Below are 115,343 nucleotides of genomic sequence, written 5' to 3' on the forward strand. Positions count from 1 at the left end.
CATCCGATAGGCCAATCACGCGGCTGGCTTTTAGACCGGGCGCAGGCTCAAGCTCATACATGGTGACGACGGGGCCGGGGCGGACACTGACGATCTCACCTTTGACGCCATAATCATCCAGTACGCTTTCCAGCATGCGCGCGTTTTCTTCCAAGGCTTCATCGCTCAGATGATGACGCTGGATATCAATCGGATTGGTCAGCAGGCCAAGCGGAGGATTCTCATAATCGGCATATTTTTCCTCAAACTTCAACGCAGGCTGGGCCTCGGCCTTGGCCTGACGGGACGGCTGTGGCGCGCGTTTGGGAGGATGCTGGACAACGCTGCGCGGCTCGGGCGCCGTCGGCATCGCAGGCACATGCGGCGCAGGGATTGGCATATGCGGTTGGGCCATCACCTCTGCCTCGGGTGCGGCGGTAACTTTGGGGGCCATAGCTGCTGCAATCGCCGCAGGAATGCGCAAGCCAGGGGTCGCAGCGGGTGCTTCGTCTGCGACCACTTCTTCTTCCGGCTCGATCACAGGATCTGCGTCAAACACCAGCGGTTTCGGACCGCGGCCTGCGGTCAGGGCAGGTTCAATGCGTACACCGGTCGGCGATGGTGCTGGCGTGCGGTTCTTGATCGCATCTGCAATGCGCGCGCTGACACGGTCAGGGCTGCTGGTTTCAGCCTGGGTATCCGCAGGCAGTTCAGCAGTCACAAGTTCAGGCTCGGGCATCGGGTCGCTACGTTTCAGCAAACCAGACAAGAACCCACCGGATTGCGGTTCAGGCGGGGCTGCGCGGGCGGGCGCCGCGAGGGGCGGCGCAGGCGGCATCTTTGGCGCAGGGGCGCGAGGCATGATGGGTGCCGCAGCGGGTGCGGCTGTGTCAGCGGCCAAGGGCGGCGGGCTTGTGGGCATAATCGGGTTTGACCGAACAACTGCGGCAGCGCGGGCCTTTACATCAGCCTTTGGTGATGGAGGAAATGGCGCGATTTCCATGGCTGAGGTTTCGGCGGATGCGGTACGGGCCTCAGCCGCTTCGGCACGCCGGGCCTGCATGGTGGCGTTCATACCCTGGGCAGCTTGGGCAGACAGGGCTGCGCCTTTACCCACTACACGCAGCAGCAGCGCATAAAGCATCACGGTGCCCAACATCAGGAACCGGCCTGCCTGACGCAGCTCTGGGCGGGTGAAGCCCAATACAAATGCCATGATCGTCAGAACGGCGGCAAAGGACAAAAGCGACAGCAGTTTGACGCCGAAACTGGTGCCAAAGGGGACGATCGTCAGGATGACACCAAGAACAGTGTCACCGAAAAGACCGCCCAAACCAAAATTTGCAGGCCATGCGGGCGCAGGGCTGAGTGTCGCGGCATAAACGGAACCCAACACAATCGCGACGGGTGCAAAGATCAGACGACTGATCGCGCGTTCTTGCCCGTTATGCAAGATAAACCGAGTGCCCCAAGTCAGCAGAACCAGTGGCACGATCCAAATGCCCTTCCCGACTATCATCATGACGGGGGCCGCAATCGATGCGCCGAAATGGCCGAGCCAGTTTTGGACGGGTGCATCTGTTGCAGAAATCCAACTGGGATCATCAGGCGAATAGCTTCCCATCATCGCCGCAATTAAAAGCCCGGCGACAGCCAAGGCGATACCGAATAATTCGCGCCCGCGTTTTTCAATCGCGGCCTGGGTGGTGCTGTCCAAAAGCGGATCGCGCTGCCGTGTTTGATATGATGCCATGACCTTGTTCCTCAACCGTACAGACAGTCGCGGATCAGAGTCAGACCGCGCTGCATTTCTTGTGTTGGGGCCACCATGGCGACCCGAATATACTTTTTACCTGGATTTTCGCCGGCAACATCACGGCTCAGATAAGCGCCGGGCAACACCCGGACGCCGGTTTCCTGCCACAGCTTGACCGTGGCCGCTTCGCCATCTTCAATCGGCAACCACAGGAAAAACCCGGCCTGCGGGGAGTGGTAGCCATCGATATGGCCCAGAATATCATCGGCGATTTCATATTTGCGGTGATAGAGGGCGCGGTTCTCATCCACATGCGCCTCATCATTCCAGACAGCGGTGGCGACAGCCTGCAACGGCTCGGGCAAAGGGGTACCGGCAAAAGCACGCAACTGACGGATGCGGGCGATGGACTTGGGGCCACCGGCGCAAAAGCCAGACCGGAGCCCGGGCAAGTTCGACCGTTTGGACAAGGAATGAAAGATCACGACCCGCTCAGGATCAGCACCCATCTCATGGGCAATCTGCAAGGCGCCGGGCGGGGGCACATCACGGTAAATCTCGGAATAGCATTCATCCGCAAAAACGATGAAATCATGCTTCTCGGCCAAAGTGATCAGCGCACGCCAATAGGCCGCATCGGCCACAGCCCCCTGCGGGTTGGCGGGCGAACAGATATAGGCAATCGCGGTGCGATCCAAAACATCCGCAGACAAGGCATGGAAGTCCGGCAAATGACCTGTGGCTTCGGTCGCAGGCACAAACACCGGCTCCGCCCCCACCGACAAAGCGGCAACAGCATAGACCGGATAAAACGGGTTCGGGGTCAGGATCAGCGGCTGACCATTCTTGCGCTCAGGGCAAAGCGCCATGGCCGCATTATAGAGGCCTTCGCGGGTGCCGTTCAGGGTCAATATCTGATCGGTCGGGATATCGACACCATAGCGGCGCTGCAAAAAGCCACCAATGGCCACCAGCAGATCAGACACGCCGTTGTTGTCAGGATATTTGGCAAAACCCTGCAGGTTGGCCGCCAAAAGGTCGCCCACAAACGCAGGGAACGCATGGCGCGGTTCGCCAATGGTCATATTAACTGTCTCGGTCGCCACCGTCGGCACATCCAAAAGCGCACGTAAACGTGGCCACGTTGCCGCCGGGAGGTCCGAAAACCGCTCGGGAAAGTCCATAACTGCCTCAATACGCGGGATCATTTCGCCCCGCTTTCGCCTAAACTAGCCTGACGCGGGGTGGTCTGTCCAGAATAAGGCGCAGCGGCAGGTGATATTGTGGCTTTTGGGTCAGTCCTTTGCCGCCATCACGGTGTATTTGACATAAACCTAAGACATCGCTTTTCGCGTTCGATCAAAGAAAGCGGCCGCGAACAAGCGATCTGAATTTATGGCGGAATGGTTTAAGGCTCGCAACGCTCGCGGCAGATATACCAATACCGCACGCGCTGCGCCGTGCCCGTCTGCCCCAAGCGGTCATGCAGGAGCGCAAAGGCGACCTGTCCCAATGGCCGGCCTTCCATATCTCCGTGGATCATGCGCCGCCCTTGCCAGATGACCATTTCCAGCTCTTGGGCCAGCGCCTCTTGATCGGCAAAGAAACGTCGCCAAGAGGATGTCTGCGCGCGGGCATTGGCGATGATTTCGCGCCCAATCCGATTTGCCAGACCGCTCTGCGGCCCCAGTTGCGCAAGCTCGTCCCAGGCCGCAAAACCCGCCAGCCCGAGATGATCACGATGGTAAAGGCCCAGCGTTTCAGGCAAAGGTGTAAACTTGCCAGTCAATGGGTCAGGCAACGTCATACCGCGCCGATAGGCCCGTTGTTTGACCCGATATCCCATCCAAGAAATCGTGCCGACACTCCCCATCCAATTCCGGAAATCGGCTGTCAAAAAGGCGCCAGTTCTGATCGACAAGGGCAGATCCCGCGACACCCTTGCGCTGGTCCAGAACGAATCACCGTTTGTTTGCAATGGGATATCATCGGCCAGCGCAATCACGACGCGCGGGGCTGGCAAGGACAAAGCCACCATAACAAGACGGTACCCTAGTGTTCCATCGCGGGCCCAAGCGGCCTCTAACAGCTCTTGACGCCGCGGCCATAACGACATGATTTCGGGCACTATTTCCGCTGCATCATCATCACGCCCAAGGGCCACAAGGCGCAGAAAGGCTGCGGTTGTCAGCCCGCGCTGTTCGTCTGGATAAGCGTCACGCTGACGGGCAAAATGCAACAAGTCATCGGCGGAAAGCACATTGAGCAAACGGATCGTGTCCCGATGCAATGGCACATCGGCATTGATATCGACCAATGCGCCCACCGATCCGGCCCGATAACTGGCGCCCGCATTCAACCAACTGTCAAACCGTGGATCATCCGCAAGGCGACGCAAATCATCGGCGGACAGATGGGACCACATCGGGTTCCAGCCATAGTACAGTCCTGATATCTCGATCTTGGCCAGTTCAACGGCCGCCTGCTGGCGCAATATTGCGGGTAGATAATGCAACGTGTCAACGGCATGTGGTTCGGCACGCCAGGATGCGATCGCAAATCGTTCCTGCTCATACCGGGCAATGGCAAACGCCGCATATTCTGCATCTGTTGCATCACATGCGCCTACCTGCGTGCCAAGCGCGCTAACATGAGCCTCGGCCTGGCTAAAAACCGTTCTTAATTCGGGTGAAAGATACGCCATATGCCGCCGGTCTTCACGCATATGCATCACGGCCAAAAGCCATGGCAAACTTGTTTTGTCTTGATAGCGCTGCAGTGCGTGAACCAAAAGGCCACGCATCGCTGCGCTGCGCCCATCCCGAAAACCAGACTGCAGCCCCCAAGAAATCGTGTGTGGCCGGGCCGAGGCGGCCTGGATCGTCAAAAGCCAATCAAGCACGTCATCATGGGCAAACAGGGCGATAACCCGTTCTGTTTCCGTCAGATGCGGTGCATCGGGGGTCAACCACCATCCGGGAAAAGGACCAATGGTGGTGTAGACATTCAGCAGAACCTCGCTATCGGTCTGCCCCTCTGGCGTCACTTTGCGAAAATCGGGATCGCGCATCCGGGCCAAAGACCGGGCCAAAACCGCTGAAACGGATGTCGGTGGCGGGTCAAGAAACGCGAGGCCCCGATCGGCAGGCTCCATCAACCCTGCGTCAGGAAGCCCCATCATCAGCCGATAAAGCGACAGGGTTGGCCCCAAGCTTTCGTAATTCATCCCACCCGAATACAGCGTTCCGTATTTCGAATAGGCCGCATCAATCAGCGCGGCGGGGGCCGCATAACGGCCGTCACAGACATCGGCCGATACAACCTGCGACCAGAGCGCGCATATGATAGTCAGAACAGACCGCATGTTTTAACTCTGATCAGGCCAAAGCCCGCTCTGCCGCGGTGCAAAGGCGCAGCAAAGCGGCCTCGGCCCCGGTTTGGCCGTTAAACATTATCCCACATGAGGGCACGCCCGTGGGCAAAGTGACCGAACAAAGGTTCAGCAAATTGGCCACCCGCGTATTGCGAAGCGCCAAAAGATTTTCCGATTTGTAATAATCATCATCATCCAACAGGCGTTGCGCATGAGGCGGCAAGATCGGGGCGGTCGGCATGATCACAGCGTCAAACTGCGCGGTCTCAGTGGCGTATTGCTTGCGGATATCGCGCAGCATATTCCAGCCCGCGCAGTAATCCGGCCCGCTGACCGTTTGCCCGCCGCGCACCCGCTCTAGAATCTGGGGAAACATCTTTTCGGGATGTGCCTCCACCAGATTGCGCCACCAGCCATAGCTATCCGCCGCATAAAGATTGCCGGCAACATTGAATGCATCAAAAAGCTGCGCAAAATACCGGTGTTCGACAATAGCGCCTGCTGCCTGCAAGCGCTCAACCGCGCTTTGAAAACCCGCACGCGGTGCATCCCGCACCTCGTCGGGAACAATTGTATCCAGCACCATCAGCCGGACGCCCTGCAACGTGGTGCCCGCTGTATCAACCGGGCGGGAGCCCTCAAGTGCCGCAAGCAGAAGCGTGGCGTCCTCAACTGACCGGCACAGCGGGCCGACCGTATCAAAGGTCAGGCAAAGCGGCACGACCCCTTCCAATGACAGCCGCCCATGGGTGGTTTTCAGACCGACCAGATCATTCCAGGCTGAAGGTATCCGCACCGATCCGCCCGTATCCGAACCGATACCTGCTGCAGCCAGTCCAAATGCAACTGAAGCCCCCGCCCCCGACGATGACCCACCGGGCACCGCTTCAGGGTCGTTCACACAAGGGGGCGTCGCTGTGATCGGGTTCAGGCCCAGGCCCGAAAATGCGATCTCTGACATATGGGTTTTCCCGAGGCAGACCAGCCCAGCGGTTGTCGCGGCTTCTAGCACATAGGCATCGCGCTCCGGTACTCGGCCGGCCATCAGCGCGGTACCCGCCTCGGTCCCGATACCCGCAGTGTCAAAAAGGTCTTTCCACGACACAGGCACACCATCAAGCGGCCCACGCCGCATCCCCGCCTTTGCACGGTCAGCCGCGGACGCAGCCTCGGCCCGCGCGCGATCACGGGTGACACGCGCATAGATACGATCACGGTGTTCATGGGCATCAATGGCCGCGAGATAAACCTCGGTCAACGCGGCCGGATCGATCTGCCCTGCCCCAATCGCACGGCCCAAATCCGCTGCGGTCATCCAACGCCAGTCTTGCATCATGTCCCTCCTGATTGCAGGGCGACGGTAGCGGCCATTGCGCGCATGGACAATCCCGCGCAGAGGCGCATATTGCGGGACATGAAGACGGATTTGATTATCGTGGGTGGTGGCCTGAACGGGCCGGCCCTAGCCTTGGCCGCTGCGCAAGCAGGCTTTACCGTAACGCTGATTGATAAGCTAACCGTCGACAGGCGGAAGAAACCGGGGTTTGACGGGCGGTCATACGCCTTAGCGCTTGCCTCAATGCGGCTTCTGCGGGGCATCGGGATTTGGGACATGCTGGCCGAACAGGCCCAGCCGATGCTGGAAATCAAAGTCTCAGACGGGCGCGCTGGCGAAGGAGCCAGCCCGTGGATGATGCATTTTGACCATGCCGAGATCGAAGAAGGCCCAATGGGATACATGGTCGAGGACCGGCATCTGCGGCGCGCCTTTTTGGATGCGATAGCGGCTGAAAAGAAGATCACGCATCTGGCAGGCCAGGCTGTGACGGCGCAGACGTGCGATGCGGCCAGTGTCACTGTCACTTTGGACAATGACAAAAAGATCGTGGGCCGCGTTCTGATCGGCTCTGATGGGCGGCAAAGCGGAACCGCAAGCCGGGCCGGGATCAAACGCACAGGTTGGGGGTACGGCCAAACCGCCGTGGTCTGCGCTGTCGCCCATGAGCAGCCACACGGAGGCATCGCCCATCAGTTCTTTATGCCGGGTGGACCACTTGCGATTTTGCCGCTGACGGGTAATCGCAGTTCTCTTGTTTGGAGCGAGACCGAAGACCGCGCTGCGACGCTTGCAGCAATGAATGACACCGATTTCCTGACCGCGTTGCGCCCGGCCTTTGGCGACTTTCTTGGCGAAATTAGCTTAACCGGCGCGCGGTTCACCTATCCGCTGGGGCTATCGCTGGCGCAGCGTTTTGTCGCAGATCGGGTCGCTCTGATTGGCGATGCAGCGCACGGGGTGCATCCGATCGCAGGGCAAGGGCTGAATGCCGGTCTGCGCGATGTGGCTGCGCTGACTGAGGTTTTATATGAGGCCCGATCCCGCGGGGAAGACATCGGCAGCGCCCAGGCCTTGGCGCGCTATGAACAATGGCGCCGTTTTGATACAACCACCTTGGCCGTGGCGACAGATACGTTCAATCGTCTGTTTTCAAATGATAACCCGTTTTTGCGGGCAGCGCGCGATATCGGCATGGGGATCGTGAATGCAGCGCCAAGCCTGCGGCGCGGCTTCATCCGCGAAGCCGCCGGGCTGACCGGTGATCTGCCGACGCTCATGCAGTGATAGCGGGGCGAAGGAATTTCGCGAAATTCCTTCTTCCGGCCCCATCAATACGCAGCGGATATCGGCGCAACGACGCAAGAGCATAACAGAAGTGAATAGCCAATGGCCCCGGGCCGCGATACACAATACACCAAGTCAACGAAAGAACGATCAACGATGCCATTAGGGGCTGAAAAGTTGCGATGGGCGCCGCTTGCAGCAATGCTTCTGCTATGCGCAAGCAGCCTACAAGCGCAGGAGGTTCGGCTTGTCGCCGAAAACGCGCGTGACACGCTCAACAGCGCCTCTTTGCTACGCGCTCTTGAAGATGATGCCGATCCGCAGGATTACGTGGCCGCCGCACGCGCCGATTATCGGCGCTTGCTGACTGCGCTTTATGCCGAAGGCTATTACGGCGGCACCATCTCGATCACAGTGGACGGGGTTGAGGCAGCCAATATCGCACCGCTTGACGCGCCTTCGGTAATCAATGAGGTCATCATCACAGTCGCACCCGGCGTCAGGTTCACCTTTGGGGATGTCAGCGTCACGCCCCTTGCACCGGGTAGCAGCTTGCCAGAAACCCTGGGACCACGTGAAACAGCAGAATCCGATGTGATCCAAAGCGCTGTCAGCGGCAGTGTCAGCAGTTGGCGCGATCTGGGCTATGCCAAGGCGCGGGTCAGCGCACAGTCGATCACCGCACGACATGACGCAGCAAAACTGGATGTCGCCGTGACCCTGACACCCGGCCCCCAACTAACCTTTGGCGCGCTCAACATCAGCGGCAACGAAGATGTGCGCACCGACCGCATTTTGGAAATCGCAGGGCTGCCGACAGGCGAAACCTATTCACCCGATGAGATCGATACCGCCGAAAACAGGCTGCGGCGCACAGGAGCATTTTCAAGCGTTTCCATGACCGAGGCCGACGAAATCGGGACCGGTAACACGCTTGATATCAAAGCACAAATCGCCGAAGCGAAACCAAGACGCATTGGAGTCGGTATTGAATTGTCCAGCATTGAAGGGCTAACTTTATCTTCGTTCTGGCTGCACCGGAACTGGCTCGGAGGGGCCGAACAGTTCCGGATCGATGGTGAAATCGCCGGGATCGGGGGCGAGACAGGCGGGGTCGATTATTCGCTTGGCGCCAGCTTTAACCGGCCCGCCACCTTTGGAGCAGACACCGATTTCTTCATCAATGGCGAAATATCCCGCGAAGACGAACCTGATTATCTGCTTGATAAGATCGAGGCTGAGATCGGGCTCAGCCGGATCCTCACCGAACACCTGACCGTCAGCGGCGGTGTGGGCCTGCTGACGGCCTATGAGGAAAGCGACCTGGGCACACGCGAATATACACTACTGACCCTGCCGCTTGATGCGACCTATGACAGACGGGATTCCAGCACGAACGCCAAAAACGGCTTTTATGTCGACAGTGAGCTAACACCGTTTGTCAGCCTGTTGGGCGATGATGTGAACGGCGCGCGGTCTTTTACTGATATCCGGGGCTATTATAGCTTTGGGGAAAGTCAGGGGGTAACATTTGCTGCTCGTGGACAGATTGGCAGTGTGCTGGGTGCAGGCATTGACGAAGCGCCTGCTGACTTTCTGTTTTATTCGGGCGGCGGCGGCACTGTACGGGGGCAAGCCTATAACTCACTGGGCATCGACAGCGTCGACGGGACCGAAACGATCACAACCGGCGGGACCTCTTTCGCGGGTTTGCAGCTTGAAGCGCGGGTACAAATCCGTGAAAAAATCTCGCTTGTTGGTTTTTATGACATCGGGGCCGTGGCTGATAGCGAACTGGCTTTTGATACCGACAATTGGCACGCCGGGGCAGGGTTCGGGCTGCGCTATGAGACCGGGATCGGACCATTGCGGCTTGATCTTGGAACACAAGCCAGCGGCGATGACGCAGGCGAAGACCTGCAAGTCTATATCGGGATAGGACAGGCATTTTGATGCGGCGGATCATCATAGGTATAGTGGCACTTTGGCCGGTTTCAGGCCTGGCACAAAGCCAGGAGGAGGACGACCAGGGCTACCTGACTAACCTGATCGAAGAGAACCTGACCGGTGCTGGACGCGAAGTAGATATACGCGGGTTTGAAGGGGCGCTTAGCTCGCAGGCAACGATGGATTCGCTAACGGTCGCAGATAGCGAAGGCGTTTGGCTGACGCTCGAAGATGTGGTGCTCAGCTGGAACCGCAGCGCCCTTTTGCGCGGTGCGATTGATGTGGAAGAGCTAAGCGCAGCACGGATCATCGTCGCCCGCGCCCCTGTTTCCGAAGACAGCGGCCCCTCGCCCGAGGCACAGCCATTCTCGCTGCCCGAATTGCCCGTCAGTATTTCGCTAGGCGTGCTGAATATCGAAGATATCTCTCTTGGCGCGGAGTTTCTGGGCGAAGAGCTCAACTTCAGCCTCTCGGGGGCAGCCGAGCTAAGCGGCGGCGAAGGATCTGCGAATATCGTCGCTGAACGGCTGGGCGAACAGCAGGGCCGGTTTGAAATTGACGGCTCTTATGTCAATGAAACCAAAACCTTGGGCATATTGCTGGACGTGGCCGAAGGGCCGGACGGGATCGCGGCCAATCTAATCGGCCTACCTGGTAATCCAGCTATTGGTATGACGATCGAAGGAAATGCGCCACTCGATGATTTTGCTGCGACCCTATCAATTGCAACAGACCGACAAGACCGGCTCAGCGGGAATTTTGCCCTGACCGAAACAGATGGTGAGCGGGTAATTGCATTGGATGTGGGCGGGGATATCTCACCTTTGTTTGAGCCCGAATACCAAGGCTTTTTTGGCAATGATGCCCAATTGGCCGCCCGGGTGGTTCAGACAACCGACGGGCGGATCGACATTCCCACTATTGAATTGGACGCAGGCCGGGTCGCACTGTCTGGGGCGATCCAGATTGGCGCACAAGGGTGGCCGGAACTGATCGATTTGACTGGCGGGATTACGGCCCTTGGCAACGCCCCTGTGCTGCTTCCGCTGACCGGGCCGCAAACCTATGTGGACGGCATGGATTTGGCGATCAGCTATGATGCCAGTGTTTCCGAAGACTGGCAGGCCGATATCACCATCGATCAATTTGACAGACCCGGCCTCGGGATTGATCAGCTGAGCCTGCAAGGGGGCGGTTTGCTACGCCCCGGCGAAGGGGCCGATATTGGTGAGGTAACAGTCAACCTGCGCTATGCGGCCGAAGGGCTGCAACTGGACGATGCGGGCGCCGCCGAAGCCTTTGGTGACACAATCGAGGGCGTCTTCGAAGCCGCGCGCACCGAGGGCGAAGCGACGCGTATTTCACGCCTAACCTTGACCGGTGCCGGGATTGAAAGCAGCGCAGAGGCGACAATCGTGGGGGCAAGCAGCGGCTTTCAAACCAGCGCCGCTTTGAACATGCAGGTGACTGGGCTTGAAAGGTTCTCAACCCTGATCGGACAAGAGATCAGCGGCGCAGCTGAGCTGGGCGTCCTTGCACAGACGACGCCGCTTGATGGGCTGTTCAACATCGTTGTGACGGGTCAAACCAATGATCTGTCTGTCGGTGTAACGCAGGCCGACGCGGTGTTGGCAGGTACAGGCACAATATCGGCGGCAGCAATACGCGACACCGAGGGCACCCGGCTGGAAACGCTCCGGATTGAAACCGATGCGGCCACCATCACGGCAGATGGGGAACTGACCAGCAATGGTAGCGATGGAACGCTGGATGCGCGGCTAAACGATTTGGATATCGTGCTATCCGGCCTGCGCGGCCCCGCGACAATCGCGGGCGAAGTGACACAGTCCGGCGATGGGGTGATCAGCTTTCAGCTTGACGGCACCGGGCCCGCCACCCGTTTTGAAACCAGCGGCACGGCGACCCCGGCAGAAACAGGCCAGACAATCGCCGCTCAGGTCAGTGCTGATATCAGCGATCTCAGCCGCTACGCAATGCTGGCGGACAGACCGCTGAGCGGTGCAACACGACTTGAGATCGGCGGCACGCTGGAAACAGATGGGCTGCTTTTCGATCTGGATGTGACCGGCGCAACGCAAGATATCGTCACCGGGATCGACAGGGCCGATCCTTTTCTGGCAGGCACGGGCCGATTGGCTGCCGGTGTCGCCCGCAGCGATGCGCAGCAATTTCAAATCAGCGGGCTCGGCCTGCAAACGCCCGCTATCAGCATTGCAGGCGGTGCCGATCTGGACTTCAGCGCCGGCCAGCAGGCCGATCTGGATATCCGGATCAATGATGCAGGTCTTTTGGACCCAAGCCTGTCTGGGCCGATCACCCTGTCGCTCGAAGGGGCGCCTGGATCCGATGACGCAACCGAAACGGCTCTGCGGATCAACGGGCCAGATACAGCCGTCAGCTTTGATGGCACGATCGGCGGGCCAAGCAGCGGTTACCTAATCAGCGGCGATCTGACGGCCGAGGCCGCGGATTTGGGCACCTATGCCAGTCTTATTGGGCAGCCGCTTGACGGCGGCGTGTCATTGACCGCATCAGGCGAAGCACAACCTGATCTCAGCCTCTTTGATGCGCAAATCAGCCTGCAAAGCCAGGATCTTGCGATTGGAAACAGCACGGTTGATCCGCTTCTGGCCGGGACAGGACGGATCAATGCCAGCATCGGCCAGACCGAAGACGGGTTGGCCGTACGCACGCTTGAGATTTCGACCCCAGAAATATCCATCGTGGGTGCGCTGAACGGGGCAGCAGGCCATGGGCAAGGACGGTTTAACGCCAGCCTGCGGGATGTCGGGGTGCTGACAGATCAGATCAGCGGCCCGATTCGGGCAACAGGTAGCGCGTCATTGGATGAGAATGGCAATTGGGGCCTTGATGCAACTGGTACTGGACCCGGCGGGCTTGGGGCGCAGGTCGCAGGGCAAGTCGGGGCTGACGGAACGCTGAATATTGATATCGACGGCAGCGCACCACTGGCGCTGGCCAATAATGCAATTGATCCACGGCGGCTAAGCGGGCAGGCCAATTTTGATCTTGGTATCAACGGACCGGCAGCGCTGACATCGCTTGGTGGACAAATTACATTCAGCAATGGGCGGTTGGCCGCCCCCAGCCTCGGCGAGGCGCTGACAGACATCACTGGGCAAATCGGGCTAAACGGGGGGACCGCACAAATCGATCTGGACACGCGGGTGGAAAGCGGCGGATCGATCAGTATCGACGGGCCGGTGTCGCTGACTGGCACAAATGATGCTGATATCACGGTCGATATCAATGATGTGGTTTTGCAAGACCCTGAACTTTATACAAGTTCCATCGATGGAACAGTAACGATCATCGGGGCGCTACAAGGCGGAGCGCGCGTACGCGGACGGCTAACCCTTGGGGAAACCGATGTCAGGGTGCCGTCTTCCAGCATCAGCACCTTGGGCGATTTGCCTGATGTGACTCATATCGGAGCGGGAACGCCAGTGCGGCAAACGCTTTCGCGCGCTGGCGTGCTGGGGCAAAGCAGCTCTGGCAGTGGGGGAGCAGGTGGCAGTCAAGACTATCCGCTGGATATCCGGATCAGCGCGCCTTCACGGATCTTCATCCGGGGACGCGGGCTTGATGCGGAATTGGGCGGCGAGCTGACGATCGGTGGCACATCATCAAATGTTATCCCCGTTGGGGAATTTGCGCTAGTCCGCGGACGGCTTGACATACTACAACAACGGTTCGATCTGGACGAAGGGATCGTCACGCTGCAAGGGGATTTCGAACCCTATTTGCGGCTTGTAGCCACGACCGAAACCGAAAACGGAACAACCATCAGCATCATTATCGAAGGCCCTGCGAGCGAGCCCGAAGTCACCTTTGAATCCAGTCCGCAACTGCCGCAAGATGAAGTCTTGTCGCAATTGATCTTTGGCCGTGATCTGGATAGTATCAGCCCGCTGCAAGCGGTGCAGCTGGCCTCGGCGATCAGTACTTTGGCCGGACGGGGCGGCGGCGCACTGGATCGGCTACGCGAAAGCGTCGGTCTTGATGATTTCGATGTCACCACCGATGATGAAGGGGAAACTGAATTACGGGCCGGTAAATACCTGTCAGACAATGTCTATACCGATGTGACCGTCGGCTCTGACGGCGGCACCGAAATCAATCTCAACCTCGATATTACTGACGAAATCACGGCAAAGGGCAGCGTCGATCAGGATGGCGAAACCGGGATCGGGCTGTTTTTTGAACGGGATTATTAAGGCAAATTAGACATGCCCACAAAGTCCCAGCGTCGCCAGCCTTGTTCGGATTAGGTCGCTGAAGTGAATTATCGGCGTATCGGGACATGACCGAGAATGATACAATTGCAAACGGGGCTACGCATTGACCAAGCTCCTAGGGCGATCGTGACACGAGTGCGCCCTTCGCTGTATCGTCATTTGCCCAGATTTGCCACGCCCCATTTCTACATCCGGCTGCGCCACAGGTCACCAGCTTGTTTTCGTTTGCTGACAGCCCTTGGTTGCGGCACATAGGATTGTGGCGCTGCCGTTCTTTGCCTGACCGGCGCATATGCAGACCGTTTGAGATATGCATAAGTCGCACCTGCCGCTTGGATGCTTTGCATCCATATCAAAGCGAAGACCGCAAGGATGTAAAAATAGACAGCATCCCAATTTAGCGCCCCTGTCCATCGATCAAAGAGGGGGTTTTGTCCGTTGACCCGCATCGTTTCCAGCCGGTCACCTAGGTCGAACATCTCCGCTACGGTGCTGAGCCCCCAGTATAGCGCCAACAGTGACCCTGCAGAGGCCAGCACAACAAGCAGGAGTGGCACAAAGCTGGTTCCTGCCCCGTTGAAAGGCGTGTGACGTCCCCCCGCTGGATCAACTCCGACAGCCGCGCCGCCCATTGCGCCAAGCATCATTGCGCGCGCAATCGCCACCGGCCCAAAGATACTGGCGAAAGCAAGTGCGGGCGTCTGCCAGTCTTCCCCATCATAGGCGACCTGTTGAATATTTGCGAAAGGGTCAGCCCAGTTCACGTCAAAGCCACTGGCTATCCAAACAAAACCGACAACGACCCAAAGAAGGCTGATCAGAAGGCATTCCACAATACCGTACAATAGGACGCTCCCGACGAGGCCAGAGGCCCTATCGTCTCTGGGCCGCCCCTTGATCTGCAGCCCAAGCCGGGTGCCGATGATCACAGCAATCAGAGAAAAGGACGTCAGACCTAACGGGCCCCCGATCGCAAATCCGATCAACGGATTAACGACCATCGCGATCATCATAATCACCCCGAAAATCAGGCCTAATAACAAGCTGTAAAGAAAAATAATGGGGAACATCAACAACAGGGGAAACACAATACCAAGAGACAGAACAAGCGAACGTATCAATAAAAGCAAGACGCACCTCTTCTATAAAAATCCAACGAATTGATCACAAATAAGTGAAATCAATGGGTTTGCGGGTTTTACCTAGATAGAGTGTTCGTCTTCGCAATACCGAGACGGAACAAAAGTTCATGTTTTGCAAAAACTTGGCGGGTTTCGGCAAATAGCCGCTTATTTTTCGCCTTTAATACCCCATTGCGCAGCCGTCTTTGCGTGGATCACTACCCCCTTCCAGCACGCCATCTTCGTGTAGCAGGATGGCTTGAGCCCCCCAATTGCTGTTTGCGGGGTTTGCACGTTGTGGCCAAGGTCGCTGAGTTCTGCGCGCACGCTCTCGCTATAGCCAGTTTCCACGTTCAACACGTCCCCTTCGGCAAAGCATCGCGGCGCATCCATGGCAGCTTGCGGGCTAAGCCCGAAATCGCAAATGTTGGTCACGAAACGCGCGTGCCCTGTGGATTGGTATTGCCCGCCCATGACGCCGAAAGGCATCAGCACCTCGCACTGCTTTTTCAGCATTGCGGGGATGATCGTGTGCATGGGACGCTTGCCGGGGCCGACCTCATTCGGATGCCCCTGTTCCAGGGTGAACCCCGCGCCCCGGTTCTGGAACAACACCCCGAATTTATCCGATGCGATCCCGGACCCGAAGCTGTGGAAGACCGAATAGATCAAAGACACGCACATCCGGTCTTTGTCCACGACGGTGATGTAGATCGTGTCTTTATGCACCGCTTCCGCCCCCGGCACCGCGCCCGGCATCGCTTTACCCGGGTCGATCAGCGCGGCCAGCTTGGCGGCTGTTTCCGGTGCCGTCATATGATCGAGCCGCGTCATGTGGTCCGGATCTGCCAGGAACCGGTTGCGCGCGTTATAGGCCAGCTTGGTCGCCTCGGCCTCAATATGGGCGCGCTGGGTGCCCCATGGATCCATGTCCGCGATGTCAAAATGTTTGAGCATGTTCAACAGTAGGATCGCCGTGGCACCCTGCCCGTTGGGTGGATGCTCAAACAGGTCCACTCCGCCATAGTCCCCGGTGATTGGCGTGGTGTAGTCGCAGCGCGTGTTCGCAAAATCGTCCAGCGTGTGGCAGCCGCCCAGCGCGCGCAGACTGTTGACCATGTCTTCGGCCACTTCGCCTTCGTAGAAACCGGCCCGGTCCTCCATCCCGATTTCGCGCAACACCTTGGCCTGCCCCGGTGCCCTAAAGATTTGCCCCGGCGTCGGGGCGGCGCCATTCATCAAAAACAAATCACGCGCATGGCCCGAGAGGTTCCCCGTGGCTTGCCCCCAGTCAGAGGCCACCCGTTCGGCCACGGGCACCCCGGCCTCGGCATAGTGGATCGCAGGAGCGAGGATCGATTTGAGCCCGATTTTTCCCCAGTCTTTGGAGAGCGTGCAAAAGGCATCAACCGCGCCAGGGATGCTGATAGCGTCCACTGAATAGGGCGCGATGGTATCGCCTTTCGCCCGCAGTGCCTCTGCATCGATGCCTGCGGGTGCCCGGCCTGATCCGTTCAGCGCCATGACCTCATCCGACCCAGGCGGCGTGAACAGCACAAAGCAATCCCCGCCGATCCCAGTCATTTGCGGCTCACAAAACCCCAAGAGCACCGCACCTGCGATGGCCGCATCCATGGCGTTTCCCCCAGCCTCAAGCATTTGCACGGCGGTTTTGGCCGCAAGCGGGTGTGACGTGGCGCACATGCCGTTGGTCGCATAGACCGCCGAGCGACCGGGTTTGTGGAAATCACGCATGGGATGTGACCTTTCTTGATGATCCGTTGAAATCTAGGCGCTTTGTTGGGCAGTGCAATGCAAATCTATGCTATTGTCTTTGTGTCAGGCGCACGTAGCCTGCGGTTACGTGGAAAGGGAGGAATCACATATGCCGGATGTCTTTATTCAAGGCGCAGCCCGAACCCCGATGGGCGGGTTTCAGGGTGTATTCGCGGATGTTGATGCCCCCACTTTGGGCGGTGCGGCCATCAAAGCCGCCATGGAGGGGGCCGGTGTCAAAACCGTGGACGAGGTCTTGATGGGCTGCGTTTTGCCCGCGGGCCAAGGCCAGGCCCCTGCCCGGCAGGCGAGCTTTCTGGCGGGCTTGGGCGAGGAGATGCCTGCCACGACCCTGAATAAGATGTGCGGCTCTGGCATGAAAACGGCCATGATGGCTTTTGACCAGATCGCCCTTGGGGGTGCGCGCGCCATGATCGCCGGCGGCATGGAGAGCATGACCAACGCGCCTTACCTGATGCCCAAACTGCGCGGCGGCGCCCGGATTGGCCATCAAGAGGTGCAGGATTCGATGTTTTTGGACGGGCTGGAGGATGCGTATGACAAGGGCCGCCTGATGGGCACCTTTGCCGAAGATTGCGCCGAAAAGTTCCAATTTACTCGGGACGCGCAGGATCAATACGCGATTGGATCGCTTGATAACGCCCTGGCGGCAGAACGCTCGGGCGCTTTTGATGCCGAAATTACCCCAGTCACCGTCCATGCCCGTACCGGCGAAGAGGTGATTACCCGCGATGAGCAGCCCGGCAAGGCCCGCCCCGAAAAGATCCCCACATTGCGCCCTGCATTTCGCAAAGACGGCACTGTGACCGCCGCCAATGCCTCAAGCATCTCAGACGGGGCGGCGGCGTTGGTTTTGTCTGCGCAAGGGGGCCGCGCCCGGATCTTGGGCCATGCCAGCCACGCCCAGGCCCCCGGTTGGTTCACCACCGCCCCTGTGCCTGCCGCCCAAAAACTGCTGGCCAAAATTGGCTGGTCCGTCGATCAGGTTGATCTGTGGGAAGTGAACGAGGCCTTTGCGGTGGTTCCCATGGCCTTCATGCACGAGATGGGCATCCCCCGCGATATCGTGAACGTCAATGGCGGCGCTTGCGCTTTGGGGCACCCCATCGGCGCTTCGGGCACACGGATCATTGTCACCTTGCTGAACGCCCTCGAAACACGCGGGCTACAGCGCGGTGTCGCTGCTATCTGCATCGGCGGGGGCGAAGGCACCGCCATCGCGATTGAGTTGGTTTAGTGGATCCCGATATGACGCGATTTGATCTGATATTGCTCCGTTTGATTTGCTTGGTCGTACTGATCATCCCTGGGCCTGGGTACGCGCAAGACGCACCCTTGCCCACCTGCCGCTCGGTGTTGTCCGCCCAAACCTATGAAGACCGATTTGGTCCGACCGATTTTGATAGTGCGAACGATGACTGTGCGATCAACTGGGTTCAGAACGGTCGTCTGATGCGCCTGCGTTGGTCGCCTGCAGATCATACTCGTTTTGAGTTTATTGATGACGGGCCGCGCGTCTTATTTGCGCAGCGCCCACCCCATCTGATTGATATCGATCAGGATGGCTGGCTGGATGTCGCAGTCTTTTCCCTTCTTGGCATGGTCAATGGGGATTATGACATTCTACGCTATGACCCCGACAGCGCGGGTTTTGACTATTTCGGTACGTTAAATGGCGCCCAATTTATCCGCGAGCCGGACGGTTATGTTGTTGGCGTCGGCCGAAGCTCTGCCGCATCCAGCGGTGTTGATATTTTCAACCAAGGTTCGGATGGGTTCAAGCGGGCCGCAACCTTGTATGTGGATGCTGGCCAGCCAACGGGGCCAAATGGCGCAGCCAAATGTCAGGTAACCGTCGACGGCCTGCAAATGACTAATCCCTCCCCGACCCAAGTCACGGAGATTTTCCCAGAAAACCCAGATCTGATTTCGGCATATTGCGCCCTTTACGATGGCCCTACCCCAACCGGCACAAGGCTGGACGCAGAGAGTTCTGATCCGCTGATCGTCCCAGATGGCACCGTATTTTACTGCCAATTGTCCGGTACAAACAAAGCCGTCACTGTCACCCGCAATGCAACCGGGTACACTTATGCCTTTGGCCCGGTGGATGGCCCGCCAGAATTAGAAATGAACCACCCCTTTGATCAGGTGGACGTCCTGCCTGATAATGGTGCTGGCTCGAGCCGCTTTGGTGAGATCACATTCCTGAACGGGGCTTATCGCTATACTGTTACTTATGGATATCAGCTTTACGATGATGCAGGCCAGTTGCGTGATATCGATGAGACCTTTTCCCGCACACTGGTTGTGACGGAGGGCGATGACGTCGCCAACCCGGTCTTTAAACGCACCTGCGACCCGATCCGCGCGGCAGATCTGATTGCGTTTCTAGATCGATCATAGCACATCTGCACTGACATCATTTCAGGAGCCATCATGCGGGTTGACTATGAGTACCTAGCGAAAACGATCGCCGCATTGACCGACAGTGAAACCGATCAGGTGGCGCTGATGGCCACAATCGTCTGCGAGGTCCATCACAGCGATGATCGGTTTGACTGGACCGGTTTTTACCGGGTTGTCGCCCCCGAACTTTTGAAAATCGGCCCCTATCAAGGCGGGCATGGGTGTTTGGTGATTCCCTTTTCGCGCGGCGTCTGCGGTGCTGCCGCCCGCACCCGCGAGGTCCAATTGGTCCCCGATGTTGACGCCTTTCCCGGCCATATCGCCTGCGCCAGCAGCACTAAATCAGAACTGGTTCTACCGGTGTTTGATTCCTGCGGTACGGTTATTGGCGTTTTTGATATCGACAGTGACCAGCCCGACGCCTTTGATGAGACCGATGCCGCCGCTTTATCAGCCATTTTATGCGCGGCTTTTCAGCAATAGTTCAAAAATGCTCGCTTTCCGCGCCACGTTGCGAAAAAATGATTTGCGATCTGCCGATCTTGGCGGCAGTGTGAAAATTAGCGGGAATATTTCATGGAACTTTCATGCTGGATTCGATCATGAATGGGCAGACGCTGGGGGCTGACATCAGGGCCTTGCGCAAGGCACGTGGCATGACATTGCTCGCCTTGGCCGAAGCAATGGGCCGGTCCGTGGGATGGCTGAGCCAGGTTGAGCGTGACATGTCCACCCCTGCCATTTCCGATCTGGGAAAGATGGCGGCGCTTTTGGATGTTGATGTCTCAAGTCTGTTGCAAACCGGCACCGCCCCCGGCGAGGAAGGTCTGATCGTCCGCGCCGATGCCCGCCGCCCTATTGGCAGCCGTACCGCCGGTCTGGTTGAGGGCTTGCTTTCGCCCGACCTGACCGATGATTTTGAAGTGATCCACTGTCATTTTGACGCGGGAACAGAAATCACAACCCCTTTGACCCGTCCCACCCAGGAGGTGGGCTATATCGTCAAGGGCCGCTTTCAACTGACTGTCGCAGACAAGAGCTTTAAACTATCATCAGGCGACAGTTTTCGCCTCCGCGGTGAGCCGTTTTTATGGTCTGTTCCCTACGCCCATCCCTGCGAGATCATCTGGGTGATCTCTCCCCCGGTTTATTGAGAGACTGTCCCAATGCTGACCGGACACGACATATACGCCGTTCTGGTCGCCGCCCTCTGCGATCATGCGATCTGCATGACCTTGGCCACACCCGATTTCACTGCTGATACCAGCGCTTACGATCACATCCCGGATGATGCCACGCATATCCCAGACTAAAGAAAGCAGAAACCATGGCTGAATTTCCAACAACCGCGCGCGTTGTCATTATTGGTGGTGGTGTTGTGGGTGTATCCACGCTCTACCATCTGGCTAAGAAAGGCTGGACCGATTGTGTCTTGCTGGAAAAGAACGAATTGACCGCCGGATCAACTTGGCATGCGGCGGGCAACTGCCCGTCGTTCAGCACATCGTGGGCCGTCATGAACATGCAGCGCTATTCGCTGGAACTGTACAAGGGATTGGCCGAAGAGGTTGATTACCCGATGAATTACCATGTCACCGGGTCCATCCGTCTGGCCCATTCCAAAGAGCGCATGCAGGAATTTTCTCGCGCCATGGGCATGGGTAATTATCAGGGTCTGAACCTGAAACTGATGACTCCCGATGAAGCCCAAGAGATGTATCCGTTTCTGGAAACCCATGATCTGGAAGGCACCCTTTATGATCCTGATGATGGTGATATTGACCCGGCACAACTGACCCAGGCCCTGGCCAAAGGGGCACGCCAGATGGGTGCCAAGATCGAACGGTTTTGTTCTGCCACTGGCGTCACTCAGCACCCCAATGGCACTTGGACCGTTCATACCGAAAAGGGTGATATTGACTGCGAAAAGGTCGTCAATGCTGGCGGATATTACGCCCAGCGCATTGGTGAATGGTTCAAACCTTATGGCGGCCGCACAGTACCCATGGTCACGATGTCCCACCAGTATTTCCTGACCGAAGAAATCCCAGAGCTGAAAGCCTGGACCGAGGAAAAGGGTCATAAGGTCCCGCTTTTGCGTGATGTTGATAGCTCTTACTACCTGCGTCAGGATAAGAACGGTCTGAACCTTGGCCCATATGAGCGCAACTGCAAGGCCCATTGGGTCACTCCCGATGATCCGCAGCCTGATGACTTCAGCTTTCAGCTGTATCCGGACGATCTGGAACGTCTAGAATGGTATATTGAGGATGCGATGGCCCGTGTGCCGCTTTTGGGCACTGCAGGTGTTGGTCGCGTCATTAACGGCCCAATTCCCTATGCCCCGGACGGCCTGCCCTTGATCGGCCCAATGCCCGGCGTCAAGAATGCCTATGAGGCTTGCGTCTTTACCTTTGGCATCACCCAAGGCGGCGGTGCCGGGAAGGTGGCTGCCGAATGGATTGTCGATGGTCAGACCGAATGGGATATGTGGGCCTGTGACCCCCGCCGCTATACCGATTACACCGACTTCGACTATTGCCATCAAAAGGCCCTAGAAACCTATGGTCATGAATATGGCATGCACTTCCCGCATAAGGCCTGGCCTGCGGGCCGCGACAAAAAACTGTCGCCCGTGAATGACCGTATCCGTGCGATGGGTGGCCAGATGGGGGCTTATAACGGTTGGGAACGTGCCAATTGGTTTGCCAAGGACGGGGACGACACCTCGATCGCGGCGACCGAGACGTGGGAGCGTAAGGGCCCCTGGACCCCGCGCGTCAAAGAGGAAGTGGCCGCTGTCCGTGATGCGGCGGGTATTCTGGATTTGCCAGGCTTTTCCCGTTACCGCCTGAAAGGTGAAGGGGCGGCCGAATTCCTGCGTGGTCTTTGTACCGGCGGTATTCCGAAAGTGGGCCGGATTAACCTGCTGTATTTCGCCGATGAACGGGGCCGCATCCTGACCGAGATGTCGGCGATGCGCCTGGACGACGATTCATTTTTCCTGATCACCGCAGCTGCTGCCCAATGGCATGATTTTGAATGGTTGCGCGATCATATACCCGCTGATGCAGCCTTTACGCTGGACGATGTGACCACCGCCTTTTCCTGCCACATCCTCACCGGACCGAAATCGCGCGCTATTCTGGCCGATTGTTCGGATGCGGATCTGAGCCTGGGTTGGTTGACCCATCAGTCTGCGCAGATCGATGGGACCTGGGTCCAACTGGTTCGCGTGTCTTTTGCTGGTGAGCTGGGCTGGGAAATCCATTCGCAAGTGGCCGACACCCCAAAGGTATATGACGCCGTCATGGCAGCTGGTGCGGCCCACGGCCTGCAACCCTTTGGGATGTTTGCCCTGGAATCCATGCGATTGGAAAAAGGCTATCGCGCGTGGAAGGGTGATCTAAGCACCGATTACACGGTCTTGCAGGGCGGTTTGGACCGCTTCGTCAAGCTGGACAAACCGCAGGATTTCCCAGGCAAGGCCGCCATCTTGTCCGAAAAGCAATCGGGTGTGACCAAGCGCTTTGCCACGCTGACATTAGACAATCCTGGCGCGGCAGATGCCCCTTATATGTCAACCATCTGGATCGGCGATGATGTCGTCGGCGAGACGACATCGGGCGGTTGGGGCTACCGGGTGGACAAATCCATTGCCCTTGCCATGATCCGCGCCGATCTGGCCACACCGGGCACCAAGCTGGATATTGAAATCTACGGCGAACGTTTTGCGGCCACGGTGCAAGAAGACCAACCGCTGTGGGACCCCGAAAACGAACGCATTCGCGCATGACCCAAATTACCTTAATGGATGGCGGTTTGGGTCAGGAACTGGTCCGCCGCGCAAGCGACAAGCCGACCAACCTGTGGTCGACCCAAGTGATGATCGATCACCCCGGCTTGGTCGCCGCCGTCCATCGCGATTATCGCGAGGCAGGTGCCCGGGTGCATGTGGCCAATACATATGCGTTGCATCGCGACAGGCTGACAGACACCCCCCACGCGGATCAGTTTGAGGCGCTGCATGATATGGCGCTGCGCGAAGTCCGCAGCGTTTGCGTGGGCCATGGGCGCATCGCAGGATCGCTCGGGCCGCTGATTGCATCCTACCGACCTGATTTACATCCGCCCCACGATGAAGCGGTGCAGCTTTACGCCGAGGTCACAGCGCTCTTGGCCCCGCATGTGGATGTTGTGATCGGGGAAACCATCGCATCGGTCGCCCATGCAAGGGCCGTGCTTGAAGCCGCTCTGCCCTTTGGCAAACCCGTGTGGCTCTCGATGACGGTGCAAGACGGCGATGGCAGCAAGCTGCGGTCAGGAGAGGACTTGTCAGAGGTCTTGAGCCTGGCAGGCGATGGGGCTGCGGCCCTCTTGGCCAATTGCGCCCCGCCCGAGACCATGGCGACCGCCGTTAATATCTTGGCAACGGGTGACCTGCCCTTTGGGGCCTTCGCCAATGGCTTCACCCATATCGCGGATGATTTCCTGAAAGACAAACCAACGGTCGATGCCCTATCCGCCCGCCAAGACCTGACGCCAGAGGCCTATGCCAAATTTGCGTTAGGTTGGATTGATCAAGGCGCAACAATCGTGGGCGGCTGCTGCGAAGTTGGCCCCGCACATATCGCGGCGCTTGCAAAAGCAATCACCGATGCGGGCCACCGGATCAATTAGATGCATAAGACCCCCACGACATTTGATATCTTTGTTGCCGATGGTTTCGTTCTAACCGAACTGGCCGGTGTTGTTGATGTATTGCGCGTCACAAACCGGATCAGTGGTGCCCCCATATTCAAATGGCAATACCGGTCCGCCAACGGGGGGCCCGTGTCGACGGTTTGTGATGCGATGATCATGACCACACCGGCCCCATCCCGGCCAGAGGCGGATTATCTGTTTGTGCTTGGCAATACAAACCCAGAGTGCAACCAACTCTTGCCCGCGCTACCCAGTTACACGAGCCGCCAATCCTGTGTTGTTCTGCTGTCAGAGGCCGCAAGCCGCTATATCACCGAAACGGGCACGGACCGCCATCGGCATACAACACATTGGGAAAACCGAACGGTTTTGCTGGAAACGCACGGATTGCATGACACCAAAGCCGCACTGGTCGTCGATAGCGGCCCTGTCATTACCGCGGCGGGTATGGAAGCCACCTTTGATCTGACACTGTCGATTGCGAACCGTCATGTCTCATCCGCTGTCATGATGACCGTCGCGGATGTGCTGTTACATGAACATATCCGTCATCATAACACGCTGCAGCCCTTCTCGGGTCGTTCGGTGATGGCCACTGGTGACCGGATGGTTGATCAGGCCATTGCCCTGATGCAAGCCAATATCGAATTCCCATTGCCCATCGCGCAAATCGCGGATCAAACGCAGCTCTCCAAACGCTCGTTAGAGCGTAAATTCAACCGTCTGTTAGGTGCAACGCCCAATGGGTATTACCGCGAATTGCGCCTGAACAAGGCCAATAACCTGCTGCTGAACACCGATATGCGGATCAATGAAATCGGGCTAGCTTGCGGCTTTCCCAGTGGTTTCACGACGATCTATCGCGACACCTTCGGCATGACTCCAAACGCGGCCCGCAAACGAGGCCGTTTGAAATGACACATTCCTCCTGCGCACCGGCCCCCGTCCGGCCGCAGCCCTCTGAAAGGACGAATTCTTATGGCAACGATCCCCGCTTCAGCCCGTGTTGTGATCATTGGTGGCGGCGTTATTGGCTGTTCGGTCGCATATCATCTGGCCAAGCTTGGTTGGAAAGACGTGGTATTACTGGAACGCAAACAGCTCACCTCAGGCACCACATGGCACGCTGCTGGGCTGATCGCGCAACTGCGTGCCACGGCCAATATGACCAAGCTCGCGAAATATTCCCAAGAGCTATACGGCAATCTGGAGACCGAAACAGGCGTGGCCACAGGGTTTAAGCGTTGCGGGTCCATCACCGTGGCCCTGACCGAAGAGCGCCGCGAAGAAATTTACCGCCAAGCTGGGATGGCCCGCGCCTTTGGTGTTGAGGTCGAAGAGATCTCGCCCACGGAAGTCAAAAACCGCTATGAGCATCTGAATATCGATGGTGTCACTGCCGGTGTGTATCTGCCCCGTGATGGGCAAGGTGATCCGGCCAATATCGCGCTGGCGCTGGCCAAAGGGGCACGCCAAAACGGCGCTGTGGTGGCGGAACGAACCAAGGTCACCGGCATCAACCGTGATGGCCGCAGGGTGACCTCTGTCGATTGGGCTGCAGGTAATGAAACCGGCACGATTGCTTGCGATATGATCGTCAATTGCGCCGGAATGTGGGGCCATGAAGTCGGACGCATGGCGGGCGTGAATGTCCCGCTGCATGCCTGCGAGCATTTCTATATTGTGACCGAAGCGATCAAGGGGCTGACCCAGATGCCCGTGCTGCGGGTGCCCGACGAATGCGCCTATTACAAAGAAGATGCGGGCAAAATGCTGCTCGGTGCCTTTGAACCGACCGCCAAGCCCTGGGCGATGAACGGGATCCCTGAGGATTTTGAATTCGACCAACTGCCCGAGGATTTCGACCATTTTGAACCCATCCTAGAGGCCGCCGTGGAACGGCTGCCCATGCTCGCCGACGCGGGCATTCACACGTTCTTTAATGGCCCCGAAAGCTTTACCCCTGACGACGCCTATCACCTCGGTTTGGCACCTGAGATGGACAACGTCTGGGTGGCTGCTGGCTTTAACTCCATCGGGATTCAATCGGCTGGTGGCGCGGGCATGGCCCTGTCGCAATGGATGGATGCGGGCGAGAAACCTTTTGATTTGGGCGATGTCGATATCAGCCGGATGCAACCGTTTCAGGGCAACAAAACCTATCTGTTTGAACGGTCAAAGGAAACGTTGGGGCTGCTTTATGCTGACCATTTCCCTTTCCGTCAAAAGGCCACGGCCCGGGGAATCAGGCGGACCCCATTCCATCAGCATCTGTTGGACAATGGCGCGGTGATGGGCGAACTGGCCGGTTGGGAGCGCGCCAATTGGTTTGCAAATGACGGCCAGACGCCTGCTTATGAATATTCATGGAAACGGCAAAATTTCTTTGGCAATGTCGCTGCCGAGGTCAACGCGATCCGTACCAATGTGGGCATGTATGACATGTCGTCTTTCGGGAAAATCCGTGTCGAAGGCCGCGATGCAATGGCCTTTATGAACTATGTCGGCGGTGGCGAATACGACGTGCCGGTGGGCAAGATCGTCTATACCCAATTCCTGAACGCCAAGGCCGGGATCGAAGCGGATGTGACCGTCACCCGCCTATCTGAAACCTGCTATCTGGTTGTGACCCCCGCGGCGACCCGGTTGGCCGATCAGGTGTGGATGCAGCGTCATATCGGCAATTTCAACGTGGTGATCACCGATGTCACCGCAGGCGAAGGCGTGCTGGCCGTCATGGGGCCAAATGCGCGCGCACTTTTGCAGAAAGTCTCACCCGCTGATTTTTCCAATGATCACAATCCGTTTGGCACCGCCCAAGAGATTGAGATCGGGATGGGTATGGCCCGGGTCCACCGGGTAACTTACGTGGGTGAATTGGGCTGGGAGGTCTATGTCGCGACCGACATGGCCGCCCACGTTTTTGAGACGCTGCATGCCGCGGGCCAGGACATGGACCTGAAACTCTGCGGCATGCATATGATGGATGCCGCCCGGATGGAAAAAGGGTTCCGGCATTTCGGGCATGATATCACGGCGGAGGACCATGTGCTTGAGGCTGGGCTTGGCTTTGCGGTGAAGAGAGACAAGCCCGATTTTATCGGGCGTGACGCGGTTTTGCGCAAACGCGATGCCGGGTTAGACCGGCGCCTGGTTCAATTCAAGCTGACAGACCCCGAACCGCTGCTCTACCATAATGAGCCGATCCTGCGCGACGGCATGGTGGTAGGCTACCTGACATCGGGTGGCTTTGGCCACCATTTAGGGGCCGCGGTTGGCATGGGCTATGTGCCCTGCACAGCACCTGGTGAGCCCGTCACCGATATGCTTGCCAGCACATATGAGATTGATGTGATGGGGACAAAAGTAAGAGCCGAAGCCCAGTTAAAACCCTTTTATGATCCAACGGGCACGCGCGCGAAGGACTAGTTTATCCGCGCCGTCGATTTTGCCTTTTGCTGCACTGTTGCGATCAAAACCTGCTCTTGAACAGGTTTTGACAGCGCCGCGGCATCTGGGAAACGCGCTCGTGCACTGTCGCAGCCGGCATTTCCGGAATGAAAGATGATGGGAATACGGGCTTGTGCCAGCCGTTCAGCTGCCGGGAACACTTCACCATCGGGCAGCCGAATATCCAAAATAGCGGCGGCGTAATCAGCCTCGCAATACTTAAGCGCATCGCGCAGAGAACTTGCGGTCGTAACATGCGCGCCAGCGTTTTCCAGACTTGCTTTAAGATCGAGCAGGATCAGCACGTCATCTTCGACCAAGAGAATATTTAGCCCATCAAGCACTGTACATGGCCCTTTTTCCAGAATCGATCCCGGTGCAGGTTTGTGACACAGCAACCCATGGTTGTGCAAATCGATATTTGCCTTGGCCTACCCCTGATCCAAGGGGCAGGCCTTTTGTCGCGTTAAGGCTTGCCGTTCTGAAGTGGCCCCAGAGCGTTCAGCCCCTTGAGGATGTCAATGGCATAAGCCAGCTGATAGTCATCCTCACGCAGTTGAGCGGCCGCTTCTGCACGCGCCCTGTCTTCTTCGATCTGCCGGATTTCATCCTCGGACAGGCTATCATTATCAAGCGAGCCACGCAGCCCTGCTTCGGTACGCTGACGGGGTGCATCCTCGTCCTCACCATCAAGCGCCGCATCAGTCGGACGCGGCTGTTCAACGATGATATCGGGTGAAATGCCAAGCGCCTGGATCGAGCGGCCAGATGGCGTGTAGTAACGAGCTGTTGTCAGACGCATCGCCCCGTCCCCTTGGACAGGCAACACCGTCTGGACCGAGCCTTTGCCAAATGAATTGGTCCCGACCACAATCGCGCGCCGGTGATCCTGAAGCGCACCAGCCACAATTTCAGAGGCAGATGCCGAACCGCCATTGATCAGCACAACAATCGGTTTGCCCTGCGCCAAATCACCCGGTGTTGCGTTAAACCGGTCGCCATCTACCGGGTCGCGCCCCCGGGTCGAGACAATCTCACCGGCGTCGAGAAAAGCGTCCGAGACAAAGATTGCCTGGTTCAGTAGTCCGCCAGGATTATTACGCAGATCAAGCACAATGCCGTCAACGTTATCGATCCCGCCTGCAGCTTCGATCTGTTCAGCAATCCCTTCCTCAAGATTGGGGAAGGTCTGTTCATTAAAAGTGGTCACGCGCAGAACAACGGCTTCGCCTTCTGTTCTGGACCGTACTGCAGTCAGTTTGATCGTGTCACGAATAATGGATACATCAAAGGGCTCGCTTTCGCCTTCGCGAACAACAGTGATGATGATTTCGGCTCCAACAGGGCCGCGCATCAATGTCACGGCCTCATCCAATGTCAGCCCAAGTACGCTTTCCCCGTCCACAGCTGTAATAAAATCACCGGCCAGAATGCCCGCCGCATCCGCAGGCGTGCCATCCATGGGCGAGACAACCTTTACCCAGCCTTCTTCCTGGGTCACTTCGATACCAAGGCCGCCAAATTCGCCAGTGGTGCTGATCCGCATTGCCGCCGCATCATCGGCAGAAAGATAGCTGGAATGCGGATCAAGAGATGTCAGCATACCGTTGATCGCAGCCTCGATCAGATCTTTATCGTCGACCTCTTCGACATATTCGGCACGGATGCGTTCAAAAATATCGCCAAACAGATCAAGCTGCTCATAGACATTGCTGTTCGCCCGCGCCTCTTGTGCGAGAAGTGGTCCCGCAATCTGGCTGGTCACACCAAGCCCAAGCACAGCGCCGCCCACAGCGGCCAAAATCATCTTTTTCATCATCTATCCTTGTCTACTCCAGCGCGAACCACCTATCGACGTTAATCGCAGATTGCCCGTCTCGCACCTCAAGATAAAGCGTTTGCTGCGCCTGAACCGTTAATGATCCCTCGTTTTCGGTCAAAATCCTGTCAACATCTGCCAAAAAACCAATTGGCGCCCCGACGGGCAGGATTTCGCCGGGCTGGACAAGCACCTTATCAAGCCCGACCAAAACAAACATCACATCGGCAGATGGCTCTAAAATCACCACCGTTCCATAGTCGAGCAAAGGCCCCTGAAACAGCACGGTTGCCCCGATCGGCGTCGTGACGAGCGCCTGCGGCGCCGCAGCAATCGTAACTCCCGGCCGGTTGGTCTGTGGCAAAACGATCCCAGCGACGGGCAATGCGAGTGACCCGGTTGGTACAACCGTTTCGCGCGCATCGGGTGCTTGCGCAGCAAGGCCGGTCGCAAAATCCGCGAGCGTTTCCGCACTTGCCAAAAGCAGAGCTGTTTGCAGCGGATCGGCGTCAAAACGGGTTGGTAAATCGACACGATCAGACACGGCCTGGCCAAGCGCAGTACGAGCGGCTTGCGCCCCTTCCAACCCCGACTGCAACATATCCACCCCTTCTTCACGCGCACCGCGCAATGTCGCAGCCTGGTCTAATTGCGTGCGCATAGCGGTCGCCTGAGCCTGCAACGCGGCTGCCATATCTGTCATCAGCATAGCAGCACGCGCTGATTGGGCGGCACCTTGCGGATGACTGAATGTCACCGGTCGCGGTGTCTGCGAAATCGCACTGAGTGCCCCAAGAAGTTGGGCGTGCTCCGCCTGCTGTAGTTCGAGCCTGTCTGCCAGCATGGCCTCTTGCAGGGCAATCTCGCGCAGTCCTGCGCGCATAGTAACCAGTCCAGCCTCGTAGGCCTGCACGGTTTCAGTCAGGGCCTCGATCCGGTCACGCCCCGTCTGGGCCTCTTCCAGCATCGCACGCGCCGCTTGTAATTGGGCCGCCGCATCCGTCGCCTCTTGCTGAGCGGCAAGCGGGCTTGCCAAACAAAGAAGAAGGGGCAGGATCTTCATGTGATCAAGCTGCGCCCGGTCATCTCGGGCGGCAGGTCAAGGCCCATCAAATCAAGGATGGTTGGGGCCAGATCAGCTAGTCGGCCATCACGCAGTTGCGCACCTTCTGGTCCACCCACCAAAGCAACGGGAACAGGGTTCAGCGTGTGGGCCGTGTGCGCCCCCCCCGTTTGAGGATCGATCATAGTTTCGCAGTTGCCGTGATCCGCCGTGACAATCATCGCACCACCTGCGGCTTTAAGCGCGCTCAAAACCGCGCCAAGCCCCTTATCAACAGCTTCGCACGCCTTTATCGCCGCGTCCAAATCACCCGTGTGGCCAACCATATCCGGGTTGGCATAGTTCGTTACGATTAGATCATAGCCCTCGCCAATCGCTTTGACGAAATTCTCGGTCACCTCACCGGCAGACATTTCCGGTTGCAGATCATAGGTGGCCACTTTGGGGGATGGGGCCATGTACCGATCTTCGCCATTTTCAGGCGTTTCAATTCCCCCATTCAGAAAGAAGGTTACATGCGGGTATTTCTCGGTTTCAGCAAGGCGGAACTGGCGTAGCCTGTGTTTCGCGACCCAAGCCCCTAATGTGTTTTGAATATCCCTTTTGGGAAAAACGGTTTCAAACCACTGATCATGGCGATCTGAATAGGTGACCATCCCCAATAGCGCCGCGAACTCAGGCTGCGTCCGAACGAAGCCATCAAAGCCTGGATCCGCAATCGCAGCCAGAATTTCCCGCGCCCGGTCGGAACGGAAATTCAAACAGAAGAGCCCGTCGCCCTTTGCATAACCAGCATAGTCCCCAATCACCGTGGCAGGGATAAATTCATCTGTGGTTCCGTCGGTATAGGCTGTGTCAATCGCAGCGCTCGGAGAGGTTGCCCGAGCGCCTTTCCCATTGACCATCGCATCATAGGCCGATTGCACTCGGTCCCATCGGTTATCACGATCCATCGCGAAATATCGGCCAATGACCGTCGCAATTTGCACGCCAGCGGGCAGCTTTTCTTTCAAATACCGCATAAACCCGTCGGCCGACGATGGGGCCACATCCCGCCCATCGGTAATAGCATGGATGGCCACGGGCACCCCGGCATCTCGCATCGCTATGGCCGCCGCAATGATATGGTCGACATGACCATGCACGCCCCCATCTGAAACAACACCGATAAGGTGGGCAGTGCCGCCGCTTTCTTTCATCGTGGTGACAAAAGCCTGCAATGCGGCAGCCTCAAAGAATGATCCATCCTCAATCGCCAATTCGATCTGGCCGAGATCCATGGCAACCACCCGGCCCGCGCCGATATTGGTATGGCCAACCTCAGAGTTGCCCATCTGGCCCTTGGGCAGCCCCGCATCATTGCCGTGGGTCAAAAGCTGCGCATGTGGGCCTTGCATCACTTGATCAAAATGTGGCGTATTGGCCAGTTTAGGCGCATTCGCGGTGTCATCATCGCGCAACCCCCAGCCGTCAAGAATGCATAAGACAACAGGTTTGGGGGCAGGCATGATGGCTTCCTTCTTTTACTTGATGCTGTCCTAACGCAATTGCGGAACGAACAAAACCAATGCTCTTATCATTTTGCCCAAAATACTTCCGCGCGGAGCGCGTCGTGGCAGCGCGACTAGACGCCTACGCCCGATGATAGGGGCTGCCCGCCTGAATAGAAGCCGCCCGATATAGTTGCTCAGCCAACATCACACGGACCAGCATATGCGGCCAAACCATCTTTCCGAAACTCAATGACGCGTCCGCCTGCGCCCGCAAGTCCGAGGCAATACCATCGGCACCACCAATGACAAAGGCAACGTCCTGCCGTCCCTGATCACGCCAAGCGCCTAGTTGTTGCGAAAAATCAGGAGAGGACACTAACTTGCCACGCTCATCCATGGTGCAGATCAATGCGCCATCAGGAATGGCACGTTGCAACAAAATCGCTTCGGCGGCCATGCCGCCGCCCTTTTTATCCTCAACTTCGATCAGCTGTGCAGGCCCAAGCCCATGAGCGCGCCCAGTCCGGTCAAACCGGGTCAGGTAATCATCATAGAGCATGCGCTCGGGGCCTTTTCGCATCCGGCCCACAGCGCAGATCTGAACGCGCATCAGGGTGTGGCGGCCGCCCCAGGCTGCCACATCTTTTCGAGCTGATAAAATTCGCGCACTTCGGGCCGGAAAATATGGACGATGATATCGCCCGTATCAATTAAGACCCAATCACCCGCATCTTTGCCTTCGGTCTTGCAAAGAATGCCGAAATCCTGCTTCAGCCGGTCCGCCAGCTTTTCAGCCATTGCCGTGACTTGACGGGTTGAACGCCCCGAAGCGATGACCATGAAATCACCGATCTCAGACTTGCCGCGCAAATTGATCTGCACGATGTCTTCGCCTTTGTCATCTTCAAGGGACTTCAGAACCGCGGCCAACAGGCTTTCGCTGGTTACAGATTGCGGCGCCTTCATCGCTTGCGCCCCATTTGTGGCTGTCGTTTCAGCCGTCGTGGAAAGAGACAGTGCATTGTCCTCCTTAAGGTGCGCCGTCACAGCCCCGGCGCCGGGCACAAGTCAAAGTTAGCAATGCCCGGCACAATTTTCAACATCCTGCTTACGGGCAGTCCGGCATCTCACGCAATTGCGCCTCCGATGTTACGACCGATAGTGGTCCCCCTTTCACAAGCGGCAGGAACGGACCGCCTTGCTCAACTTGCACGGCCACGCTGACTGTAGCATCAGGTTCAGGTCCCGTACCGATACGGCAAGGTGACAAAGAAACTGACAATGCGCCTTGCGTCGTATCAGGGTTTTCCGCGTTCCATTCTTTAGCCACGCTTTGCAGGGCGCGCAGATCATCGTGATCGGACTGATGAATCGTAAAGACCGATCCGGCACGTTGCAGTGTAAAAATGCCCTCTTCAGTGTGTTGGGTGTCGGAACGCGTTACTGAGAACACCAATCTCGCCGTATTTGGGCGTAGATCGACCCCATTGGGCAAGCTTAAATTCACCGCAAAATCCGCCGGATCTGCAGTTAATGGGGACAGTCCACCCAGCTTCATCACCGTCGCCGGCACAAGGCTGCTACAAGCCGAAAGGACTAAAACAGGGAAAAGAACAAATCGCATAAGAATCTCCTTTGACATATATTATTTATTGTTTTACGTTAATTTATATAGATTAAAAGGAAAATTTATGTCTAAAATACAAGATGTCGCCAAACTTGCCGGGATATTGCGCGGCGCAACGATTGCCGCGATGGTTGCACTGCCAATTGCCATTATCGGCGGTCTTTTGGCCACACCCCTGACACCCGAATTGTATATGGACACAGTCGCAGCATCCCCCGAGACGAGCACAGCGCAGTTGATTGCTGTCGTTGCGCTCAACCTGATTAGCCCGTTTATTCTGCTGCTGACATTGAACGAAATGCGGATTCTGTTTGAGGCCTATCAGCGGGGCGAGGTCCTGACGGACCGCAGTGCCAAACTGATCCAACGTATTGGCCAAGGATTTCTAGCACTTGCCATCATTCCCTTTGTGCTACGTCCGATTCAGTCCGTGCTGCTTACCTGGAACAATCCGCCAGGTGGGCGCAGTCTGGCCATCGGGTTGGACAGTGACATGCTATTCTTTGCTCTGTCGGGCGGATTGATTATTGTCATAGGCTGGGCCATGCGCGAAGCGTCAGTCGTTGCTTCCGAAAATAAGGCCTTTGTATGAACCAGCCTGAAATCATTGTACGCCTTGATGTGATGCTGGCCCTGCGCAAGATGAAATCCCGTGACTTAGCGCAGATCGTCGGCATCACAGAGCAGAATATCAGTTTACTGAAATCCGGGAAGGTAAAGGGCATCCGTTTTGACACACTAGCCAAGATCTGTGCTGCACTAAAGTGCCAACCCGGTGATTTGCTTGAAGCTGATCTATCCTCTGAGAAGGAGGATGTGCGTAAAATTTAATCAATAAAGCCAATATGTTGGTATTTTCCGACCCAGCGTTAACTTTGATAAATTTTGATCTTTTTTTGACACAATTCTGCCGACTTGCTTCGCGACTTCGGGGATGTCGTATCTAGTTGGATAATTACAATGTTAAGACTAACCCAAAGCGCCCCGCGCCATAATGGTTTCCTCGCGCTCTCCTCAATTGCAATAATGACTACGTTTCTGTGCAGCGCGCCTGCCATAGGTCAGGAAGCCGCAACACCCGACGAATTGATAGACGTCAACTATGTCATCGAATCAGACGGAGCAGATCGTATATTACTTGCCGGAAAGTTGCGGACACTCACCCAGCAGGTCGCAGCCGCCTCATGTTCGGTCACATCTGGGATTGATGTCGTAGAAGCCCATGACGTTCTGGAGCAAGCAACCGCAGAGTTTGATCGTTATATCGCCGCGCTTCGCGACGGTGATGAAGAACTGCATATTCTCGGGCCGGAGGAAGATGCCCGTATAGTGCGCGATCTGGAACACGTTCTGGAAGAATGGTCAGCGATCCATAGCGCCATTGATGCAGTGATTGCCGATAGCAACAATGTCGACGCGGCTCATGTGATTGATGATCACAATCTCGAGCTGCTTGACCTGACAACGATTTTGTCATCCGATATCTCGGGCCGCTATGCCCATCCATATGAGATGACAGCCGCCGACGCGATGATGATTGAAATCGCGGGACGTCAGCTGATGTTGACCCAGAAAATGGCCAAAGATTCCTGCGAAATCTGGACCGGCTATCACAGTGAAGAGGCTAAGGAAGACCTAGTCGCTACTATGGCCGTTTTTGAAACCTCGTTGAACGCTTTGCGCTATGGTATGCCGGATGCAGGGCTGCAAGCGGCACCAAATGACGTGATCCGCACTGATCTTGACCTGCTTTTGTCGCGCTGGGACATCGTTAAAATCAACCAGCAAAGGCTTGTTGACGGTGAAGAGCTGAATGAAGAGCAAAAAACCGAGATTTTCCACGATCTTTTGGTAGAGCTGGCCGATCTTGAACATTTGCTCGACGACTACAAAGAACATGCCGAACGGGCGCATTAAGGCGTTCGCGTATTACGAATGGAAAGGCCTTTAGCACCTTGCGTCGATAAAGGCCTTTCCATCCGGCTTGCCCAGCACCTGTGGTAGGTCTGCCATCGCCTTCGAAAGAGGTACGATACCAGCGACATCCGTTTTCCATTGCCCCGTCACGAACCGTTCTTGAATTTCAGCAAAGGCCTGCGGAATGCGAGTGGGATCAGTTTGCTTCATCCAGCGTGTCAACCAAAACCCCTCGATCACCTTGTTCTGGAAAATCAGTTGCCCCATCTCGCCCAAGGCAGGCTTTTCGGTTGAAAGTTTCCCATAATTAACCCAGCGCGCGTGGCTGGGCATAAGGAAAAACAAATCCGCCGTGAACTGATCGCCGACAGCATCCAGCAAAACCCTCGGTTTCAATGTCTTAAAGACATCGCTGGCTGCGCCTATTGCATCACTGCTGTGACTTACGATTACCTCTGCCGCCCCGAGGGCCCGTAACGCATCACCTTGGGCGGCTCTGCGCACGACCGCGATCGGTTTGATACCCGCATCCCGGCCCAGCCCAATCAGCAGCTTACCCAGTTGCGAACCCGCTGCGTTCAGCACAAAACTATCAGCCCCGCTTTGCCTGACCAAATCAAACATGGCGATCGCCGTGAGCGGGTTCACCAATTGCCCCGCAGCATCAACATCTGCAAATTCGGGCCTACAGGGCACCAGACCACTTACATCCGTCATCGCATATTCCGCCCAAGTACCCGACGCACTGGCAAAAAAGCTGACGCGTTGCCCGACGAGAGGCGTATCACCGGCAACAACTTCGCCGACAGCCTCAAAGCCTGCGGGGATACCCTTGATGCGAGGTTGCCCATACTCGCCCTTAATAAAATGAACATCCGAAGGGTTCACAGCCGCCAGATGTACCTTGATCAAAGCCTGCCCAGGGCCCGGCGTGGGCACCGGAATTGTCTGATGCGTTAAAAGGGGGGACAGATCATCAATCATTGGCCCGGTCTGGGTGTTGGCGTAGCCGTCATGGCGTTGCACCAAGGCCTGCATTTGTGTTGGGACGTTCACAGATCAAAGCTCGCAAAGACGGGGGCGTGGTCGCTTGGTTTCTCCCAGCCCCGTGCCGCCCGCATGACCCGTGATCCATGTGCTGCATTTTTGATGTCCGGCGTGGCCCAAATATGGTCAAGTCTACGTCCTTTATCCGCCGCGTCCCAATCCCGCGCCCGGTAGGACCACCAGCTGTAAAGCTGCCCCTCGGGGATGTCATTCCGGGTCACGTCGGACCAATCACCAGCGTCCATTACTGCATTGAAATGCTCCACTTCAATTGGCGTATGACTGACCACTTTCAAAAGCTGTTTATGGCTCCACACATCGTCTTCACGCGGTGCGATATTCAGATCACCAACAAGAATCGCTTTCTCTGGCTTTGCGGCATTGAACGCATCGCGCATATCAGTCAGATAATCGAGCTTTTGGCCGAATTTTTCATTCACATCGCGATCTGGCACATCGCCACCTGCAGGCACATAATGGTTGTGGATGGTCACCCCGTTTTCGAGCCGCGCCGCAACATGCCGCGCATGGCCGAGATCAGCAAAGTCTTCTGCCCCAACCTCAACCATTGGGATTTTTGAGAAAATCGCTACTCCATTGTATCCTTTTTGCCCGCGCGCAACCATATGTGTGTAACCCAGCGCCGTGAATTGTTCGCGCGGGATTTTGTCGACCGGACTTTTGCATTCCTGCAAGCAAAGGACATCGGGTGCCTCTTCGCGCATCAACCGCGCGACGATATCCTCGCGCAGACGGACCGAATTGATATTCCAGGTGGCAAGAGTGAAGGGCATGGGCTTGCTTTCTGTCTGGCTGATTTTTTGGGGGTAGCCTATGGGGTACATCACCCATGTCTGCACCTAAGTGCTGCCCGGTTCAACCAGATGTACCTTTGGGATCGGCAAAGATTCGCGGTGCATGGGTTTGCAGCCAATGAATAACGCATTGCAGCCGCCGGGTCTGCACCAAATCGGTGCTGGCATGAGCATGCAGCGTCCGTACAAGCGCCGGCCGCCCGCAATCGATCCGAACCAGGTCCTTGGCGCGATCCCCAATGCAGCATGGCAAAAGACCTTTACCGATTCCAGCCTCTATCGCAGTCAGAAGCAGCCCGGCATCATTCGCATCAAGTGCTTCACGCGCTATGGTACGGGTGCGTTTTCGCAACCACCTATCTGGTGCACGTTTGGCGCGCGGATCTTCAAATGACACCCAGTCAGCCACATCCGGATCGCGCCCCTTACGAATATACAGTGCATAAGCCACCTCACTGATTGGAAAAGCAAATTCGGCGTCTTTTGGTTCGATCTCAAACCACAGGGCCAGTTCAGGCCTACCTTGAGTCAGCGGCCAATGGGCGCTGCCGGAAACGAACCGCAGTTCAAGTCCAGGCGTTTGTATTAGCAAATCCTCAAGCCCTGCCCCGATAATCGCATCCAACGTCCAGTGATTGCCAATAATTGTCACCGGGCCATGCAACGTATCCGCACTGCTTTGCGCTTCATCCTCGAGCCACAAAACCTGTGTTTCAATCTTCTTGGCCCGGTCCAGCACCCGCTGCCCGGCTTCTGTTGGCTGAAACCCCATATTCGACCGTACGAAAAGCACCGTTCCGAGGCTGGCCTCTATTGCGTTCAGCCGACGCCCCACAGTCGATTGGTCCATGCCCAACACTTCAGCGGCCGCAGATTGGGTTCGGTTGCGCGATATTGCCAGAACAATTTTCAGATCGTTCCAGTTCATGTCAGCCTTTCTTGCCTGTATTTCATACATTTAGGCCACTGCAGTCTGCAGTGGCCCAGTCGGTATGCAAAGTTATTTTTTGGGCGTATCCTACCCACGCAGAGATATGTCAAAAGTGATACGAGACCCGCAGCATGGCCGTTGTGAATTCAACATCAACCGCGCTATCATCCACGTTCTCGAATTCGTGCAGCAAAACTTCCGCCCCGACTGAGATGCTCTCGGACAGCATTATATCCGTCCCGATCCCGTAAAATGGTGCTGTGTCTGCGACCTCGACCGGCGCGCCTATTGGCTGAATTTCGCCCGATGCATAAGCCAAACCAGCAACCCCATAGATAAGCGCAGATCCCAAATTGCCGCCTGCCCGTATCTTTAGATGCGCCAAAGTGTCTATTTCAGCGGAAACTAAATTGTCTTCATCCTCAAGTGCCGAAGATGCGGTGTTGTAGTCGATTTCGACACCTGCAGTGATCGCACCGAACGAGCGTTGCACCCCGCCATGCAGCCCATAAAATGCACCTTCCACGGATGTTTCCGGAAATGCCGTGTCGGGCAGTTCGGGGATCAAATCGCCTGCCGCTGGGCCCGCTTGCAAGCCTACATACCAGTCAAATGGTACAGTCGCAGGTGCAGGCAAAGGTGGTGGCGGAATAATAGGGTCGGACAAGCCCCCCGCCAAAACTGGATTTGCAAAAATAGTGATGAGAATGCTGGTTGATAAATGACGTTTCATAAGAAGCTCTTTCCAAGTTGATAAAATATGTCGCCAGAGGGCTGCCCAACTAAGCCATTGTGACCGTGGCCGCTTAGCTGCTCACAATCGTCTGGCGTGTTTGGTTTAACCAGTCGATCGCATCACGAAAAAGCGCATAACTGCATAGTGACTATGTAATTTTGCAAATCGTAAATCCGCAACAGTTTCCAAAGCTCTCTACACAACAAAAAACCCCGCCAGAACAGGCGGGGTTGTCGACTTACATCGGTGGCCAGTGTCGCAATTTTCGAAACGAGCCTTACATACGGACCCCATTCGTAACCGCGTCTGTCAACACAAGCGGGCGCTGTACGCCATTGCTGACCAGCTCTGGCAACACAGAGGGGGCTTTCGCAACTTCTTCGATCTCCTCCGCATCATCAAAATAGTGAACATCCGATAAATCGGCCAATGCCGGCGTCGCAAAGACGATATCTTCGTAAGATGGGACATCATCATCCGCCAATGTCTGGGCTGACAGCACATTCACGTTCTCCGGCACCGCGATGATGGCTGGCGTTGGGATTTCCGGTTTGGGGGCGGGAAGCGCGGCAGGCACATCCTGCGCCATGAGCGCCGCAACACGTTCGCGCGTTTCGACAAGCGGTGCGTCAACCATCTGGGTAACCGCGACCGGCGCTTGTGCCTCAGGTGTGAATTCTTCCGTGATATCCGCCTGTAGGGTCTGGCGGACCTTTTCGCGTCGATCGTCAACATCATGCATAGAACTAAGCGCCAATTGCCCAACGATCTGCGGCGACGTGTTGTGCCCGACAAGCGCATAAAGGCTGGGTATCAGGTCGTAGAGATCATCGGTTTCTTCGCGGCTACGGTCCGTCACGATAATCGAACTGATATACGGATTTTTCCGCTCGGCCGACAAGGCGATTGTATGGGTCAGGCATCCATCAAGTTCCTCATCCATTACAAGCAAATCAATCCTGTCCATGCGGATCAGGGTTTCAGCAACATCGCGATTCTCAACGTGAAGGATTTGAAACCCTTGACCCAACAAAGCCTGCGCATTGGCGATTGCTGCATCGGGTTGGTTTCTGAGGATAAGGGCTTTCATCGGATTCTCCTGATAACTGGCAACGATTGGTCCTAGGTTAAGCACCCAACCCTTAAAACTTGCTAAAAACTCGATGTAGTTTTTCGCCAGACTTGGCCCCTGCCCCGGATGCCCCTATAGAGGCCGAAGACAATCAAGGGTGCAGCCATGCGCAACGCAACGATCACACGCAAAACCGCCGAGACAGACGTCACCGTTACCATCGATCTGGATGGAACAGGCGTCTATGACAACCAGACTGGCGTCGGCTTTTTTGATCATATGTTGGATCAACTATCCCGGCATGCACTGATCGATATGACCGTCCGCGCCACTGGCGATTTGCATATTGACGACCACCACACGGTTGAAGATGTGGGTATCGCACTGGGCCAAGCGCTGACACAGGCGTTGGGCGACAAAAAGGGCATCCGCCGCTATGGCGCCTGCCATCTAGCCATGGATGACGCGCAGGTGCGTTGCGCGCTGGATTTGTCCGCGCGCCCCTACCTGATCTGCAATCTGGACCTGCCTTTTGGCAAGATCGGCACGTTTGATACCGAATTGGTGCGTGAATTTTTTCAGGCATTCAGCACCCATGGTGGCATTACGCTGCATATCGATAAGCTGCATGGGTTTAACGCACATCACATTGCCGAGGCCGCTTTTAAGGCCGTTGCTCGTGCCCTGCGCGAAGCGGTTGAAACAGACCCCCGCAAGGCCGATGCGATTCCGTCCACAAAGGGCAGCCTATGATCACAGCCCTGATTGATTATGACAGCGGCAATCTGCATTCCGCCCAAAAGGCGTTTGAACGGATGGCTGATGAGGTGAGCGCCGGTCGGGTAACCGTCACATCTGATCCGGATGTTGTCGCCAGTGCGGATCGCATCGTTCTGCCTGGCGACGGCGCCTTTCCGCATTGCCGTTCCGAGCTTTTCGCCCGCAGCGCGCTTGCCGAAGCGATTATTGAGGCCGTGACCGTCAAGGCCCGCCCCTTCTTTGGTATTTGCGTCGGAATGCAAATGATGTCGACAACGGGCCACGAACATGAGCCTACCCCCGGCTTTGGCTGGATCGGCGGCGATATCTGTAAGATCACACCAGACGACCCCACATTCAAAGTCCCCCATATGGGTTGGAATGACCTGATCATCGATCATCCCCACCCGGTTCTTGAGGGCATCAGTTCAGGTGATCATGCCTATTTTGTGCATTCCTACGCGATGGATGTGACGAACCCGGCCGAGCGTTTGGCCCATGTAGACTATGCCGGCGATGTCACCGCGATCATCGGGCGCGACACGATGATCGGCACACAGTTTCATCCCGAAAAAAGCCAAAGCGCCGGGCTGCGTATGATCGGGAACTTCCTGTGCTGGGCCCCCTGATCATATGAATGCCTGACTTGGCCGAATATGCCCCGTCACCAACCCACGTCGGTTTTTGATCGGACGCATTATTCGCGCCTGCGTCGCCGGATGATCTGCGTCAAGCACTCCAAGCCTTACCAAAATTGCGGTGATGGCTGCTTCGCTTGCTCGGGTTGCCCCATCTGTAATTTTCACCGCTACCCCCATTCTTAGGTCAGGGATGATGGCCGTATAGACCCCTTCGGCCCCGGTCTTGATCGCAACCCTTCCATCCATGGCACGCATCAGATCGGTGCAGGCCCGCGTCTCGCCTGCAACAAGCGCGGGATATTTGGCCATGGCCTTTACCAGGCGCGCCGCGGCAACACTGCGTGTATCGGACCGCACATGCGCTCTTGCAAAGAAGGCCATCGCCCGCGCCAGCCCATATACAGTGCAGGCATGATTTGGCGCTGAACAGCCATCGATGCCAAAGGTAGGGCTGGTTTCTTGGGTGACGTCTTCAAACGCTGCTTTGCAGGCCTGTTGCACGGGATGATCGATCAGATCATATTCTGGCCCGCCCTTGATGTGCTTGTTCAGCATCAGGAAGCCCGCATGTTTACCGGAACAATTATTGTGGATCTGGCAGGGTTTTTCATCGGCTCGGATCAGCCCATTGCGCGCGTCCAGATCGCTCGGCAATTGCGGCCCGCAGCGCAAATCATCATCGCTCAACCCAAGATCATCAAGCCATGCCCGCACTGGTCCGGTATGGATTGCCGCCCCCTGATGAGAGGCACAAGCCAGTGCCAGTTGCACATCACTGAGCGCGGTGCCTGCCCCACTTTCCAACAGTGGCAAGGCTTGAACCATTTTACAGGATGAACGTGGGTAAATCACCGCTTCGATATCGCCCCAAGCTTGTACGATTTGACCCGTTTCATCACAAACGACCGCGTGGCCTTGATGGATACATTCAACGAGATCACCGCGCCAGACCTCAACCAAATCAATGGGGTTTGCCATGTTTTTGCCCTTTTGGATTGTTTATGTTTGCACGATACCGCAAGAGGCGCCGAACGGGGCTTTCCCCGACGCGCGGTTTGTTGCTAAGATAGACGGTATCGAGTTGAAACAAGCCCCGCCAGCGGAAATGGTGTCGTAAGATGCATCAACGATCTGGAAGGGCATCCAGAGGCAAGGACAGCTTGGAGGCTGTGACATGATTTTGAAAACTTCGAAGGCGGTTTGCGCCTTGGCTATTGCCCTTTGGGCTGGTGCCGCATTGGCGCAAGAAGAGAGCGACAACCGCGTCGCGGTCGAAACCGACTGGAACGTTTTTGTAGAGAGTGATCCCAATGAATGCTGGGTCGTCTCAGCCCCTGTTGAGACGTTGAACACCCGCGATGGGAATGCGGTCACAGTGCGCCGCGGCGATATTCGTCTGATCGTTTTCTATCGTCCTTCAGCCAATGTCTCGGGGCAAGTTATGTTCGCGGGCGGCTACCCATTTGCTGATGGTTCAACCGTATCGATGCGCGTTGGCGACACCACGTTTGAGATGTTTACCGAAAATGAAACTGCATGGCCCGCAACCCCCGAGGATGATGCGCGATTCGTCGCCGCAATGAAGCGCGGGTCAAACGCGGTTCTCACTGGCCGCTCGGGCCGTGGAACAACAACCCAGGATACTTTCAGCTTGCTGGGCTTCACTGCCGCCGTGGAAGAGGCCGCAAGCCGCTGCGCAAGCTAACACCGGCGTAAAGCGACAATATGGGGCTGGTTTTCTTGTGAAAACCGGCCCTTTCTCTTATATGGCGGGCTTGACCCCAGCCAAAGGTATCAACCGATGACCGCCAATGCACCGATTACGCAGGATGTGAAGACTTTTCCACGCAAACTGCCCGATGGCCCGCCAAACCTTATCGGGATGACCCGCGAGGCGATGCGCGATGCGCTAATTGGTGCCGGGATCCCTGAAAAGCAGGCCAAGATGCGCGTTGGCCAAATTTGGCAATGGATTTATCATTGGGGCGTGCGCGATTTTGCCGCGATGACGAACCTATCCAAAGACTACCGCGCCATGTTGGCCGAGACCTTCACACTCGACGTCCCGGAGGTTGTCACCCGCCAGGTGTCCGAGGACGGCACCCGCAAATATCTTGTTCGCATCGCAGGCGGTCACGAGGTTGAAGTGGTCTACATCCCTGAAACCGATCGCGGCACATTGTGTATCTCTAGCCAAGTTGGTTGCACATTGACCTGTTCTTTTTGCCATACCGGAACCCAGAAACTCGTCCGCAATCTGACAGCGGCAGAAATCATCAGTCAATTGTTGATAGCCCGGGATGATCTTGAGGAATGGCCAGCCCTTGGCACCCGTCCCGAAGGCCCCCGCCTGTTGTCGAATATCGTATTGATGGGCATGGGCGAGCCGCTCTATAATTTTGAAAATGTTCGCGATGCGATGAAAATCGCTATGGACGCCGAAGGAATCCAATTGTCGCGCCGCCGCATTACGCTATCGACATCTGGCGTGGTTCCCGAAATCGCCCGCACCGCAGAGGAAATCGGATGCCAATTGGCCGTGTCTTTCCACGCAACGACCGATCCCGTCCGCGACATGCTGGTGCCCATCAATAAGCGTTGGCCTTTGGCCCAGCTGCTGGAGGCGCTGCGCGCCTATCCCAAGGTATCCAACTCTGAGCGGATCACATTTGAATATGTGATGCTGGACGGGGTGAATGACAGCGATGCAGATGCGCATCGTCTGATCAAATTGATCGAAGGCATTCCGGCCAAAATCAACCTGATCCCGTTCAACGAATGGCCCGGCGCGCCCTATAAAAGGTCATCGAACAATCGGATTCGCGCCTTTGCAGATATCATTCATAATGCCGGTTACTCGTCACCTGTGCGCAAACCGCGTGGTGAAGATATCATGGCCGCATGTGGTCAGTTGAAATCCGCAACCGAACGCGCCCGCAAATCAAGGGCCCAGATCGCACAAGAGGCCGGGCTGTAAGCCAGCCGCGGCCTGTTATTTATCTACATCAGACAGATTAATCAGGACTTAGCCTGCGCTTGGGCCTGGGCTTGAATTTTCTGCTCAAGGGACGCGATACGGCGCTTGAGCAGGTTTTTTTCCTCATGCGCTGCCGCAAGCTGCTTTTGCTCATTGTCGCGTTCAAAGCGACATTGCTCAAGATTGCTGCGCCAGAAATCGATCTCGGTATTGACCGTATCTGCACTTTGGCCCGCGTCCTGGTCGAAGCGCCAGATTAACCAGCCCAGCGCGATGCCAAGCGAGAATGTGACGAGCATGAAGATGAAGATTTGGATCACAAGGGGAGACATCAGACTATCCTACTCGCTATCGGTTTCAGTTGCGGCCTCTTCGGCCTCTTCGGTTTCTGGCTCTTCTGCAGCCTCGTCCTCGGCAGGTTCCGAAGTCTCTTCGGTAGATGCTTCTTCAGTCACTTCAGGCTCAAGAATTTGCCATTCAAAGGTGATCCGGCGGTTCGCCGCGCGTCCTTCGCTGGTGTCGTTTGTCGCGATAGGCTGACTTTCACCGTAGCCAACAGCCCGCATTTTTTCGGGCGCGACACCGCCATCGGCCATGAAATCGACGACCGCTTGCGCGCGGGCCTCACTGATGGCCTGGTTGCTGTCTTCGGCACCCTGGCTATCTGTGTGACCACCGATTTCCATGATCAGACCTTCATTGCGGCAACCGATGGCCAAGTCACGTAGCTGCTGTAGCGTGGCAGCCGATGTGGCATTGATCGAGGTCGTGCCCGTGTCAAAAGTGATCTGCGATTCCGCAAGGATACCGTTCGCACGATCAATACAGACCGCTGCAAGATCAGCAGCGGGCAGCGTATCACTTAGACCAAGACGCAGTGTTTCGATCGTTTCCGCTTGCGTTGCGACTTCGGCGGTAAGATCTTCGATCTGCGCGTCCAGTGCCTCAACATCAGTGTCGGCTTCAACAGGGGCAGCACTTTGTGCAGCAGCCTGGGCCTCGGCCAGTGTCGCCTCAAGTGTAGTGATCGCTTCATCGCGTTCAGCCAGCGTCGCAGTCAGCTGCGCGATTTCTTCCGCAGCTTCTGCCTGCTGGGCCTCGACATCCGCAGTGGCATCTTCGTTCGCGGCCGCTACTGCCTCGGCATTGGCGGCTTCGAGGTCGGCAATTGCTGTATCGCGTTCTTCCAAAGATGCCGTCAGTTCGGCAATCTGTGTGTCTGCGTCAGTGCTGGCTGTGTTTAGTTCAGCAATCTGCGTTTCAAGCGTCGTGACCAGCTCATCGCGCTCAGCCACCTCGGCGGCCAGCGCAGCCAGCTCGGCCTCGAGAGCCGCATCAGCCTCGGAAGCCTCCGGAGCAGCAACAGCTGCGGACTGGCTGGCTTCAAGATCGGCCGTCAGCGCTGATACTGCGTCTGTCAGTTCTCCTATTGTGACGTCGCGACCGGCGACTTGTTCCTCAAGCGCGGCGATCTGGTTGTCCAAGGCGCTTGTATCAACAGCCGCTGCAGCAGCTGGTGCATCACCTTCAAGGGCTGCGATTCGTGCTTCAGCAGCTTCAGCAGCCTCTTGCAGCGTGTTCACCTCGCTCAATTTGGACAGCAATTGTTCATTGTTGGATTCAAGCTGGCTGGTCAGGGTTGAAATCGTCGCGTTGGCCTGCGCCAGGCTAGCGGACTGTCCATCAAGCTGCGCTTTAAGGTCGGCAACCTCTGCGGCAACGGCACCTTCGCTATCCGACTGCGATGCAAGCGCAGCTGTCGCCGTTTCCAGCTCTTGCGTTGTCGCCGCGAAATCCTGTGCCAGCGCGTCACGCTCAGCCGTCAAGCTCTCAAGCGACTGCGTCAGCGTGCCCACTTCTTCTTCATAGGTGGCAACAGATTGCTGCAATGCCGTCACTTCGGCAGCACTTTGGCTTTGCACCTCTTCCAATTGCGCCTGCAAAGCAGATTGCGCTTCAGCGACCCTTTCCTCGGCCATGGAGGCAACATTCCGCGGCGCTAGCTGCGCTGCAAAAAAGAATGTGAGCGCCGTCAGGACCGCAACCGCAACAATGAGCACAACTCTCATGAAAGACTTCCTTCACCACGTTAATCTCGCAGGGCATCTGCTGACCCGCGTCATCTCCTTAAAAAGAGATTTAGTCGAATTCTAGGCGCTTCAAAGAATAAATAAGAAACGTCCAGCGCGTTCCCCAGCCCCAAGAAGCATGGGACCGTATTTCACGTTGAATCAAGGCATAAATACGGCAAAGCTCAGTGGCTACATAAAATTGCCGATCAAAGTTAAGGGCTTGGAAAGCCGAGCCACGGAAGACCGATGTTGTAATGCCGAAGAATATCTCGCAGGAATGAAAGAAGCAAAAAGGAGGAGGCTAAGATGCGAACGCGTGCCGCTGTTGCCCTAGAAGCCGGAAAACCGCTTGAAATCATGGAGGTAGAACTTGATAGTCCGAAAGCAGGAGAGGTCTTGGTTGAAGTGAAGGCTACTGGGCTTTGCCACACAGATGAATTTACCCGCTCGGGCGATGACCCCGAAGGCATTTTCCCAGCGATTTTGGGCCATGAAGGCGCAGGCATCGTAATCGAAGTTGGCGCGGGTGTCACCAGTCTAGAGGTCGGTGATCATGTCATTCCACTTTACACGCCCGAGTGCCGCGAATGCGAATATTGCCTCAACCCCAAAACTAACCTCTGCCAAAAGATTCGCACGACCCAAGGCGCTGGCCTGCTGCCGGATGGCTCTACCCGCTTTAAGATGCTCGATGGGACGCCCATTCACCACTATATGGGCTGCTCTACCTTCGCTAATCATACGGTTGTCCCGGAAATCGCATTGGCCAAAGTACGCAAGGACGCCCCGTTCGACAAGATTTGCTATATTGGTTGCGGTGTGACCACCGGGATCGGCGCGGTAATCAACACTGCCAAGGTAGAGATCGGGTCTCGCGGCGTTGTATTTGGTCTTGGCGGCATTGGTCTGAATGTCATCCAGGGCCTACGTCTGGCAGGCGCCGATCAAATTGTTGGTGTCGACCTGAACCCCGCAAAGTCCGAGATGGCAACGAAATTCGGCATGACCCATTTTGTGAATCCATCACAGGTCGATGGCGATCTTGTCGCCCATCTGGTTGAACTCACCAATGGCGGGGCCGACTATACATTTGACGCAACCGGTAATGTCAGCGTGATGCGAACCGCTTTGGAATGCGCCCATAAGGGGTGGGGCGAGTCGATTATTATCGGCGTGGCACCCGCTGGCGCTGAAATCAGCACCCGTCCCTTCCAATTGGTCACTGGCCGTAGCTGGCGCGGGACCGCCTTTGGTGGCGCCAAAGGCCGTACTGACGTGCCCAAGATCGTTGACTGGTATATGGACGGCAAGATTGAGATTGATCCCATGATCACCCACAAGTTGAAACTGGATGAGATCAATCACGGATTTGACCTGATGCATGAAGGCAAATCAATTAGGGCAGTGGTCGAGTTCTAAAAGATTGGGGTCGCCCTTAGGCGGCCCTTGCACAAACCAGTCAGTCCGGGACGTTATCTATCCCTGAGCCCCCCCAAGGGTGACACCGCAAAATTCTGCGGATCGTCAGACAGGTGCCCTTGATTGCCCCGTGCTTCTCGAGCGCCTCAAGCGCATATGCTGAACACGTTGGTTGATATCGGCATCCATGCCCGACCCACGGCGAAAAAATCAACCGATAAGCGCGCACTGGTAACGCTACGATATGTGCAAAGGGGCTCATCCGTGGATCTTCGCCATAGCGCGCCGCATATCGGTCAAAAGCACATCAAAGCTAAGATCCACAGTTTGATCTTTGCGCCCCACCAGGATGTAATCCCAACCATCGCGACCCAATTCAGGAAGCACAATGCGTGCAATCTCGCGAAGCCGCCGCTTTGCACGGTTGCGGGCAACCGCATTTCCAACCTTTTTCGAACAAGTAAAGCCAACGCGGATTCCTGTCGCTTCATACAGCGCGCGCTTTCGGGCCTGTAGATGAATGCCGGGGGTCCCCTGCCGGCGGGCACGCGACGCACGTACAAAATCCGCACGTTTGGTCATCACGCAAACGGAAACCGCCGGAGTGCCTGCATCAGGCCCAACCGGCGGTTTCAAATCTGTCAAAGCAAACGCTAGCGCTTACGCGCTCAGCTTCGCGCGGCCTTTGGCACGGCGGCTGTTCAGGATCTTACGACCAGCTTTTGTGGCCATGCGTGCGCGGAAACCGTGGCGGTTCTTGCGAACCCGGTTAGATGGTTGGAACGTGCGCTTCATCGCGTGCTCTCCGGTTTGTGGCCAAATCCATCAAAGGGATTCGAAGCCGAACTACATTTCAGACCTGCCGTTTAGAGATGCACCCGCCCCATGTCAACGCGCATCCGCACAGGAAATTGCAACATTCCGAGCGATCTGCCTCAGTCAAATGTTACAGCTTTCGTGATCCACCCCACTTAAACTGAAATAACACCTCTCTTTATATCAACGCGCCGTGAGGTGGGTATCGCGAAGCCGCGCTTACCTTCATCTAAGCATCAGAAAAATGCCAACTCGCCCCGAGGAGCACGCCCTATGACCGAAACAACTGAACCAGCCACAAACCCGATACTTAAAAAGCTGCCTTTGATCATCATCATTGCGGTGGCCCTGTTCGGCGCATACTTCCTGCGCGATTATCTGAGTTTTGAAGCCCTGGCCGAAAATCGCGAGGCACTCATCGATTTTCGGGATGCAAATTATTTGTTGACAGTACTGGTGTTCGTGGCCGCGTATGTGGTGATCGTCGCCTTCTCGCTACCCGGTGCGACCATCGCCACGCTGACAGGCGGTTTCTTGTTTGCCACCTTCCCGGGTGCTTTGTTCAACATCACCGCTGCGACAATCGGCGCTACCGCGATTTTCCTGGCCGCCCGGTGGGGGTTTGGCGAAACCTTGGGCAAGAAGTTGGAGGACACAGACGGCGCGGTCAAAAAGATCAAAGATGGGATCGATGAAAACCAATGGTCCATGCTGTTTTTGATCCGACTGGTGCCGGCCGTCCCATTCTTCTTAGCAAACCTTATTCCGTCTTTCCTCGAGGTCCCGCTGCATCGCTTTGCCATCTCGACTTTTTTCGGGATCGTTCCCGGCACAGTCGTTTACACCTCAGTTGGCGCTGGGCTGGGTGATGTGTTTGCTCGCGGCGAAACCCCCAACCTTGGCATTATCTTTGAGCCTCAAATTATCTTCCCGATCCTGGGTCTTTGCGTCCTTGCCGCCATGCCCATTGTCATTAACGCCCTGCGCGGCAAGAAAGGACTGTAAGTTATGAACCGGATCAAAACAGATATCTGCATCATCGGCGGCGGGTCAGGTGGATTGTCCATCGCAGCAGGCGCGGTGCAGATGGGTGCCAAAGTCGTCCTGATCGAAGGACACAAAATGGGCGGTGACTGCCTAAACTATGGCTGCGTTCCCTCAAAGGCGCTGATTGCTTCAGCCAAGCAGGCCCACGCCATGTCGCATGGCGAAAAACTCGGCGTCGGCGAGGTCGCACCTAAAGTAGACTACGCTGCTGCCAAAGATCATGTGCATGACGTCATCGCGACAATCGCGCCGGTCGACAGCGTAGAGCGTTTCGAGGGTCTTGGGGTCCAGGTTATCCAAGAATTTGGTAAATTCATCTCAGAAACCGAAGTCCAGGCAGGCGATAACATCATCGAAGCAAGGCGCTTTGTTGTTTCAACAGGTTCGGGCCCTTTTGTACCACCGATCCCGGGGCTTGATACCGTCACGCATTACACAAACGAAAATATCTTTGATCTACGCGAAAAGCCTAAACATCTGATCGTCATTGGAGGCGGACCGATTGGCATGGAAATGGCGCAAGCGCATCGGCGCCTGGGCTGCGAAGTAACCGTGATTGAAGGCATGAAAGCCTTTGGTAAGGACGACCCGGAGATGGCCGAGATCGTGCTTGAAAACCTGCGCAATGAAGGCATCAACATCGTTGAAGAGGCGCAAGCCGAAAAGATCAGCGGTAAAGGCAAAACAGTGACTGTCCACACACCGAAGGGTGATTTCACGGGATCACATCTGCTGATCGCAGTGGGGCGTAAGGTGAATACTGAAAATCTTGATCTGGATGCCGGCGGTATCGCTCATGATCGCAGCGGTTTGAAAGTTGGGCCTGGTCTACGTTCGATCACAAACAAAAAGGTCTATGCCGCCGGCGACGTGGCTGGCGGGCTGCAATTTACTCATGTCGCGGGATATCATGCCGGGGTTTTGATCCGCTCAATGCTATTCGGACTGCCATCAAAACAGCGCACCGATCATATCCCTTGGGCCACCTATACCGACCCAGAACTGGCGCAAGTCGGCCTGACCGAAGCGCAGGCCAAAGAAAAGTTTGGCACCCGCCTTGAGGTGGTGCGGTTCGAGTTTCACCACAATGATCGCCTGATTGCAGAACGCAAAACCAAAGGATTGATCAAGGTGATGGTAGTCAAAGGCCGACCCGTAGGCGCATCCATTGCAGGCCATATGGCTGGCGAATTGATCGGTATGTGGGCCATGGCGATAGCAAACAAAATGAAAATGTCAGCAGTCGCGAACACAGTTCTGCCTTACCCCACAATCAGCGAGGTTAACAAACGGGCTGCGGGGGCCTATTTTAGCCCAAGACTTTTTGAAAACCCCACGGTAAAGCGTGTTGTCGGCTTTGTGCAGCGTTGGTTGCCCTAAGCTTCAGCGAGGATAAATGATCAACTCTCTTTCAGGTCGATTTCTGGTCCTTACCGTTATCTTCGTGATGCTGGCGGAAATCTTCATTTTCGTCCCTTCCGTTGCGCGGTTCCGGGAAGACTATTTACTTACACGGCTTGAGAGGGCGCAGATCGCCTCTCTGGCGCTTGAAGCCGACGATATGATCAGCCCGGCCCTCGAGGCCGAGTTGCTCCGCAATGCGGAAGTATACAATGTTGTGCTGCGCCGGGATGAAATCCGTCAATTGGCGTTGTCCTCGCCGATCCCTTCGCCTATCACCGCGACCTATGACATGCGCGTACCAAGTAGCATGACATTGATCACGGATGCGCTCAAAACACTTGTGGATACCGAAGACCGGATCATTCGGGTGATTGGCAACCCTGTACTCGATGGCGGTCTGCTCATCGAAGTGACCATGGACGAAATGCCCCTGCGGGCCGCATTGCTGGATTATGGGCGGAATATTTTACTGCTTTCAGCATTTATCTCGATCATTACGGCCAGTCTTTTATTCCTTTCGGTGCAAATCCTGTTGGTACGCCCGATCAAGGGCGTCGTAGCGCACATGCAATCATACGCCAAAGCACCAGAAGATGCTCGGCAGATCATTACGCCAACCGCTGGGGTGCGCGAGCTGCATGATGCAGAAACGTCTTTACAAATGATGCAGCAGCAGCTGACAGGGGCGCTGAAACAGAAAGAACGTTTGGCGCAACTGGGCAGCGCAGTCGCGAAAGTCAGCCATGACTTGCGCAACATCCTAACCTCTGCGCAGCTTTTTACGGACCGCATTGAAGCTTCTGATGATCCCCTGGTCAAACGGATGGCGCCCAAATTGGTGAATTCAATCAGCCGCGCTGTGAACTTGTGCGAATCTACGCTGGCATTTGGGCGGGTTGATGAACCAGCGCCCAGCCTTTCGCGGATCAACCTGTCACAGATTGTAGGTGAGGTGATCGATAGCGAACGGCTAGCCACCGGTGACTATCCTCTGACATTTGTCCAAAATGTCCCCACGACGATGACCTTGCGTGCCGATGACGAACAATTGTTCCGCGTGATCTTTAATCTCGTGCGCAACGCACGGCAGGCCATCATGGCGACAGGCGAGCCAGGGGAAATCAGCTTTGTCGCGGATGAAGATGATGACAGCTGGCAGCTGACCGTTGAGGATACCGGGCCCGGACTGCCCCAGAAGGCGCAAGAGCATCTCTTTCAACCGTTTCAGGGCGGTGTACGCAAAGGCGGTTCGGGGCTCGGCCTTGTGATCGCAGCTGACCTTATCCGGGGGCATGGAGGGCGTCTCGATCTACAAAAAACCGACGGTGACGGCACAGTGTTTATGATCCGGCTACCAAAAGAGGACGCCGCATTGGTGTCCGCAGCAGAATAACGAAAGATTGGCATTTGCCCCTTGCATCATGTGCAATGCTTGTCTAAATCCCCCGATACGCGGATTGGTAGCTCAGCTGGATAGAGTACTTGACTACGAATCAAGGGGTCGGGGGTTCGAATCCTCCCCAGTCCGCCACTAAACACCCCCACGCACTTGAATAACAACAAGAAATAGGGAAGATTATCCAGTCGTTCCCACACATGTTCCCACACTTAACAGTTGGTCAACAGGTATTGAACGTCAGATGACTTTGACCTTTGCGTCATAAATTGACCTGATCCCGTATCCTGCCTCTGTGGGCCTGTTTCGTTGATCTGACTTCCGTTTCCGAAAATCAGGGCTGATTTGTAAGTCAGACGGCGGAGCCGCCTGCTCCTGCAAATCTGCCACGTGGCGAACGCGGAGGGGGGCGAGACAGGACAAATCGACAAGGGTGGTGCGGCCCGCAGCGTAGCGAGGACACGGCCTTGTCTATTTGTCTTGTCCGAGGGGGGAGGCCGCGCCTCCACCCTTACGGCGAGGGGCGTTTGGCATGTCCAAATCCCCTGAGCCAAAGCAAACGGATGGCCCAGCGTCAGCCGGGTCGCAATGTCTTCTTAGGATGGTCAACAGAGGTTCGCGCGGAATGCAGCGAACGGCAGGTGTGAGCCCATCTTGCTGCGTTTCTTCCCAGCAACTAATGTCTGGTATTGAGACGACGCCAATTTTCAGTTCCCGCCATTGATCAAACCCATCGAGTTCGAAGATTCCAGATTGTTGTCCGAACTCTGGAGACGTCTTCAATGTTTGAAGTGACTAATTTTAGTGCGGTACGCTTCTTTTTTATACATGCGGCGCTGCGCATCCGGAAAAAATAACCCTTCTTTAAGAAATCTGCCTTCGAAAATTGGAATTTAGGGCCGACCTCACTAAACGGGCAAAATAGAGGCGCGCTACAATGGCGTGGCGCACCCGACCCGGCAACGAAGCTATCTCTGAAACCCAACTCCTTGTGGAGTCAGGCAAAGGTCGCTCTTGCTATGTCGAAAAAACGTCTTGTCATTGTTGGTAACGGTATGGCCCCAGGCCGTCTGTTGGAGCATCTGTTTGAGGCCTCGTCAGATGGCTTTGATGTTACGATTTTCAATGCAGAACCGCGCGTCAATTATGATCGCATTATGTTGTCGCCTGTTTTGTCGGGCGAAAAGACATATGAAGATATCATCATTCACGATGATGCTTGGTATGCGCAGCACAACATCACCCTGCACAAGGGTGCGAAGGTCACGCAGATTGATCGCGCCAATAAGACGGTCACCACCGAAACCGGTGTCACCGAAAGTTATGACAAGCTGGTTCTGGCGACTGGCTCGAACCCGTTCATCATTCCTTGCCCCGGTCATGACCTAAAGGGCGTTCTGGCCTATCGCGATCTGGATGATACCGAGGCCATGATGGTCGCGGCCCAGAAAGGTGGCCGTGCGATTGTGATTGGCGGGGGGCTGTTGGGTCTTGAGGCCGCTGCCGGTTTGAAAATGCAGGGCATGGATGTGACCGTGCTTCATCTGATGCCAACGCTGATGGAGCGTCAGTTGGATACGTCGGCCGGTTACCTGCTGGAAAAAGAGCTGGAAAGGCGTGGTATCGACATTCGCTGCGAAGCCAACACCAAACAAATATTGGGTACTGAAACGGTTGAGGGCGTAGAACTTGACGATGGCACGGTCATCCATGCCGATCTGGTTGTCATGGCCGTGGGTATCCGCCCGAACATGCAGTTGGCACAAGACGCGGGCCTTGAGGTGAACCGTGGTATTGTGACCAACGCGGCCATGCAAACCTCGGACCCCGACATCTATTCGGTTGGTGAATGCGCCGAAGTGGGCGGCATGGTCTATGGTCTGGTGGCCCCGCTTTATCAGATGGCACGGGTTGCGGCTGGTCATTTGGCTGGCAACACTGATGGCGCTTTTGCGCATCAGGAAACCCCAACCAAACTTAAGGTGACTGGCGTTGACCTTTATTCGGTGGGTGATTTTGCCGAAGGTGCTGACCGTGATGATATCGTGTTGCGTGACGCCAAGGCGGGCACCTACAAGCGCGTTATTCTTCAGGATAACAAGATCATTGGTGCGGTGCTCTATGGCGCGACCGAGGATGGTGCTTGGTATAATGAAATGCTCAAGTCCGGCGAAGATATCGCCGAGATGCGCGACACACTGATCTTTGGTCAAGCCCACCAAGGCGGTGGCGCGATGGACCCGCTGGCGGCAGTGGCGAACCTGGCCGATGACGCTGAAATCTGCGGGTGCAACGGCATTACAAAGGGCCAGATCGTCAAAGTGATTGGCGACAAAGGGCTGACTTCCCTGGCCGAAGTTCGCGCGCACACGAAGGCGTCGGCATCTTGTGGGACATGTACTGGCCTTGTCGAAGGTGTGATGGCTTTGACCTTGGGTGATGAATTCAAGCTGCCCGAAGCCGAGGGCATGTGTGGTTGCACCACCCACGGCCACGGTTATGTGCGCCGGATGATCAAAGCCAAGGGTCTCAAGAGCATTCCGCAGGTCATGCAGGAGCTTGAATGGTCCACGCCGGAAGGCTGCGCAAAGTGCCGCCCCGCTTTGAACTACTATTTGCTCAGCGATTGGCCCGGCGAATATGTTGACGATCAGCAGTCCCGTTTCATCAACGAACGTATTCACGCCAACATCCAAAAAGACGGCACCTATTCCGTCGTGCCCCGCATGTTTGGCGGCATGACCACGGCCGATGAGTTGCGCGCGATTGCTGATGTTGTCGATAAATATGATGTCCCATCGGTCAAGGTTACAGGGGGCCAGCGGATCGACCTTCTGGGCGTGAAGAAAGAGCAGCTCATCCCCGTTTGGAAAGACCTCAATGATGCGGGGATGGTATCGGGTGCGGCCTACGCCAAGGGGTTGCGGACAGTCAAAACCTGTGTCGGCAAGCAATGGTGCCGCTTTGGGACGCAAGATAGCACGCAGTTGGGCATTGATCTGGAACGCGCGCTGTGGGGCTCTTGGGCGCCGGCCAAGTTGAAACTGGCGGTGTCGGGTTGTCCACGGAACTGTGCCGAATCCACCTGCAAAGACATCGGCATCGTTTGTGTCGATAGCGGGTTTGAAATTCTCTATGGGGGTGCCGCAGGTCTGCATATCCAAGGCACGACAAAGATGGGAACGGTCGCGACCGAGAAAGAGACCATCGAATACGTCTGCGCCCTGACCCAATATTACCGCGAGACGGGCTTTTACCTTGAGCGTATTTACAAATGGGCCGACCGGCTTGGCTATGATCACATCAATGATCTGATCATGAACGACGCTGACGCACGCCAGGGCTTTTACGAACGGTTCGTCTATTCGCAGACATTCGTGCAGATCGATCCTTGGGCGGAACGTGTCGCAGGGGCCGAAGCCCACGAATTTGCACCGATGGCCAATATCAAGCTGGAGGCGGCAGAATGAACGCACAAGCCAAAAACTGGATTGCGATCGGCGCGCTGACAGACATTCCGCGGCAAGGATCCCGCTGCGTCCAAAACGGCGATATGACCATCGCGGTGTTCCGCACAAGCGACGACCGTGTCTTTGCCTTGGAAGACAAATGTCCGCATAAAAACGGCCCGCTGAGCCAAGGCATCGTCCACGACGGTTGCGTCACTTGCCCGCTGCACAATTGGGTCATCGCGCTGGATACCGGCGCGGCCCAAGGCGCGGACGACGGTCAAACCCAATCATTCCCAATCAAGCTGGATGGCGACACCGTCTTGCTTGGCCTCTAACCTCCCCTCCCACAACGCAGGACTGACAATATGTCATATGTAATACCCTCAGAATTCGCGGAAAAGATGATCGACGCGGGTGAATCCAAGGTTTTGATGTCGACGAAAGACACTCTGATCCGGTCTTATATGGCGGGCGCAATCTTGGCGCTTGCCGCAGCTTTCGCTGTGACGATTGCCGTGAACACGGGCAACTTCTTGGTCGCGTCCTTGTTGTTTCCGGTTGGTTTTTGCATGCTTTATCTGCTTGGCTTTGACCTGCTGACGGGCGTTTTCACACTTTGCCCACTAGCCGTCATCGCAAAGCGTCCGGGGATCACATGGAAAGGCGTATTCCGCAACTGGGGCCTTGTGTTTTGCGGTAACTTTGCAGGTGCACTCACGACTGCGGTCTTCATGGCTGTCATCTTCACGACCGGGTTTTCACATGAACCCAATGCGGTCGGTCAACGGATCGGTGTGATCGGTGAAGCACGGACCGTCGGCTACGCTGCGGCAGGTGCATCTGGCTTCCTGACAGTCTTTATCCGCGCTGTGATGTGTAACTGGATGGTGTCCACAGGTGTTGTTGCCGCGATGATGTCCACATCAGTGTCTGGCAAGATCATGGCGATGTGGATGCCAATTCTGGTGTTCTTCTACCTTGGATTTGAGCACTCAATCGTGAACATGTTCCTGTTCCCATCAGGCATCATGCTGGGCGGTGAATTCACATGGGGCGACTACCTGCTTTACAACGAATTCCCTGTTATCGTTGGCAATCTTGTGGGTGGCCTGACATTCGTTGGCGGCATGATCTATTCGACACATTACAAAACATCGCCAAAGCGCAGTGTTGCCGGTGTTGGCACGCCAGCTGAATAACAGATGAATGTCCCTCAGCCCCAACACCGGGCTGAGGGTTTCACCGAAAGCGCGACATTGAATAAGCATTGTTCAGATATGACCCAGATTTCGGTCTCGCTTGGTCAGGCGTCCAGCAAAGGACGCAAGGCGGTGAACCAGGACTTTCATGGCGCGCTCGTCCCCAACGGGCGCGCTATGTCGTTAAAGGGGATCACCGTTGCTTTGGCAGACGGTATTTCCACATCCGATGTCAGCCATATCGCGGCAGAGACAGCCGTGAAATCACTGCTGACAGACTACTATGCGACCCCCGATAGCTGGGCCGCACAAACCGCCGTTTCGACGGTGATCAATGCCACAAACAGTTGGCTGCACGCGCAAACGGCCGGAACCCCATCGGGGGAAGTGGACCGTGGCTATGTTTGCACCCTCGCTGCACTGATCCTCAAGGCCCGGCAGGCGCATTTGTTCCACGTCGGTGATAGCCGGATTTGGCGGGTGTCAGGTGGATCGCTGGAGCCACTGACCGTCGATCATCAAAGCATGGGAATGCTCTCTGCGGCGATGGGTGCGCGGCAAACCATTGAAATTTCCTACAAGTCCGTGCCGCTGGCGCAAGGCGATGTGTTCCTTCTGACATCCGACGGCGTTCACGACTTCTGGACACCAGCGCAGGTCGTGGCACAGATTGCGGCCGGTGATCTTCAAGCGGCTGCGGATGATATCGTGGCCGCCGCTCATGAGGCGGACAGCCCAGACAACATGACAGTGCAAATTGTCCGGATCGATGCGCTGCCCACAGGGCCCGGTGGTATCAATACCGACGATCTCACCCTGCCGTTCCCGCCTATTCCGAATGCCGGGGATATCCTTGACGGGTATGAGATCTTGCGGGCTTTGCACGGAAATCACCGGTCCCATCTCTATTTGGCCAAAGCGCCAGACGGGATGAAGGTCGCGCTGAAAATTCCCGGGTCTGAGACACGGGATGATCCTGAACAGTTGCGCCGGTTCGTGTTAGAGGAATGGATCGCACGGCGGCTGTCGAACCCCCACCTGCTAAGCGCGCCGCCGCCGCTTGAGACACCACGCGCCTATCTTTATTCCGTGACCGAATACATCGAGGGCCAAACCCTGCGGCAATGGATGGCAGACAACCCGCAGCCGTCGCTGGAGCAAGTGCGCGATATCATTGAGCAAACCGTGAAGGGGCTCCGCTCGTTTCATCGGCGCGAAATGCTGCATCAGGACATCCGTCCTGAAAACATCATGATCACCGACGATGGTGTCGTGAAGCTAATCGATTTCGGCGCGGCCTATGTCGCGGGCGTGCAAGAGGCCGCCCCGTTCCCCGCAGAGGCAGGCATCCTAGGGACCTATCAATACACAGCGCCTGAATATTTCTCGAATGAGGCGGTAAGCTTTCGATCCGATATGTTTTCCATCGGTGTGATCGCCTACGAGATGCTGACGGGGTATCTGCCCTACGGCACCCAAATCGCCAGAATTCGCACCCCACGTGATCGCGCCGCTTTGCGGTATCGTTCAGCGCAGGGGGATGCACGTGTGTTGGCCCCGTGGATGGATGAAGCGTTATCGCGTGCCGTCCACGCCGATCCCTACAAACGATATGAGACGTTTTCGGATTTCATAAAGGATTTACGCACGCCGTCAGCGGCCTATCAAAAGCGCCATGCGCGGCCTTTGATGGAACGTGACCCTCTGAAATTCTGGCAATGCCTGTCGATTGCGCTGGCCATCCTGTCAATCGCCCTCGCCGTCCAACTTTCAAAATAACCACATACATCAAAAATGGAGCCCACTATGCTGACCAAAGACGACGTAACAATGAAGATCCTCGAAGCCAAGAAAGCCGCGGGCCTCGGCTGGGAAGATATTGCCGAAAAGATCGACATGTCCCCGGTTTTCACCCATTCCGCATGTGTCGGCATGAATGCCTTTCCAGCGGACAAGGCGGCGGCATTGGGTGAGCTGTTGTCGCTCTCTGACGAAGCGGTTGAGGTGCTCACAGAAAGCCCCACAAAGAACTTCGCACAGACGGTCCCGACCGATCCTTGCATCTACCGGTTCTATGAAATCGTCGGCGTCTACGGTCCAACGCTCAAAGCATTGATCCACGAGAAATTCGGCGACGGCATCATGTCTGCCATTGATTTCGACATGACGGTCGAACGCGTCGAAAACCCCAAGGGCGACCGCGTTAAAATCGAAATGAGCGGCAAATACCTCGCGTACAACGCTTGGTAGGCAGGGCGTTTCTGAAAGCGGTTATTGGTGCAAGCGCAGCGAACGGCAGCTCCGTCCCACAAAGCCGCCATTTGTCAGGTCGTTGGTAGAGGTCTGCTGTGTGGGACAAACCGGACGTTCATTATCGCTGCATGAATGTCTGCTTCCATCTCAAAATACACCCGATTTACAAGAAACTTCACGCAGTCTACCGTCCAACCAAGCTAGGTAAAATTGACGAAAGGAAAACGCCGTGGACTGGAGCTTGGTAGCTGTGATGGTCGGGATACATGCGCTTATGTTTCTAACACCTGGACCTGACAGCATCGTCGTCGTGTCACGGGCGACCTCTCAAGGGATGCGGCAAGCATTTGCATCAATTCTTGGTGTTATTTCGGCTGGTCTGTTTTTCGTTCCTGCCATTGCGTTCGGACTGGAATTTGTGAACTCCTTGTCGCCTGCAATCTGGATGGCCGTCCGCGCCGGTGGGGCCCTGTACCTGATATATATCGGATACAAGATACTGCGCACTTCATTTGCGTCACGCAGCGTTCGCGATCAGTCCAGTCACCTTTCTGGGCTACGGTCGGAAGAGCCGTTGATTGCAGCCTTCATCCAAGGGCTTCTAACCAATTTGGGGAACCCGAAGATGGTGGTATTGCTGACGTCATTTCTACCGCAATTCGTAGCAGTAGAGCTCGGAAACGTCAGCGCTCAAATCCTTGTACTCGGCTTCTTTATGTACCTGAATGGTTTGATCTGTTTCAGCGTCATAGCCCTGACTGCAATAACTCTAAAAAAGCAAATTGTTAGCCGGTTCGGATCAAGAAACCTGTCTTTCTGGGGTGGAAACTTATCAGGCGGCACCATGCTCGGCGTTGGGGCTTGGATGCTTATTGCTCCGATCAGGTTCGTATTGGGGCCCCGTTTGAGCTGAGGCGGCCCTGTCGCGCTTCGATGGCAACGAAGCGGCCGTTTGAGCACACTGCAGCATCGGTGATTTTGGGCTCACACCCGACCTTCGCTGCAATTCAGCCCGCAGCCCAAAGTAGACATTGCTTTCATGACCTTTAAAGGCAACTAGGCGGGACAAGATTGATCTTACAGCGTTCTCAACCAATGGCCGCATGTTCGGTCTACGGATACAGTGAAAATCAGCAAGTGCGGAGATGGTGCCATTCCCAGCAAAGGCACTGCGTACTGTCAAACTATATGGAAGCGGACATTGCCTGGACACGCAATTTAAGTTGCTTAGCATCGAGCGGTCTTGGTCTTCCTGATCTGCTCTTTATTCTACATGATTAGACCGGAAGCAGTCTTGTTGCCGTTTCGGCAAAGCTCCCCTACCTGATGCGTTCTTCCCGCACCGATATCCGAATTCTAATGTTGTGATCATACCCATAAAGAGGACCGATCATGACTGTGACCAAGGGCGTTATTGAGAATAAACTAGAAACGCTCGGGCTGAAATTGCCGCCCCCACCGCGCCCGATCGGGAACTACCTGCCTGCCGTTCAGGTTGGAAACATGCTGTATGTGTCCGGCACTCTGGGCACCATCCGTGATGAAAACGACAAAGACATCATGCCGATCAAAGGCAAACTGGGAGGTGAATTGACGATTGCAGAAGGGTATGAATCCGCCAAGCTGATGGCGCTCAACCACCTGGCATTGATGAAGATGGTCATTGGCGATCTGGATCGCATTGAACGCATTGTCAAAATGGTGGGCTACGTCAATTCCGCGCCCGGTTTCACCGAAGCACATCTGGTCCTGAACGGCGCATCTGACTTATACGTCGATCTGTTTGGCCCGGAACGCGGCAAACATGCGCGCGCTGCCTTGTTCCAGAACGAACTTGGTTTGGATGCCCCGATTGAGGCCGAAATGACGGTTCTGTTGAAGTCAGCGTAAGACTGGCTCAGTCCACCATTTTTGCTGTGCCGCCAAAAGTGCCTCTGCATCCAAGTCTTCCCAGTGGGTAAACCTATCCTCGGCAAATGCAGCGAACAGTTCCGTTGCCGGGGATAACGCCCGCTGCCTGCGCCGCGCGATCGACAAGCGGCGATGCGCAAATGCGGCGCATTGTAGATTAACCGGCACAAGGATGCCGTTGATCACCTCACTATACACTCCTTGAAGCGGAACAAACATAACGGCCTGATTACGCAGCGCGTAGTTCCGCAAAAAATTCAACAGATTGCTGCGCACGCATGGCGACACCACGACTTTCTCCTTTTTCGCCACTCTCTTAACTAGCTGGGAAATGCCAAAACTGTCGTCCGGCAAAACGTGGCTGTGGGTCAGCAATTCTGCTAACTTCATTGCCCGCCCGTCGCTTAGTGGGTGATCCGGCGGCACGAAGGCCATTAACGGTTGGTGGCAATGGGCCGTGGTTTCAATCGCGTGGTGGTTCGAAAAATCATAAACAAACCCGATGTCCGCCTCGTAACGATCCAGAGCATCGACTGCTTCATCGCGACTGGAAACCGTGATTTCAAACGTCACATCAGGGTAGAGCTGATTGAATTCGGTCAGGATGTCGGGCAGAAAATTCTCGGTAATGCCCTCCACGGTCGTGATACGGATCACCCCGCGGTGCAGGGCGCGCAGATCGTCGATATCCGATTGTACCAATTGCAACTGCGCCTCAATCTTCAGGCCGTGCGCCCACAGTCTTTCACCGGCTTCAGTCAGGCTTACCCCGTCAGAGCGGCGATCCAACAGCACGCAATCCAATTCGTGTTCGAGCGCGGAAATCTGGCGGCTGATGGCAGACGCCGCCACATGTTGGCGTTCAGACGCACGCCGGATCGATTTGCACTTCGCAACTTCCAAGAAGTATTTCAAACCGTTTAAATTCATAGCAACGCCTCATTTTTCCGCACAAATACCGCCCAAGTATCAAACGCCTCCGTTGCCGATTTGGCAACGCCCGCGTCGCAAGTTAATGCTACCTGCTTTGAAATTTGCAATGCCATAGTTGATGAAACAATCTGGGTTCCGCTGGATTTGCACCCGACGCGCCCTTGTCTGTTTGGCCTTTACGGATCGACTGACCCGAATGTGCCTGCCCCAAAACAAGAAAAACACTGCTCGTCTTCATCCTGTCCAACAAAGGAAAATTCCATGAAATTGCTTTCAACCGCCTCCATCCTTGCAGCGTCCGTCCTGCTGGCCAGTACCGCGAATGCCCAAGACGTTATCCTGCGCCTGGGCCATACAGGCGCGCCGACCCACCACTACCAAACCATTTCCGAACTGTTTGCCCAGACCGTCAGCGAACGGTCAAACGGTGAAATCCAGATTGATGTTTACCCAGCGGACCAGCTGGGCAAACAGTTGGAGGCCGTAGAGGGCACGATGCTAGGCACGCAGGATATTTTCCTTGTCTCCGACACGGTGCTATCCAACTGGGTACCCGACATGGGCATCCTGAACCTGCCATTCCTGTTCTCATCGCTGGATGACGTTCATGAAGTCCTCGAAGGGCCTGTTGGTGACCAGCTTGAGACGAAGATGGAAGGGACCGGCGCGGTTGTGATTGGCTGGTGGATGGGCGGCTTGCGCAACATCACCAATAATGTGCAGCCTATCACCGACCCATCCCAATTGGACGGCGTGAAAATCCGCGTTCCCGAAGGCGAGGTTTTCGTTGAAACCTTCAAAGCCATGGGCGCGAACCCCGTCGTGATTTCCTTTGGCGAACTCTACTCTGCCCTGCAACTTGGCACCGCCGACGCACAGGAAAACCCGCCAGCCCACATCCTGACGCAAAAGTTCTACGAAGTGCAGGCATACACATCTCGCACGGCCCACATCTACCTCGGCTCGCCGCTGATCATGAACGAAGCCCTGCTAGAGTCCTTGTCCGACGAGCATCGCGAGATCATTCTGACAGCCGCGACAGAAATGGCTGCCGTGCATCTGCAAATGGTGAACGATTTGGAAGACGCGCAATGGGCCGAACTCGCGGCATTGGGCAATCAGATCAACGAAGTGGACCCGGCGCCATTTCGCGAGGCGACCGCTCCTGTGATAGAAATGTTCAAGCAAACGCTGGACGCTGGCATCATCGCAGAAATTCAAACCCAACTTGCCGATTAACCAAACCGGCCCGCAGGCCAGGTGTCTGCGGGCCAATCGGAAGGCCGCCAATGAAACTGTTTGATCTGCTAGAAACCTTCGTCAGTATTGTTGCCGGGGTTTGTTTGTTCGCCGTATTCGCGTTGGTCACAGCACAGGTGGCCAGCCGTTTCATTTTCAACTTCTCCCTCGCGGCGGCCAGTGAACTATCGATTTACGCGATGATCTGGTCGGTGTTTTTGGGGGCGGCCGTTGCGTTTCGTTCCAACAGCCACATCGCTATGGATATCCTAAAAAACAAATTGCCATTCTCCGTCGAACGGCAGGCAGACGTGGTGATCATTGTCCTACTCGCCGGCTTTTTGTGCCTCATCGCCACCGAGGGCCATGATCTCGCCATGCGCGCCATGCGCCAGACCTCTCCCGCCGCCAAGATCCCCGTGGGTTATATCACCATGGCCATTCCTGTCGGCTCAATCCTCGCGTTGGTCTTCCTAATAGAACAGCAAATGTGCCAGTTTCTAAAGGGCAAACGCCATGACTGAGATCCTGTTTGTCGCTCTGTTTGGCCTGCTTTTGCTCGGCGTGCCTGTGGCGTTTTCCCTTGGCATCGCGTCCGTCGCAGCCCTTCATTTTGCCAGCCCGATCCCGCTGATCATTGTGCCGCAAAAGCTGTTCAACGGTCTAAATTCGTTCCCGTTCCTTGCGATTCCGCTTTTCTTGTTGGCAGGCAATATCATGGCAGCCGCGCAGATATCGGAACGACTGGTTAAGTTGGCGGGCCTTGCCCTTGGCCGCTACCCCGGCGGGCTTGCGCAAATGTCCACAGGCGCGTCGGCGTTCTTTGGCGCAATTTCCGGCTCCGCACCTGCAACGACCTCTGCCATCGGGTCAATCCTGATCCCGTCCATGGTGAATCGTGGCTATGCACCGGCCTTTGCAGGCGCTGTCGTCGCGTCCTCCGGCGCTTTGGGGCTGATCATTCCGCCCAGCCTGACAATGGTGATCTACGGCACAATCGCAGACGTCTCGATCGGTGATCTGTTTATTGCAGGCATCCTGCCGGGTATTGTCATCGCCCTTGCCTTGGGCGTGGCGAATTATCTTTTGGCAAAACGCCACGGGCTGGCTGGTGAACCCGTGAATCCCGATGTAAAAGCCAGCAAGGTCATCGCCGAAAGCAGTCTCGCCTTGATCATGCCGGCCATCATCCTTGGCGGCATTTATGGCGGCATCTTTACCCCAACTGAATCCGCCGCCGTTGCCTGTCTTTACGGGCTCATCATCGGCATGTTCGTCTACCGCTCTATCACGATCAAATCCCTAGGACCGATCTTTATCAACACCGCGATCAGTTCAGCGATTGTCATGTATTTGATGGGTACGGCGAACGCGTTCTCCTACATCATAACAGCCGAACAAGTACCGCAGGCGGTTGCGGCGTCAATATTGGGTTTCAGCAGCAATCCGAGCCTAATCATGGTGATGATCCTGGTTCTGCTCTTGATCGCTGGCACGTTTCTGGACAACGTTGCTGCCTTGGTGTTGTTGGTGCCGACATTGGGCGCATTAATTGCCGCAGTTGGGATCGACCCGATATATTTTGGGGTCTTCACTGTCATCGCACTGGCCGTCGGTAACTTTACACCGCCCGTCGGGCTGAACCTTTTTATCGCGGCGCGTTTATCGGGGTCGCGTATGGAAGACATCTCAAAAAGCACGCTGCCCTATATCGGAGCCTATCTGGTTGTTTTGGCTCTTCTGATCCTCTTCCCCAAGGTCATTACGCTGTTTGTCTGACATCTCCCCAAATCTGACGGAGCCTAAATTGAATATCGAATTGAATGCTGTAAGCGCGACCGCGCTGGCTGCCGGCCTTGATGCTGGCGAGTTTACCTCCGAAGAACTGATCAAGGCCTGCTTTGCCGCCATCCACGCCCATGGGGATGATGCAATTTTCATAACTCTGATGAAGGAGACGGCATTGACAGCCGCACGCGAAAGCGACGCCCGCCGGAAGGCAGGTCAGTTGCTCAGCGATTGGGATGGCATCCCTGTAGCGTGGAAGGATTTGGTGGACATCCCTGGCACGCCCACAACAGCCGCAAGTGCGGTAAATGAACGCGTAGCACCGCCTGCGCGGGGTGCAGTAATCTTCGAAAATTGCACTAAGGCTGGATTGATCTGCATTGGCAAAACTAACCTGTCAGAATTCGCCTATTCCGGCCTTGGCCTGAATCCTCATTTTGGCACCCCCGTGAACCCGCATTCGACTGTTGAGCCCTTGGCGCCGGGTGGCTCGTCGTCTGGTTCGGCGGTCGCTGTTGCGGCTTCCCTTGTACCGCTGGCCATTGGCACAGATACGGCGGGTTCCGTGCGCGTACCCGCATCATTCTGTGGCATTACCGGCTTTAAATCCAGCCAATCCCATTACGAAAAAACAGGTATCTTCCCGCTATCAGACAGCTTGGATTCCGTCGGTAGCTTTGCCCATTCCATCGAAGATATCATTACATTCGACGCCATCCTACGCGGCAAAACCCTGAAACCTGTGCCAGCCGCACCCATCCCAAAACCAAACCTCGTCGTGCCAACAAACGTGGTGATGGACGGTCTGGATCCAGAGGTCGCCGCCTGTTTTGATCATGTCTTGGATAAACTCGAAAACGCAGGTTACGTCGTTACCCGCCGCGCATTTCCGATCTTTGATGAGGTAGTCGCTCTTTTCGCCAAACACGGCACACTGACCGTGGCAGAGGCCGCGACGCTGCATAAAGACCTGCTGGCCAGCCCTGATGCCGATAAAATGGACCAGCGGGTGCGTGAACGCATGGGAACGGCAAAACAGTTTTCAGCGCAAGACTATATCCAGCTACAATGGGATCGAATGCGCCTCGAACATGCCGTCCGAGAGACTCTCGGTCATGACATTCTGGTCTTTCCAACGGTGCCGATTACTGCGCCGTCGATCTCTGAGTTGGAAGCGGATAACAACCTCTTCGCACAGACCAATCTCCTCGTGTTGCGCAATACTATGTTGGGCAATTACTTGGGAATGCCCGGCGTCAGTATCCCTGCTGGCCAAGCGTCGGAAGGTGCACCGATTGGCACACTGTTTTCGGTGGCCCAATCTTTAGACTTGGAGTTGCTCTACCACTGCCGCTCTATTGAACGCTGTTTGGTCCGTTGAAATGGCATTTGGCGCTTGCAGCGTCTCCTCGCAATGGAGAGGCGAAGCTAAAGCGTGATTACTGGATGAACACGGTCGGCTATAGTCAAAATCACCGAACTCAAAACGCCCAGTACTTGAAAGCGGAACTTGGCCGCATTGCGGAAAACCGGCAACAATGGGCTCACAGTCAGCTTTCGCCGCATGATGCCCAAAGTCTGCTTTGAGTCAGCTTTAGTTGAAGTTTGGGTCAGAATTGCTCGACGCGAAGTGCGAAAATCCTCGGAAGCTTTATCGCAAAGAGTCAAAGGTTCATGACGTTCTACAACAGGCGGTCATTCGATCAGTTTGTCCGGTTCTTCGCCCGTCACAAGCCTGCGTTGATCGTCACGGTTGATCTTGTCTGACGTCAGCGCCTATGGGACAGTTTAGGCCGATTTGATAAGGGAGGGTTTCTGGCACATCGTAACCACCAAGGAGTGGAGATGAGACAGAAACCCGGAACACGTAAGAGCCACGGTGATAAGGTCGTCAAAGACATCCGCCGTGCGACGCGCAAACAGTATTCCGCCGAAGAGAAGATTAGGATCGTGCTGGACGGCCTTAAGGGTGAGGACAGCATTGCCGAGCTTTGCCGTCGAGAGGGCATTGCTCAGAGCCTGTATTATAGCTGGTCCAAAGAGTTCCTTGAAGCGGGCAAGAAGCGTCTGGCTGGCGACACGGCCCGTGCAGCGACGTCGACCGAAGTCAAAGACCTTCGTCGGGAATCCCGTGATTTGAAAGAGGTCGTCGCTGAACAAGCCCTGGAGCTACGGCTGCTCAAAAAAAGCATGCTCGGGGATGGGGAGGACGACGAATGAGGTACCCCGCATCTGAGAAACTGGAGATCATTCGCCTGGTCGAAGGCTCGCATCTCCCGATCAAGCGAACCCTGGACAAGCTGGGGATTCCCAGGACCACCTTCTACCGCTGGTACGACCGGTATATGTCAGGTGGCCCCGAGGCGCTTGACGATCGTAGTCCGATACTGTCACGGGTCTGGAACCGCATTCCCGAGCCCATTCGAGAGAAGATCAGGGACCTGGCTTTGCAGGAAAGCGACCTGTCTCCGCGCGAGTTGGCCGTTCAGTTTACTGATACAGAAAAGTATTTTGTGTCAGAGGCTTCCGTATATCGCATCCTCAAGTCTTATGATCTGATCACCAGCCCGGCCTATGTGGTTCTGTCAGCCGCCGACGAGTTCAAAGAAAAGACAACGCGTCCCAACGAGCTATGGCAAACCGACTTCACATATCTGAAGGTCATCGGATGGGGCTGGTTCTATCTCAGCACTATCCTCGATGATTACAGCCGCTACATCATCGCCTGGAAGCTCTGCACAACGATGAAGGCCGAAGATGTGACCGATACGCTCGACCTCGCGCTGCAGGCTTCGGGCTGCGATCAGGCGACGGTGCTGCACAAGCCGCGCCTGCTCAGTGACAACGGGTCGAGCTACATCTCGGGCGAACTGGCTGATTGGCTGGAAGATCAGAAGATGGATCATGTTCGAGGTGCGCCATATCACCCGCAAACCCAGGGCAAGATCGAAAGGTGGCATCAAACGCTAAAGAACCGCATTCTGCTTGAAAACTACTACCTGCCCGGTGATCTCAGACAACAGATCGATGCCTTTGTCGATCACTACAACCACCGGCGTTATCACGAAGGCCTGCAGAACCTCACGCCTGCCGATGTCTACTTCGGGCGCGGGGAGACTATTTTGAAACAACGAGAAAGGATCAAGCGAAAGACCATCGAAACGCGACGCTTGCTTCACCGCAAATCCGCCGCATAATCACGACAGCCAGATGCGCCAGACCCTCTCTTAGGTTAGGCAGCCATCTGTCCCAAAATCCCTGACGACGGACAAGAGGCGCAAAAGGCTGTTTTTGGTTTGCTGGAAAAGCGCGCTTATACTCTCTTCACCACGCAGGCCTGCCAAACCGACCCTAACAGGCCAACAAAATCCCTAATCGAGACAGACCGATGCTCCAACCTACCAGAGAAATTCTGGATCCTTAGATCGAACGTCACAGCGTCACATCAGGGTGAAGGCGCAACCGTCCCCTTCGGGCAAGCGCCGATACGACCCAGCCAAGCAACTGGATGAACGCCTCTGCCCAATGCAATATTCTATAGGGTGCGCTAAACCGAACCCGACAACTCTCCGCGACTTGGAAGAAGCTTTGTAATCACGTCTGCAGAACTTCTGCGCGGATTTGTGTCCATTCGGGTGCCTGTTTGTAGCGACCAGTTCGCAACGGCAATGCCAGCAGTGAATTCCGTTCAGCCAGAAGTACACCGTCACGCAACAGTCGGGCAATCGCAGCAGAAAGCTGCTCTTCAGAATACGGCACTAGCTTCGCGGCTAAACGATTTCGCCCTATAATGCAGGTGCAAACGTTGACAATATCAGATTCCAGCTTGTTGAGATGCAAATGTTTTTCCGCCTCATTCATACGACTGTCCACCAATGTCATCTCGGAGCAAGTATCATCCAGGATGTAGAACTTGGCGCTCGAATGTTGGGAAGTCCAGCTCTTAACTGCATCTCTTGCGCGGGTGGTATAGGATTTCGCGTTGTTGATATCTTCAGCGATCATCTCATGGTGATAACTAAATTTGCTCAGATCATCGCCTACGTCAGCGTATATATATTGGTAAGGCTTGGCCGGAGCCAATTGAATGTTATGATCGGTGGGATTGGTGAAGTACGGGCTGAACCTATCTGCCCGGACTGGTGCGAAGGCAGCTGGCGGCTGCAAGTGATGCAGCAATGGCATGATTTCTGCCATGCGATCATAGCTCTGAGGGTCTTCGCCCGGGAAACCAAAGATAAAACCCCAGTCAACATAGATTCCTGCCTGAGCGCAGAGCTTTAGCGTTTGAATGTTCTGTTGAGCGGTCACACCTTTCTTCATTCGTTTCAGAATGTCACTGTCCAGCGTCTCGATACCAGGCTGTATCTTTCGGATACCGGCTTCAGCTAATGCATTGATATGTTTAGGGAACAGATTTGATTTGACCTCAAAATGCATAAGATAAGGCGTTGGATCTTCTCGCAACATTGGAAGCAGGCTGTCGAAATAGGTGTAGTCCAGAATATTATCCACCACGACAAAGTCAGATCCATATTTTTTTGCCTGACTGTGGAACTCCTCGAATGCGCGATCAGGTGACTTGCTCCGGTAGGTCATTGCATTGCCGTTGAGGCCACAGAACGTACAGTGGTGCTTGGCGCCCCACCAACAGCCGCGAGAGGTCTCAATCGTCGGGGCAGGTTTCAACATTTCGCCAAGCCCGGGTGTTTGTTCAAAGCGTTCATAGAAATCTGAAAATTCAGGAATAGGCAGATCATCAAGGGCTGCAATCATGCTGCCGGATTGCTTGTTCGGCTTACGGCCTCGTATCGCAATTCCCGGTATGTCCGGCAACGGTTTTGAACGGGAAAAGGCTTTGACAAACGCTGGAAACGAGGCATCGCCTTCACCATTACACACGGCATCAATGCAGTCGAAACGATCCAGCATATTCTGGCCAAGCTCGGCCTCACAATTGGCACCGCCGAAGATGATCGTCGTATCAGGCGCATGCGACTTGAGCGCCATAGCAAAAGCGATGGAGGCCATATTTTGTTGGAAGGATGTGGTCACCCCAACCAGAGCTGGATTTTTTGCGGCAATGTCTTGCGCACACTTATCAATGAAACTGTGCGTTGCTTGCCGTGCGGTCAAAGCCACATTTGTGATTAATACAGCTTCCAGAGGGTTGGCAAATTCCGGCAACACATCTGTCAGATAATCGATGTCCAAGGAGTCGGGTCGATCAAACACGAGGTTTGAAAAAATCCATTCTCCTAAGAAGGCTTGGTAGAGCTTTTCATGCGAAAGGAGCAGATAGTTATCTATTCCGATCTTTTCGGCAAAATCGAAGGCGAAATAGCTGATGTCACAATTCATACCGCGCTGTCGCAACGCTGTCGCAAGTAGACTAACACCTAAATTGGGGTATTGCAGGGACGTAAAAGGTAGAGAAACAAGCTGTACGCTTTTCATCCCCGTCAGGTCAAGCATCCATACCTCAGCATCAAGCGCAACGAGACCCTATAATTCCGTCAGCTGATTGAAGGTAATTTCTCCTTGCTTTTCCAAGATCGGATCTTAAATCGTTATCCAACATTGCCAACTCCGTGGCTGTCAGAACATCGCTCAGCGTAAGGTGCGCACTCCCAGAGTCCGACCGATCTAAAGAGGCGTTATGTTGTGTTACAGTGCTGCGGTCACTTGAATAATTATTCGCCATAAAGAAGCCTTACATATGATTAAAACTATCTGGAGTGGTATTGCCTTTTAAGAACCTAATCAACCTTAAATTGGTGCGCCCTGCCTCAGTTGTGGCGAGCTTTCTCTTATACCCATCGGACCGACAACCATATCATCAAACCGCTATGGTAGATCAAACGAAATAGTTGATGTCACAACGCATTTCGCCCTATCGCTACGTTATTGCGACCAGACTAACACCTAAACTGGGGTATTGCAGGGACGTAAACTGCAAAGAAACGGGGTGGACGCGATCAAGCTCTGACTGCATCAGCCCATCACCGCCCCCTATGGTTAAAGACAGCGAGACCTGATAATACCATCTGTGGAGTCAAGGTAAGAACTTCTCAGTTTTTCAAGCACTTCTTTCAAACTTGTGTCTGTGTTTGTCTCTTTGAACGCATCAGCGATGGCTCTGATCAGTTCAACTGATTTTTGATCAACATCCCCTCCAACCAGAGTACTTATTCCCAGTTTTTTTAAAGTTTTCTCAGGGTTATTCGTCAATTCGTCGCGAAAACTCTCATCGACGATTGCGCGACCAATGATAGTCTGAACCTCGTCCAGCGTGAGATGTTTGTTCGCATGAGTGTGTTCGCCATCAGCCATCAATTATCCCTTCAAGCCACGAAATTGTCCTTATGGATAATAGTTAGCAACGATGCCCTACGGTCGTCAATGGAGTGCTTGCCCAAACATCGAGGTCAATATTTTCCTGTACTTATCGGTGGATTAAGAATGATATTGTGATACCCGACTTACTGGCTTTCGCGTCCAATGGTCCGTAGCCAATCTAACCTGTGCCAACTTCACCGACACGGAGGTAAAGCGTGTCTGATCGCGCGAAAACGCCCATCCCGCGCAAGCGCAACATGCATATCGAGGCGCGTGAACGAAAGATCTGCACGATTGCCTTTATTGATATTGTGCAATCGACCGCCCTGATTGAAGATCTTGAACCTGAAGACGCACTTGACCGGCTGGGCCCCGCGGTCGAGTTGATGATGGATACCTGCGAAGAATTTGGCGCTTCGGTACAGTATGTCGGAGATGGGGCATTGGCTGTTTTTGGGTTCCCGGTGGCAGATGAAAATCACTGCATTCGAGCGGTTGAAGCCGGGCTTGCAGTCATCGACCGTGTGTCCAAAATGAAGACGAAGCGCGTTGATATTCGAGTTGGCTTGCACAGTGGTCCGGTTCTCTTTGGCAACCTGTCGCACGCGAATTTTGACGAGCTGACATTGAGCGGCCCGGTTGTTCATTTGGCCAACAAGATACAATCCGCAGCACGTATCAATACGGTTGCGGTATCGCAGGCGGTTGTCGAGAGCGTTGGAGAGATGTTTCATAGCTGTCCGATTGGCGAAACCATCGTCAGCGGTGTCAATCAGCCGTTACCGCTTTACGAAATCACTAATCGTGATCAGGCCATGTCCCGGTGGAGAATGCGGGCCGGCCAAGGTCTCTCGCCCTTCATGGGACGAGAAAAAGATCTCAAAATGTTGAACGAGGCTTGGGCCTGTGCCAAAGGTGGGACAGGATCGGCGATCATGGTTGTCGGAGAAGCTGGCATTGGGAAATCCCGGCTTGTGCATGAATTCACGGGTGCCAAAGACAATACCAATACTCGGGTTCTGGAAATCAATGCCAATGCGCTGGACAAGCAGGTTGCGTATGCACCGCTGACACGGGCAATCAGTCAATCCTTGGACCTGTCGTTATCAGACCGCATCAAAGATTTTACAAATAGGGTAAGCGTGTATCTCGACACGGATTCTCCTTTCTATCGGAAACATGTCGGTGCCCTGCAATCGGTACTTCATTCGGCTTGTGATGATCAGGCTTGGGTGTCTCTGGCGCAAAAGGTTCGGCAGGAGGCCATTGTCGAAGCTTTACTTGCCATCATTTTTGGTATGGCCGAGCAGAAGCCACTTGTCGTGGTTTTTGAAGATATGCATTGGGCGGACCAGTACACCATGGCCCTTTGTCTGGAATTGATCCGGGTTGTTTCCGACCATCAGTTGATGGTCATTATGACATCCCGTACGATGAACGTCGTTCCACCAGATTTAGATAGAATCGTACAAAATCTGATTCTTGGGCCATTGGATGACCCATCAAGCCGCAACCTTGTCCGCACGCTGCTTAATCAGGAAAGCGATAGCGCTGATCTAAGCGCTTTCGTGGAAGAAATCTGCGGCAGAACACCGCTATTCATTGAAGAGATCATTCGGAACCTGAAGGCCGTGGGTATTCCGGACACCGGCTCTGTTGGGCAGGGGTTCAAGGTTCCTGACAGTGTGCAGCCGCTGATTGCACAACGTATCGATGGTCTAAGTTCTGCGGACCGGCAAACACTTCAAATCGCGGCTGTAATGGGTACGGAGTTTTCCGTGGATTTACTCAAAAGACTACTGCTTCAAGAGGGGCTGGAGGATATGCGTTCGTTAGCATCTCTGGCTCAGCTTGGTATCTTGGAAAACGTCGATGCGCCTGTGGCCAGATTTCATCATGCCCTGATCCAGCAAGTCGCGTACTCCACGCTCCCCAAACGAAGACAAAGACATCTGCACAGTCTTTTTGCAGACATCATTCAGAGCCTGAACAGCGTTACAAATTTGTCGACGATGCGCTCTCTTGCATTCCATGCCGAGAAGTCGCAACGTTGGAGAGATGCAAGCAAAACATATATTGTTTGTGGATATCTGGCACTGGAACGTGCTGCATTTGATGATGGAATAAATCACTTTCAGAGATCGATCTTTTGCGCTGATCAAATCGACACCGATCCGCATGAACTTGCAAAGTTGAACATGCAAGCCCGTCAGGGCTTACGTTTCGTATATGGACCCAAGGCGCGGGTTTCTCGAATCCTTGAAATCACTGGTGAGGTTGAGAGCCTGGCACTAGAGATCGGGGATGACGCTTCCGCGTTGGGTGCCGGTATCGACCGAGTTATCATGAAGACAATCATGTCCGATGTTGCCGCCATCATCCCCGTTGGGCATGAAAAGCTTGAGGCCGCCGTAGAAAGTGGTGCGCCGGGTTTCATTGCGAAAGCAGCATTTGCTCTCGCCCAAGCCTACTGGTTTACTGGAGATTTTGAAAAATCGGCGCAAATATCTGATACTTACCAGGGCTTTTACGTGCCAGAGACCGACCGCCTCACCACCGGAACGAACGGGACAGTGTCAGTCTTGGGAACAGGCACGCATGCTAACGCATTAAGTTTGATGGGGGATTTCGAAGAGGCCGCTTTGGTTTGTGACCGGATGGAAACCCTTTTACGAGAAACCGAGAAACCATATGATATCGCGTTTCATGCTATTTCGTTGGGTATTCTTGCCTTGCATAAAGGCGACTACAAAAGCAGTTGCGACCGCCTCACATTTGCGCTTGAGACAAGTGAAACGGCAAAGATTGATGTTCTTCGCGCGTTTCTGTCGGCTCCACTAGCGAGATCTTACGCCGGTTTGGGACAGATGGACGCCGCTAGAAAATCTCTCGTTATGGGAAAGGAAGTTGCGGAACCTGCGGGCATGACGGTCTTCCTTGCTCATCTACTGGCCGCTGAACTTGAAATCTCTGAACATCTTGGCCCATCCGGCCAGAACCAAAAGATCAGTGAACGATTAGTGGATCTGTGCCAGAAAAATGGCTATCGAGGACTACTAGTTGTTCAGTCCCGGCATCTAGTGGATCGAATTTAGGATGACTTGATCTGGCTCTCGAGTCCAGATTTTGCAGATGTATTATAATGCGTGAGGCCATATGCCGTCTTCGGGTGCCTTGCGAAGTTTTAGGGGTTCAAAAAGCCAACGAGATTACTGCGAAGCTGGTGGTGGCTTTCGTAGTCTGGGGTATCTCGCACAGCTGACATTGAATTCTCACACAGCGGAAATCGACTATTGAGGCTTATGTGCGGTGAAAATGCGCCTAGGGACCAATTTCGGGAGATTAACGTGTTTTCATCTCACCAACCGGAAAAGGTCACGCGGTTTCGAACGCCCCAAGCCGCCCTTTTCCGAAAACAAGAGGCACACGATCGTTTGCGGTGTGTTTGATGACCCGGCCCACCAAGATCTCGTGGTCACCACCGTCATAGACCACATGTGTTCCGCATTCGATTGTTGCCGCGCATCCCGACAAAACGGGCACTCCGTTCACGCCTGAGTGCCAATTCAGAGCCGCAAACCGATCCCTCTCTGGGTTCGCAAAGAGTTTGCACAGGTCTGCTTGTTCGCTTGATTGGATGTTAATCGCGAAACCCGGGTGCGCTAGGTATTCGGGGAGGCTTGCAGCATTTCGGGCAAGGCGCCAAAGTACGAGTGGCGGGTCCATCGATACCGCCGACGTTGCCAATTCAATGAATTCAGCTTCATCATCGGCTGCGTCCACGATTTCCATCCCGTGCTCTACGACAAGCTGCTCTTGTATTGCGGCTTCCTGATCGCGCAGATATTGCGCCGAAGCCTCAGTTGCCGCCTGCCCCGCTTCAAGGAGAATGCTTTGATCTTTCTCGGACAGGTCCTGGAACACCTGCTCTGAAACGATGAGTGGCTCGATCAGGAACAAGTACCACAGATTGGTGGTATATTGCTGGATTTCGTAGAACTTCATCGCGTTGATGGTGATGTAGGGAGTATCCTGACCATCAAAAACTTGGGTTTGCAGGGCCGCAAAGGTCTCGGACCATGCCATTGAGGTTGGGCTGATGCCCCAAGCCCTGTAAGTATCGACCATGATCTCGCTCTTGGGAACACGGATCACGAGGCCCTGCAAATCTTCAACTGTGCGCACTGGCCGTTGCGAGTCGGTGAGGCGGCGGAAACCAGCGTAGGTCCAGCCGATGATGCGCACGCCGGCGTCTTCGATCAGCTCTTCACCGATGGGCCCTTGGGTCAGGGTTTCCGCGTCTTCCGGGCTCAGCATCGCATAAGGCAGCGACAGAACACCCACCCGCAGGGAGAACGGCGTGATGTTGTTGATGGCGAGGATGGACATATCCAGTGTACCGATCGCCGCGTCGTTTACTGTGTCTTGCGCAGATCCCAGCTGACCGCCCAGAAACAGGGTGGCTGTATGTTCACCGCCAGACAGTTGTTCAAGCTTTTCTTTGAACGCCAGGCCGCCAACTTCTTGCGTGCTGCCAACGCTGCCGCCAACGGCAATTCTGAAGTTTTTTGCCGCTGCCGGCGCCGCGAATGAGATCGCCGCAACGGCTGCAGCCGCCATCACGGTGGAACCAAATTTAAAGGATTTCATGGGGGAGTACTCCTCAGTATTCGGACCAGTTGCGCCGCCAAATACGGCGACAGTTCGCATCCAGAAACAGATCTCGCAAAGCCATTTCAGGGCCTTGCAAGCAGTGCCTAATTGATCTTGTTGTAAGTCTCTAGTTGCTTATACTTCAATCCGTCAGACCTGAGCGCTAACTCGAGTTCGAAAAACATTAACTAAGTTTCCATTTCTGCAAGATTGGCCCATGCGACTTGAGTGGATAGAAGATATTTTGGCGGTCTCGGAAATGGGGTCGTTCAACACCGCCGCTGAAGCGCGATTTTTGACCCCCTCCGCCTTCACCCGGCGCATTCGAATGATCGAGGAAACCTTGGGATGCGAGCTGTTTGATCGCACCAAAAAACCTATCGTATTGAAACGCCATGTGCGGGATATCCTGCCCACACTACGCGCGGCTGCCGCTGATCTGCGCCGCGTACGCCAGTTGTTGGCAGAGCCTGAGGTGGACCTCAACCAACGCATCACTTTAATCTGCCAGCACGCCCTCACGGCCTCGGTTGCGCCGCAGCTTTTGATGCATTCTACCCTTGGACAAAATGCCAGTGCGCGCATCAAGTCCGGCCGGAGAAGCGAATGCTTGCTGGCCATTCTCAAGCAAAAGGCCGAGTTTGCCTTGATCTACGAAATCGTCGGCGAAGACCCCGAAATTGACACCGAATACAGCGAAAGACTGGTTCTAGGCCGCGAGAAATTCATGCCTGTAATCAAAACCGGGCTCGCGCCAGAGTTTGAAGATGCCGCTGCCCCGGAACCGGCCAACGGTTCGCTGCCGATGGTCGCCTATCCGTCATCAATATTCTTAGGCGAAGTTCTGCAACGCCTTCTCGCCAATCGCTCAAACCAATCGGTCCAGCTTATCCGCGTGGCTGAAACCGGGCTAAGTCTGGCTCTGATCGAGTTTGTGCGACAGGGTCTGGGCGTCGGCTGGCTGCCAAACCTGATTGCCAAATCAGACCTGACCAGCGGAGCCTTTACCCCGATGGACCATTTGCTGCCTGGGTTTGAGCTGAACGTCGTGGTCGCCCGCATGAAACGCGATCTGCCGCCCAAAGCCGAGGAATTCTGGGAAGCGATGAAAAACGATCCTGAATTAGAATTGGGCTAGCCCCCAATTGGGCCAAAGTCGGAATTTCATCGCCGATACGGCCGTGCCCGCCACGAAATCCTTTAGTTCAGGAAATAGTCGGTGAAGAGCAGGGCCAGTCCAAGAAGAAATAGGGTTTCAAGCACTAGGATGACCATCAACGACGGATGCACCCGCAACACCGATCCAAGATCAGTGCGTAGCCCAATGGCCGCAATGGCTGCCACCATCATCCAGCGCGCTGCCTCCGAGACAACACGGATGATCTGTTCGGGGACATCCACAACCGATCTGAGCACGGCCAAAGCCACAAACAGGATTAGGAACCATGGGAACGGGGATTTCTTGGATTGGCTGTCATGGAACATCAGATGAATGGCCAGCACCAAGACTGGCAACGCGGCCACACGCAGCATTTTCACCAGCGTCGCAGTTAGCCCGGCATCATCGCTGACCGAATAGCCTGCGCCGACAACTTGTGCGACGTCGTGGATGGTCGCCCCGATCAGAAAGCCAGTTTGTAGGTCATCGTAGCCCAGATACTGAAACAAGATCGGGTAGAGCACCATGGCCATGGTCGACAAAACAGTGACCGAGATAACCACCAGTACCGTGTCCTTTTCGCGATCTTCTCGATCTGGCAGAACTGACGAAAACGCCAGCGCCGCTGAGGCACCGCAAACTGCGACCGCGCCGCCTGACAGGATGCCAAATGCGACCTTGCGACCGATGGCATATGAGAGCACTAAACCGCAGAGCAAAGTCGCCAAGACCATGCCAAAAACAGCCGCGATAGATGTCCCGCCGATGGCCTGGACATCCTCGAAGCCTAGGCGAATGCCCAAAAGGCCCACACCAAGACGTAGCACCGTCTTGGCCGTGAAATTCAGCCCGCCTTCCAAGGCGGGCACCTCGGCTAAAAAACTCAACGACAGCCCGATAAGCAACGCAAACAACATGGTTGGCGCGCCGTAATGCTCTGACAGGAAGGTGGCCGTTGCCGCCACCATCAAGGCAACGGCGACGCCTTTCCAGTGGCTCAATCGCAGGTGCAGTTCCGCCCAACCAAAAAGTTGGTCAAGCTTTCTGCGCGTCAGTTTATTATCCAAGATCGAACTCTTCACCGGGAAAGTACTTTTGCAGGCGGTCTACAGCAGTTCGGGCGTGACCTTCCATACCTTCAAGCCGGGAAATGCGGGCTGTCGCCTCAGCCACCGGCCGCATACCTTGGGCATCTGCGCGCTGCCAGGTGACCGTTTTGATAAACTTGTGCACGGACAAGCCGCCTGTATAGCGCGCAGCTCCGCTGGTTGGCAGAACATGGTTTGTACCGGCTGATTTGTCACCAAAGGCCACGGTCGTATGTTCGCCTAGAAAAAGCGATCCGTAGTTTTGCAGCGCATTCAGCCACCAATCCAGATCATCAGCCATCACCTGCAAGTGCTCAGGCGCGTAGGTATCGGACACTTTTCGCATCTCATCCCGGTCAGAGCACAAGATCACCTCAGCATAATCGCGCCATGAGGCCTCCGCATTGACGCGGTTCAACTGAGGTAGATCTGCGATCAGATTTGGTACGCGGTCCATCACATCTTTGGCCAAGATCTCATCATCTGTGATCAGCCAGACAGGCGAGTTATACCCATGCTCGGCCTGACCCACCAAATCGGCGGCCACAAGCGCGGGATCTGCAGTTTTGTCAGCGATGATCAGGCTATCGGTTGGACCAGCAAACATATCAATGCCCACCTCGCCAAAAAGGATGCGCTTGGCTTCGGCCACGAACTGATTGCCCGGCCCAACAAGAATCGCCGCCTTGGGACATCCAAACAGGCCCTGCGCCATAGCAGCGATGCCCTGGACACCGCCAAGGTTCAGCATCGTATCTGCGCCGCACAGGTTTAGCGTATAGAGGATCGCCGGCGGGATACCGACGCCCGGACGAGGAGGAGAGACCGCCGTGATATGTTTCACGCCAGCGACCTTCGCGGTGGTGACGGTCATGATCGCGCTGGCCAGGTGGCTATACCGGCCACCCGGCACGTAACAGCCTGCAGCCTCAATCGGGATTTGCTTTTGCCCCACCGAAAAGCCGGGAACGACCTCAAGGGTGCAATCCTGTATGGTCGATAGTTGCTTTTCGGCAAAACGGCGGATGTTGTCGTGGGCGAACTGAATGTCGCGTTTCAACGCCTCAGGCACTTGGGTTTCCGCTTGCGCAACCTGCTCGGCCGAGACGACGATATCGCCGTCCCATTTGTCAAACTTCAGCGCGAGCTCGCGCACCATGCCTTCACCGCCTGCGTGGATATCCTGCAGAAGCTTTTCCACGATTTCGCGCACATCACCCGCATCGCTTTCCGCGGTCCGAAGCGCTTTTTTTAAATAAGTATGAGACATAGTCTTGGCCCCTGTTGTTGGCGTGGGGCTGCATTGGCCCCGGAAATTCTTATCGTGTTTAGAAAGATGCGCTTGATGAGCTAGGCACCTGTTCTGGCGGATTGCCCGAATATATGTTGGCAAAATCCACCAGCTGTTGGGTTAACACGTTCATCGTGTCGATCACCGGCACACTCGCTGTAATCTGATCGCTCAGCAAGGAAAACTCCGAACATCCGACCAAAATCGCGACAGCTCCGCGCTGAACCAGCGTGTCTGCCGCCTGGTTCAGCAAAGTTTGATGATATGAGGACGGGCCGCTTGCCTTGATCTGTTTGATCGCGGCCAACAAGGGGGCATCATCTTCGGGATAGAGTGCCGTCAGCCCATGAGGGGCCAGCACGGATTTGAACAATTCCGTCTTTTGCGTCGCGGGCGAGGCAAGAATGCCAATCGCGCTGCCTTCGGGCACTTTTGAGGCCACAAAACCGGCGGCAAGCTGCGGCATATTCAAGAACGGAATACCGGTTGCGGCATCAATATCATCAGCAAAAGCATGAGCGGTATTGCAAGGCATCGCCAAGGCCGCCGCACCTGCCGTCTCAAGCCGCCGGCCCATGGCCACCAGGGCCGGGGCCGGATCAGCACCGCGCCCTTCGATCAACCATTTGATCCGAGAGGGCACCTGCGGGTTCATGTCGATCAGTAGCGGAATATGATCGGCATCATCCGTCGCCGGGATGGCACGTAGCAGACGCTCTTGCAGCAAAATGGTCGCCTGCGGGCCCATGCCGCCCAGAATTCCAATAGCGCAGCGGGTCATGCTGCCTCTCCTGCGATGGCTTGGGCTTGCAACACCTCGACAAGAATATCTGCGATGAGCAGGCAATCCGCCTCATCAAAGCTCAGCGGGACGCGCATATCGAACAGTGTCTGGATCACCTCATCGGTTTGCGGCAAGGACTGCGCATCCATGTAACGCCAATGCTTGTGTTGCGAGGTAAAGCCATGCGGCTCGGCATGGCCAAACCACTTCACCTCGACACCGCGTGTGGCAAGATCACGGACGACCGCCTGACATTGAGCGGCGGTTTGCCCGGGCAGGCAAAACTGGATCGAACTGCCCACGCGCATGGCCCCGTCAAGCGCCTTGGGACAATACACATAAGGGGATAGACCCAACAATTTTTCGGCTATCAGCTTAGCACGCTGGTTCCAACCGGCGACCGCCTCATCCAAGCGCTCAAGCTGGGGACGCAGGATCGCAGCGCGCAAATTATCCATGCGAGCGGACATGTTCGGGCAGTCATATTTTGCGTCGGCAAAATACATAGGTCCCGGCATCGCGCCATGCCGGTCATAGTTCATGTAAGACCCCGACATGATAATCGCCTTGGCGGCCAGCGTTGGATCACCCGTGGTCAACAGCCCGCCTTCGCCTGAATTCATGTGCTTATAGGTCTGGGTGGAAAAGCAGCCGAAGGTGCCAAAATTCCCGCTCTTTTCGCCCTGCCAAGTGGCCCCCATGGTATGGGCGCAATCCTCAATAACCGTCACATCAGCGGCCTGTACGATCTGCATGATTGCAGTCATATCTGGGATATGGCCGCGCATATGGGATAGCAGCAGCACCTTAGCGCCAGAGCTTTTTACCTTCTGCTCCAAATCATCCAGATCAATCACCAGATCCCTAGTGATCTCAACCAAAACAGGGGCCGCCCCCACAGCCCGGATAGCGCCGGGCACCGGGGCAAGGGTAAAGGCGTTGGTCAGAACCGGATCACCAATCGCCACGCCCGCCGCGCGCAAGGCAAGCTGCATCGCCTGCCCGCCCGACGCAACGGCAAGGCAATAGTCCGCCCCCTGCCAGTTGGCGAATTCCTGTTCCAGACATGCGGTTTCGGACTGCTGCCCATCATCTGTCTGATAGCGATGTAGCGCTGCTGAGCCCAGCACCCGCTCAGCCGCCCGAAGCGAGGCTTCGGGCAAGGCAGATTGCTGGGTGAACGATCCCGAAAACCGCTTGTGCATCTTAGGCCGCCGCTTGCCAGCGGCTTGTGTTGTCAAAGGCGGAATCGTAGCCAAACAAGGCAACCGAACCGCCGGTATGCAAGAAGACGACTTTTTCGTCTTTCTTGAAATGGCCTTTGCGGATCAGATCAATAAAGCCAGCCGCGCCTTTGGCAGAATAAACCGGGTCCAGCAGTATCGCTTCAAGCTCGGCAAACATCTTGATCGCCTCTAAGCCGCTTTCGGTCGGAATGCCATAACCTTCGCCCACGTAATCCGTGTTCGCAACAACATCTTCGCGAGAGACAACGCCGGAACAACCCAGCTTATCAGCTGTTGCGCAGGCCAGATTAAACACGTTCTCTTCCTGCTTCGGCTTGGGTGCGCGCACGCCAATGCCCAGCAGCGGAATTTGCGCATTCGTCGCCTTCAACCCCGCAATCAATCCAGCCTGCGTGCCCGCGCTACCAGTCGCATGCACGATATGGTCAACTTTCAAACCACGCTCATTAAACTGGTTCAGCATCTCAAAGGCACAATTGACATAGCCCAGCGCACCGGTGGCGTTAGAGCCACCGCCAGGGATGGTGTACACCTTCTTGCCCGTGGCACGCACGCGATCTGCAACCTTTTCCATCTCCGCGTTCATATCCAAACCGCCGGCAAATTTTTCGGTCGTTGCGCCATGCAAATGATCAAGCAGCACGTTGCCGTTATTGTTGTAATTGGAATTGTTCGAACCGGTACGATCTTCCAACAGGATGTGACATCCCATCCCCATCTTGGCCGCAAAAGCCGCTGTTTGGCGGGCATGGTTGGACTGGGTCGCACCTTGGGTCATGACCATATCCGCGCCTTGCAGCTCGGCCTCAGCCATCAAAAACTCAAGCTTACGGGTCTTGTTGCCGCCGGTGGACATGCCTGTGCAATCATCGCGCTTGATCCAAATCTCAGGGCCACCGAGTTCGGCGGTTAGTCGGTCCAAACGTTCTAGCGGAGTGGGAAGATGGGCCAAGAATTTTCGGGGGTAGCGGGCGAGATGCATGAGAAACTCCAAATTGCTTAAATCGTTTTTTTCTCAACGACCAAGCCCCGTCAAATTCTATTTTCTCATGACAAGTTTACAGTGTTGCAACTTACCCAACCTAAAGAGGTTTAACGATGCTGCTCCCGTCTTGCAGTGAACGAGTAACGATCCGCGTTCTTTGAGCAGTGGCAAATTGGCAGTGAAGCGGCGGCGCATTCATGTCATCAAAGCGGCGATCTAGAACGCATCTACCAACCCAAACCTAAAAAATCGGTAGAAGACGGTCGTTCTGAGCATTGGACTTGCATTTTCCGACAAAAAAAGTCAGATAAAATTCGATGATCCAGTCCAGCCCGTATTACTCATGCATCGCCAGACACCAAAGGCACATTGTCTACAGGAGTATATGAACATGGGGTCAACACAGGCAAAGCCTTGCTGCAGGTGTCCGTCAGACAAAGAAATCTGGCGCAGTGAAGCAGATCTGGACTTTTGCGAAGAGACACTTTTAACGCTGGCACGGCTCTATTTCGAAAGTTTTGCCCGGCCTGAATCCACGTGCTGGATCAACAGCCTGATGCTCGCGCAGGCACATTTCGGCCCGGATGCGGGGCCTGTTATTGGCGTCCGATTGTTGAATGCGTTGCAAGCGATGCGTTTTGCCAGACATTCGATCTTTTCCTTCAACTCTGTCGAATGTCCGACCTGCAGTGCGGTCTTGACCGAACATGAACGGCGCTTGATGGCTGTCATCAAGGCGACGCGAACGGGACAGAGCGGCAAAGCCCAAACCGAGTTGATGATGCTGTGCGAGGGAGCCGATATTACCAATCCAATGATTGCATTTTGCGATCTGGCCGCAGCATTGGCTGAAGAAGAAAGTCAATGGCAAGGAGATGCCCATGAAACAGCTCTTTTCTAATCTGCTGGCCGTGGACGCCATGTCTCGCGTCACCGGTGTCGGCCTGAACCCGAGGTTGCGGAAGGCGCTGGAAGCAGAGCTGCATTTTCCGGCCAAATCATCGGGACCTACACAAGATGTACCTGCGGACACGTTGCCCGATGATGTCACCCGGTTGCCCGTTTCTTCTGCACCCGACCGCAAACAAGCATAGGGATTTTCGTATATCTAGCCGGATAGACGATGTGTTCGAAAAGCCTTTAATTGAAGCCAAACTATCTGAAAGAGACCCTGCAATGGCAACACCACCCAAAAAACCGCTTCGTCCGCTTGATGTGATCGCCCGGCGCCATGTCACGCCGAACATGATCCGTGTCACCTTAGCCGCTGAGTGGGTCAAAGAGTTGCCTGCAGGCATTGAAGGTGCCCATTGCAAGATATTTCTTCCAAGCATTGATCAGTCAAAAACCGATTTCCTGCAACAGTTGAGCGAAGGCCCCCGACCGACGGTGCGAACCTATACGATCCGATATATCCGTCCAGCTGTCGGCGAAATGGATGTCGACTTTGTCGATCATGGCGATGCCGGACCCGCCTCAGCCTGGGCGCGCAAATGTATGCCCGGCGACGTCTGCGGTTTTGCCGGACCTGGTCCAATCAAGTTGAAAACCTATTTCGCTGATTTCTACGTCGTTGCGGCGGACATGTCTGCCCTGCCCGTTGCTGCCGCCACGCTTGAAGCCATGCCGAAAGATGCAAAAGGGATCGCGTTCCTAGAGGTGACGGGCGCGGAAGACCGACAAGATGTTAACAATCCGGATGGGGTTGAGCTGCATTGGCTGATCCATCCTGATCCTCACCAACCGGCCACGCAATCGATCAAACTCATTGAAGCGCTGCCCAAATTTGAAGGCAGTGTGCAAACGTGTATCGCAGGCGAAAGCGGCATGATCAAAGCGCTTCGCACAGAAATCCTGTCGAGACGCGGCATCCCAAAGGAGAACGCCTATATCTCGGGCTATTGGAAAATCGGCCTTGTCGAGGATGAACATCAGGAAGTGAAACGTGCTGAAGCGGCGACCGCCTAAACCTCATCATAACCAAACAGAACGCAGCAAACCCGCTGCGCATTTGTGGATGAGGCAAGATATGACGCAGCAGATTTCTGGACTGGTATGCCTCTCATCCGTCGTGGCGTCTTAGTGTCCGATGGTTAGACGGATTTGTGCGCTACAGCGCCTTCTCGAACACCAGTGAATAGCGGTTTTCAGCGCTTTGTCGCAGCCGTTCGGCCATCGGCCAGGTCTGCATGCCTTTGCTGTAGATGGGACGTAGATCAAGCTCTTCTTGAAACGCGAACCCACAGCTTTGCATATCTTCGATCAGCCGTTCTTTGGTCAGGCCGCCCTTGTAATACAGACGTTCGCGAATGGCTGCGTTGGCCTCTGCGTCGATGTTGACGCCGTCCGATGAAGGCTTCAGCAAATTGGCCAGCCGCTTTTTCAAACGGTGCCAGGTCGAAAACGGTAGAGAAAAATTGTGATCGTTGATCAGCATCCGCCCGCCCGGTTTCAGGACGCGGTGCCATTCGCAATAGGCATCAAGCGGATTTGTTAGGGTCCAGGTCAGATGCCGCGTTATGGCGAAATCGACACTTTCATCAGGCACACCTTTGAGATCTTCCGCATCACATAAAACAGGGGACCAATTTTGACCCGTCAACTTTTCGCGTGCCTTGCCCAGCATGGTTTCTGAAAAATCGAGGCCTGAAACCTCTGCGCCCAAACGGCATAGCACGCGGCTGATCTCGCCGGTCCCGCAGGCGATATCAAGGGCGCGTTTGCCCTGCAGATCGCCCGTATCCCCGACGCCCGCGGCACGGCGGATCAGTGTTTGCCACTCGGGCAGACCATAGCGTTCCTCAATCAGATGCGAAGGGCTTTCGTCGAAATTCTCGGCCCGTGCTGACCAATAGGCGCGAATTTCTTCTTTGAGATCAAAGTTCATACCGCGTTCCATCATGCCGGCAGCCGCGCATCAACATAGAGCGCGCCGCGTTTCGTACGTTCAAGATCGGTCTCAACCCTGTAAGTCTCGCCAATTTCCGGCAAGGCGAGAATGCGATCTGGAGGGCCATCAGCAAGGATCACACCTTCGCGCAGCAGAACCAACCGGTCGCAGAATTTTGCGGCCAGGTTCAGATCATGCAGCGCGGCCATTACAACCGGTTTTTTCTTACCCATTTCGCTCCGTACCGATGTCAGGATCGACAATTGGTGATGCAAATCAAGCGCGCTTGTCGGTTCATCCAGCAGAACAACCTCGGGCGCACGGACGATCGTTTGCGCCACAGCGACCATCTGCGCCTGCCCGCCACTTAAATCAGCAATCCCCCGGTTCGCCAAATGAGCCAGCCCCAAAGCATTCAGCGTGTCGGACACGCGGTCAAGATTGTCCTTTTCCACACGCCAGCCGGTGGTCTGCTTGAGCGCAAGAAGCACGCTTTCAAACACGCTCAGCAACGCATTGCACCCATAGGCCTGCGGCATATAGGCGATCCGGCGGGCACGATCCCGGCGGCGCAGCCATGTGACATCATCCGCACCAATCAAGATCTTCCCCGCGCTTGGCGTGATCAGCCCCGCAAGCGTTTTGAAAAAGGTCGATTTGCCAGAGGCATTCGGCCCGATCAGCCCGACGAAGGAACCCCCTTCGATGTCAGGGACCGACAAGTCCTTGAGCACATTGATTTTACCATAACCGGCTTTGATGTTCTCGATACTCAGTGTCATGACAGTTTCTCCCGCCGGGCGCTGAGGATGATCGAGATAAAGACAGGCACGCCGATCAGCGAAGTGATGATACCAATCGGATAGATGATACCGGGAGTGATCGATTTGGAAATCAGCGATGTCAGTGACAAAACCAATGCACCCACAAGCGCCGACAGCGGGACAAAATAGCGTTGATCTTCACCCACAAGAAGACGGGCGATATGCGGCCCCACCAGACCGACAAATCCCACTGTGCCCACAAAAGACACTGCCGTTGCCGCCAAGAGCGACACGCAGATCAGCATCTCCACCCGCAAGCGCCCCACGTCCACGCCCATGCTTTCGGCCGTAGCCTCGCCCATGCGCAGCGCGGTCATGGGCCATGTGCGGTACAGACTGAACGGGATCGCGACCGCCAGCAGCAGCGCCCCGAGCGAGATTTTTTCCCAGCTCGCCCGGCTGAGTGAACCCATCATCCAGAAAACGATCCGGGCAATCTGATCCTCGGACGCCATGTATTGCATCAGTGCCAATAGCGCCGAGAATGTGAAAAAGATGGCGATCCCAAACAGGATCATCGTTTCGGACCCAACGCCCTTCAGCCGGGTCGCCAGCAGGATAAATCCGCAGGTCATCAACGCGAAGAAAAACGCATTCACGGTGACCAAAAGCGGACCAACAGCGGGGATCACGCTGACCCCAAGCACGATGGCCAAAGAGGCCCCAAAGCTGGCGGCGGCCGAGACGCCCAGCGTGAAGGGCTCTGCCAGCGGGTTGTTCAAAATTGTCTGCATTTGCGCGCCCGCAACGGCCAGCAAAGCCCCCACAAGAACCGCCGTGATGGCAACAGGTAAACGATAACCCCAGACGATGACTTTCAGGCGTACCCCATGCGACAGCGGATCCGTCAGAACGTCAAACACAGTCGACAAATCATATTTTCCAGGGCCCGTCGCCACATCCAGAAAAAAGCTCAGAAGCAGCAGCGCTGAGACCAAGGCGATCATGGCATAACGGCGCATCACCTGAGCCGTATAGGCCTGCCGCATATCTGCGGGATTGACGTCTATTGTCACGAATGAGCCCTCCAAAAGCATGTGGCCCCGCAATCCTGCGAGGCCACCAATAGTCAGCATAGCTTAGCTATCTGACGCCAGGCTTCCCCAGAATACGCCAGAGTAATCGATGGGCAGGAACTCATCGTGAAGCTCTTTCATTGTGGCGTCTGGATCAACGTCTTCGAACAGATCCGGATGCAGCCATTTCGCAAAAGCCTGCATAGCCACAAAGTGATAAGGGCTGTTATAGAACTGATGGTAGACAGAATGGAAACGACCGTTCTGTACCGCTGACAGCTCTGGCCAGCCTTCGCGCGCGGCAAGGGCGGCCAGACGGTCCTGAACTGCTGCAGCATCAGCTTCATAGCCAAACAGAACCGCAGCTGTTGCAGGATTAGCCTCGGCCCAGTTTGCCCCAGTGCCGATGATCACATCTGGATCGTCCGCAAAAATCGCTTCTAGGCTGACAGACGCTGAGAACCCAGGCGTTTTGGCCGAGCCCCAGTTGCGCCCACCAGAGAGGTCGACCAGACGGCCCAAATTGGCTGAGCCAAAAGTGCTGCAGCAATTGGCCGGGTTATAGCCAGCCGCGCGTTCGACAAAGACAACAGGGCGGTCCTCATCCGGGATTTCCTGCACGCGGGCATAAATCAGCTTCATCTGCTCTTGGTAGTAGTCCCCAAAGGCATCAGCCTCGTCGCGCCGGTCAAAAATGCGGCCAAGTAGTTGCAGGCTGGGCACGGTGTTCTGTGTTGGATCCTGACGGAAGTCGACAAAGATGGTTGCGATGCCCGCTTCATCCAGCTTCTCGATGATTCCGCTTTCCTGCGCAGCAAGCAGGTTGCCAAGGTTCATCAGAACCACTTCAGTGTCCAACGCGATAACGGCTTCGAGGTTCCATTCATCGGTGTAGGGGCTACCAAAGCTTGGCAAATCAGCGATCTCTGGGAAGACCTCAAGATATTTGCGATAGGCGTCCGGGTCGTAGTTCACCATATCATCTTTCCAGCCGACGATACGCTGGAATGGGTTATCCTGATCGAGCAGCGCGAGCGAATAGATCATACGGCCTTCGCCGATCACCACATTGGATGGGTCTTTTTCAACTTCAACAACGCGGCCTGCGATGTCGGTGACAGTAATGGTCTCTGCGGTGGCGATCGTGGCGGACGCGATGGTAAGCGTCGTAGCTGCGGCAGCGAGGCAAAGACCCCGCGTCAGTGATCTGACAATCATGGGTCTCTCCTGTTTTGATGTCATGGCCGTGCCATGCCCAGCGTGACTGAGACATTAACTTATTAAAATTGTCAAGAATATTTCGCTACGGTGTTTCCATCACATATAGGCAAAAGATCGGCTGAAACCGTGAAAGGCTAAGTAGCAGGCCGCCACGACGCGGCGCGTCCGCTAAACTTTTTATGGTTTTGGCCTCGTGAATTCGGGCGATGTTCCCAGCCGCCTTCAGGGCGACGGACGCGGCGTTCGACTTAGTCCCCTTCCGCAACGCCCGCCGCCCGCGCCCTGGCTCGCCGTGCCCTATAGCTTGGCAGGACCACCAGCAGGGCCGCCGTCACCAACAGCCCCAAGGTCATGGGCCGTTCCCAGATGAAGCTGATCCCGTTGTAAAGCTGCATGGACCGCGCAAAGTTGTCTTCCATCATCCCGCCAAGGATGAAGCCGATCAGCAGCGGCGCCAGCGGGTAGTCTGCGAATTTCAATGCTGTTGCGCAGATGCCGAAACCGACCAGAAGCAACAGCTCTGTCGCGTTATTCTGTCCGATATAGGCTCCCATCAGCGTGAAAAACAAAATGAACGGGATCAGGTAATTGCGCGGTACCGCCAGCACTTTGGCGATATAGGGGATCAGCGGCAAGTTGAGGATCAGCAGCACAAGGTTCCCGATAAACATCGACATGATCACCGCCCAGAAAATCTGCGGCTCATCCAGCATCAACCGCGGCCCCGGCGTGACGTTCAAAGCAATCAGCGCGCCCAAAAGGATCGCCGTGGTGCCTGAGCCGGGGATACCGAGCGTCAACAGCGGCACGAAAGACCCAGTGCAAGCTGCATTGTTGGCGGTTTCAGGCGCGGCGAGGCCTTTGATGGCGCCTTTGCCGAACTCTTCTTGCTCATGTTTGGGCGCGATGTTCCGTTCGACCGCATAGCCCAGAAAGCTGGCGATGGTGGCCCCTGCCCCCGGCAGCACGCCAATGAAGAACCCTTGCAAAGACTGCCTGCCGATGACTGGCGCGATGGCTTTGGCTTCCTGTCTGGTGATGCGCAGCTCTTTGATTTCACCATTGTCGCCTTTGAGGTCCTTCGGTTTGAGCACAAGAAACAGCGCCTCTGGCAATGCGAACATCGCCATGGCCAGCGTGATAAAGCCGAACCCCGATTGCAGATCCATGATACCCATGGTGAAGCGCGGTTGGTTGAACAACGCCCCCTCCCCGACCGTGGCCATGATCAATCCCAGAATTGTCATTATCATCGCCTTGGCCACCTGGCCTGTCCCTGCAAAGGCCGCGATGGCAGAAAGGCCGACGACCATCAGCGCGAAATACTCCGCCGAATGAAACAACAGCGCGACCGAGGACAGCGCAGGTGCGAAGATCATCAGCAGCAGCGCGCCGATGGTGCCGCCCGCGAAGCTGGCGATGGCAGCGATGGTCAACGCCTTGCCCGCCTTGCCTTGCCGCGCCATCGGGTAGCCGTCGAAACTTGAGGCCACTGTGCCCGCCACCCCCGGAGCGTTGAGCAGGATGGACGAGGTCGATCCGCCAAAGATCGCGCCATAATAGACCCCCGCCAACAGGATCAGCGCAGCCGAGGCATCCCCCATGGAAATGGCCACCGGGATCATGATCGCGATGATTGACATTGGCCCAAGCCCGGGCAGCATTCCGATAAAGGTACCGATCAGACAGCCCGCGATCACCATAAGCAGGTTTTGCACCGATATGGCCGTTGAAAGGCCGATCCATAGTCCTTCAAGCATGTCAGCCTCCGAAAATGCCAGGCAATGGGCGCATGTAGATACCCAGGACTTCCTGGATCAGATACCAAACAGAAATCGTCGCGATCAGCGCAACAGGCAGCATAGTATGCCACTTACGCTCGCCCAGAATGAAAGACCCAAGGATCAAAAATGCCGAGGTCGAGATTAAGAAACCCACGGGTCGCAGGCATAGCGCATAGACCACCATCAACCCTAGCAGCAGCAACGCCTGGCCAAGATGATAGTCTGTCAGGCGGCGGTAATCGATGTCGGCTGTTTTCGGCTCTGACTTTTCGATACCCAAAAGAATGATGAGCGCCGCAATCATCCCAAGAACCGACAGAACCTTGGGAAAGGTGCTGGGCCAGATAGGGTTACGTTGCATGAATGGGGCGAGGTTGCCATCCATCGTAAACCAGGCGGCATAGCCATAAGCCAGGCAAACCCCCAGCAAGACAAGCGCGATCCAGCGATCAAGTGCCATGTTTTCCCCTCCCCGGAAATAGGCGGGCCAGAGCAGTGCTCTGACCCAATGGTGATTTAGAGAAAGCCCAGCTTTTTCATCAGATCGCCGATGGTCTGTTCTTGCTCTTCGAGGAAGGTCAAAAATTCATCGCCAGAATTGTGGATATTCACCCAGCCGTTACGAGCACGCACTTCTTCCCATTCGGGCGTGTCATACATCCGTGCGATGGCATCCTGATAAGCGGTCAGCTTGTCCTCGGGCAGACCGGGGGCTGCAAAGAAACCGCGCCAGTTCACAAACGTCGTGTCGATCCCTTGCTCAGCCATTGTCATCGCCTCAGGCGCGGCATCAACCCGCTCGGGCGCTGTGACACCAAGGATCTTCACTTCGCCTGCGTTGGACAGATCAACAGCCTCGGAAAATCCGGTGGAAAGGGCCGCGATCTCACCCGACAGCAGGGCTGCCATGGCTGTGCCGCCTGCATCGTAGGGAATGTAGTTCACAGCCAGCGCGTCACGCCCTGCTGCTTCCATCACCATTGCGGCAACAAGATGGTCCATCCCTCCGGGGACCGATCCGCCGCCCAGAGGCGTGCCATTTGGATCGGCATCAAAGGCCGCCAGCAGATCATCCATCGAGTTGATCTGGCTGTCTTTGCCCACAACGATGGCCGCGTAGTCGCCAATGGTCCCCGAAACCAGCGTCAGGTCGCGGAAGTTATGCGGGAACACACCTGTCAGCGAACGGATCACGATCGGGGTCGAGTTCACCATCAGCGTGTCATGGTTGCTTTCGGCATTTTCAATCAGAAAGCCGATGGCAACCCCGCCGCCGCCGCCCGACATGTTTTCATAAGATGCAGAACCGACAAGCCCAGCCTCGGTTAGCGCCTCGCCTGTGCCGCGCGCTGTGCCGTCCCAGCCGCCGCCGGCACCGCCGGGAATTAGAAAGTGGATGTTATCGACCACCTCATCAGCAGCAGCTGTGCCGACCAAGCCAAAGGCGGCCACAACTGCAATAAGGGCACGACGGCCCAGTGCAAAATTCGTCATAATTTTCCTCCCATTTGACAACTGCCCGCCAGGCGGCTCAGTTGATGGCGCAAAGAAACACACCAACCTGACATTAACCTGTCACGATGCGAAATGCCGGGAAGCCGCGATGAAATTCCTACTGGTCGAAGACAATCAAGACCTGGCAATGGCCATTACATCGCGTATGGGCATCAGCGGTCATGTTATTGATCATGCAGCAAATTTAGGCGACGCATCCGAATTTGTCGAAACCGGGGATTACGACCTGATCCTGCTTGACATCATGCTGCCCGATGGCGACGGCCGCAGCTTTCTGAAACAGCATCGGGCGAGCGATTTAGACACACCCGTGATCGTTTTGACCGCCCGCAGTCAGGTGTCAGATCGAATCGGATCACTGGATTTAGGGGCAGATGATTACGTCACCAAACCCTTCGATCATGCCGAGCTTGAGGCGCGTTGCCGCGCGGTTTTGCGCCGCCGGGCTGGGAACGCGAAGACGACAATTGAGATCGGCGGGATCATCTTTGATCCGGTCGCGGGCCACCTGACCGTGGGCGGCGCGGCGGTGACCATGCGTAACCGCGAGCTGCGCTTGCTTGAGCTGTTCGTCAATTCACCTGGGCAGGTCTTTTCCAAACACAAGCTGGCTGACCGGCTGTTTTCCTACGACGATGACGTCTCGGAAAATGCGATTGAGGTTTATATCGGTCGCCTGCGCAAACATCTGACAGGGTCCGAATTAAAAATCACCACACTGCGCGGTCTGGGCTATCGGTTGGATCATGACGGTTAGCCCGGCAGTATCGGGTTCGCTGCGCAACCGGTTGGTGCTGATCCTGATCGGCGGGGCGGCGGTGCTTGCGGTGCTGCTTTTCTTTGCCGTGCGCAGTTATGCGGTGCAGGTCGCGCAGCAGGGCCAGGACAATATCCTTGATGCCTCGGTTACCTCAATGCTGGACGCCGCTGCCATTCGTGACGGCGCGGTAGAATTGGACCTACCCTATTCGGCGTTATCGATGCTGAGCACGCCGGCGGATGACCAGGTGTTTTACGCAGTGTTGCAGGATGGGGTTTTTCTGTCCGGCTATGAAGACCTAAGCTTTGCCGAGGACATCTCGGGCAATCCCCCACGCTTTGAAACCGATGAGATACGTGGCGTCACGGTGCGCAAGATCAGCGCGAGCCGCATCCTGATTGGTGCAGACAAACGCACAGAAGTGCAGATCGTCTTGGCCCAGACCAAAGACGCCCTGTCAGAAACGCTTGACCAGATTTCACGCAATGCGGCTCTGTTGGGCCTTGGGTTCTTTGTTCTCGCGGCGGGACTGTCGGCTTGGGCGACCTCGGCGACGATTGGGCAATTGGACAAATTGACAGGCTCAGTCACCCGCCGCGGTCCGCAAGACCTAAGCCCTTTCAAGAAACCTGTACCCAAGGAAATGGTCCCCCTGGTGGGATCATTAAACTCGCTGATGGGGCGACTGGATCAATCGCTTAGCCAGTCGGAGGATTTCATCGCTGAGGCCGCCCACCGGGTACGCACACCGCTTGCGACAGTGCGATCCTATGCCGAAACCACCCTGCAACGCGTAGACCGAGAAGAAAACCGTGAGGCGATGCGCTCAATGATCAAGGCGATTGACGAAAGCTCGCGCGCGGCGGGGCAACTTTTGGATCATGCGATGATCACCTTCCGGGCCGATCACCTGGCACGGGAAAAAATCGACCTTGTCGATCTGGCCCGCGATCTGGTTTTGCGTCTGACCCCAATCGCCGAAATGAAGGACCTGCAGCTGGACCTGCGCGGGGACACACAGGTTCCGTTTCGCGGCGATGGGATTCTGATCCAAAACGCGGTGCGCAACCTGCTGGACAATGCTATGAAATATGGACCACCAGACAGTCGGGTCACGGTCGCTGTGACCAAAAACCCCAGCCCAAAGATCACGATCAGCGATGAGGGGCCCGGTTTTCCAACCAAAGAAATCGCCACGCTGACAACGCGGTTTCGTCGCGGGGCGAATGCCGCTGATACAATCGGATCAGGACTGGGTCTGACTATCGTGCAAGACGTGGCAAAGGCCCATGGTGGCCGCATTGATCTGTCCAATCACCCGGAGGGAGGCGCATGCGTTACCTTATCGCTTTAGTCATTTGTCTGGCCTCTAGCCTAGGCTGGGCGCAAGATTGGGAGGACCAACACATCTTTAACGCAGATGGGGCAACGGCATCGCTGCGCATCCTGTCCAGCACCGACACAGACCTCTTCGCCCCGCTGATCGAGGCCTTTGTCGCACGCAACAGCAGCGTTTCAATCGAATATCTGGTGACCGGCACCGCCGATATTGATCAGCGTTTCCGCGAGGCGCCCGGCGCTTATGACATCGTTATTTCCAGCGCCATGGACTTGCAGTTGAAGCTGGCCAATGACGGGTTTGCGCGGCCTTTGGAAACAGATGGGCACCCGACCTGGGCGCAATGGCGACAAAGCCTGTTTGCCTTTACATCCGAGCCAGCGGCGATTGTCATTAACCGCTCGGCCTTTGCCGGGCATCCTATCCCGCAATCTCGGCAGGAACTGATCGAGGCTCTACGCGCCCGCCCGGAAGTTTTCCAAAATCGAGTCGGCACCTATGATGTGCGCCGGTCCGGGCTGGGCTATCTTTTTGCTACGCAGGACGCGCGGGCGTCCGAGACCTTTTGGCGGCTGATGGAGGTGATGGGCGGGCTGGATGTGCAGCTTTATTGTTGTTCTGGGAAAATGATCGACGATCTGGCCGATGGGACAATCGTGGTCGCCTATAATGTGCTTGGCAGTTACGCGCAGCCCCGCTCGGAAAGTCATGATCTTGAAATCGTGCTGCCCTCTGATTTTCCGACCACAATGATGCGAACGGCATTTGTCTCAAGCGCGTCGGATGAGGCGGAATTGGCTGAAAGGTTCATTCAATTCTTAATTTCATACCAATCGGGCCCAACAGAAGAAATCGCATTGCTGCCGCCGCTCGACAACGGAAATGGCGCAACCATCGCGTTGGAGCCTGCTTTGATGACATTTCTTGATACTTTGAAAAGACGCCAATTCTTGACCGAATGGGAAAGTGCGATGATCCAACGATAGCCACCGAAAAGTGTCACGCCTCTGGTGACCCAATCGAATTGGGTGAACATGCATTTTCACGAAAGAAATCGATCATCGGGGTGGCGCTATTGCTGAGGGTGCAATTTGCGCCCAAGCGGACCTACACTGCGTTGATCTGCTCTACATATGCCCGCAATTCTTCGGCTTCACGCCGCGCTTCGCGTAGACCGTCCATGGCCGCCCTTAGCTCTGCTTCGGTCTGGCTGAGTTGGTTGGTCATCTCGGCCTCGCGTTGTTGTAGATAGGTGATCGCCTGATCACGGGTTTCTTCGGCTTCGTGCAAGGCCTGGGCCAATTTATCAAGCTCACCCACCTCGGCCTTGGTCACACGGGTAAAACGGTTCACAAGCCAGCTGGCGAACCACCCCAAGATAAATGCCACGAAAAGGATGATGGCAACGGCGATGATGAATTCGGTTCTGTTCAACGTCTTGGCCTCATCTAGTCTTCCGCTGGCGCATCAATATCAGCGTCCGTGTCGGTTGTTTCGTCGTCGGGGGCGTTGTCTTCAACGGTTTCTGCGTCCCCGTCATCTGTCTGGTCGCCCGTTTCGCCTTGATCTTCTGCTGCCAACGTATCCAGCGCGCTGACATCTTCGAGCGCGGGCTCGGGCAGGATCAGGTCGAATTCGATCCGCCGGTTCGCTTCACGACCTTCTTCGGTGTCGTTATCGGCAATCGGGTTTTCTTCACCATAGCCGATGGCTTCGAATGTGGATACCGGCACCCGCCGCGCCCGAAGCGCCGTCAGAACCGCGTCTGCCCGGTCTTGCGACAATTGCTGGTTCATCACCTCACGCCCCTGGCTGTCAGTATAGCCCGACACCCGGATCCGCAGATCGCCGCACGCTTTGAGAATTTCTGCAATCTCATCAACTACTGGCTGCGTTGCTGCTGTGATATCTGCAGAGCTTGGGTCAAAGGTGATTTTCCGAACCTCTGTAACTGATTGGATCTGGTCGATACATTCTTCTGGCGTTGGTAGTCCGGCGATTGGGTCCAATTCTTCGACATAAGTCACGTTGATTTCGAAATCTGCGCCTTGCCCCAGCTTTTCGATCAAGAGCCGCGAAATATCAGCGCTTGCGTCGGGATTGCCGGTGTTCCCGCGCACTTCAAACATGTCAGGGCCGACGATTACCGACCCGTTTGAAAGTTCTGAAAGCGCCTCAACCCCTGCAAGCACCCGTATTGACCAGCCCGTTGGCAGCCCTTCGACCACCCGCGTCCGCATCGTCACGGGTTGTTGTCCAAAACGCGCGCTGGCGAAGTTCTTGACCACAGTGTTGGTGATGTCATCGGGCACCCGCCCGCGCAGCTGCACTTCGCCCTCAGGGCTAAGGATGGCAGTGAATTGCGGCGACTCTTCATCGGTCTGTTCCGGTAGCACCGGCAGTTCTGCGGCCAGTGCGAATGCTTCGGGCAGCGCGTTTTCCAGCTGTCCGACCGCATTGTCAAAGACCCGCTGGTCGGTCCCAATTGGCGCAATCAGGGTGATATCTGTATCCGCAATGGTCACCGTACCCCCATCCATTTCGTCGACTGCTTCGATCGCCATTGCCACGGCTTCACCCCAAGTCCGCGATGGTGCCCCTAGCGCCAGAGTACAGTTCGCCCGCTCGCGGAACCCCGCATTTGACGCCGCTTCGACAATCGTCGCCACTGCTTCGCTTGTGTCAGCAGCGCAGGCATCAAACCGTGCGCCATCGCCATCCAGAATAAAGCGCGTCGTAAAGGGCGAGATCACAGGCCGCGGCGCACTAATTTCAACCGCAAGCCGTACCCCGTCAGGTGTGTTCCGCGCCAAAGCCGTTTCAAGCTGCCGCTTTTCGGCGGGACTGTCAGAAATTGCGTTAACGATAACCCGATCTGCATTTACCGATATCTTTGAGCGCGGCAGCATCTCAAGCGCACGGAGCGCATAACCAAGTGCGTCGCGCCATGTTTCCGGCGTGGGATAATCCCCGACCTCGAGCAAATCCGTCACCGGCTTCCCATCAGCGAGGTCTGCGATCCGCTCAGCGAGGTCTTCGCGATCTGTTGTGGCAGGGATCAGCCCGATCAGCGAAACCCCGCTGTCATTGCGGAGAATTTCGATGGCAAACTCGGGCGGTGCGATACTGGCCGAATCGGTCACCGCCATATTGTTGATTACCCGGCTGGCATCCACCATGCTGCCCGCCGCCGAGATGGCCCGAAACAGATTAGCCTCAGTTGGTGCGGTACCTTCAAGAATGACTTGCAGCCCATCGCCTTGCACAGTGGCCCATTCATGCCCTTGATCAACAAGGGTTTCCTGCACGGCCAGCACGGATCTTTCTTCGACCACCGTAACAGCTACACGCGCAGCTGCTACCGACAGGAACGCTGCCGCTGCAAAAACGATAAGCCGTGTGAATATTGCCGAAAGACGCATTAAGGACCGCTACTTATTTCGGACCTGCATAGGCCTGTCCGCATCTGGGTTCAATCATACCAGATAGGCAAGGGCGAAAAATGGCAGAGGGATCAGCCCTGCATCTCGGTTCGACCGGAAAAGTCGCAGCAGGCCGTCCGCATCGTCCGGATCAAATCGCGCAAGCTGCCAAGTCAGATGCCAACCCAGCGCCCATGGCCCACCTATTGCCAGCACCAGCGAAAGCACTGACCGCTCCGAACAAGCCAGCACCACCGCCCCGCCAAAAAGCAGGATTGTTAGCGTTAAGAACAGCCGCAACCACTGCCGCGTTTTATCCCCAAACAGCCTTGCCGTCGATTTCACACCAATCAGTGCGTCATCTTCGGCGTCTTGATGCGCGTAGATTGTGTCATAAAACAGTGTCCAGGTGATCCCTGCGGTATAAAGCACCAGTGGAACCGGTCCAATACTGTTGGTATGCGCCGCCCAACCCAGCAGTGCACCCCAATTGAACGCAATACCCAAAAATGCTTGCGGCCACCATGTGAACCGCTTGGCAAAAGGGTAGATTCCGACAGGCAAGAGCGCCAATATACCCAGTACGATTGCTGTTGTCGAAAGGCTAAGCAAAACAAAAAACGCAAGCAGGGCCTGCGCGCACATCCAAATCAGCGCCGCGTTCACACTGACCTGCCCCGAGGGGATCGGCCGGGATTGTGTCCGCTCAACTGCGCCATCAATGTTCCGGTCGGTGATGTCGTTCCAAGTGCAGCCTGCGCCCCGCATCAAGAATGCCCCGATCCCGCAGCCCAGCACGATCCAAAGATCGCCGACCCCCGCGTTTTCAGTGGCTAATATCGCCAAAGCGAGTCCCCACAGGCAGGGCGCAAATAAAAGCCAGGTTCCGATGGGCCTATCTGCCCGGCTCAGCCGCAGATACCCCCGGCTAGCGATCGGTGCGAACCTGTCGACCCAATTATCCAGGGCTGCATCCGCAACGCGGCCTGCGGGCTCTGGCACTTCTGCCTTCTCGGTCATATGGTCCGCCTCATGGCATCTAAAGTTAGACTTTATGTAGATCACCCTTTGGGCAAAGAGCAATCCGTTCCATTGTCGCGGGAGCAGGCCCACTATCTGTTTGGCGTCATGCGTCTGGCGGAAGGCGCTGTCCTATCGTTGATTAACGGCACCGATGGCGAATGGGATGCTGAGGTGATTCAGGCTGGCAAAAAGGGCGGTATTCTTCATTGTCGATCACAGACCCGCTCGCTGGAAATGCCCCCCAATCTATGGTTCTTGTTTGCCCCAATTCGCAAAGAGCGTACCGCGTTCATTGTTGAGAAGGCGGTTGAGATGGGCGCCGCCCATATTATCCCCGTCCAAACGGCCTTTACCCAAAGTGCCAACCGCATCAGGCAGGATAAATTGCGGGCCCACGCCATTGAAGCTGCCGAACAATGTGGCGGCACATTTGTACCCGCCATTGATGACCTGACAAAACTGGACCGTGTCCTCGCCGATTGGCCCACCGACCGCCAGTTGATGTTTTGCGATGAGCAGCTGATCGGTGATCCGGTGGTGTTGCCGAACCTCAAGGGTCCTTGGGCCATTCTCATCGGCCCCGAGGGCGGATTTTCACCCGCCGAGCGCACCAAACTGCGCGGGTTGCCCTTTGCGTATCCGGTATCGCTAGGTCCCCGCATCTTGCGCGCTGATACCGCCGCTGTGGCTGCCTTAACCATCTGGCAACAGGCCTTGGGTGATTGGCTATGAGCACCGCCCCGATCATCCGCCTTTACCTGTTTTTCGCGACAGAAAATGACACCGCATTGATCCTGCGCCGATCTGGCAAAAAGATGTACAATCTAATTTCCTGGGATCGCGCAAATGACAGCTTTGTCGAAGGCCAATGGCTGCGAAAATCGGTGCGATATGAAGATTGCGCGTTGTCGCCCGACGGTCGCCACTTCATCTACGCCGTTCATGACGCCAACCCCGATACCCGCGCGACGGGTTGCTACACCGTATTATGCCGTGCGCCGTGGTTCACTGCGCTTGCGTTATTCCCGCATGAATGGGGCTTCCAAAGCGGCGGTTATTTCCTTGATAACAAACTTTACCGGATCAAAGCAGACGCCGCTTGTAAGGATATCCTTGAGCAGAACACCCAAGTGCTGCGCGTTGTCCAAGGTAAGGTTACGCACAGTTGCCGCTCAGGTCTGCGACTGACGAACGGCGAGCCAGCCCCACTGTCGCGCGCCCTGCGCGATCAGTTGCTCAATAACGCAAAGCTACCGCGCGTTATCTCGCTGGATCGTTACGAAACGCAGGCAGGCTGCCTGTATCGGACTGATGGTCCGAAACGCGTTCTGATCCACGACTTCACCGAAATGGAGCCGCGTTTTGAGCCTGCGCCCTATGGCCAACCCCCAAAAGATCCAATGAAGACCGGCTGGCATCCCGCGGACGAAGCAGGTGCTAGATGATCCTTGCCACAGAAGCCGACCGCCCCGCAATTGAGGCATTTTTGACCGCCCATATCGCAACAGCGATGTTCCCACTGTCGAACCTGCGCCGTCATGGCATGGCTGGCGGGCATCCCCGTGCGCTCAATTTTTGGCTCAAATGGCAGGCGGGCGCTATCAGTGATGTGCTGACCATTTCCGAAGAGGGTGTGCTTTTCCCAAACTGTCCAACCGCCCCGTGGGCCGAAGCCCGTGTCATACTGGCTGGGACATCTGTCAAAGGCCTGCTTGGCGATGGTGCGCAGGTCGCCGCCTTGCGGCAAACCTTGTCTCTGACAAGCCCGGCTGGGCTTGACACCGTTGAGCCGCTTTACCGCTTGCCCCTTGCCGATTTGCAACATCCCGACTTGGACAGTTTTTCTTTGCGTCCCTTAGCCGCCGCCCCAGAAGGTCTGGCAGTTGCATGGCGCTGTGCCTATCTGGAAGAGGTACTGCCCATGCCTGGTGAGGATACCCGGATGACCGCGACCAACGATATTGCCAGTTACATCAAAGCCGACAGCCACCGGATGCTCTTCCGCGGCGATGATCCTGTTGCCATGACAGGCTTTAACGCCGTGTTGCCTGAGGCCGTGCAAATTGGCGGCGTCTATACACCCCCTGATCTACGCGGCTGTGGCCTGGCACGCCGTGCGGTTGCGATGCATTTACTGCAAGCCCGCGAAAGCGGCGTTGCCCAGGCAATCTTATTCGCGGCCTCGACCGCTGCTGCCCGTGCATATGAAGCAATTGGGTTTTCCCGCATCGGTGATTTTACCATTGCGATGTATGAAAATCCGCAGGTAATCCATGTCTGACTTTTTGCGCCCCGAAGTCCGCGCCCAGCTATGGCGCTGGCGCGAAGTACTTCTGGCAGCTATTGTCACCACGCTGGGCTTATGGTGGGCGCTGGGCGGCGTCGGGATCACTGTTTGGCTGGGCTACATCATTGTTCTGATCGGTGTCGGCTGGGCCGTCGCCGGGTTTCAGCGCGTCCGCTTTGCCCAAAATGGCGATGGTCCCGGCGTTGTGCAGATTCGCGAACGACGCCTTGCCTATTTCGGCCCATTGGATGGCGGCGTGATCGATGTCGAAGATTTGACCAAGTTGGAACTGGATCCCGCCAGCTACCCCGAACCGAGCTGGATCTTAACCGGTGTAGGTGGCCAGTTGATCGCGATTCCTATTAATGCAAAGGGGTCTGACGGTCTATTTGATGTCTTTGCTGCCCTGCCTGGTATCAAAACCGACACTGTGTTGGATGTGCTTTCGCGCACACCGAATGCGCGTGTCACCCTTTGGTCGCGCAGCAAGCCTCTCTTGCATTGACCGGCTCCTTGGGGCAGGTCAAAACTCTGACTGAATGCAGCTACGGAGCCACGCGCAATGTCTATCCCTCAATCCGGCGGTGGCCCCATCGAGCATTACCACCAATTGGCCGACGTCCTGGCCAAAGGTTGCAAGCCCAAAGCAGATTGGCGCATCGGCACCGAGCATGAAAAATTCGGCTTTTGTCAGGATACCCTGCAACCATTGCCCTACGATGGCGCTCGTTCAATCAAGGCTGTGCTGGAAGGCCTTGAAGCCCGTTTTGGCTGGGCACGCGTCGAAGAGGACGGCAAGATCATCGGCCTGACCAAAGACGGTGCCAATGTCAGTCTGGAACCTGGCGGCGCACTTGAGCTGTCGGGTGCCCCTTTAGAGAACATCCATCAGACTTGCGACGAGGTGAATGTGCACCTGGCCGAGGTTAAGGCCGTTTCGGACGAAATTGGTGTCAAATTCATCGGCTTAGGCGCGGCCCCGATCTGGACTCATGATCAAATGCCCCTGATGCCCAAGGGCCGCTATAAGTTGATGAATGATTACATGGAAAAGGTCGGCACCATGGGCACCGCCATGATGCGCCGCACCTGCACTGTTCAGGTGAACCTTGATTTCGGCTCCGAGGCGGACATGGTTCAAAAGATGCGCGTGGCGCTGGCCCTTCAGCCAGTCGCCGTCGCCCTTTTTGCTAATTCCCCGTTTTTTGAGGGGCAACCAAACGGCCATAAGTCTTGGCGTTCGCGCATCTGGCGCAGCCTGGACGATGCCCGCACAGGCATGCTGCCCTTTGTTTTTGATGAAGGTTTTGGTTTTGACGCCTGGGTCGAATGGGTGCTGGATGTGCCTATGTATTTTGTCTATCGCGATGGCAAATATATCGACGCGCTGGGCATGTCGTTTCGGGATTTCCTGAAGGGTGAATTGCCCGCATTGCCCGGTGAAAAGCCGCTTCTGTCCGATTGGGCCGACCATCTGACCACCGTATTCCCTGAAGCCCGCGTGAAGCAGTTCATAGAAATGCGCGGCGCAGATGGGGGACCCTGGCGCCGCTTGTGCGCATTGCCTGCATTTTGGGTAGGGCTGATGTACGATCAGACCGCCCTCGATGCCGCTTGGGATCTGTGCAAAGGTTGGACCGCCGAGCAGCGCGATGCTTTGCGTGTTGCCGCATCTGTTGATGGGCTGCAGGCCAAGGTTGACGGGATCAATATGCATGACCTAGCCCGCGAGGTTGTCACCATCTCCGAAGCCGGACTCAAGGCGCGGGCGATGCCGGGCGCAGGCGGGCTTGTCCCTGATGAGACCCATTTCCTAAACGCCCTCAAAGAAACGATCGAAACAGGCCAGACCCCTGCCGATGAGTTATTGGCTCTCTATCAAAGCGATTGGGACGGGGACCTGAGCCGAATATACGCCGAATATAGCTACTGAAGCCCCCACCCTTTGTTTTTTATCTGCGATGCGCCAACGCACCGACGATCACAACCGCAGCAGCAATCGCAAGCAGCGTTCCAGCGCTGGGGCCTTGAGCCGCCGCAGTTGCTCTGGGCGCTGGTGCCGGCGCAGGTTGCGCCTGTACGGCCACAGGAGCTGCGAGCATAGTAATGGTGAGCAGTGTTGTGAGTGGTTTCCGTAGCATGTTCGATCCTTTGCATGATTTGGAACAGTGCACGTAAAACGCGGCGGATGCTTTTGTCCGTCGCGTTTTGGTAAATTTAGTCAGATTGCACTGGCCTAGACATCGATTGGGTGATCACTGTTCGGCAGCCCGTTGTGCCGCCTGGGCCACCACATCGCGCAGGGTTGCAATGGCATGTGTAAAACCCAAGCCAAGACAGAGGATCGACAACCCCAGGGCGGCCATCGCTCCTTCGACAGCGATTTCATTCAACGTCATGAAAACACCGGCTGCGATAATCAGGATTGCCCCGCCACCGATGGCCACAAAACCCGTCACGATGGTCAGTGAGCCTGCTTTGGCCGCCCGTCCGGTTGACGGGCATCCGGCAAGCGCTTCGCCGATTTTGAAGATCATTGCCGACAAAGATGCGAGCGCGCAGGCCGCAAGGGCAAAATAAACCGCAAATATATATAGCATGTGTCGTCCTTTCTTAGGTTCTGAGAATACGGATATTGGGATGGAAGCCGGCATAAAGATGTCCAAACGCCCCGGCATAAAGCGGTGCAAAGACCGCGCCAAAGAGGAAAAACAGACGGATGACTTCAAAATCTGTCGCGCTTATCAGCATGAAAACACCCAAGATCAGATTACCCGCAAAGCCCAACAGGGCATAAGCGCCAAAGCGCGGCTTTATGCGCCCGACCGCCCAGAGCAGAATTGGCGTTCCGATAATCAGATAGGGCAGGACGCCAAATGGCAGCGCAAACAGCCCGATGACCGTCCAGAAACTCATCAGAGTGATAAACAATGGTGCGCAAACCAACGCGAGCACGAAAGCTGTAGGATTGACCGAGTAGCGGGTTTTTTCGATACTTTTTGATATTTCTGTCATTTCAGAAACTCCAAGGTAAAAAATTTAGCCTGATTTTGGCAAGAAGCGCACGATCTGCCCCCCCAGCTTTAATGCGGCCATTTGAACGCCGCGCGGCAATCGCGCCACATCCGTGTACCATTTGTCGAACATCTGCATGGTCTGTAGCGTCTCGGCCATGCGCGTCTTGATATGCGGCGGTGTCTGATCTGTCTTTGCCTCTTCTGCGACCTTTTCGAGGGCCGCAATCGTTGGCGCGAATTCGCGGTTGCGCCGCTCTTCAATAACTACCTGCGCGAGGTCAAACATGTCCCGGATGGAATGGAATTTGTCCCGTCGGTCGCCCAGGTCCCGGCTGGTGCTAACCAGTTTCCATCCTTGAAGCTCTTTCAAACCGGTTGAAACATTTGATCGCGCCAAATTCAGCGCCGCGCAGATTTCGTCCGCTGCCATCGGTTCGGGGGCCAGATGCAAAAGCGCGTGGATCTGTGCAACCGACCGGTTCACACCCCATTTCGACCCCATTTCCCCCCAATGGAGGATAAAGTCCTGCATCGCCGGTGTCAGCTTCATCGCATTTCCTTTATTTCTGTAAATTCAGAAATATCAGACAAAACGTGATTGTCAACCGATCAAGTCCCGCGCGGATCCCGCCGTCAGGAGCTGACCTTTTCCCCGATTTTGGTTTCGGTTCCTGCCTTCAACCGCTCAATATTCCCAAGATGTCTGACATAGATCAGCACCCCAAGAACGACCGCCAGGAAGAAATACCCACGGAACCCTAAGAAGAACATGACCACCGGCAACCAGCCTGCCGTGATCAACGCCGCAGCCGAGGAATACCGGCTGATCGCAGCCGTCGTCAGCCAGATCACGCTGGCGACGATCCCCAACGGCCAGGCAAACCCAAAGAAAACCCCAAAATAGGTGGCCACCCCTTTGCCCCCTTTGAACCGCAGCCAGACCGGATAGCAATGCCCTAACAGCACCGCGATCCCCGCGATTTGCAGGGCACTTTCCCCAGAAAAATGCCGTGCCAGCAAAACCGCTGCGGCACCTTTGGCTGCATCCGCAATCAGCGTTAGCGCAGCAGCTGTCTTATTGCCCGTCCGCAACACATTGGTCGCCCCGATATTGCCAGACCCGATCTGCCGTAGATCCCCAAGGTTCATCAAGCGCGCCAGAATGACCCCGCTTGGGATCGATCCGAGCAGATATCCGATCGCCCCCCAGATCGCGATGATATCAAGTCCAAACCCAAAAATTGTCATTCTCAGCCCTCCCAGACCCGGGTTCCGTCAACCCAGGTCCCTAGCACTTTGCCTTGCATTCTTGCCCCATCAAAGGGCGTATTTTTCGATTTCGACAGTAATGTGAACCGATCCAGCTGGAACGGCGCATCCGGGTCAAAAAGGATCAAATCAGCAGGCGTTCCTTCGCGCAATCGCCCTGCTGTCAGTCCTAGCAGCCGCGCGGGGTTGCGCGACAAGGCCCGGAACAGCTGCGGCAGGCTGATCATCTCGGCGTGATAAAGCCGCAATGCCGCTGACAGCAACGTTTCAAGCCCCACAGCCCCGCTGGCCGCCTCTTCATAGGGCAAGCGTTTGCTTTCCTCATCCTGCGGAGTGTGCATCGAACAGATGATATCAATCAGCCCATCGGCCACAGCCTGCACTACGGCGATCCTGTCGGCCTCGCTGCGCAGGGGCGGCTTAAGCTTAAAGAAGGTCCGATAATCCGCCACATCGAATTCATTCAGCGTCAGATGATGAACACCCACCCCTGCAGTGATCTGCAGCCCGTTCCGTTTGGCCCGCTCAAGCGCCGGTAAGGCCCTTGCCGTTGTGACCTGATCGACATGATACCGCGCGCCTGTCATCTCAAGCAGGCTGATATCCCGATCCAAACCCATCCGCTCGGCCATTGCCGAAACCCCTGGCAGCCCGCGCAATGAAGCGAATTTACCCGATGTCACTGCCGCCCCTTCCGAGAGGATCGGTTCCTGAATATGCCCAATTACCAGCGCATCCAGTGATCTTGCATATGTCAGTGCCCGGCTAAAAACTTTGGTATTAGCGACGACACGGTCGCAATCTGTGAAGGCCACCGCCCCGGCATCTTGCAAGAAACCGATTTCCGTCATTTCCTTGCCGTCCCGCCCCTTGGTCAGCGCAGCCATGGGCAACACATGCACCGGCGCATCCTCTTGGGCGCGCCGTTCGACAAATTCCAACGTCTCGGGCGTGTCAATCGCTGGCGCAGTATCGGGCCTTGTGACGATGGTCGTCACGCCCCCAGCGGCAGCGGCCTGTCCGGCAGAGCGAAAGGATTCCTTGTGCCGCTCACCCGGTTCGCTGACCTTCACCCCGACATCGATAATCCCGGGCGCAAGACATTGCCCCGCGCAATCAATGATCTCAGCCCCCTGGGGTGCCGTGATATCGTCCCCAACAGCGACAATTTCACCGTCTTTTACCAGCAATGCCCCGGCGCTGTCGGTCAGCGCCACAGGATCAATTAGCCGTGCATTTGCAAAGAATGTGAATGTCATGGTTGCTCTTTCTGGATGCTGCGCATCAGTTCAAGGGTGCCGTTCAGTACCGTTTTCCGCAAGATCGTTGTGCAAGAATATCGGCCCATTATCCGCCCACCCAGATCATCAACCCGACCAGCGCGAACATGCCGATCAGCGCATACATCGCGATCATCCCGCCCACTCGCGCGTCGGATTTCTTGCTCCGCTGTGGCGGTTGATCCAGCGTGCCTTTGGCTGAAGCATCAGGCAAAGCGGCAGGCGGGCTCAGTTTCACGTCCGGGCTGTAGGTTGTCACATGGTTGAGACCGCTGGCCAACTGCAATGTGGCGGCCTCTCCGCCTGTTGCCCGCGACAGCACAAGGATCGCTGTGCCCGTCAACCGATCAAGCGCCGCCTGATCGGCCAAATCGGCCGTCATATCATAGCCTTCGGCGATATAAGCGCTTAGCGTCATATCCGCCAAATCTGCAATCCGCACCACATCCACATAAGTTGGATCAAGCGCTGCTCCAAAAAGCGTCATCAGACCTTCAGACGTTTTGTTCAGCGCGGCCGCAGGCAGCGGATCATCCGTTGCAAAAACGCGTAGCTGCCCGTGATCATTGGCGGGAATACTAATCGTCATGATAAGATCACCGGTATGGTCATGCCATGATCGCCTCTTGCCCGCGTTTCTTGCGCAGATTGACCGCCAGCAAATCCATTGCTGCCATACGCACGGCGACGCCCATTTCAACCTGTTCCTGAATAACAGAACGGTTGATGTCATCGGCAATATTGCCGTCAATCTCAACCCCGCGGTTCATCGGGCCAGGATGCATCACAATCGCATCGGGTTTCGCATGGCGCAGCTTATCGGCATCCAACCCATAGCGGTGAAAGTACTCGCGCTCAGAGGGGATAAACCCGCCATCCATCCGTTCTTTTTGAAGGCGCAGCATCATCACCACATCGACGTCTTTAAGGCCCTCATTCATGTCTTCGAACATTTCGACCCCGAATTCATCGATCCCTTTGGGCATCAATGTAGGCGGCGCAATCAGCCGAATCCGGTTTTCCATCTTGCCCAGCAACATGATGTTGGAGCGGGCCACCCGGCTATGGGCGATATCCCCGCAAATCGCGATGGACAGCCGGTGCAATCGCCCCTTGGACCGACGGATCGTCAGCGCATCAAGCAGCGCCTGTGTCGGATGTTCGTGCTTGCCATCGCCTGCGTTCAAAACCGCGCAATTGACCTTTTGCGCCAGCAAATCCACTGCGCCCGAATGCGGATGCCGCACGACCAGCAAATCGGGACGCATTGCATTCAGCGTCAACGCCGTATCAATCAGCGTCTCGCCCTTTTTGATCGAGCTGGCCTGCATCCCCATATTCATCACATCCGCGCCAAGCCTCTTCCCCGCCAGCTCAAAACTGGATTGGGTCCGTGTCGAGTTTTCGAAGAACATGTTGATCTGCGTCATGCCCGCCAGCACGTCCCGGTGCGTGATCCCCCGCCGATTATGATCGGCATAACTGTCAGCCAGATCCAGAAGTGTGGTAATTTCAGTCGGGTGGAGCGGCTCGATGCCCAAAAGGTGGTTTTGGCGAAAGGTCATGCGGGCTCCTGCATATTTGCTGGCGGGTGTTATAGCAGCGTCCCAAGCTGCTTCAATGGGTGCAAAGCGTCGATAACGGCTGAGGATCGTTTACCTTGCCGCCTCCTGCGCCTAAGTTCGCTTTATGGATTCTGTGGCCGAGTATTGGAATGATCGTGCACTGCTGGAATGGCAGGTCGAACTGGGTGTGACCGATGCCATTCTAGATGAACCGGTTGACCGCTATGCGCTTGCGCCGGCTGCGCCAAAATCCAAGCCTCAGCCAGCGGCGCCCGCGCAGACGGCGCCTACCGCACCACCTCCGCGCCCGGAACCCCAAGCCGTTGATGCCGTCGCGATTGCCCGCACCGCTGCGGCATCTGCCCCTGATCTGGACAGCCTCGCCACCGCTATTCAGGCCTTTGAATATTGCGATCTAAAGCGCGGTGCGCGCAATTGTGTTTTCAGCGATGGGCAGCCCCAGGCCCGCGTGATGATCATCGGCGAGGCCCCCGGCCGCGAAGAGGATCGTGCAGGCCGCCCCTTTGTCGGCCGTGCCGGACAGCTGCTGGACCGCATGTTTGACGCGATCGATCTTAGCCGCGCGCATACGGATGTCGCCCGCGCCACCTATATCACTAATGTGATGCCCTGGCGTCCGCCATCAAACCGGACCCCTGAACAGGCCGAGATCGCGATGATGCTGCCATTTCTTGAACGGCACATCACCCTGATCGATCCCGAAATCATTGTTTTAATGGGTAATACCCCATGCCAGGCCCTGCTTGGTCGCACCGGCATTACCCGCATGCGCGGACAATGGACCGACGTTTTGGGCAAACCCTGCATGCCCATGGTCCACCCGGCCTATCTGCTACGTAACACCCTCGCCAAGCGCGAGACTTGGGCCGACCTTCTGGCGTTGAACGCCCGTTTGCGCCAGAAAGAGGCCTAAAAGATGAGCCGCATTGATGAGACCTTGGATTTTGTTCCCGTGCGGGTCGCCATCCTGACCGTCAGCGATACCCGCCAACTGGTAGATGACAAATCCGGTCAAACACTGGTCGGACGGATTGCAGCGGCTGGCCACCACATCGCGGATCGCCAGATTGTGACCGACGACCGGGCAAAGATTGTGGAATGCTTGCAAAGATGGTGCGCGGACTCTTCGGTTGATGTTGTGATCTCAACCGGTGGGACGGGGCTGACAGGGCGCGATGTCACGGTAGAGGCCCATCGTGATGTATATGAAAAGGAAATCGATGCTTTTGGCACAGTTTTTACGATTGTGAGCATGCAAAAGATCGGTACATCGGCGGTCCAAAGTCGCGCAACAGCTGGCGTTGCCCAAGGCACTTACTTGTTCGCCCTGCCCGGCAGCCCGGGTGCTTGCAAGGACGCATGGGACGAAATTTTGTGCAAACAGCTCGATTTTCGGCACAGACCCTGCAATTTTGTCGAAATAATGCCCCGTTTGGACGAGCATTTGCGACGGAAGTAACAAGTTCACGCGTTTAACTAGAAATAACCAAGTCGACTGCTAAATCATCGGCGTGGACCAAGGGATATTCTGATGCGTTTTCTTCGCCGTAGCCTGATGGGCGTCTTTCTACTAAGTGTTACACTGGTGCTGCTGGCCTGGGCTGGCAATATGGTCCGCGAGGCTGTGACCGCCCGCCTCAATGAAGAACCACGCAACTTTCCTCAGCGCGAACGTGTTTTGGCTGTGAATGTCATTACGCTTGAACCGCAGACAATAACCCCGGTTCTGACGGTTTTTGGTGAATTGCGCAGCCAACGGACTTTGGATTTGCGTAGCGCCACAAGCGGCACCGTTCTAGAGGCCAGTGACGCGTTGGTTGAGGGTGGCGCTGTCACACAAGGCCAGCTGCTGCTGACCATCGATCCGGTCGAAGCCCAAGCCGCATTGGACCGTGTCCGCGCCGACCTGCAAGATGCTCAAGCTGAATTGCGCGACGCTGAACGGTCATTGCTTTTGGAACAAGATGAACTCTCTGCGGCGCAGGAACAGGCTAATTTGCGCGCTCAGGCCGTCACCCGGGCCCGTGATCTGCAAGAGCGCGGCGTTGGCACGGCCGCCACCGTTGAAACCGCCGAATTGGCCGCATCGTCGGCGCAGGCCGCTGTGTTAACGCGCAGGCAGGCATTGGCATCAGCACAGGCACGGATTGACCAGGCCACAACCCGCTTGGCGCGTGCCGAAATCAGTGTCTCAGAGGCTGAGCGTGATCTGTCCGACACCGAGGTTTTTGCCGCGTTCGACGGCGTTCTGGCCGATGTATCGATCAGTCCCGGCGGACGCGTGACCGCCAATGAACTTATCGCCCAGCTCGTTGATCCAACCCGGCTTGAAGTCGCGTTTCGGGTTTCAACCTCGCAATATGCCAGGCTTTTGGATGGGGATGGCACCTTGATTACCGCTCCGGTTCGCGTGGCTTTGGATGTTTCAGGCGTCAACCTTGTCGCTGAAGGGCAGATCACACGCGAAGGTGCCTCGGTCGGGACAGGACAGACGGGTCGGTTACTCTTTGCCCGTCTTGATAGCTCACCCGGCTTTCGTCCAGGCGACTTTGTAACTGTCAGCATTGACGAACCCCAGCTGGACCGCGTCGCCCTTGTATCGGCCACCGCAGTTTCTGCGGATGGCACCGTGTTGGTTGTCGGTGACGAGGATCGTTTGCAAAGCGTTGCGGTTGATCTGCTGCGACGTCAGGGCGATGATGTGATTATCACTGTGCGCGGATTGGCCGGACAAACCATTGTTGCCGAACGCTCGCCTTTGCTTGGTGACGGCATCAAAGTGAACCCGATCCGGCCAGGCGGCAGCGAAACAGAGCCCGCCGAGCCTGAAATGATTGCCCTTGATGCGGACCGTCGCGCAAAGTTGATCGCCTTTGTGAATGAAGGCCGTATGCCCGATGAGGTCAAAGCGCGTATCATCGGGCAACTGGAGCAAGAAGAAGTGTCATCGGAAACGGTGGCCCGGCTTGAAAGCAGGATGGGCAGCTAATGGTCACTGGCGGCGAAAAACTCACGGCGGGTGCCGGCGGCATCCTGTCCTATTTTACCCGGCACCGGACAGCCGCGAATTTGCTACTGGTTTTGATGCTGACGGCAGGTCTGTTGTCCTTCCCCAATATGCGCGCCCAGTTTTTCCCCGATGTCGTCGTCGATGATATCGACGTCACCGTGACATGGTCAGGCGCGGGCGCAGAGGATGTCGATGCCGCCATTGTACAAGTGTTGGAACCTGTCTTGCTGGGGGTTGAAGGTGTCACCGCATCATCTGCGACATCCAGCGAGGGCCGTGCCTCTATCCAGCTAGAGTTTGAACCCGGCTATGATATCGACCGCGCCGCCGAAGATGTGCAGCTGGCCGTCGATGGCGCCTCGAACCTGCCCGAAGATGCCGAAGACCCATCTGTCCGCCGCGGCGGTTGGTCTGACCGCGTCACTGATGTGGTGATCACCGGTCCTGTTGGCGTTGATCAACTGGGCCGCTTTGCCGACGAAATGGCCGCCCGGCTATTTGCAGAAGGCGTCACCCAAGTCTTTGTGCAAGGCGTCGCTGCTCCTTCGACAATTGTTGAGGTCCCTTCCCTTTCATTAGTTGAACATGGCATCGGGCTAGCCGATATCTCTGCCCGGATCGCTGAAGAGGCCGAGGCCGATCCGGCGGGTGATGTATCTGGCAATGCCCGTGTGCGCACCGGTGTTGCCAAGCGCAGCGCGCAAGATATTGGCGCGATTGTGCTACGGTCGAACCCCGATGGTTCAAACCTGACTATCGCGGATGTTGCAACCGTGCGTGTGGAAGGTGCCGATCGCGCGCGCGCCTATTTCGTCGGGGATGACCCGGCCATTAAGATCCGCGTTCTGCGCTCCGCAACGGGCGATGCCATCGGGATGCAAGCAACCGTCGGCGAGGTCGCAGACGAACTGACGGCCGAGCTGCCAACAGGCGTAACCGTTAACCTAACCAATGGCCGGGCCGAGGCCATTTCAGCCCGTTTGGATATTCTACTCGAAAATGGCTTGAGCGGTTTGGCGCTGGTCGTCGTCCTGTTGTTCTTGTTCTTGAATGTGCGCACCGCATTCTGGGTCGCATTTGGCATTCCCGTCGCGATGCTGGCCGCAATCGCTCTGATGTATGCTGTTGGCATTACGATCAACATGATTTCGCTTTTCGCGCTGATCATCACCTTGGGGATCGTTGTCGATGATGCCATTGTTGTCGGTGAACACGCGGATTTCCGCGTCCGAGCTTTGGGCGAACATCCGACCGTCGCTTCGGAAAACGCAGCCCGCCGCATGTTCAGCCCGGTGTTTTCTGCAACCATCACGACAGTGATCGCATTCTTTGGCCTGATGGCGATTGGCGGCCGCTTTGGCAGCTTGATCGGTGATATTCCCTTCACCGTGATCGTTGTCTTGATCGCCAGCCTGATCGAATGCTTCCTGATCCTGCCCAACCACCTGTCTCACGCGATAGCGCATTCCAGCAAGGATCATTGGTATGATCTGCCCTCGCGCGTGGTAAATCGTGGCTTTGACTGGTTCCGGGAAACGCTGTTCCGTCCTTTTATGACGCTTGTTGTCAAAGCCCGGTATCCGGTCTTTGCACTGGCAATTGTGGCGCTCGCTTCGCAAGTTTCGTTGTTTATCAAAGGCGATGTGACCTGGCGCTTTTTTAACGCACCTGAACAGTCGCAGGTCACCGGCAATTTCGCGATGTTGCCCGGCGCCACACGCGAGGATTCGCTGGCCATGATGCGCGAAATGCAACGCGCGACTGAGGCCTTGGGTGCGGAATACGAGGCTGAGTATGGGGTGAACCCACTGAAATTTGTCGCCGCAGAAATCGGCGGAAATGCAGGCCGTGGTATCGCCGGTGCAGATACCAAAGACGCCGATCAACTTGGTGCGATTACCATCGAATTGATTGATGCTGACAGCCGCCCCTATAGCAGTTTTGCTTTTGTGGGGGCGCTGCAAGACAATATTCGCCAGCACCCAATGGCCGAAACTGTGACCTTCCGTGGTGGCCGCTCTGGCCCCGGTGGCGACAGTCTAGATATCCAAATGTATGGCGCGGATAGCGATACACTTAAGGCCGCCGCAGAGGCGCTTAAGACAGAACTGGCGCAGTTTCCCGAAGTATCGGCTTTAGAAGATACGCTCGCTTATGACAAAGAAGAACTGATCCTTGAGCTGACCCCGCAGGGTCAGGCACTTGGTCTCAGCATAGATGGTCTGGGCAGCGTTCTGCGTGACCGGCTTGGCGGGATCGAGGCTGCCAGCTATCCCGATGGCACCCGCTCGGCCACGATCCGCGTGGAACTGCCCGAGGATGAGTTATCAGCCGATTTCCTGGATCGCACGCAGATACGCACCGCCGAGGGTGTCTATGTTCCACTGGCTGATGTTGTCACCGTGCAGAACCGAACCGGGTTTTCGACTGTACGCCGCGAAAACGGCATTCAGTTGATCTCTGTCACAGGTGATCTGGACAGTGACGATGCCGCCCGCGCCACCGAAGTAGAGCAATTGATCAATGACGATATTCTGCCCCGGATCGAAAGCAACTTTGCTGTCGAATCACAACTGTCCGGGCAAAGCGAACAGGAACGGCAGTTCCTAAGCGATGCACGCACTGGATTGATCTTGGTCCTGCTGGGAATTTACCTGACCTTGTCATGGATTTTCAGCAGCTGGACCCGCCCGGTTGTTGTTATGTCGATTATTCCCTTTGCCCTGATCGGAACTATCTACGGTCATAACGCCTGGGCTATTCCCCTGAGCATGTTTACCGTCGTCGGTCTGATTGGGATGGTGGGCATCATCATCAATGACAGTATCGTGCTGGTTACAACGGTGGATGAATATGCCGAAGAACGCGGGCTCATCCCCGCGATTATCGACGGCACCGTGGACCGTCTACGCCCAGTTATGCTGACGACGCTGACGACTGTATTGGGCCTTACACCGCTGCTTTATGAAGGGTCTAATCAAGCGGAATTCCTTAAGCCAACCGTCGTCACATTGGTCTTTGGTCTTGGTTTTGGGATGTTCCTGGTTTTGCTGATTGTCCCATCAGTGATGGCTATGCAAGCCGACGTGGGCCGCCAGATACAAGCCGCTAAACGGGCGCTGCGCGGACGCAAGGCTGCGATGTTCATCCCCGCAGGTCTGGGCTTTGCAGGGGCGCTTGCCCTGTTTGGCGCCACGGTCGCCCCGTTGATCATAAATGGCGGTCCATGGCCTGCAATGGCCGGCTATCTGCCGTTCCTTCAATCCGGCTTTGGCCCGGCAATGATTGTATTCACCTTGGGCCTCATGGCTTTGCTGCTGGTCATCTATATCCTCGCCATGCTGGGGCAGATGATGCATCGCTTGCGGACTTAGGGCTCTCACCCTAGCCGGCGCTACAACCTTGGATGTCGATGGCTTGATTGCCGCCCAAAACAGTGATCCGCAGCTGGGACCTATCAAGCGCGAAAGCTGTCCCACTGTCATGTACCATATCCACGGTTGCGCTAAGCATATTACCATCGCGAGATGTGTCAGCCTCAGACACCCAGACATTGGCATCGCCTGCTTCGACCACCACAAATTCCTGAGCATCAATCTGTGGCGCATCGATGGTCGCCGTTACGGACAACCCGTCGCTAATCGGCTCGACCGCACAGGTCACGCTGCCGACATTCGCCTCTTCAGCGGTCAGAGGGCGGTTAACCAGTGCCGCTGTTATTGCCGGGTCACGCTCGCCCTCTATTGGAAGCAGCGCATCAAAGGACAAATTGACCGGAATGCAGATTTCCTCGCACACCCCGATGAAGAGCGAACCAGCGATCCGCATCTGCGCATCCGGATCTTCCCCGTAAACGGTCAACGGAAAAACAACACTGTCATGGTAGCCAATCGAACTAAGGCCATTTTGCCGAAAAACCTGTGGCACAGGCCAATGCGGTGCCACTGCGGCGATGTTGTCAGAGCCTTGAAACGAAAACTGCGGCGGTATACCGCCATCACCCGGAGCACGCCAATATGTCTTCCATCCTGGTTCCAGTGTCACGCGTAACCCCGCCATATGCTGACCCTCGCCCGTGCGCCATCCGGGCACGACTTCGACGCGGGCCAATTCATCAAGCGGTTGGGCCGACACAAAAGCGGGGAACGCCATCAAAAGGGCAGACATGATCACAGGTTTATACATGCAGTCTTACTGGTTCATTCTCTGTTCAATGGGAAGTCACGATTCCGCCAACCATTGCAATCTTGGCTCTTGCTTCGGCAAAGCCCCAGTCACATTATGCGCGC

Annotated in this window: 103 protein-coding genes, 1 tRNA gene and 1 pseudogene (1 of these 105 only partly in view); 53 read left to right on the forward strand and 52 right to left on the reverse strand. The window is 55.8% G+C overall.

Features of this window, described 5'->3' with window-relative positions:
* The 4 genes from AABB29_RS03560 to AABB29_RS03575 form a co-directional block, all read right to left on the reverse strand.
* Positions 1-1,732 carry the 5' portion of a DNA translocase FtsK 4TM domain-containing protein gene (locus tag AABB29_RS03560; RefSeq protein WP_341368255.1) on the reverse strand. The gene continues 1,283 nt to the left of window position 1, outside the view, so 1,732 of the gene's 3,015 nt are visible here — the first part of the coding sequence; it begins with the start codon at positions 1,730-1,732; its stop codon lies beyond the left edge, outside the window.
* An 11-nt stretch (positions 1,733-1,743) separates the two neighbouring features.
* Positions 1,744-2,919 (reverse strand): aminotransferase class I/II-fold pyridoxal phosphate-dependent enzyme, encoded by a 1,176-nt coding sequence (locus AABB29_RS03565; RefSeq protein ID WP_341369008.1) that lies wholly within the window; start codon positions 2,917-2,919, stop codon positions 1,744-1,746.
* Positions 2,920-3,143: 224 nt separating this feature from the next.
* Complete coding sequence (locus AABB29_RS03570) at positions 3,144-5,099, reverse strand: hypothetical protein (RefSeq protein ID WP_341368254.1); 1,956 nt, start codon at positions 5,097-5,099, stop codon at positions 3,144-3,146.
* A gap of 13 nt (positions 5,100-5,112) precedes the next feature.
* A complete protein-coding gene (locus AABB29_RS03575) occupies positions 5,113-6,441 on the reverse strand; it encodes an amidase family protein (protein ID WP_341369007.1) in 1,329 nt (442 codons plus the stop codon).
* A 45-nt stretch (positions 6,442-6,486) separates the two neighbouring features.
* Between AABB29_RS03575 and AABB29_RS03580 the strand changes: the two genes are divergently transcribed.
* The 3 genes from AABB29_RS03580 (at position 6,487) to AABB29_RS03590 (ending at position 13,937) form a co-directional block, all read left to right on the forward strand.
* The gene (locus AABB29_RS03580) at positions 6,487-7,731 is read left to right on the forward strand and encodes a UbiH/UbiF/VisC/COQ6 family ubiquinone biosynthesis hydroxylase (RefSeq protein WP_341368253.1); all 1,245 of its coding nucleotides are present in this window, start codon (positions 6,487-6,489) and stop codon (positions 7,729-7,731) included.
* Positions 7,732-7,932: 201 nt separating this feature from the next.
* Positions 7,933-9,684: an autotransporter assembly complex family protein gene (locus tag AABB29_RS03585; RefSeq protein WP_373636779.1), complete on the forward strand. Its 1,752-nt coding sequence runs from the start codon at positions 7,933-7,935 to the stop codon at positions 9,682-9,684.
* Positions 9,684-13,937 carry a translocation/assembly module TamB domain-containing protein gene (locus AABB29_RS03590; protein WP_341369006.1) on the forward strand — a complete coding sequence of 1,418 codons (4,254 nt, stop codon included), beginning with the start codon at positions 9,684-9,686 and terminating at the stop codon, positions 13,935-13,937. The genes AABB29_RS03585 and AABB29_RS03590 overlap by 1 nt, the downstream gene beginning before the upstream one ends.
* 206 nt (positions 13,938-14,143) lie before the next feature.
* On the opposite strand, the gene AABB29_RS03595 is transcribed toward AABB29_RS03590, so the two are convergent.
* Positions 14,144-14,971, reverse strand: a complete 828-nt coding sequence (locus AABB29_RS03595) for a hypothetical protein (RefSeq protein WP_373636780.1) — start codon at positions 14,969-14,971, stop codon at positions 14,144-14,146.
* Between the two features lie 289 nt (positions 14,972-15,260).
* Positions 15,261-16,834: pseudogene (locus AABB29_RS03600) on the reverse strand (gamma-glutamyltransferase family protein).
* 130 nt (positions 16,835-16,964) lie between these two features.
* On the opposite strand from AABB29_RS03600, the gene AABB29_RS03605 reads away from it, so the two are divergent.
* The 9 genes from AABB29_RS03605 (at position 16,965) to AABB29_RS03645 (ending at position 27,418) form a co-directional block, all read left to right on the forward strand.
* Complete coding sequence (locus tag AABB29_RS03605) at positions 16,965-18,113, forward strand: acetyl-CoA C-acyltransferase (RefSeq protein WP_341368250.1); 1,149 nt, start codon at positions 16,965-16,967, stop codon at positions 18,111-18,113.
* A gap of 11 nt (positions 18,114-18,124) precedes the next feature.
* Positions 18,125-19,282, forward strand: coding sequence for a hypothetical protein (locus AABB29_RS03610; RefSeq protein WP_341368249.1), 1,158 nt, complete (start codon positions 18,125-18,127; stop codon positions 19,280-19,282).
* Positions 19,283-19,315: 33 nt separating this feature from the next.
* Positions 19,316-19,768 (forward strand): GAF domain-containing protein, encoded by a 453-nt coding sequence (locus AABB29_RS03615; RefSeq protein WP_341368248.1) that lies wholly within the window; start codon positions 19,316-19,318, stop codon positions 19,766-19,768.
* 104 nt (positions 19,769-19,872) lie between these two features.
* On the forward strand, positions 19,873-20,439 hold the full coding sequence (locus AABB29_RS03620; protein WP_341368247.1) for a helix-turn-helix domain-containing protein: 567 nt from the start codon (positions 19,873-19,875) through the stop codon (positions 20,437-20,439).
* A 12-nt stretch (positions 20,440-20,451) separates the two neighbouring features.
* Entirely contained in the window at positions 20,452-20,598 is a 147-nt protein-coding gene (locus AABB29_RS03625) for a hypothetical protein (RefSeq protein ID WP_341368246.1), read from the forward strand.
* Between the two features lie 14 nt (positions 20,599-20,612).
* Positions 20,613-23,081: an FAD-dependent oxidoreductase gene (locus tag AABB29_RS03630; protein WP_341368245.1), complete on the forward strand. Its 2,469-nt coding sequence runs from the start codon at positions 20,613-20,615 to the stop codon at positions 23,079-23,081.
* Positions 23,078-23,965, forward strand: a complete 888-nt coding sequence (locus tag AABB29_RS03635; protein ID WP_341368244.1) for a homocysteine S-methyltransferase family protein — start codon at positions 23,078-23,080, stop codon at positions 23,963-23,965. The genes AABB29_RS03630 and AABB29_RS03635 overlap by 4 nt, the downstream gene beginning before the upstream one ends.
* A complete protein-coding gene (locus AABB29_RS03640; RefSeq protein WP_341368243.1) occupies positions 23,966-24,907 on the forward strand; it encodes a helix-turn-helix domain-containing protein in 942 nt (313 codons plus the stop codon). It abuts the gene before it with no gap.
* Positions 24,908-24,967: 60 nt separating this feature from the next.
* The gene (locus tag AABB29_RS03645) at positions 24,968-27,418 is read left to right on the forward strand and encodes an FAD-dependent oxidoreductase (RefSeq protein ID WP_341368242.1); all 2,451 of its coding nucleotides are present in this window, start codon (positions 24,968-24,970) and stop codon (positions 27,416-27,418) included.
* On the opposite strand, the gene AABB29_RS03650 is transcribed toward AABB29_RS03645, so the two are convergent.
* From AABB29_RS03650 to AABB29_RS03680, 7 genes are all read right to left on the reverse strand, one after another.
* A complete protein-coding gene (locus AABB29_RS03650) occupies positions 27,415-27,783 on the reverse strand; it encodes a response regulator (RefSeq protein ID WP_341368241.1) in 369 nt (122 codons plus the stop codon). The genes AABB29_RS03645 and AABB29_RS03650 overlap by 4 nt on opposite strands.
* A gap of 122 nt (positions 27,784-27,905) precedes the next feature.
* On the reverse strand, positions 27,906-29,255 hold the full coding sequence (locus tag AABB29_RS03655; RefSeq protein ID WP_341368240.1) for a S41 family peptidase: 1,350 nt from the start codon (positions 29,253-29,255) through the stop codon (positions 27,906-27,908).
* A 13-nt stretch (positions 29,256-29,268) separates the two neighbouring features.
* The gene (locus tag AABB29_RS03660) at positions 29,269-30,321 is read right to left on the reverse strand and encodes a peptidoglycan DD-metalloendopeptidase family protein (RefSeq protein ID WP_341368239.1); all 1,053 of its coding nucleotides are present in this window, start codon (positions 30,319-30,321) and stop codon (positions 29,269-29,271) included.
* On the reverse strand, positions 30,318-31,829 hold the full coding sequence (gene gpmI, locus AABB29_RS03665) for a 2,3-bisphosphoglycerate-independent phosphoglycerate mutase (RefSeq protein ID WP_373636781.1): 1,512 nt from the start codon (positions 31,827-31,829) through the stop codon (positions 30,318-30,320). Before gpmI ends, AABB29_RS03660 begins: the two co-directional genes overlap by 4 nt.
* 124 nt (positions 31,830-31,953) lie before the next feature.
* Complete coding sequence (gene rlmH / locus AABB29_RS03670) at positions 31,954-32,424, reverse strand: 23S rRNA (pseudouridine(1915)-N(3))-methyltransferase RlmH (protein WP_341368238.1); 471 nt, start codon at positions 32,422-32,424, stop codon at positions 31,954-31,956.
* Positions 32,424-32,879, reverse strand: a complete 456-nt coding sequence (rsfS, locus tag AABB29_RS03675; protein WP_341368237.1) for a ribosome silencing factor — start codon at positions 32,877-32,879, stop codon at positions 32,424-32,426. The genes rlmH and rsfS overlap by 1 nt, the downstream gene beginning before the upstream one ends.
* 43 nt (positions 32,880-32,922) lie before the next feature.
* The gene (locus AABB29_RS03680) at positions 32,923-33,438 is read right to left on the reverse strand and encodes a hypothetical protein (protein ID WP_341368236.1); all 516 of its coding nucleotides are present in this window, start codon (positions 33,436-33,438) and stop codon (positions 32,923-32,925) included.
* 67 nt (positions 33,439-33,505) lie between these two features.
* Here AABB29_RS03680 and AABB29_RS03685 point away from each other — a divergent pair, with 67 nt between their 5' ends.
* From AABB29_RS03685 to AABB29_RS03695, 3 genes are all read left to right on the forward strand, one after another.
* Positions 33,506-34,033 carry a hypothetical protein gene (locus tag AABB29_RS03685; RefSeq protein WP_341368235.1) on the forward strand — a complete coding sequence of 176 codons (528 nt, stop codon included), beginning with the start codon at positions 33,506-33,508 and terminating at the stop codon, positions 34,031-34,033.
* Positions 34,030-34,272: a helix-turn-helix transcriptional regulator gene (locus AABB29_RS03690; RefSeq protein ID WP_341368234.1), complete on the forward strand. Its 243-nt coding sequence runs from the start codon at positions 34,030-34,032 to the stop codon at positions 34,270-34,272. Before AABB29_RS03685 ends, AABB29_RS03690 begins: the two co-directional genes overlap by 4 nt.
* Before the next feature lie 129 nt (positions 34,273-34,401).
* Positions 34,402-35,358, forward strand: coding sequence for a type IV pili methyl-accepting chemotaxis transducer N-terminal domain-containing protein (locus AABB29_RS03695; protein WP_341368233.1), 957 nt, complete (start codon positions 34,402-34,404; stop codon positions 35,356-35,358).
* A 30-nt stretch (positions 35,359-35,388) separates the two neighbouring features.
* On the opposite strand, the gene AABB29_RS03700 is transcribed toward AABB29_RS03695, so the two are convergent.
* The 5 genes from AABB29_RS03700 to AABB29_RS03720 all read right to left on the reverse strand — a co-directional run bounded on the left by AABB29_RS03700 (position 35,389) and on the right by AABB29_RS03720 (position 39,977).
* Entirely contained in the window at positions 35,389-36,414 is a 1,026-nt protein-coding gene (locus AABB29_RS03700; protein ID WP_341368232.1) for an alcohol dehydrogenase catalytic domain-containing protein, read from the reverse strand.
* Entirely contained in the window at positions 36,411-37,199 is a 789-nt protein-coding gene (locus AABB29_RS03705; RefSeq protein WP_341368231.1) for an exodeoxyribonuclease III, read from the reverse strand. The genes AABB29_RS03700 and AABB29_RS03705 overlap by 4 nt, the downstream gene beginning before the upstream one ends.
* Before the next feature lie 82 nt (positions 37,200-37,281).
* Complete coding sequence (locus tag AABB29_RS03710) at positions 37,282-38,148, reverse strand: LysR family transcriptional regulator (RefSeq protein WP_341368230.1); 867 nt, start codon at positions 38,146-38,148, stop codon at positions 37,282-37,284.
* A gap of 109 nt (positions 38,149-38,257) precedes the next feature.
* A complete protein-coding gene (locus AABB29_RS03715) occupies positions 38,258-38,884 on the reverse strand; it encodes an outer membrane beta-barrel protein (protein ID WP_341368229.1) in 627 nt (208 codons plus the stop codon).
* A 280-nt stretch (positions 38,885-39,164) separates the two neighbouring features.
* Positions 39,165-39,977: a hypothetical protein gene (locus AABB29_RS03720; protein WP_341368228.1), complete on the reverse strand. Its 813-nt coding sequence runs from the start codon at positions 39,975-39,977 to the stop codon at positions 39,165-39,167.
* Positions 39,978-40,124: 147 nt separating this feature from the next.
* On the opposite strand from AABB29_RS03720, the gene hisB reads away from it, so the two are divergent.
* Both hisB and hisH read left to right on the forward strand, forming a co-directional pair.
* The gene (gene hisB / locus AABB29_RS03725; protein ID WP_341368227.1) at positions 40,125-40,712 is read left to right on the forward strand and encodes an imidazoleglycerol-phosphate dehydratase HisB; all 588 of its coding nucleotides are present in this window, start codon (positions 40,125-40,127) and stop codon (positions 40,710-40,712) included.
* A complete protein-coding gene (gene hisH / locus AABB29_RS03730; RefSeq protein WP_341368226.1) occupies positions 40,709-41,347 on the forward strand; it encodes an imidazole glycerol phosphate synthase subunit HisH in 639 nt (212 codons plus the stop codon). Before hisB ends, hisH begins: the two co-directional genes overlap by 4 nt.
* Here hisH and AABB29_RS03735 read toward each other — a convergent pair whose 3' ends face one another.
* Positions 41,348-42,337, reverse strand: a complete 990-nt coding sequence (locus tag AABB29_RS03735; protein WP_341368225.1) for an asparaginase — start codon at positions 42,335-42,337, stop codon at positions 41,348-41,350.
* A 196-nt stretch (positions 42,338-42,533) separates the two neighbouring features.
* On the opposite strand from AABB29_RS03735, the gene AABB29_RS03740 reads away from it, so the two are divergent.
* Both AABB29_RS03740 and rlmN read left to right on the forward strand, forming a co-directional pair.
* Positions 42,534-43,064: an invasion associated locus B family protein gene (locus AABB29_RS03740; RefSeq protein WP_341368224.1), complete on the forward strand. Its 531-nt coding sequence runs from the start codon at positions 42,534-42,536 to the stop codon at positions 43,062-43,064.
* Between the two features lie 96 nt (positions 43,065-43,160).
* Entirely contained in the window at positions 43,161-44,336 is a 1,176-nt protein-coding gene (rlmN, locus tag AABB29_RS03745) for a 23S rRNA (adenine(2503)-C(2))-methyltransferase RlmN (RefSeq protein ID WP_341368223.1), read from the forward strand.
* Positions 44,337-44,377: 41 nt separating this feature from the next.
* Here rlmN and AABB29_RS03750 read toward each other — a convergent pair whose 3' ends face one another.
* Both AABB29_RS03750 and AABB29_RS03755 read right to left on the reverse strand, forming a co-directional pair.
* Complete coding sequence (locus tag AABB29_RS03750; RefSeq protein ID WP_373636782.1) at positions 44,378-44,668, reverse strand: hypothetical protein; 291 nt, start codon at positions 44,666-44,668, stop codon at positions 44,378-44,380.
* 9 nt (positions 44,669-44,677) lie between these two features.
* Positions 44,678-46,405 (reverse strand): OmpA family protein, encoded by a 1,728-nt coding sequence (locus AABB29_RS03755; RefSeq protein WP_341368221.1) that lies wholly within the window; start codon positions 46,403-46,405, stop codon positions 44,678-44,680.
* Between the two features lie 309 nt (positions 46,406-46,714).
* On the opposite strand from AABB29_RS03755, the gene AABB29_RS03760 reads away from it, so the two are divergent.
* Complete coding sequence (locus tag AABB29_RS03760; RefSeq protein ID WP_341368220.1) at positions 46,715-47,827, forward strand: S-(hydroxymethyl)glutathione dehydrogenase/class III alcohol dehydrogenase; 1,113 nt, start codon at positions 46,715-46,717, stop codon at positions 47,825-47,827.
* 40 nt (positions 47,828-47,867) lie between these two features.
* Here the strand turns inward: AABB29_RS03760 and yidD are convergent, their stop codons facing one another.
* Genes yidD through rpmH form a run of 3 tightly spaced genes read right to left on the reverse strand, consistent with a single transcriptional unit; the run spans position 47,868 to position 48,622 of the window.
* Positions 47,868-48,089, reverse strand: coding sequence for a membrane protein insertion efficiency factor YidD (yidD, locus tag AABB29_RS03765; RefSeq protein WP_373636783.1), 222 nt, complete (start codon positions 48,087-48,089; stop codon positions 47,868-47,870).
* The gene (gene rnpA, locus AABB29_RS03770; protein WP_341368218.1) at positions 48,086-48,472 is read right to left on the reverse strand and encodes a ribonuclease P protein component; all 387 of its coding nucleotides are present in this window, start codon (positions 48,470-48,472) and stop codon (positions 48,086-48,088) included. Before rnpA ends, yidD begins: the two co-directional genes overlap by 4 nt.
* Positions 48,473-48,487: 15 nt before the next feature.
* Positions 48,488-48,622 (reverse strand): 50S ribosomal protein L34, encoded by a 135-nt coding sequence (gene rpmH / locus AABB29_RS03775; RefSeq protein WP_084625790.1) that lies wholly within the window; start codon positions 48,620-48,622, stop codon positions 48,488-48,490.
* A gap of 294 nt (positions 48,623-48,916) precedes the next feature.
* Here rpmH and AABB29_RS03780 point away from each other — a divergent pair, with 294 nt between their 5' ends.
* The 11 genes from AABB29_RS03780 to AABB29_RS03830 all read left to right on the forward strand — a co-directional run bounded on the left by AABB29_RS03780 (position 48,917) and on the right by AABB29_RS03830 (position 61,284).
* Positions 48,917-49,648: a TVP38/TMEM64 family protein gene (locus tag AABB29_RS03780; protein WP_341368217.1), complete on the forward strand. Its 732-nt coding sequence runs from the start codon at positions 48,917-48,919 to the stop codon at positions 49,646-49,648.
* A 3-nt stretch (positions 49,649-49,651) separates the two neighbouring features.
* Positions 49,652-51,070: an NAD(P)/FAD-dependent oxidoreductase gene (locus tag AABB29_RS03785; RefSeq protein WP_373636784.1), complete on the forward strand. Its 1,419-nt coding sequence runs from the start codon at positions 49,652-49,654 to the stop codon at positions 51,068-51,070.
* A 16-nt stretch (positions 51,071-51,086) separates the two neighbouring features.
* Positions 51,087-52,487 carry a HAMP domain-containing sensor histidine kinase gene (locus AABB29_RS03790; protein WP_341368216.1) on the forward strand — a complete coding sequence of 467 codons (1,401 nt, stop codon included), beginning with the start codon at positions 51,087-51,089 and terminating at the stop codon, positions 52,485-52,487.
* A 61-nt stretch (positions 52,488-52,548) separates the two neighbouring features.
* A tRNA-Arg gene (locus tag AABB29_RS03795) sits at positions 52,549-52,625 on the forward strand.
* Between the two features lie 884 nt (positions 52,626-53,509).
* Entirely contained in the window at positions 53,510-55,960 is a 2,451-nt protein-coding gene (nirB, locus tag AABB29_RS03800) for a nitrite reductase large subunit NirB (RefSeq protein ID WP_341368215.1), read from the forward strand.
* Complete coding sequence (gene nirD / locus AABB29_RS03805) at positions 55,957-56,277, forward strand: nitrite reductase small subunit NirD (RefSeq protein WP_341368214.1); 321 nt, start codon at positions 55,957-55,959, stop codon at positions 56,275-56,277. The genes nirB and nirD overlap by 4 nt, the downstream gene beginning before the upstream one ends.
* Before the next feature lie 30 nt (positions 56,278-56,307).
* A complete protein-coding gene (locus AABB29_RS03810) occupies positions 56,308-57,141 on the forward strand; it encodes a formate/nitrite transporter family protein (RefSeq protein ID WP_341368213.1) in 834 nt (277 codons plus the stop codon).
* A gap of 78 nt (positions 57,142-57,219) precedes the next feature.
* Positions 57,220-58,920 (forward strand): protein kinase, encoded by a 1,701-nt coding sequence (locus tag AABB29_RS03815; RefSeq protein ID WP_341368212.1) that lies wholly within the window; start codon positions 57,220-57,222, stop codon positions 58,918-58,920.
* Between the two features lie 27 nt (positions 58,921-58,947).
* Positions 58,948-59,391, forward strand: coding sequence for a cyanase (gene cynS, locus AABB29_RS03820; RefSeq protein ID WP_341368211.1), 444 nt, complete (start codon positions 58,948-58,950; stop codon positions 59,389-59,391).
* A 232-nt stretch (positions 59,392-59,623) separates the two neighbouring features.
* A complete protein-coding gene (locus tag AABB29_RS03825; protein ID WP_341368210.1) occupies positions 59,624-60,307 on the forward strand; it encodes a LysE family translocator in 684 nt (227 codons plus the stop codon).
* A gap of 479 nt (positions 60,308-60,786) precedes the next feature.
* Positions 60,787-61,284, forward strand: a complete 498-nt coding sequence (locus AABB29_RS03830; protein WP_341368209.1) for a RidA family protein — start codon at positions 60,787-60,789, stop codon at positions 61,282-61,284.
* Here AABB29_RS03830 and AABB29_RS03835 read toward each other — a convergent pair.
* Complete coding sequence (locus AABB29_RS03835; protein ID WP_341368208.1) at positions 61,276-62,235, reverse strand: LysR family transcriptional regulator; 960 nt, start codon at positions 62,233-62,235, stop codon at positions 61,276-61,278. The two genes, AABB29_RS03830 and AABB29_RS03835, sit on opposite strands and share 9 nt — an antisense overlap.
* A gap of 264 nt (positions 62,236-62,499) precedes the next feature.
* Between AABB29_RS03835 and AABB29_RS03840 the strand changes: the two genes are divergently transcribed.
* From AABB29_RS03840 to AABB29_RS03860, 5 genes are all read left to right on the forward strand, one after another.
* On the forward strand, positions 62,500-63,477 hold the full coding sequence (locus AABB29_RS03840) for a TRAP transporter substrate-binding protein (RefSeq protein WP_341368207.1): 978 nt from the start codon (positions 62,500-62,502) through the stop codon (positions 63,475-63,477).
* A gap of 50 nt (positions 63,478-63,527) precedes the next feature.
* Positions 63,528-64,001 carry a TRAP transporter small permease gene (locus tag AABB29_RS03845; protein WP_341368206.1) on the forward strand — a complete coding sequence of 158 codons (474 nt, stop codon included), beginning with the start codon at positions 63,528-63,530 and terminating at the stop codon, positions 63,999-64,001.
* Entirely contained in the window at positions 63,994-65,256 is a 1,263-nt protein-coding gene (locus tag AABB29_RS03850) for a TRAP transporter large permease (protein ID WP_341368205.1), read from the forward strand. Before AABB29_RS03845 ends, AABB29_RS03850 begins: the two co-directional genes overlap by 8 nt.
* 28 nt (positions 65,257-65,284) lie before the next feature.
* Positions 65,285-66,646 (forward strand): amidase family protein, encoded by a 1,362-nt coding sequence (locus tag AABB29_RS03855; protein WP_341368204.1) that lies wholly within the window; start codon positions 65,285-65,287, stop codon positions 66,644-66,646.
* Between the two features lie 464 nt (positions 66,647-67,110).
* A protein-coding gene (locus AABB29_RS03860) for an IS3 family transposase (protein WP_341368203.1) occupies positions 67,111-68,462 on the forward strand; the annotation gives its coding sequence in 2 pieces (ribosomal slippage) (positions 67,111-67,447 and positions 67,447-68,462; 1,353 coding nt in all).
* Positions 68,463-68,859: 397 nt separating this feature from the next.
* Here the strand turns inward: AABB29_RS03860 and AABB29_RS03865 are convergent.
* Entirely contained in the window at positions 68,860-70,740 is a 1,881-nt protein-coding gene (locus AABB29_RS03865; protein WP_341368202.1) for a RiPP maturation radical SAM C-methyltransferase, read from the reverse strand.
* A gap of 543 nt (positions 70,741-71,283) precedes the next feature.
* On the reverse strand, positions 71,284-71,598 hold the full coding sequence (locus AABB29_RS03870) for an Os1348 family NHLP clan protein (RefSeq protein ID WP_341368201.1): 315 nt from the start codon (positions 71,596-71,598) through the stop codon (positions 71,284-71,286).
* A 221-nt stretch (positions 71,599-71,819) separates the two neighbouring features.
* Here AABB29_RS03870 and AABB29_RS03875 point away from each other — a divergent pair, with 221 nt between their 5' ends.
* Positions 71,820-74,699 (forward strand): AAA family ATPase, encoded by a 2,880-nt coding sequence (locus AABB29_RS03875; protein ID WP_341368200.1) that lies wholly within the window; start codon positions 71,820-71,822, stop codon positions 74,697-74,699.
* Positions 74,700-74,979: 280 nt separating this feature from the next.
* On the opposite strand, the gene dctP is transcribed toward AABB29_RS03875, so the two are convergent.
* Positions 74,980-76,224, reverse strand: a complete 1,245-nt coding sequence (dctP, locus tag AABB29_RS03880; RefSeq protein ID WP_341369005.1) for a TRAP transporter substrate-binding protein DctP — start codon at positions 76,222-76,224, stop codon at positions 74,980-74,982.
* 250 nt (positions 76,225-76,474) lie between these two features.
* Here dctP and AABB29_RS03885 point away from each other — a divergent pair, with 250 nt between their 5' ends.
* A complete protein-coding gene (locus tag AABB29_RS03885) occupies positions 76,475-77,395 on the forward strand; it encodes a LysR family transcriptional regulator (RefSeq protein WP_341368199.1) in 921 nt (306 codons plus the stop codon).
* Positions 77,396-77,457: 62 nt separating this feature from the next.
* On the opposite strand, the gene AABB29_RS03890 is transcribed toward AABB29_RS03885, so the two are convergent.
* From AABB29_RS03890 to AABB29_RS03910, 5 genes are read right to left on the reverse strand one after another with little or no spacing between them, the layout of a single operon-like run.
* Complete coding sequence (locus AABB29_RS03890) at positions 77,458-78,483, reverse strand: putative sulfate exporter family transporter (RefSeq protein ID WP_341368198.1); 1,026 nt, start codon at positions 78,481-78,483, stop codon at positions 77,458-77,460.
* The gene (gene hisD / locus AABB29_RS03895; protein ID WP_341368197.1) at positions 78,476-79,774 is read right to left on the reverse strand and encodes a histidinol dehydrogenase; all 1,299 of its coding nucleotides are present in this window, start codon (positions 79,772-79,774) and stop codon (positions 78,476-78,478) included. Before hisD ends, AABB29_RS03890 begins: the two co-directional genes overlap by 8 nt.
* A 58-nt stretch (positions 79,775-79,832) precedes the next feature.
* Positions 79,833-80,576, reverse strand: coding sequence for an amino acid racemase (locus AABB29_RS03900; RefSeq protein ID WP_341368196.1), 744 nt, complete (start codon positions 80,574-80,576; stop codon positions 79,833-79,835).
* Positions 80,573-81,784 carry a DegT/DnrJ/EryC1/StrS family aminotransferase gene (locus tag AABB29_RS03905; protein WP_341368195.1) on the reverse strand — a complete coding sequence of 404 codons (1,212 nt, stop codon included), beginning with the start codon at positions 81,782-81,784 and terminating at the stop codon, positions 80,573-80,575. The genes AABB29_RS03900 and AABB29_RS03905 overlap by 4 nt, the downstream gene beginning before the upstream one ends.
* Before the next feature lies 1 nt (position 81,785).
* Entirely contained in the window at positions 81,786-82,808 is a 1,023-nt protein-coding gene (locus AABB29_RS03910) for a D-cysteine desulfhydrase (RefSeq protein WP_341368194.1), read from the reverse strand.
* A gap of 346 nt (positions 82,809-83,154) precedes the next feature.
* On the opposite strand from AABB29_RS03910, the gene AABB29_RS03915 reads away from it, so the two are divergent.
* The 3 genes from AABB29_RS03915 to AABB29_RS03925 all read left to right on the forward strand — a co-directional run bounded on the left by AABB29_RS03915 (position 83,155) and on the right by AABB29_RS03925 (position 84,779).
* Positions 83,155-83,712 carry a hypothetical protein gene (locus tag AABB29_RS03915; RefSeq protein WP_341368193.1) on the forward strand — a complete coding sequence of 186 codons (558 nt, stop codon included), beginning with the start codon at positions 83,155-83,157 and terminating at the stop codon, positions 83,710-83,712.
* Positions 83,693-83,905: a hypothetical protein gene (locus tag AABB29_RS03920; protein ID WP_341368192.1), complete on the forward strand. Its 213-nt coding sequence runs from the start codon at positions 83,693-83,695 to the stop codon at positions 83,903-83,905. The genes AABB29_RS03915 and AABB29_RS03920 overlap by 20 nt, the downstream gene beginning before the upstream one ends.
* Before the next feature lie 82 nt (positions 83,906-83,987).
* Complete coding sequence (locus AABB29_RS03925) at positions 83,988-84,779, forward strand: siderophore-interacting protein (RefSeq protein WP_341368191.1); 792 nt, start codon at positions 83,988-83,990, stop codon at positions 84,777-84,779.
* 142 nt (positions 84,780-84,921) lie between these two features.
* Here AABB29_RS03925 and AABB29_RS03930 read toward each other — a convergent pair whose 3' ends face one another.
* The 7 genes from AABB29_RS03930 to AABB29_RS03960 form a co-directional block, all read right to left on the reverse strand.
* On the reverse strand, positions 84,922-85,698 hold the full coding sequence (locus tag AABB29_RS03930) for a class I SAM-dependent methyltransferase (RefSeq protein ID WP_341368190.1): 777 nt from the start codon (positions 85,696-85,698) through the stop codon (positions 84,922-84,924).
* An 11-nt stretch (positions 85,699-85,709) separates the two neighbouring features.
* Entirely contained in the window at positions 85,710-86,483 is a 774-nt protein-coding gene (locus tag AABB29_RS03935) for an ABC transporter ATP-binding protein (protein ID WP_341368189.1), read from the reverse strand.
* Complete coding sequence (locus tag AABB29_RS03940) at positions 86,480-87,541, reverse strand: iron ABC transporter permease (protein ID WP_341368188.1); 1,062 nt, start codon at positions 87,539-87,541, stop codon at positions 86,480-86,482. Before AABB29_RS03940 ends, AABB29_RS03935 begins: the two co-directional genes overlap by 4 nt.
* A gap of 63 nt (positions 87,542-87,604) precedes the next feature.
* On the reverse strand, positions 87,605-88,759 hold the full coding sequence (locus AABB29_RS03945; protein ID WP_341368187.1) for an ABC transporter substrate-binding protein: 1,155 nt from the start codon (positions 88,757-88,759) through the stop codon (positions 87,605-87,607).
* A gap of 251 nt (positions 88,760-89,010) precedes the next feature.
* Positions 89,011-90,522 (reverse strand): tripartite tricarboxylate transporter permease, encoded by a 1,512-nt coding sequence (locus AABB29_RS03950; RefSeq protein WP_341368186.1) that lies wholly within the window; start codon positions 90,520-90,522, stop codon positions 89,011-89,013.
* 1 nt (position 90,523) lies between these two features.
* On the reverse strand, positions 90,524-91,006 hold the full coding sequence (locus AABB29_RS03955; protein ID WP_341368185.1) for a tripartite tricarboxylate transporter TctB family protein: 483 nt from the start codon (positions 91,004-91,006) through the stop codon (positions 90,524-90,526).
* Positions 91,007-91,062: 56 nt separating this feature from the next.
* Entirely contained in the window at positions 91,063-92,040 is a 978-nt protein-coding gene (locus AABB29_RS03960) for a tripartite tricarboxylate transporter substrate-binding protein (RefSeq protein ID WP_341368184.1), read from the reverse strand.
* A 109-nt stretch (positions 92,041-92,149) separates the two neighbouring features.
* Between AABB29_RS03960 and AABB29_RS03965 the strand changes: the two genes are divergently transcribed.
* Genes AABB29_RS03965 through AABB29_RS03975 form a run of 3 tightly spaced genes read left to right on the forward strand, consistent with a single transcriptional unit; the run spans position 92,150 to position 95,146 of the window.
* Positions 92,150-92,818, forward strand: a complete 669-nt coding sequence (locus tag AABB29_RS03965) for a response regulator transcription factor (RefSeq protein WP_341368183.1) — start codon at positions 92,150-92,152, stop codon at positions 92,816-92,818.
* Positions 92,808-94,175 carry a sensor histidine kinase gene (locus tag AABB29_RS03970; RefSeq protein WP_341368182.1) on the forward strand — a complete coding sequence of 456 codons (1,368 nt, stop codon included), beginning with the start codon at positions 92,808-92,810 and terminating at the stop codon, positions 94,173-94,175. The genes AABB29_RS03965 and AABB29_RS03970 overlap by 11 nt, the downstream gene beginning before the upstream one ends.
* Entirely contained in the window at positions 94,154-95,146 is a 993-nt protein-coding gene (locus AABB29_RS03975; RefSeq protein WP_341368181.1) for an ABC transporter substrate-binding protein, read from the forward strand. The genes AABB29_RS03970 and AABB29_RS03975 overlap by 22 nt, the downstream gene beginning before the upstream one ends.
* Positions 95,147-95,267: 121 nt before the next feature.
* On the opposite strand, the gene AABB29_RS03980 is transcribed toward AABB29_RS03975, so the two are convergent.
* The 3 genes from AABB29_RS03980 to ubiA are packed head-to-tail and all read right to left on the reverse strand — an operon-like array spanning position 95,268 to position 98,602.
* Positions 95,268-95,594 (reverse strand): hypothetical protein, encoded by a 327-nt coding sequence (locus AABB29_RS03980; protein ID WP_341368180.1) that lies wholly within the window; start codon positions 95,592-95,594, stop codon positions 95,268-95,270.
* A 14-nt stretch (positions 95,595-95,608) separates the two neighbouring features.
* A complete protein-coding gene (locus tag AABB29_RS03985; RefSeq protein ID WP_341368179.1) occupies positions 95,609-97,582 on the reverse strand; it encodes an OmpA family protein in 1,974 nt (657 codons plus the stop codon).
* 54 nt (positions 97,583-97,636) lie between these two features.
* Positions 97,637-98,602: a 4-hydroxybenzoate octaprenyltransferase gene (ubiA, locus tag AABB29_RS03990; RefSeq protein ID WP_341368178.1), complete on the reverse strand. Its 966-nt coding sequence runs from the start codon at positions 98,600-98,602 to the stop codon at positions 97,637-97,639.
* Positions 98,603-98,614: 12 nt separating this feature from the next.
* Here ubiA and AABB29_RS03995 point away from each other — a divergent pair, with 12 nt between their 5' ends.
* From AABB29_RS03995 to AABB29_RS04015, 5 genes are read left to right on the forward strand one after another with little or no spacing between them, the layout of a single operon-like run.
* The gene (locus tag AABB29_RS03995) at positions 98,615-99,337 is read left to right on the forward strand and encodes a 16S rRNA (uracil(1498)-N(3))-methyltransferase (RefSeq protein WP_341368177.1); all 723 of its coding nucleotides are present in this window, start codon (positions 98,615-98,617) and stop codon (positions 99,335-99,337) included.
* Positions 99,334-100,050 (forward strand): hypothetical protein, encoded by a 717-nt coding sequence (locus AABB29_RS04000; protein ID WP_341368176.1) that lies wholly within the window; start codon positions 99,334-99,336, stop codon positions 100,048-100,050. The genes AABB29_RS03995 and AABB29_RS04000 overlap by 4 nt, the downstream gene beginning before the upstream one ends.
* On the forward strand, positions 100,047-100,886 hold the full coding sequence (locus tag AABB29_RS04005; RefSeq protein ID WP_341368175.1) for a GNAT family N-acetyltransferase: 840 nt from the start codon (positions 100,047-100,049) through the stop codon (positions 100,884-100,886). Before AABB29_RS04000 ends, AABB29_RS04005 begins: the two co-directional genes overlap by 4 nt.
* Positions 100,879-101,397: a hypothetical protein gene (locus tag AABB29_RS04010; protein WP_341368174.1), complete on the forward strand. Its 519-nt coding sequence runs from the start codon at positions 100,879-100,881 to the stop codon at positions 101,395-101,397. The genes AABB29_RS04005 and AABB29_RS04010 overlap by 8 nt, the downstream gene beginning before the upstream one ends.
* 57 nt (positions 101,398-101,454) lie before the next feature.
* On the forward strand, positions 101,455-102,825 hold the full coding sequence (locus AABB29_RS04015; RefSeq protein ID WP_341368173.1) for a glutamate--cysteine ligase: 1,371 nt from the start codon (positions 101,455-101,457) through the stop codon (positions 102,823-102,825).
* A gap of 19 nt (positions 102,826-102,844) precedes the next feature.
* Here the strand turns inward: AABB29_RS04015 and AABB29_RS04020 are convergent, their stop codons facing one another.
* The 8 genes from AABB29_RS04020 to AABB29_RS04055 form a co-directional block, all read right to left on the reverse strand.
* Positions 102,845-103,033, reverse strand: coding sequence for a hypothetical protein (locus AABB29_RS04020; RefSeq protein WP_341368172.1), 189 nt, complete (start codon positions 103,031-103,033; stop codon positions 102,845-102,847).
* 114 nt (positions 103,034-103,147) lie between these two features.
* Positions 103,148-103,492 (reverse strand): hypothetical protein, encoded by a 345-nt coding sequence (locus AABB29_RS04025; protein ID WP_341368171.1) that lies wholly within the window; start codon positions 103,490-103,492, stop codon positions 103,148-103,150.
* Between the two features lie 13 nt (positions 103,493-103,505).
* Positions 103,506-103,907: a hypothetical protein gene (locus AABB29_RS04030; RefSeq protein WP_341368170.1), complete on the reverse strand. Its 402-nt coding sequence runs from the start codon at positions 103,905-103,907 to the stop codon at positions 103,506-103,508.
* A 24-nt stretch (positions 103,908-103,931) separates the two neighbouring features.
* The gene (locus tag AABB29_RS04035; RefSeq protein WP_373636785.1) at positions 103,932-104,459 is read right to left on the reverse strand and encodes a GbsR/MarR family transcriptional regulator; all 528 of its coding nucleotides are present in this window, start codon (positions 104,457-104,459) and stop codon (positions 103,932-103,934) included.
* A gap of 83 nt (positions 104,460-104,542) precedes the next feature.
* Positions 104,543-105,157 carry a glycerol-3-phosphate 1-O-acyltransferase PlsY gene (gene plsY / locus AABB29_RS04040; protein WP_341368168.1) on the reverse strand — a complete coding sequence of 205 codons (615 nt, stop codon included), beginning with the start codon at positions 105,155-105,157 and terminating at the stop codon, positions 104,543-104,545.
* 2 nt (positions 105,158-105,159) lie between these two features.
* The gene (pyrC, locus tag AABB29_RS04045; RefSeq protein WP_341368167.1) at positions 105,160-106,437 is read right to left on the reverse strand and encodes a dihydroorotase; all 1,278 of its coding nucleotides are present in this window, start codon (positions 106,435-106,437) and stop codon (positions 105,160-105,162) included.
* Positions 106,438-106,525: 88 nt separating this feature from the next.
* A complete protein-coding gene (locus AABB29_RS04050; RefSeq protein WP_341368166.1) occupies positions 106,526-107,047 on the reverse strand; it encodes a hypothetical protein in 522 nt (173 codons plus the stop codon).
* A 19-nt stretch (positions 107,048-107,066) separates the two neighbouring features.
* A complete protein-coding gene (locus tag AABB29_RS04055) occupies positions 107,067-108,023 on the reverse strand; it encodes an aspartate carbamoyltransferase catalytic subunit (RefSeq protein ID WP_341368165.1) in 957 nt (318 codons plus the stop codon).
* 124 nt (positions 108,024-108,147) lie between these two features.
* Here AABB29_RS04055 and AABB29_RS04060 point away from each other — a divergent pair, with 124 nt between their 5' ends.
* The 4 genes from AABB29_RS04060 (at position 108,148) to AABB29_RS04075 (ending at position 114,428) form a co-directional block, all read left to right on the forward strand.
* A complete protein-coding gene (locus AABB29_RS04060; RefSeq protein WP_341368164.1) occupies positions 108,148-108,957 on the forward strand; it encodes a uracil-DNA glycosylase in 810 nt (269 codons plus the stop codon).
* A 3-nt stretch (positions 108,958-108,960) separates the two neighbouring features.
* Positions 108,961-109,503, forward strand: coding sequence for a molybdenum cofactor biosynthesis protein B (gene moaB, locus AABB29_RS04065; RefSeq protein ID WP_341368163.1), 543 nt, complete (start codon positions 108,961-108,963; stop codon positions 109,501-109,503).
* A gap of 72 nt (positions 109,504-109,575) precedes the next feature.
* Positions 109,576-111,033, forward strand: a complete 1,458-nt coding sequence (locus AABB29_RS04070; protein ID WP_341368162.1) for an HlyD family efflux transporter periplasmic adaptor subunit — start codon at positions 109,576-109,578, stop codon at positions 111,031-111,033.
* Positions 111,033-114,428 carry an efflux RND transporter permease subunit gene (locus AABB29_RS04075; protein WP_373636786.1) on the forward strand — a complete coding sequence of 1,132 codons (3,396 nt, stop codon included), beginning with the start codon at positions 111,033-111,035 and terminating at the stop codon, positions 114,426-114,428. Before AABB29_RS04070 ends, AABB29_RS04075 begins: the two co-directional genes overlap by 1 nt.
* A 10-nt stretch (positions 114,429-114,438) precedes the next feature.
* On the opposite strand, the gene AABB29_RS04080 is transcribed toward AABB29_RS04075, so the two are convergent.
* The gene (locus AABB29_RS04080; protein ID WP_341368161.1) at positions 114,439-115,239 is read right to left on the reverse strand and encodes a protein-disulfide reductase DsbD domain-containing protein; all 801 of its coding nucleotides are present in this window, start codon (positions 115,237-115,239) and stop codon (positions 114,439-114,441) included.
* Positions 115,240-115,343 lie beyond the last annotated feature (104 nt).

The organism is Yoonia sp. BS5-3 (genome assembly GCF_038069655.2).
Classification (GTDB): Bacteria; Pseudomonadota; Alphaproteobacteria; order Rhodobacterales; family Rhodobacteraceae; genus Yoonia; species Yoonia phaeophyticola.

Coding starts and splice junctions, on each gene's coding strand:
- AABB29_RS03565 (WP_341369008.1), bottom strand. CDS start 2,919: ATGGACTTTCCCGAGCGGTTTTCGGACCTCCCGGCGGCAACGTGGCCA.
- AABB29_RS03570 (WP_341368254.1), bottom strand. CDS start 5,099: ATGCGGTCTGTTCTGACTATCATATGCGCGCTCTGGTCGCAGGTTGTA.
- AABB29_RS03575 (WP_341369007.1), bottom strand. CDS start 6,441: ATGCAAGACTGGCGTTGGATGACCGCAGCGGATTTGGGCCGTGCGATT.
- AABB29_RS03580 (WP_341368253.1), top strand. CDS start 6,487: ATGGACAATCCCGCGCAGAGGCGCATATTGCGGGACATGAAGACGGAT.
- AABB29_RS03585 (WP_373636779.1), top strand. CDS start 7,933: ATGCTTCTGCTATGCGCAAGCAGCCTACAAGCGCAGGAGGTTCGGCTT.
- AABB29_RS03590 (WP_341369006.1), top strand. CDS start 9,684: ATGCGGCGGATCATCATAGGTATAGTGGCACTTTGGCCGGTTTCAGGC.
- AABB29_RS03595 (WP_373636780.1), bottom strand. CDS start 14,971: ATGATGATCGCGATGGTCGTTAATCCGTTGATCGGATTTGCGATCGGG.
- AABB29_RS03605 (WP_341368250.1), top strand. CDS start 16,965: ATGCCGGATGTCTTTATTCAAGGCGCAGCCCGAACCCCGATGGGCGGG.
- AABB29_RS03610 (WP_341368249.1), top strand. CDS start 18,125: ATGACGCGATTTGATCTGATATTGCTCCGTTTGATTTGCTTGGTCGTA.
- AABB29_RS03615 (WP_341368248.1), top strand. CDS start 19,316: ATGCGGGTTGACTATGAGTACCTAGCGAAAACGATCGCCGCATTGACC.
- AABB29_RS03620 (WP_341368247.1), top strand. CDS start 19,873: ATGCTGGATTCGATCATGAATGGGCAGACGCTGGGGGCTGACATCAGG.
- AABB29_RS03625 (WP_341368246.1), top strand. CDS start 20,452: ATGCTGACCGGACACGACATATACGCCGTTCTGGTCGCCGCCCTCTGC.
- AABB29_RS03630 (WP_341368245.1), top strand. CDS start 20,613: ATGGCTGAATTTCCAACAACCGCGCGCGTTGTCATTATTGGTGGTGGT.
- AABB29_RS03635 (WP_341368244.1), top strand. CDS start 23,078: ATGACCCAAATTACCTTAATGGATGGCGGTTTGGGTCAGGAACTGGTC.
- AABB29_RS03640 (WP_341368243.1), top strand. CDS start 23,966: ATGCATAAGACCCCCACGACATTTGATATCTTTGTTGCCGATGGTTTC.
- AABB29_RS03645 (WP_341368242.1), top strand. CDS start 24,968: ATGGCAACGATCCCCGCTTCAGCCCGTGTTGTGATCATTGGTGGCGGC.
- AABB29_RS03655 (WP_341368240.1), bottom strand. CDS start 29,255: ATGAAAAAGATGATTTTGGCCGCTGTGGGCGGCGCTGTGCTTGGGCTT.
- AABB29_RS03660 (WP_341368239.1), bottom strand. CDS start 30,321: ATGAAGATCCTGCCCCTTCTTCTTTGTTTGGCAAGCCCGCTTGCCGCT.
- gpmI (WP_373636781.1), bottom strand. CDS start 31,829: ATGCCTGCCCCCAAACCTGTTGTCTTATGCATTCTTGACGGCTGGGGG.
- rlmH (WP_341368238.1), bottom strand. CDS start 32,424: ATGCGCGTTCAGATCTGCGCTGTGGGCCGGATGCGAAAAGGCCCCGAG.
- AABB29_RS03680 (WP_341368236.1), bottom strand. CDS start 33,438: ATGCGATTTGTTCTTTTCCCTGTTTTAGTCCTTTCGGCTTGTAGCAGC.
- AABB29_RS03685 (WP_341368235.1), top strand. CDS start 33,506: ATGTCTAAAATACAAGATGTCGCCAAACTTGCCGGGATATTGCGCGGC.
- AABB29_RS03690 (WP_341368234.1), top strand. CDS start 34,030: ATGAACCAGCCTGAAATCATTGTACGCCTTGATGTGATGCTGGCCCTG.
- AABB29_RS03695 (WP_341368233.1), top strand. CDS start 34,402: ATGTTAAGACTAACCCAAAGCGCCCCGCGCCATAATGGTTTCCTCGCG.
- AABB29_RS03705 (WP_341368231.1), bottom strand. CDS start 37,199: ATGCCCTTCACTCTTGCCACCTGGAATATCAATTCGGTCCGTCTGCGC.
- AABB29_RS03710 (WP_341368230.1), bottom strand. CDS start 38,148: ATGAACTGGAACGATCTGAAAATTGTTCTGGCAATATCGCGCAACCGA.
- AABB29_RS03715 (WP_341368229.1), bottom strand. CDS start 38,884: ATGAAACGTCATTTATCAACCAGCATTCTCATCACTATTTTTGCAAAT.
- AABB29_RS03720 (WP_341368228.1), bottom strand. CDS start 39,977: ATGAAAGCCCTTATCCTCAGAAACCAACCCGATGCAGCAATCGCCAAT.
- hisB (WP_341368227.1), top strand. CDS start 40,125: ATGCGCAACGCAACGATCACACGCAAAACCGCCGAGACAGACGTCACC.
- hisH (WP_341368226.1), top strand. CDS start 40,709: ATGATCACAGCCCTGATTGATTATGACAGCGGCAATCTGCATTCCGCC.
- AABB29_RS03735 (WP_341368225.1), bottom strand. CDS start 42,337: ATGGCAAACCCCATTGATTTGGTTGAGGTCTGGCGCGGTGATCTCGTT.
- AABB29_RS03740 (WP_341368224.1), top strand. CDS start 42,534: ATGATTTTGAAAACTTCGAAGGCGGTTTGCGCCTTGGCTATTGCCCTT.
- rlmN (WP_341368223.1), top strand. CDS start 43,161: ATGACCGCCAATGCACCGATTACGCAGGATGTGAAGACTTTTCCACGC.
- AABB29_RS03750 (WP_373636782.1), bottom strand. CDS start 44,668: ATGTCTCCCCTTGTGATCCAAATCTTCATCTTCATGCTCGTCACATTC.
- AABB29_RS03755 (WP_341368221.1), bottom strand. CDS start 46,405: ATGAGAGTTGTGCTCATTGTTGCGGTTGCGGTCCTGACGGCGCTCACA.
- AABB29_RS03760 (WP_341368220.1), top strand. CDS start 46,715: ATGCGAACGCGTGCCGCTGTTGCCCTAGAAGCCGGAAAACCGCTTGAA.
- yidD (WP_373636783.1), bottom strand. CDS start 48,089: ATGAGCCCCTTTGCACATATCGTAGCGTTACCAGTGCGCGCTTATCGG.
- rpmH (WP_084625790.1), bottom strand. CDS start 48,622: ATGAAGCGCACGTTCCAACCATCTAACCGGGTTCGCAAGAACCGCCAC.
- AABB29_RS03780 (WP_341368217.1), top strand. CDS start 48,917: ATGACCGAAACAACTGAACCAGCCACAAACCCGATACTTAAAAAGCTG.
- AABB29_RS03785 (WP_373636784.1), top strand. CDS start 49,652: ATGAACCGGATCAAAACAGATATCTGCATCATCGGCGGCGGGTCAGGT.
- AABB29_RS03790 (WP_341368216.1), top strand. CDS start 51,087: ATGATCAACTCTCTTTCAGGTCGATTTCTGGTCCTTACCGTTATCTTC.
- nirB (WP_341368215.1), top strand. CDS start 53,510: ATGTCGAAAAAACGTCTTGTCATTGTTGGTAACGGTATGGCCCCAGGC.
- nirD (WP_341368214.1), top strand. CDS start 55,957: ATGAACGCACAAGCCAAAAACTGGATTGCGATCGGCGCGCTGACAGAC.
- AABB29_RS03810 (WP_341368213.1), top strand. CDS start 56,308: ATGTCATATGTAATACCCTCAGAATTCGCGGAAAAGATGATCGACGCG.
- AABB29_RS03815 (WP_341368212.1), top strand. CDS start 57,220: ATGACCCAGATTTCGGTCTCGCTTGGTCAGGCGTCCAGCAAAGGACGC.
- cynS (WP_341368211.1), top strand. CDS start 58,948: ATGCTGACCAAAGACGACGTAACAATGAAGATCCTCGAAGCCAAGAAA.
- AABB29_RS03830 (WP_341368209.1), top strand. CDS start 60,787: ATGACTGTGACCAAGGGCGTTATTGAGAATAAACTAGAAACGCTCGGG.
- AABB29_RS03835 (WP_341368208.1), bottom strand. CDS start 62,235: ATGAATTTAAACGGTTTGAAATACTTCTTGGAAGTTGCGAAGTGCAAA.
- AABB29_RS03840 (WP_341368207.1), top strand. CDS start 62,500: ATGAAATTGCTTTCAACCGCCTCCATCCTTGCAGCGTCCGTCCTGCTG.
- AABB29_RS03845 (WP_341368206.1), top strand. CDS start 63,528: ATGAAACTGTTTGATCTGCTAGAAACCTTCGTCAGTATTGTTGCCGGG.
- AABB29_RS03850 (WP_341368205.1), top strand. CDS start 63,994: ATGACTGAGATCCTGTTTGTCGCTCTGTTTGGCCTGCTTTTGCTCGGC.
- AABB29_RS03865 (WP_341368202.1), bottom strand. CDS start 70,740: ATGCTTGACCTGACGGGGATGAAAAGCGTACAGCTTGTTTCTCTACCT.
- AABB29_RS03870 (WP_341368201.1), bottom strand. CDS start 71,598: ATGGCTGATGGCGAACACACTCATGCGAACAAACATCTCACGCTGGAC.
- dctP (WP_341369005.1), bottom strand. CDS start 76,224: ATGGCGGCTGCAGCCGTTGCGGCGATCTCATTCGCGGCGCCGGCAGCG.
- AABB29_RS03885 (WP_341368199.1), top strand. CDS start 76,475: ATGCGACTTGAGTGGATAGAAGATATTTTGGCGGTCTCGGAAATGGGG.
- hisD (WP_341368197.1), bottom strand. CDS start 79,774: ATGTCTCATACTTATTTAAAAAAAGCGCTTCGGACCGCGGAAAGCGAT.
- AABB29_RS03900 (WP_341368196.1), bottom strand. CDS start 80,576: ATGACCCGCTGCGCTATTGGAATTCTGGGCGGCATGGGCCCGCAGGCG.
- AABB29_RS03905 (WP_341368195.1), bottom strand. CDS start 81,784: ATGCACAAGCGGTTTTCGGGATCGTTCACCCAGCAATCTGCCTTGCCC.
- AABB29_RS03910 (WP_341368194.1), bottom strand. CDS start 82,808: ATGCATCTCGCCCGCTACCCCCGAAAATTCTTGGCCCATCTTCCCACT.
- AABB29_RS03915 (WP_341368193.1), top strand. CDS start 83,155: ATGCATCGCCAGACACCAAAGGCACATTGTCTACAGGAGTATATGAAC.
- AABB29_RS03920 (WP_341368192.1), top strand. CDS start 83,693: ATGAAACAGCTCTTTTCTAATCTGCTGGCCGTGGACGCCATGTCTCGC.
- AABB29_RS03925 (WP_341368191.1), top strand. CDS start 83,988: ATGGCAACACCACCCAAAAAACCGCTTCGTCCGCTTGATGTGATCGCC.
- AABB29_RS03930 (WP_341368190.1), bottom strand. CDS start 85,698: ATGAACTTTGATCTCAAAGAAGAAATTCGCGCCTATTGGTCAGCACGG.
- AABB29_RS03935 (WP_341368189.1), bottom strand. CDS start 86,483: ATGACACTGAGTATCGAGAACATCAAAGCCGGTTATGGTAAAATCAAT.
- AABB29_RS03945 (WP_341368187.1), bottom strand. CDS start 88,759: ATGATTGTCAGATCACTGACGCGGGGTCTTTGCCTCGCTGCCGCAGCT.
- AABB29_RS03950 (WP_341368186.1), bottom strand. CDS start 90,522: ATGCTTGAAGGACTATGGATCGGCCTTTCAACGGCCATATCGGTGCAA.
- AABB29_RS03955 (WP_341368185.1), bottom strand. CDS start 91,006: ATGGCACTTGATCGCTGGATCGCGCTTGTCTTGCTGGGGGTTTGCCTG.
- AABB29_RS03960 (WP_341368184.1), bottom strand. CDS start 92,040: ATGACGAATTTTGCACTGGGCCGTCGTGCCCTTATTGCAGTTGTGGCC.
- AABB29_RS03965 (WP_341368183.1), top strand. CDS start 92,150: ATGAAATTCCTACTGGTCGAAGACAATCAAGACCTGGCAATGGCCATT.
- AABB29_RS03970 (WP_341368182.1), top strand. CDS start 92,808: ATGACGGTTAGCCCGGCAGTATCGGGTTCGCTGCGCAACCGGTTGGTG.
- AABB29_RS03975 (WP_341368181.1), top strand. CDS start 94,154: ATGCGTTACCTTATCGCTTTAGTCATTTGTCTGGCCTCTAGCCTAGGC.
- AABB29_RS03985 (WP_341368179.1), bottom strand. CDS start 97,582: ATGCGTCTTTCGGCAATATTCACACGGCTTATCGTTTTTGCAGCGGCA.
- ubiA (WP_341368178.1), bottom strand. CDS start 98,602: ATGACCGAGAAGGCAGAAGTGCCAGAGCCCGCAGGCCGCGTTGCGGAT.
- AABB29_RS03995 (WP_341368177.1), top strand. CDS start 98,615: ATGGCATCTAAAGTTAGACTTTATGTAGATCACCCTTTGGGCAAAGAG.
- AABB29_RS04000 (WP_341368176.1), top strand. CDS start 99,334: ATGAGCACCGCCCCGATCATCCGCCTTTACCTGTTTTTCGCGACAGAA.
- AABB29_RS04005 (WP_341368175.1), top strand. CDS start 100,047: ATGATCCTTGCCACAGAAGCCGACCGCCCCGCAATTGAGGCATTTTTG.
- AABB29_RS04010 (WP_341368174.1), top strand. CDS start 100,879: ATGTCTGACTTTTTGCGCCCCGAAGTCCGCGCCCAGCTATGGCGCTGG.
- AABB29_RS04015 (WP_341368173.1), top strand. CDS start 101,455: ATGTCTATCCCTCAATCCGGCGGTGGCCCCATCGAGCATTACCACCAA.
- AABB29_RS04020 (WP_341368172.1), bottom strand. CDS start 103,033: ATGCTACGGAAACCACTCACAACACTGCTCACCATTACTATGCTCGCA.
- AABB29_RS04025 (WP_341368171.1), bottom strand. CDS start 103,492: ATGCTATATATATTTGCGGTTTATTTTGCCCTTGCGGCCTGCGCGCTC.
- AABB29_RS04030 (WP_341368170.1), bottom strand. CDS start 103,907: ATGACAGAAATATCAAAAAGTATCGAAAAAACCCGCTACTCGGTCAAT.
- AABB29_RS04035 (WP_373636785.1), bottom strand. CDS start 104,459: ATGAAGCTGACACCGGCGATGCAGGACTTTATCCTCCATTGGGGGGAA.
- plsY (WP_341368168.1), bottom strand. CDS start 105,157: ATGACAATTTTTGGGTTTGGACTTGATATCATCGCGATCTGGGGGGCG.
- pyrC (WP_341368167.1), bottom strand. CDS start 106,437: ATGACATTCACATTCTTTGCAAATGCACGGCTAATTGATCCTGTGGCG.
- AABB29_RS04050 (WP_341368166.1), bottom strand. CDS start 107,047: ATGACGATTAGTATTCCCGCCAATGATCACGGGCAGCTACGCGTTTTT.
- AABB29_RS04055 (WP_341368165.1), bottom strand. CDS start 108,023: ATGACCTTTCGCCAAAACCACCTTTTGGGCATCGAGCCGCTCCACCCG.
- AABB29_RS04060 (WP_341368164.1), top strand. CDS start 108,148: ATGGATTCTGTGGCCGAGTATTGGAATGATCGTGCACTGCTGGAATGG.
- moaB (WP_341368163.1), top strand. CDS start 108,961: ATGAGCCGCATTGATGAGACCTTGGATTTTGTTCCCGTGCGGGTCGCC.
- AABB29_RS04070 (WP_341368162.1), top strand. CDS start 109,576: ATGCGTTTTCTTCGCCGTAGCCTGATGGGCGTCTTTCTACTAAGTGTT.
- AABB29_RS04075 (WP_373636786.1), top strand. CDS start 111,033: ATGGTCACTGGCGGCGAAAAACTCACGGCGGGTGCCGGCGGCATCCTG.
- AABB29_RS04080 (WP_341368161.1), bottom strand. CDS start 115,239: ATGTATAAACCTGTGATCATGTCTGCCCTTTTGATGGCGTTCCCCGCT.